Source organism: Adhaeribacter soli, assembly GCF_008727925.1.
GTDB lineage: Bacteria > Bacteroidota > Bacteroidia > Cytophagales > Hymenobacteraceae > Adhaeribacter_A > Adhaeribacter_A soli.
In genome coordinates this window covers 173,015-288,357 of the sequence record NZ_VTWT01000002.1, presented here as the reverse complement: position 1 = coordinate 288,357, position 115,343 = coordinate 173,015, and the positions used below count along the sequence as shown (strand labels likewise).

The window sequence follows — 115,343 nt, the reverse complement described above, 5'->3', positions numbered from 1 at the left end:
CCGACCTGAAAAAACTGGTAAGCAGTTATGCTGCCGGCACGCTTTTTCATGGCTTTGGCTGCGGCGACCTGGTGTGGGATAAATTCGAATTATTCGACGATTACCAGCAAGCTCTCAACCATACCGCCGTCCAATTTTTCCAAGTGATCGGCAACCACGACATGGACCTCACTGCCCGCACCGACGAGCACTCCGCCGAAACCTTCAAGAAGCTTTTCGGCCCGACGTATTATTCTTTTAACCGCGGCGAAATTCATTACGTGGTATTAGATGACGTTTTCTTTATCGGCACGGCTAAAAAATACATTGGCTATATAACCGAAAAGCAACTGGCCTGGCTCGAACAGGATCTGGCTCACATAAAACCGGGAAGCACCGTAGTGGTGAACCTGCACATTCCGGTGTTTACCCGGCAGCATATCCGCAACAAGGAAAAAGATGAACCCTTGGGCGGCGTAGTGGCAAACCGCAAAGAACTGTACCGTTTGCTGAAGCCCTTCAAAGCGCATATCAACTCCGGCCACACGCATTTCAACGAGAAGATATTGGAAGGCGACAACATTATCGAGCACGTGCACGGCACAGTTTGCGGCGCCTGGTGGACCGGCCCGATCTGCTTCGACGGTACGCCGGGCGGTTACGGGGTATACGAAGTGAACGGCAGCGATATTAAGTGGTATTACAAAAGCACCAGCCTCCCGAAAGAACACCAATTACGACTTTATCCGGTAGGAAAAGTGAAAGAAAAACCCGAACATTTTGCCGCCAACGTCTGGAATTGGGACCCGCAATGGAAAGTGGAATGGCTCGAAGACGACAGAAAAATGGGAGAAATGCAACGCGAAACCGGCTACGATCCGCTATCGGTAGAACTTCACGAAGGCACAGCCAAACCGGCCAAGCATAAATGGGTAGAACCGCAACTAACCGAACACTTGTTTTTTGCTAAACCAAGCCCCAATACCCATAAAATTACTGTAAAAGTAACCGACCGTTTCGGGAATATTTTTCAGGAAGAACTGGCGCAGCAGCAGCCTGTTAAAAGCGCAGTAAACTAACCCCGTAGCCTTAGTTCCTGAAAGAAAGAAGCTATAAAGCATAGCGCTACACAGAATCTTTTTGTCCCCCTTTGGAGGGGGTAGGGGGAGGACCATGCATTTTCGATTAATTAATGAAAAATCGGATAGTGTGAAAATTCTCCCCCTACTCCTCCAAAGGGGGATTTTTCATTCCAGCGGATTCTCCCCGTTTGCGCTTTCGGATCTATTGATCCGGAAGTATCCTGCTGCGGGTTTATTAACCCGCGTGGACTATTTACAGGCCACAATCCGGGGATCAATAGATCCCCAATAGGAAGTTTTCGGATAAAAATATCCGAAAAAGCTGTTTTAGTTTAGAATGAAACGGCCTTACCTCCAAAGGGGGGCTTGTCTTTTGATGGTATAGGGTCAATTATTTTCATGCCTTTTAATAGTAAAATTTCCTTTCCTCAGAACTGTAAAAAAAGTGCCGGAAAGGCCATTGAAGAATGTGGGTTTTGACCTTCAACAAAGCATCGTTCCAGGAAAGGCACAAAAAAAGCTCCGCCAGAAGTGGAGCTCTTATTTCACCTTTACATTCACAAATTTTGAAAAAACTCCTGGCAAAAAGCTTTCGGTTATTTTCCTGACTGCAAAGTTAGGTTTACATGTAACCAGGATATTATTCAGGAATTAAGGAATCATAAAACTTACGGAAAGCAGGGGGGACTTTAACTGGGGTGTTTGAGGGTTATGGTTTTTTAAAGCCTAAATGTTTAAGCGCCTGGATAAAACGCTACCCTTTCAGCCTTAAAAACCAGCCCTTTAGTTAAAGGATAATAATGAATTTACGTGCAGGTAATACTTCAAAACTACTTTTACGATATGAAAGAACTAAGCTCAACCATCATCCGGACCACGTGCGGCAAACCCTTCGATCTGCGCAAGGCCGCACCCATTGCCAGCAATGCAACGGCGCCTTACGGCAACCATAATTTTATCGTTTATAAAACCAGCAACGGCTTCTACCTGAAAGGCTATAATTCCGGTAATGCGAAAACGCTGCTGGATGTTTTCGAATTGATCTCCCACCACCAGGCCATGCGCCATTTACAGGAGCAGACCGCGAACCGGCAGCAATCTCCGGCTTACCGGTAAACGTTTCGGGCTGGCCGATTAAAAGGAGATGAACCCTTAATAACAGCCTTGGGAAACCAGTTAAGACTTAAGAATTGCAGCCTGGATAATCGCTATGCATACGCCAACTAAGAACGCGGTCAGTATTTTGTTTCACAACCAGATGTCAAAAGATTTTTCGCATGCCGTTTTTCTGGAAAGGGAAGAAGCGTTAGAAGCCCTGATGGGTGGCGGTTTTAACTACAGCCGGGAAGGTTCTGATATTTTTCTGCAGATAGCTTCCGAAACCGAGTTGCTTCATATCCGCAGGATAACCAAAATTCCCTTATTTATAAAATTCTGAAACGGCTATGGAGCTGACTTTTTCCGCCTGGCTTCATACTGATTTTCATATACTACGTAAACGTGCTTCATTTTCGGATTACCGGTGCTAACGGTGGCGGTGGCATTGATTTTATAATCGGTAACCGGCGGGCCAAAGAATTGCCTTTTCAACATTTTCGCTGCTTCCCAAACGCTTAAACTTACCGGAAACTGCACCTCGCTTTTACCGATCGGAAACCGGTAAGTACGGTTTATTTTGCCGCACATATCCACTCCGTTTTCCAGCAGGACCCGGTAATCGATATTGCTTATCGTCAGCCCTGCGGAATTGGCATTGTGGACCGTTACCAGCGCATCGAGTTTTATGCCATGCCTGAAGCTGAAGCCCCGGAACTTTATTTTGCCCAACTCGGTAGCCGGCGTAACCGGCGTCGGAATCCGGGTGTCCAGGTTTAAGGCGGCCTGTTGTGGTCCTAGATCTGCCAGCTCAAAATACAGCCTCACTGGTATTTTGAGCAACATGCTGTCTTCGCTCTGGTGATGTTGCACATGCTCGCCCCAGGTATCGTAATTTATACCCAGGGTGTGCCAGGCAAAGGAGTTGGCGTTGGGGGTAAGTACTAATCTGAGTTTCTCTTCCGAAAGGGCAATGGTGTCTTGCTGGTGAATAACATCTACCTGCATTTTGGTTAAATTTACGGGTACGGGCAGGGTATTGTAAATGGCCGCGTACATGTTTACCCACGCAGTATCGGTATGAACGGTGTAATGCACCGTATCTATTTTGCTTATTTCGGGCATGTAATCGGGAGAGCCTTTGGAATTGATGCTGAACACGCCGCCGGTTTGCAGGTTAATTTCCGTATGCTGCACCATTTTGTTTTGGGTGGAAACGGAAGCCAGGCCGTCGAGGGTGTAATCCCAGTCTTCCTTGCCCTGGATCAGGCCTTTGGTTATATGATTTACCCCGGCAGCAGAAAGATCGACCGGGATTTCCAGTTCCGTGGTACCGGTATCTATAAGAATCTGGTTTTGGGTCCGGCCGGTAACTTCAATATTTTTATCTACCAGTAACCGGTACTGCAGATCGTCCAGCTGAAGATGGTTCTGGCTGTGGTTTTGAACCGCCATTTTCACAAACAACTGAGCGCCCTGTTCTCTGCTAAACTGCTTAATGCCCACATCTATCACTTTAAAACCCGGTGCTTCCGTAACCGGGTAAGCCAGCTTTTCTTTTATGGAGATTTGCTGGGGTTTACTGCCTTTCAGGTTGTAATGTAAAACGACTTCGGCCTCTATCGGAATTTCCGTTTTTCCACGGGCTTGGGCCATGATCCGGTTGTATTGCGCATTGTTTACGGCCAGTTTTACTTTCAAGGGTTTGTTGCTTTCCGCCGGAAATTCCTGGTTGTAATCCAGGCCGCCCTGGGCCACGGTTTTGCCCAGGTGGCGCACAAAATAACGGGCGCTGTCCAGGTAAAGGGGTAAAGGAGTAGGGTTTTGTACCAGAAGTTCCGCCTGCAAATAAGTGTTCCGGGGTTTGGAAACAAGCTGCAGGCTTTGTACCTGAATTACGTGCGGCATGGCTCCGGTTTTGCTCTTTATTTTCCGGGTATCGATCAGGCCGTTCTTTTCCAGGCTGACCTCCGTGTTCGTAAATAAAGGATGATTTGCTTTTACCGTAGCCGAGGCAGTTGCTTCGTAAGGCCAGATGTTTTGCTTTCCCAGTTTTAAAAACAGCAGGGTTATCATTTCCGAAGTTTCCAGGTGAACAGGTACTTCTATGGTTTTCGCCCCTTCTTTTATCAGGAAAGTTGAATCAAGCTTGCCCCCCAGCAATAAACTGTCGGAAAGGCGGACCTCATATTCCAGGTTTTCTATTTGTAATGCAGGAAGGTCGCTGAGATCGGTATTCAGATTAAGCTGAAAAGTATAACCCGAATCCGGGCTGAAGTTTTTTACGATCAGGGAATCGATCTTAAGGGCCGGACCTTTGGGTTTGGCCAATGCAAGGGTCCGGTCAAGGGTAATTACCTGCTGGTTAAAAAGGGGCGGATCGAAGAAAACCTGCATTTGTACGTCCAGGTGCAGGCTGTCCTGATCTTTTTGCAGGCTTATTTGTTTCTGATAGCGGCTTAAGTCCAGAAATAACCTGAAATCCAGTTCTTTGTCCTCCAGCGCCGGCAAACGTTCCTGCATCAGCTGGCTGCCCCAGCATAAGGTAACGCCCCTGGTACTGATCTGATATTTGATGCTGTCGATGGTAAACGGGAAGGGAGCACGGTTCTGTACCTGAATACCGGCAATGACGAGGGCTGTATCTTTCTCGAATGCAATATGCAGCGACCTTACTTCTTCCACTTTGGGTGTAAATTGCTGCCAGTTGCGGTAAGTATAGAAAGCTGCAAGCCCGAACAATAATAATATGCCCGGAATAATAATACCTGCCTTGCTCACCTTACCCTTTCTCACAATATCTTCAGGGAATAATTTTTGAAAATTTCCTTTCCTATTCTAACGTATTTGATTTAAAAAGGCTGTTTTCCAAATTATTCCTTTGGTAATAAGTAAAAGGTTACTGGTATTTGAATATTAGTAAGAAGGTGTACAAATTTACATTAAACTATACCAATTGTCATTCAGGAAGAAACTTGTGATTTGGGTGCCCTAAACGCACAAGTTTCTTGCAGAATGACAGGGAGGAAACGATATATTATTCAATCTAAATCCGTTCAATTATTTAGTCCAGATACTAATATCCAGATACCAATGTATTAGTACGCCTTTTCATCGTTCTGCATCACGCGCCAGATAGTAAGGAACACGATTTTCAGGTCTAGGAATAAGGTCCAGTGTTCCAGGTACCAGATATCGGCCTGCACGCGTTTCAGCATCGATTCGGTTTCTTTGGTTTCGCCGCGGTAACCGTTTACCTGGGCCCAGCCCGTAATGCCCGGCGTAATGAAGTGGCGCACCATAAAATTGTTGATCAGTTCCGAATAATCTTCGGTATGTTTGAGCATGTGCGGGCGCGGACCTACCACCGACATATCGCCCATCAGTACATTAAAGAATTGCGGTAACTCATCGAGGCTGGTTTTTCTGAGTATTCTTCCCACCCGGGTAATGCGCATGTCGTCTTTGCTGGCCTGTACCCGGTCCGAATCGGCGTTTGGGGCCATGCTCCGGAATTTGTAGCAGTAAAAGGGTTTGTTGTTTTTGCCGGAGCGAAGCTGTTTGAAGAATACCGGGCCCTTGGAATCGAGCTTAATAATGATCGCGATCAGCGGAATGAGCCAGCTTAAGAGGAAAACGATAACTACGGAAGAGAAAACAATATCGAAAACGCGCTTCTTCAGTTCGTTTATTTTGTCTTCCAGCGGTTCCTGCCGCGATATCATCAGGGGTTTGTTGGCGTTAAATTCAACCAGGTCTTCCTTATCGAAGGGGCCTTTTACGTAAGGCACTAAACGGAACCGGATCAGGTGTTTATCGGCTAACTTCCTCAGGTTTCCGATCTTGCTGCCTTTTTTATTGCGCAATGCGCAATAGACCTCCTGAATATTATTGGTGCTGGCGTACGAAATGCAGTTCTCTACTTTTCCCAGATATTTGTAAGTGCCGGCGGTTTCCGGGGCCGGGTTATCGTCGAAAATCCCTTCGGCATCGTAGCCCAGTTGCGGGTTGGCCGCTATAAAATTATACAGATCGATGCCGGCCGGGGTGGCGCCCACAATGGCAACTTTGTGGCGGCTGATCCAGAACTTGCGTTTCGACCTTCTCAGGAAAAGAAAAGCCACTTTCCAGGTTAGCAGGAAGGCCGCGAACAGGAAGAAAAGATTTACAATATAACCGGTAGAAACAAACAACTCCGGCTGAATAAAGTAGAACGTAAGCCCCAGGATCGCAAACAAAGCCAAAGTGGCGGTGTTGGAAATCATCGTCGATACCGCGTCGCGGGTAAGGATGTTGTTGTATATTTCAAAGATATCGGAGCAGAAGAACCAGGCCAGGTTCAGTACCAGCATAATCAGTTTGTAGTCATACACATTCATCCAGATGATGGACTGCTCAGTTACCGCGTAAAAAGTAACGTTCAGGAGCAGGTAATCGGTTACAACATTAACCCATTTGAACAAGGAAGAGTACTTATGTGTCATTTCAGTTCAGTTTTAAATGGTGATAGTTAATTCAGGTGAGGAGAGCTGTGGTGGTTTGGGCCAGAGGCAACGGTGGGCTGGTTTAAATGATGGTAAAGTGGAGTTTATTAAATGGATAATATAATTAAAGTAATTTTTATTATTGTTAAAATTATATTACTGTTTACTGAAATAGTTAAAGAAGGATGTTTGGATCGGCTTAAAAGTAGTGAAAAGGTAAAATTTAGGGGTGTAGGATTCTTGCAATAGGAGGGCGCGTTTAAAGGCAATAACCAAATAAAGGATATAATAATATCAAGCTTGCTATTGGCTGTTTTTCCTGAGGCAGATCTTCCTGTAGCGTTTACCGGGCAAGAATAAGCCTGGCTACTTTAACGCCGTGGTTGGTTTGCATTTTAGCCACATACACCCCGCACCGGAGTTTTGAACCGTCTATCTCTATCGTTTTTTCCTGGTCTGCCGCCAGCTTACCCTTGCAAAGATCCATCAGGTGCACTCCATCAATATCCTGTAAGGTTATGGAATAGGGGCCGCTCTCCGGCAGAAAGAAACGCAAGGTCGATTTCTCGATAAATGGATTGGGATAGGCCACCAGCTCTTCCCGGATCGGATCCGGATTATATGGCGGATCGGTAGCCAGTACGCTCCAGGCTTCGGTGGTGGTTACGCTGCCAGGTTCCGTTTTCCGGGAAGCCATAATTACGGTGGTGGTCCGGTAATTATCTTTCGTACTGGAAGCAAAGTTGTATTTTCCTTCTAATAGGGTAAACCGGGGGCTGAAATAGATCCGGTCCAGGGTGGTTTCTTTGTAGTAAATACTTCCTCCGGATTCCGAGGCTGTATATATTATTTTTAACTTCTTATTTTCCTCGTTTATAATGATAATGGGGCGGGTGCCTTCGTTCCGGGTTACTTCGTACAGGTCGTCCCAGGAACCGGAAGGCCGACGTATAAGCAGGGCAATCCGGGGCAGGCTGGAACTTTCGTAGCCCGTTTTAATGGCACAATACAGGGTTCCATCGTTAGCTACCGCCAGGTTTATGTGATCGTCGGCAATGCCCCGTCCGCTGTTCTTGGCAGATTTAATAGCCGGTTCTTCATCTGCCGACCAATTTGCCGGGTTAGTGCCGGTCTTGTGGGTTTTAAACCCGAATTTCCTACCGTTCTGGTTCGACCAAATTACGCCGATCTTTCCCTGTTTCGGTAAGGCTACTATCGCACAAAGGTCATCGTTGTTTAATCCGGTTGCTAAAGTTACTGGCGCGCTCCAGTTGGTAAAAGGAGCATCGCTCCACCGGACGTTCACCTTATTTGTGGCATCCGATGCCAGCCACATGCGGCCGTTTTCGTCCAGCTCAATGGTAGCGGTTTCTACCCCCGGATCAAGCATTACCGATACCCTGGTTGGCCGTTCGGACCAGAGTTTGTAGGTTCCGGCAGCTTTTACGTATTCCACCGAAACCAGGTGGGAAGATTCTCCGCGGTAAAGCAGGATATGAGTTACATTTCCAACTACTTTACAATCGGCCCGGCCATACCCGCTGGTTGATAATTTTAAAACATTTACCCAGTTGGTTCCATCCAGTTTCCATAAGAAAGTGCCGTCGTCCTGGGTGAGTACGGTCCAGTAGCTGTTGTCGCGTTGCCAGATCTTAGACTGAGGCTTGTCTTTGGTATCGGTGGAAACGTTTACCGAGTTAATTACTGTAAGAGACGAATATTGAGCAACCGCCCGGAAGGAAATTAGCGCTACTACGGCTAATAAAATGGTAAGCTTTTTCATAATGGTAACTCTTCGTAAAATACCTGATGTCAGCCTCGGAAATTGTAGATAGTAGCGGAAGAGAAGCGTGAGTTTTGTAATGTTGGTATTAATGTATATGGATTGGAATTAATAAAGTTGCATTATTCTAAGATAATACAATAAAATATTTTATTTCTCCTAGTTGTCAAAATTCACGCTGGAAGGAATCTGAATAAAAGCAAAATCCCCACTTAAATTATATTAAATGGAGATTTTGCAGGTAATTACAGGGTGATGTTGGATTCTATCCTGGTTTGGCCTTGGTTGCAAATGCGATTATTGACCTGTGATTTTTACCCAATTGAGAATTGTTGTACAGGTTTGCCTAAACCATGGTTTTTGGATTAAAAGATAGTTGTGATTTCCTGACGAAAGAATTTATTCTTGTTCTGGAATAGGTTTAAAAGAAAGCCAGAATTGTTCTGCATGACTGGTTTGGGAAAGTATCGGAAAGTTTCATTTACCTTCTTTGCCGAACTCTGGATATATCTCATAAAGCGCTCTAAACCGGAGTAATTCTTCTGGGAAACAAAATCCTGTCCATTGCATCAATCCTGAAAATCGTGAGCAAACCACCTGCTTGTACTTGCTTATCGGAGATTAATAATTGGAAACCAAAGGGTCAAACTTCGAAAAAGATTTTACCAGCGTGGTTTTTAGCTCTCCAGCCTACCGTTTGGGAAAGGCCTGGCTGAAATACCATGGACAATACGATAGCATGCTTCCAAGGAGTCCGGTTGCATTATTTCTGAAGAATAAGCCTCAGTACTTTTACGGCATTGCCGGTTTGTAGCTTAACCAGGTAAATTCCATTCGCCAAGCCGGTACCATTTATCCGGTATTCGGTTTTTTCGCTGGTAAGGGCCTTGCCTTGCGCTAAGACGGTAGCCTGGGAGCCTTTCAGATCGTGCAGGGTCAGCGTATAGGCCTCATTTTTAGGAACGGTAAAGTTGATAGTAGCCTGGGAGTTGAACGGGTTCGGGTGGGCCTGCAAAACTGTACTATTACCTGAATCCGGAATATTGGTGCTCGTTCCCAGAACGCCCTGCTCATTGGCCAGTACACTTACAGCCTGGTTAGTGCCGGATGCTATAATCACCACCTCCGAATTATAAGGCTGTTTGCTGCTTGAAGCGTAGTTGTACATCCCCGCCATTAGCGTATGGGCCGGACCAAAGGCAATGTTGTTAACCGGAGATTCCCGGTAAAGAATATCACCACCCAACTCTGCCGCCGGATAAACGACTTTGATTTTTCCCGCAGTTTCATTCAGCAAAACAATTGGCCGGGTGCCATCCATTCGGGTAACTTCGTACAGGTTGTCCCAAGCGCCTGAAGGCCGGCGTACCAGCAGGCCAAGTTGCGGCTGCAACGGGTCGTTGTAACTGGTTTTTACAGCCGCGTAGATCGTGCCGTCGCTGGCAACTGTCAGGTTTAAATGGTCATCTACCATGCCGCCGCCAATCTGTAAAGCTGATTGTGAGGCAGGTACTTCATCAGCCGACCAGACGGTTGGTGGATCGGCATCGTTATGGGTTTTAAAGCCGAAGCGCCTGGTGGTCTGGTCCGACCAGAAAACCCCGATCTGGTTGGTGGCCGGCATGGCTACCACGGCCCCTAAATCGTCCTGATTAACCCCGGATGCTAAGATTATCGGGCCGTTCCAGGTGGTATACGGGGCATCGCTCCAGCGTACTTTTATCTTACTCGGAGAGTCTGAAACCAGCCACATGCGACCTGTCCCGTCAATGTCTATGGTGGCTGTTTCAGCCCCCATGTCGAGCATTACAGGTACTTTATTTTTTCTAACCGACCACCGTTTATACGTGTTGGTGGCTGGCACATATTCCACCGAAACCAGGTGCGAAGCTTCTCCACGGAAAAGAAAGATATGGGTTACGTTGCCCACTACCTTGCAATCGGCCCGGCCGTAATCAGTAGAAGATAATTTCAGCACATTGGTCCAGGTTGTGCCATCTAACCGCCATAAGTAGGCGCCCGTGTCTGTAGCCAGCGCTGTCCACTGGGAACCGCCATGGCTCCATACTTTAGACTGGGGCTTATCCTTGGTATCGGTAGTAATGTTTATAGGGTGCAGGTTGGTAAGAGAACCAAACTGAGCGTTCACCCGGAAGGCAACCAGCGTTGCAAAAGCAAAAAAGAACAGTAGTTTTTTCATAACGGTATAAGTTTTAGCATAAAAAGTAAATTAACGGTGAGAATAAAAGAATTGAATTGTTGATAGAATGCAATTTTATATTAATTATATGTTTTTTGAGGTAAAAAGTTGCATAAAATAAATAATAATTGGATTTTTTCCGGAGGTTCATGACGATAAGGTGCCGTTCTTCAAACGCTTACTGGCTTTAAAGAAAAACCCCTGAAAACAAGATGCTTTCAGGGGTTTTACAGCAGAGGTTACAGGCTGAACAGGTTGAGGATATCTTTTAGCAACACGTTATTATTTCTCCAGCATCATACTCAAAGTCCTTACCTTTTTGTGGGTTTGAAGTTTTACCAGATACAGACCCCGTTTTAAATGCCGGCCGTTCGTTTCTACGTTTATGGTTTCACCCGCTTTCGCTACTCCCTGCTTCAGTACCGCTATTTGCTTGCCGTTAAAATCGTACATGCTCAGGGTGTATTCGGTAGTTTCCGGCAGGGTAAACCTGATCGTAGCCGTAGTGTGGTAAGGGTTAGGGTAAGCCCGGAATTCATCCTGCACCACAGCTTGCTGGCGGGCCGTGGCACTCGGTATGGTTGCCGTAGCTAGTGCCCTGATCTCTTCCGGCGATAGCGCTACATTGTAAACCTTAGCCTCATCGAGCGCGCCCTGGAAACGGTTGGAACCATTGCTTTGTGCACCGATGCCTAACGCGGCCGTACTGGATTTAATGGTAGTGCTATACGTTTTGGTTTTATGTTCCACCCCGTTAATGTAGAGTCTGGCTGTGGTACCGTCATACGTGGCAGCAATATGCATCCAGGTTGTTCCGCTGGTAGGGTGGGTAGTCGAAGAGTTCAGCCGGTAGGTATCACCATTGGAATCCTGGTTTATCCGGAAAAAGATCTTGGCATCGCTGGAAAGAGAGAGTTCATACCCATCCGATTCGCTCGTAATTCCTTTTTTCAGCACAACCTGGCTCGTACCCGTTTTACTTGGCCTGATCCAGGCAGCCAGGGTAATGGCCGTTGTAGGGTTAAGCGAACTGCTGTTCGGAACCGTAGCATATTGGCTGCTGCCGTTCAGGCTCAGGGCGAGACCCGAAACTCCGGTTACTCTGCCCGGGCTGCCGGTAGTAACGCCATTGTTGCCAAAGCTCGAGGCATCCGTTAACGTGGTTCCGGAGGTTTCTTCCATTCTCCAGTTGCCTGCCAAAGTCGGAATTGAGGCACCGGTTGTAAAGCTCCACACCGTAGACCAGCTGCTGGTTCCTGAAGCGTTGATTGCTCTTACCCGCCAGTAGTATTGGGTAGTATTTGCGAGGCCTGATACCTGTACCGAGGTTTTGGTTAAGTTGCTCTGGTCGAATTTTAAGCTTGTAAAATCAGCGGTGGTAGAAACCTGGGCCTGGTATGTGGGCGCACCGGCAGCGGCATCCCAGCTCAGGGTTGGCGGAACCGCTACGTTGCTTGCCAGGTTTACCGGCGAAACCAGGTTCGGCTGTGACGGTTGGATCGCGGCGAGAGCACTTATTTCACCTGCACTCAGGGCAACTTTATAAATGCGGGCTTCATCAATCGCTCCCTGGAACCGGTTAGAGCCAGTGTTTTGTGCCCCAATTCCCAGAGCGGCCGAGCTGGTTTTAATGGCCGTGCTGAAGGTTTTGGTTTTATGTTCCACACCGTTGATGTACATTTTTGCCGTGGTTCCGTCGTAGGTTACTGCAATGTGCATCCAGGTCGCTCCGTTGGTCGGGTGGGTTACTGAAGAATTCAACCGGTAGGTGTCGCCGTTGGAATCCTGGTTAATCCGGAAGAAGATCTTGCCGTCGCTGGCCAGGCAAAGCTCATAACCGTTGCTCTGATCTGTAATGGCTTTTTTCAGAATAACCTGACTTACTCCCGTTTTGCTTGGGCGGATCCAGGCGGCCAGAGTAATGCCGGAAGTTAAGGTCAGGGAGCTGCTGTTGGGCGCCGTAGCGTATTGGTTCGTACCGTTCAGGTTTAGCGCCAGTCCGGCTACGCCGGTTACCCGTGTAGGACCTCCGCTGGTGGTGGCATTATTGCTGAATCCGGAGCCATCCGTTAATAATGTTCCGGTGGCCTCATCCATTTTCCAATACCCTACCAGGTTAGGCGGTACCGTGGTAAAACTCCATACCGCCGACCAGTTGCTGCTGCCCGCAACATTGCTGGCTTTCACCCGCCAGAAGTATTGCGTATTGTTTGCCAGGCCGCTTGCCTGTACCGAAGTTGCAGTCAGGCCGGTTTGTTCAAAAACTTTGGTGGTAAAATCAGGGGTGGTGGCAACCTGTACCTGGTAAGCCGCTGCATCGGAGGACGCATTCCAAACGAGGGTTGGTGGTACCGAAGCGCTGGCAGACAGATCAACCGGAGAAACCAGGACGGGCTTAGACGGAACAAGCGGTATGGTGGTAAAGGTCCAGGTGCCAGACCAGTTACTGCTGTTGCTGCTCGTTAAGGCTTTCACCCGCCAGTAGTATTTTACGTTATTTGCTAAACCGTTTACTTGTACCGAAGGAGCCGTGATGTTACTTTGATCCACTACCGGCGAGCTAAAGTCGGCCGTACTGGCGATCTGAAGCTGATAAGCAGTTGCATCATTAGATTTGGTCCAGCTTAAAGTTGGGTCTACGGGTACGGCCGTTGCTTCATTGGCCGGAGTTGCCAATACCGGCGTTTCCAGACTTGTGGTGAACTTCCAGGCTGTAGACCAGCTGCTGGAGCCGGCCAGGTTAAAGGCTTTCACCCGCCAGAAGTATTGCTTGTTGTTGTCCAGGCCCGGAATCTGAGCTGAAGTTGCCGTAATCCCGCTCTGATCGTAGGTTTTGAAAATGAAATCCGAAGACCCTGCCACCTGGATCTGATAAGAAGTTGCATCGGTAGCGGGATTCCAGGTTAAAGTAGGCGGTAAGCCAAGGCTGGTGGTCAGATCTGCCGGCGACGCCAGTACTGGTTTGGGCGGAACTACCGGGATGGTAGTAAACGTCCAGGCATTGGACCAGGCGCTGCTATTGCCCGCATTAGCCGCTTTCACCCGCCAGTAGTACGTTACATTGTTGGCTAAAGCAGGTACTTGTACCGAAGTCGCACCGATATTGCTTTGGTCAAAAACAATTGTGGCAAAATTGGCGGCAGTAGAAACCTGAACCTGATATGCGCTGGCGGCCGAAGCGGCATTCCATTTTAAGGTAGGCGAAATGGCAACCCCGTTAGAAGCATCTGCCGGCGAGTTCAGCACCGGGGCGTCCAGGTTGGTAAAGAAGCTTCTCACGGAAGACCAGCTGCTGCTACCGGTTACGTTGGTGGCTTTCACCCGCCAGTAATACCGGGTATTATTTGCCACCGCATTTACCTGAACAGAAGTGGCCGCTATGCCGCTCTGGTCGAAAATGTTAGCCGAGAAATCTGCTGCCGTAGAAACCTGCACCTGATACGTAGGTGCGCCGGCAGCGGTATTCCAGCTTAAGGTAACAGGTACCGGCATGCCGGAGGCAAGATCGGCAGGCGACACCAGGGTGGGTTTGGATGGCGGAATGGTAGCCAAAGCATTTATTTCGGCCGGGCTCAGGGCTATATTGTAAACCCGGGCATCATCAATAGCTCCCTGAAACGGGTTAGAACCGTTGCTTTGAGCCCCGATTGCTAAAGGCAGCGTATTGGTTTTAATGGTTGGCGGCGAGCTGAAGGTTTTTGTCTTGTGTTCGGTACCGTTTATGTAGAGCTTCAGTACGGAGCCGTTGTAGGTAGCCGCCACGTGCATCCAGGTATTGCCATCGGAAGGGTGCACAGCCGTGGAATTGAGCCGGTACGTGTCGCCATTCGAATCCTGGTTAAATCGTACAAAGATGAGCCCGCTGCTGGTAAGGGCAAGTTCGTAGCCATTATTTTTGTCGGTAATTGCCTTTTTCATAATAACCTGCGAAACCCCGGTTCGGCTTGGTTTTATCCAGGCGGAAAGCGTGATCTGCTTGGTAATATTCAAAGATGCATTATTGGGAACGGTTACGTATTGGTCGGTACCGTTCAGGTTGATTGCCAGCCCGGTAATTCCCGTCGATTTGGTAGGTGTTCCGACCATGCTTCCGTGATTCAGATATTCCGACGCATCGCTAACCACCGTGCCGGAGCTTTCATCAAATTTCCAGTGGCCGGCTAAAATCGGCGGCATGGTGGTAAAGGTCCGTACGGCAGACCAGTTACTGTTTCCTTCAGTATTCCGGGCTCTGACTCTCCAGAAATAAGTGGTTCTGTAATTAAGCGTGGTAACCTGAGAAGAGGTGGCCGAAAGATTATCCTGATCCAGGAATAACGTTCCAAAATCCTGAACGGTCGAAATCTGAAGCTGGTAAGAACCTGCTCCCGCCGCTGCATTCCAGCTGAATAAAATGGAAGCAGGCTGGTCAGTAACATTGTTGGCCGGAGTAGTCAGGGTTGGCGTAGGTAGCGTTGTTTTAAATTGCCATACATTCGACCAGTTGCTGGTAACGCCATAATTATTGGCCATTACTCTCCAGTAATAGTTAGTACTATGCGCCAGGTTTGGTATTGGTACGGAAGTGCCGGTAATATTGCTCTGGTTGAAAACCGGCGAAGTAAAGTCGGCGTTTGCAGACACCTGTACGATGTAGTTCTGGGCATTGGTGGCCGGGTTCCAGGTTAAGGTAGGTGGAAGCGGATTGCCGGTGCTTTGGTTGACAGGCGCGCTTAAAACCGGAGTTGCGGGTGTAGCCGGAATGGTGGTAAAGCTCCAGGCCGGGGACCAATTGCTGTTTCCTTCCGAATTAGCAGCTCGTACTCGCCAGAAATACGTAGTATGGTTAGCAAGGCCGGAAACATTTACGGAATTGGTCTTCAGGTTATTCTGATCCAGGAGAAGACTTGAAAAATCTGCCGCGGTAGAAACCTGAACCTGGTAAGAACCGGCGTCCGAAATAGCGTTCCAGGTTAACGGAAGAGAAACAGGGGTGCTGGTGGCATTGTTGGCCGGAGCCAGGAGGGTTGGATTAGGTAATGATGTTTTAAATTGCCATACATTCGACCAGTTGCTGGTAACGCCATAATTATTGGCCATTACTCTCCAGTAATAGTTAGTACTATGCGCCAGGTTTGGTATTGGTACGGAAGTGCCGGTAATATTGCTCTGGTTGAAAACCGGCGAAGTAAAGTCGGCGTTTGCAGACACCTGTACGATGTAGTTCTGGGCATTGGTGGCCGGGTTCCAGGTTAAGGTAGGTGGAAGCGGATTGCCGGTGCTTTGGTTGACAGGCGCGCTTAAAACCGGAGTTGCGGGTGTAGCCGGAATGGTGGTAAAGCTCCAGGCCGGGGACCAATTGCTGTTTCCTTCCGAATTAGCAGCTCTAACCCGCCAGTAATATGTGGTGTGATTGGCAAGGCCGCTGATATTGGAAGAAGTAGTGGTCAAGCCGTTCCGGTCCATAAATAAGGAAGAGAAATCCTGGGTGCTGGATATTTGTAATTGATAAGATGAAGCACCAGCGGAAGAACCCCATTTGATGGTAAAAGAAATTGGCAAACCGGGAGCTGCGTCGGTAGGGTAACTTTGTGCAGGAGTAGCTAAAATGGTTTTGAATTGCCAGGCTGTTGACCAATCGCTTGTGCCTTTAGAGCTTACAGCCCTGACTTTCCAATAGTAAATGGTATTGTTTGTTAACCCTGTGACAGAAAAGGATGTGGAAGTAAGAGCAGTCTTATTGAGCCAGGTAACTACAAAATCAGGTCTCGAGGCTACTAATAACTGATACGAAGTTACATTTGGCAAAGCATTCCATGTTAAAACCGAAGGAAGGTCTATTCTTAAGGTATTGTTTTGGGGAGATGCTAAAGTTGGTGCTTGCGGTTTTATGTTGAAGCTCCAGATAGGTGACCAGGAGCTCGATCCACCCGACCCCGATGCTTTGACCCGCCAGTAATAGGTTGTATTATTAACAAGGCCCCGAACCTGCACTGAGTTGGTCGGAATATCAACCTGATTGAATACTGTGGATGAAAAACTTGAGCTCGTTGAAACCTGAACCTGATATGAACTTGCATGTGCTGAAGTGTTCCATGTTAATGTGAGCTGGGTGTCTATATTTGTTGCGCTATTTGCCGGGGATGCTAAGACCGGTTGTGATGGAGGCGGAAGGTTTACCCCAAGAAATCCGACTACATCATCACTATTAGAAGCAAGAACCGCGACATCGTAATTATAGGTTTGTTTGGTGCTGGAAGGATTGTTGTATTTTCCGGAAATTAAGGTTCTGACCGAACCAAAGGATATGTTCGACATCTTGGATTCGCGGTAAAGAATATCGCCGCCATCTTCCACTTCGGTGTACACGATCGTTATTTTGTCGGCAAGCTCATTGAGCAGAGCAATGCTTCTGGTACCACTTTCAGAGACCTTGTATAAATTATCCCAGGTACCGGAAGGACGACGAACCAATAAGGACAGACGTGGGTAGCCCGGTTTGTCGTAGCTGGTTTTTACGGCGCAATAAAGTGTACCATTGCTCGAAATCTTCAGGTTCAGGTGGTCGTCGGAGAACCCGTTGCCTACATCGAGGGCTGACTGGGAGGCCGGTACTTCATCTGCCGACCAGGATGTGGGTAATGCTCCGTCGGTATGGGTCCTGAAGCCAAAGCGTTTAGAGATCTGGTTCGACCAGAGTACGCCTACTTTTCCAGCGGTAGGCATAGCAATTACCGAGCATATATCATCCTCGGAAGTGCCGCTGCCAATGGTTATCGGTGGGCTCCAGACATTGTATGGCGAATCGCTCCAGCGAACGTTTATATCAGTAGTTCCATCCGAAGCCAGCCACAACCGGCCATGCGTGTCCATGTCAATGGTTGCGGTTTCCACACCATCGTCCAGTTCCAGATCAACTTTCGAACTTCGTACAGACCAGGGTTTGTAGGTTTTTGTGGAAGGGACATATTCAACCGAGAACAGGTCGCAGGATTTGCCTTTAAACAGGAGGATATGGGTTACGTTGCCAACCGATTTGCAATCGGCATGCCCGTATTCCGAGGAGGAGAGCTTAAGCACCCTGGTCCAGGAAGTGCTGTCTAAGCGGTGAACATAGGTGCCGCCGCCAGTAACCATAACTGCCCATTGTTTCCCATCTTGAACCCATACTTTGGACTGTGGTTTTTCGCCGGTATGAGCCTTAACCGATACGGGATTTAAACTTGTGACAGAACTAAACTGGGCAACACTCCGGAAATGGAGGAGAGCTGCAATAAGAAACAAAATTGTGATTTTTTTCATAAAGGTACTTCAAGATCAGATCAATTTTAAAGAGCATTTGATGAGGCAGTGATACAGGGGATGTTTTGTATCGCTAAAGAGGAGTGTTGGCCAAAACACTTATATTATTTATATGTTTTAACAAGGCTAAAGTTGCATAATAATTTAATTGTTTATATTTAAATTGTAAAAAGTATAATTTTTTTATTGAGGATGTGTTTTGTCTGGTAAAGGAGTGGGAAGTTCGGAGAAGTAGGCTGGTAGGCTTCGGGTTTATGATTCAAGATAAAGGAACTGGCGCTTATAACTGATGCCTCAAAAACAAAAAGCCCATAGACATCCCTGGCGGAAGTAGTCTATGGGCAGATGAGAGGCGGGAGTTGGGTAATCAGGAAAGCAGGGGGTAGTATGCAAGGCAGTTTTTTAGCTCATACAAATACGGTTTGGGTTGAATTGTTAATGCATGCTAATTATTGGTGGCCTGAAACCAGATGGTTTACGACTACCGGGTTTGGATCAGCCTCAGGATCTTACTTTGTTTCGATGTTCTAAGCCTCACGATGTAGAGTCCATCGGCTAAGAGGGTACCCGGCAGGTCGTATAAATAGGGTTCGTGCGCCCTGGCGATTCCTTGTTGCAGCACCGCAACTTTCGAACCTTTAAAATCATATAATTCCAGAGCGTATTCCTGGGTTTCTGTCAGGCTGAAGTTTACGCTGGTTTTTTCCCTGAAAGGATTGGGATACGCATACAACTCCATCGATTTATCTTTTTTATCGGTAGCCAGCACGCCTACCACATGAATACTATCGGAAGCCAGGATCACCACATTGGAGCTGAAATTCTGTTTCATGCTGGTGGCATAGTTGTACTTTCCGACCAGCAGGGTATAAGGCGCACTGAATTTGATATCGGCCATCGGGGATTCCCGGTAAATGATATTTCCTCCATTTTCTACGGTGGTGTACACAATTTTTATGGTGCCTATATCCTCATTTAACAGCACAATAGGCCGGGTTCCCGAACGCGTTACATCATACACCGGGTCCCAGTGGCCGTTTGGCCGCCTTATTAAAAGGGCCAGCCGTGGATATTCCGGGTCGTCGTAGCTGGTTTTTACGGCGCAGTACAAGGTACCGTCGCTGCTTACGGCCATGTTCATGTGGTCGTCGGCCATGCCGCCTCCTATATCAAAAGCTGACTCCGAAGCCGGTACCTCATCCTCTGACCAGTGTTCCGGGTCGTCTTCGTCGTTATGCGTTCTGAAACCGAAACGCTTGCTGTTTTGATCGGACCAGAGAACGGCTACTTTCCCGGCGGTTGGCATGGCAATTAGGGCTCCCAGATCGTCGTGGGTTACGCCGGAAGCAAGCGTTATCGAGGCGCTCCAGCTGGCATAAGGATAATCGCTCCAGCGCACATTTATATTACATGACAGGACATTGGTGGTATCGTCCGAGGCCAGCCACATACGGCCCCGCGTATCAATGTCGATGGTTGCCGTTTCGGCGCCTGAATCCAACGCGATCGGTGCCCTGGCGGTTCTTACCGACCAGAGTTTGTAGTCCTGCAGCTCCTCATCGTATTCCACGGATATAAGGTAGGTGGAAGTTTTCTTGAAGATGAGTACGTGGGTAACGTTGCCAACAACTTTACAGTCTGCTTTGCCATAGGTGCTGGTAGAAATCTGCAGCGATCTTTTCCAGGTAAGGTCATCGAGCCGCCAGACAAAAGTGCCGGAGGAATCGGTTAGAACCGTCCAGTATTTGCCGGCATAGTTCCACACCTTCGACTGGGGTTTATCTTTGGTGTTGGTAGTTACCTGCAAAGGCTTTAATTCTTTGAAGTAGGCAAACTGCGCATACGACCGGCCGAAAAACAGTATTGTAAAGAGGAAAAAAAGTAGTAGACGTTTCTTCATAGTATCGGAATTTTAATGAGGTAGAGGCTGTAAACTTCAGGAAGAACTCCGTGGAATTTTTCTATTAATATTGGAAAGTTTATAATGTATATGTTGAATTTACCAGGAAGTTGTGTTTTGCCTTCAGAATTTGGTGGAAGCATGGTGTAAGTTAACAGAGGAGTCCATCCTGAAAGAATACTATTTGGGCAGATAAGAAACGGAGCGGACAATGCGGAAATAATTATTTAGTTTAGTTTAGTTTAGTTTAGTTTAGTTTCCATTTATCGAGTGCTTTATAGAAACCTGCAACCGGAGAATCTTTTTGACCGGCTGGCCGGAAAATTACTGCTATCTGTGCTTCCTGTACCTGGTCTAATTGTATGGATAGCTTTCTGATCTTTTCGTTTTTATTTATGCCTTCGGGCCGGGGAGTACCAGGTAAAGGAGTGGCGGGCATTACGTTGAACCTGGCTTTTGCCGGCGAAAGAATTACAACTTCCAGCTGCTCATTGTCCATAGTAAGCAAAGCACTACGGCCATCTAACTGCACTGTTACGTTGGCCGGGGTATGCATAAACCAATAAAGGGTAGCCGGTTTCTGGGTTTTTATTTCGTCCTGCACCAGCACTCCCTGACCCTCTAATAACGCAATGCCCCGCCGAACGCTACTGGCATTTGCCGCATAGGCCGGCGTCAGGTCGGCTATAGCCAGGGCTGTGTTTTCCTTAGCCTGAAATTTTTCGATGCGGGTACTGGCAAAAGGGTCTTGGTCCGGCTCCTGATTTGGGTTTAGAACTAACGTATTATGGCCTTCGGCGCGGGTGCGGTAATAGGTCCAGCGGGTGGCGTTTTTGTTGCCGGTTTTTTTACCGGAATCGAAATACTCCGGAAGCGCATAATTTTCTTTCCCCAGATCCACTGCCCAGCGCTTGCCAAAGGCATCCAGTACGAAACTTCCTAAGTCTAAATGGCTGTGATTGGCCTTGTTGTTGCCGGCTTTAAAACCCACGAACCAGGCCTTGGGGTCATTCCAGGCGCTGCGCATGGTTACCACTTCGGCATGACGGAAATAGGCAGCTAAAGAAAGTTCCTGGGGTGTGGTTTTCAGGTTAGCGTTATACCATAGCAAATCCAGGGGATGGGGCGATTTTACAGATTCCAGCTGAAAAGCGGCTGCTGCCGGAAGCTGAAACCGGTTGGCCAGCCAGAACAGCTGGTAACCATTCACTACTTCGTCGGTGCCGTCGGCGTAGTTGAAAACCTTATTTGTCGGGCCGTTCATGTACAACGGAAAAAGGGCCGTGCGGGAAAACCCTTCAATTTTACTCAGACCAAAATCATTTCCTAAGGCAGTTTCCAGACCGGCAATAAAAATTACGTTGTAGCGCGTGGCATAGGCCCAGTAACCGGGGCCCTCGTCCCAGGCGCCATCGGGGCCAAATTGCACCATGGCATAGGGCAAAGCGGCTATTACTTTCCCCAGAATCTCATTGGCCAACGCGGGTTCTTCATCGGCTATTGCAAGGGCGCCCATGCCGATTCCGCTGTTGCAGACCTGGTTCCAGTTGTGAACGGCTTTTATCCAGGATGTGCGTTTATAAAGGGCTTTTCCCTGATAAGCCTTCATCGCTTCATTTAAGCCTTTCCGGATAATGGCGGTTCTCAAAACTGTGCGCTGCTGTTCGGTTAGCGCCGGGTAGAGCCAGTCGTAGCCAATGGCAAAGGCATGGGTCATTTCGCCTACATCCAGAAAGTGGTCGGGGTTCCAGTCCGGGAAATTGGCGGCTGCTTCCAGTTCCTGCCAGGCACGGTCTTTATAAATTTCCTTTCCCTGTAGCTGGTAAAGCATGCTTAAAATATACACCCTTTTCACTACTTCGCGGCTTACGTCCAGCAAATGGTTTTTCTCCGAAAGGTCGTAACGGCAGGGGGCTGTATCTAATAACTGGTCGCCTTTTTTCTGAAGCTTGCGGTGCCAGGCTTTCAGGATAGGATCGGTTTGAAGGCGGCTTTTCAGGCCGGCGAAATCTTTACCGGTAGCCAGCAGGCGGGGGTGTTCCTGCCGGAGGGTTTTCAGGATGTTCTCCGGCGCTTTTATGTCTGCTTCTTTTTCCATGGCCTGGGCTTTGGCAAGGGGCAGGTTCAGAATGGAAAGGAGCAGAGAAATAAAACCGGCGAACCTGATGCATGAAGGACCCATGGTACATACTTTTTAAGTGAGTAAGTATACTGTTTTAAGATCTGAAACTGGAAACGCAAAAACTGCCGGACTGGTGTTTGAAAGGATCCGACCCAGACTTAGCGGGCTGTATAAGTTTTGGTTTTAAATGGCTGGTTATTAAGATGATAGTGTTATTTGATTCTGACTTGACTATCGCATTAATCTTTTCTGGCGGAGAAAAATCAGGGGACTACGGTGAGAAGTTCACTTAGGTTGTGTTTTTATTGAAATTTCTTCTAATCTTAGCGCGTATTCATTGAAAAATGCAAAACTTTTTGCTAGATTCATAGTGTTTATGGATTGTGACTTATCAAATGAAGTGATATAAAATAAATAAGAAGACCTCAGGGGTAAAATCAGAATAACATGCATAAAATGCTTTAAATTAACCTTTTGCATTTTATACTATGTTTGGCTGATTTTAACTTTTTGCTTCATGTATATATCATTGAAATAATTTGATATTTCAATTTATAACAATAAAGTACAATTAAAAATTATCAATAAATGCAATTAAACCTGCCTATGATGCACCTCTAAATTTAGCTAGATGCTACAAAGCCGCTTCCACAGCCAACAATTAAACTCATCAGCTCAAATGCTATGGAATGCCGGAACTAAAATCCAGATTAATTAACGGTTCAATTAATCCATTCACTTTAAACACACACACAATGAACACGAAATTAAAACCATTTTTAGCACTCGCCTTATTTGGGGTGTTAGCCACTTCCTGCGACAACAAAGAACTCGACGAGGTTTCGAACGCCTCTGAATCCTCGGCCAGCAGCGCCAGATCCGCCAACCTGATCTACGAAGAAACCATGGAAGGCAGCAGCCCTTTCTCTACGGCGCACGGCATAGAAGCCGGCTCCATGAGCTATGGTTTAACGTATGTAACCAATCCAGTATTTACCGGTAAAAAAGCCGCCCGTTTCGAACTAAGAGAAACCGACCCGCTGGAAAGCACCGGCAAGCGCGTGGAGGTTACCATTGTAAAAGGGTCCGAAGGCGATATCCAGAAAGATACCTGGTATTCCTTCTCCCAGTACCTGCCAACCGATTATGCCAAAGACAAAGAGCCCGAAGTAATTAACCAGTGGTTCCAGGGAAGCAGCCCGGCTACAGCCCTGCGTATCAAAGACGACACGTATCACCTGCACACCGGTAATTCCCTTTCTCCCGATAACCGGAAATATATCAGCTTAGGCCCGGTGGCTAAAGGTCAGTGGACCCAGTTCGTACTGCACTTCATTCACTCAAACGGTTCCGACGGCTTAATTGAGGTTTGGAGAAACGGGACCAAGATCCTTACCCACAAAGGCGGGAACATGTACAGCGGCGACCTGCCGAAATGGAAAGTTGGGGTTTATAAATCGGCCTTTAAATACGGTACTTCGGATGTAAGCAAGCGCATACTTTACTACGACGATATCCGCGTAGGTAACGCTAATGCTACCTTGGCCGAAATGATGGGTTCTGCTACAACAGCTCCGGCGCCAACTGAGCCAGCTCCGACTCCAACTGAACCTACACCTACACCAACTCCAACCCCAACTCCAACTGAACCGGCTCCTACAACTCCAGCTCCGGCTGGTCAGAACGTAGTAAGCTACACCCTGGTAAATGCCGAAACCAACAAGGATATCATGACCATTACCAACGGTGCTGTTATTAACCTGGGCACGATCAAAACTAAAAAAGTGAACATCCGCGCCAATACGTCTCCTTCTACGGTGGGTAGCGTGTACTTTGCTCTGAGCGGCGCCAGCAGCAAAACCAGATCCGACGAGTCTTACCCTTATTCATTATACGGCGATAAGAAAGGTGATTATTACACCTGGGAGCCAAGATCCGGCTCATACACGCTGAAAGGCACTGCCTATACCGGCGCTAATAAAACCGGAACGGCAGGTACAACCCTGAGCATTAACTTCACAGTTAAAAAGTAATTCTGATAAAAGCCTGAAAAGCAAATACGGATAAGCATTTATCCGGTCACGGAAAAAGCAGCTAAGTTTTAGCTGCTTTTTTTATGCCCGATGAAAAGGTTTAAACCTGGCACCGATACTTTTCTGTAGCTTTTTCTTAGCGTTTTTGTCTGGTTTGGCCTGTACTTTTTTCTCCCAATCTATAGCGTTTTTGCAGCTTCAGGATGAAATAAAAGCGCGGATGGAGTCGATCAGGTTGTTGGATGCTACGTTACCGATGGTATGTTTGGCTTGGCCGTTGGTTTGCAGCATTTCCAGTACTTTGGCTTTCAGGTGCTGCTCTTCATAAACCACATTTACGTACCCCAATGCCTCGAACCGTTTGGCAGTAGCCATCTGATGATCGTTGCGGTGCTCGTGGTATTTCACCTGCCGCGGCACAATTACAATGGGTTTGGCAATGGTTAAGGCCGAAATAATGGTGCCCATGCCGGCATGACTAATAATTAAGCTGGCCTGCTGAAAGTAATCTTCAAATTCCTTAGGGGTAAGAAAGTCGAAGGTTTTCATGTTTCTGGCTTTGTAGGTTGAATTGAAGACCTGGGCCACAATGGGCATGCCATTCAATTCGGGCGCAAATTCATCGACGGTTTTTATGAGCCGGTCGAAGGGTTCCTGGGTACCGATTGTAACGAATATCATAATACACTTCCGCTATATAAAACTTTTGTATTCGCCAGATGCGGCCATTGCGTGTACACGCGGTCGGCAAACTTCATGGCTATTTTTCCGCTCATCGAGAGTTCATCAATATTGGCAATGCTGTCGATCCAGATGGTTTTTATTCCGAGCATTTTTCCGGCAATGATGCCCATTAAACCTGGCGCCGCACCGGTGGTAATAATGGCATCGGGCCGGGTTTTTACCAGGAGTTTGCTGATGTTCCAGAAAGACTTCAGCACGTCTATTTTGTTCGACCGGTTGGAATCCGGAACGGCATAAAACGTATGCTCCGGCACCATAGCGGCACAGCATTCATTAGTAGATACAAATTCTAAATTTACATTATTAAATGCAGGTTTCAGGCGAAGCAACTGGATCCAGTGGCCGCCAATAGAGGCAATAGCAAGTACTTTCATAATTCTATAATTGGTTTGAATAAAGCGCATTATAGAAGCTGCTGCAGCCTGAAAAAATTTCAGGCTGCAGTCCCGGTTCAGGCAATTTAACTACCAATCGGATCGGTAATGAATCGCGCTCCCAGGAATGCTTAAAGTGATTATTTCTGCCCGGATTGGCTGGTTTTCGTTCTGAGTTTTCTGCCACCAATTAACCGAATTAAAGCGGAGAACGAACCAGGGTGTCTGCTTGCTGAAACGGTATATAAACCGCCGCAAAAACCCTGATCTGGCCACCCTGCAGGTCAGTTTGATCCTGTTGAAAATGGCCCTGGTAAGCGGAAAAACAAACAGAAAACTGAACAACCTGAGATTTACCAATGTGGCAAATTTCCGGATATAGTGAAGCCGAAAGCACCTGGCGCTCAGCCGAAATAATCACGTTAATTATGAAAGTAAGCGAAGCTGAATTTTAAGCGTATTCTTAAATCGAACTTAGGTTAAAAGAAGTAATCAGGCGGCTAAAAGCGCTTCCTTCTTACTTTCATAAATGTTATATAAAATGCTTACAATTCTCTTGGAGGTGTTTCCATCCCACAGCGGCGGAATGGAGCCTGATTTCCACTCATCCTGAAGAATCTTTTGCAGGAAATTACTTAGTTTGGCATAATCGTCGCCGATCAGTTCGTTGGTGCCCAGGGTAACAGTTTCCGGCCTTTCGGTTGAATTACGGAGGGTAAGACACGGAATACCCAGCACGGTGGCTTCTTCGGTAATGCCGCCGGAATCGGTAATGATGCCTTTCGCGTTTTTCACCAGGTAAATGAATTCCAGGTACCCTTGCGGATCGATCATGATAATGTTGTCGTCGTGAAAGTTGATCGACTCGAGCACTTTGCGGGTGCGCGGGTGCACCGGAAAAATTACCTTAGAACCGGAAATGCTGTTTCTGATGGAATTTAATATCGTTTTCAGTTTTTCCGGATCATCCACGTTGGAAGGCCGGTGCAGCGTTGCCAGAAAATATTTTTTCTCTTCCAGTTTAAACTCGTCCCAGAAGGGCGGCTTCTGCAGGCGGCTCAGGTTCTGGTAAAGCGTATCGATCATGGTGTTACCCACGAAATGAATACGATCTACCGAAACGGCGCTTTTAAGCAGGTTCTGGCTGGCCTGGTTACTGGTAGTAAAAAAATGATTGCAGATGGAATCGGTAACCACGCGGTTAATTTCTTCCGGCATGGACCAGTCGCCGGAGCGGATGCCGGCTTCCACGTGTGCCACATCGATGCTCAGTTTTTTGGCGGTAATAGTGCAGGCCATGGTAGACGTTACATCGCCTACTACCAATACCACATCGGGCCGGTTTTCTACCAGTTCTTTTTCAAATTTGGTCATAATAGCAGCGGTTTGCTCGGCCTGGGTTCCGCCGCCGCACCCTAAGTTCACATCCGGATCCGGAATGCCCAGTTGCTTAAAGAAATCGCCGCTCATTTTCTGGTCGAAATGCTGGCCGGTATGCACCAGCCGGTAGCGGATATTAAGCTTGTCTTTATTGGCATTCTTGATTGCTTTTATGATCGGGGAGATCTTCATAAAATTAGGCCGGGCGCCTGCTACAATAGTTATGTCCATGTTTATCGGGGTTAATATTCGGAAGTTGAGAATGCGGGAAATTGAGATCAGTACCATCAGGTTTGCCGAAGCAGGTCTTGCTTTTTTTTTGCAAATTTTCGGCTTCAGCATTCCGGAAGGGTTGGAGTTCAGGCGTTTGCCTTAAACATTAAGTTTGTTTTCTCCTGAAACCTGGTTCAGGAATTTTCGCGCAGAAAGTGCAGGTATCGTTGGAATTTAATTGCGTTTAAAGCAGCATATATAATCAGAGCTGTGCATAATTGGTGATTTTCAAAAGCGATTTCACTTTCAGAACAGCTGTTTTAATTTCTCTTTCAGGATCAGGTAGATAAATTCGGAGTTGCCGTAGAGGTAGCGTTTCCACATGCGGCCGGGCTCCTGGGCAAGGCGGTAGAACCACTCCAGGCCCATGTGCTGCATCCAGAGCGGCGCCCGTTTCACCAACCCGGAAACCACATCGAAGCTGCCGCCCACGCCCATAATGAACGGGGTTTTAATAAGCTCTTTGTAGGTATCGAGAAAGATTTCCTTCTTAGGGGAAGTAATGGCTACAAAGAGAATGTCGGCTTTCGATTCGGCGATCTGCCGGGCTACCTGGGGTTCTTCTTCTTTTTTAAAGTAACCATTGCGGGCACCGGCAATTATCTCATCGCCGTACAGGGCGCGATATTTGGCCACCATGCGCTGGATTACTTCTTCTTTCGCGCCCAAAAAGAATATCTTGTATTTCTTTTCGGCAGCGAGTTTTACCAGATTTTCCATCAGGTCGATGCCGGCTACCCGTTCGGGCAAAGGCTGGTTCAGCAGCCTGGCGGCCCAGACAATGGCCTGGCCATCAGCGTTGATGATGTCGCAGTTTACGATGGAAGCCTTCAGCTCCGGATCTTTCTGGGCATTTACCAGTTTGGCGGCATTTACTACCACGTGGTGCAGCATTTCCCTTCGCTCAATGGAGCGGTCGATGCGGTTAAGTGTCTGCTGCATGGTTAGCGGATCGATGGGAATGCCGGATAAAGTGATGCGGTTCTTTTTTAAAGTTGTTGAAGTCATGTTACTCGGGTAGTTTAGGTGAGGGGGAGGGTTAGGAGTAGGAAGGGTGCGTTTCGATCCTTAAATCTGAATAAGGAACACCGTGGGGAGAGTGTGCTTTTGGGAAAGGTTAGTGGGTTACTGGCAGTGGTTGATTGACCGGAAAAGTAGCGGTTGCTTTATGGGTTGTTCGACAGTTCGGTTGGGGAGTTGGCTTGTGTTAATGCTTCTTCAGTTTTAGGAGCGCCAAATACTTCGTGAATGCTCGTGAAGCGGTGACCTTGTTTGGTGGTGTTGAAAATGAAACTTTCGAGCTTATCCAGGGAATAGGCGCTCATCAGTTTCGGATGGCCTATTACCACAAAATTGGCCTTACTGGTATTGGAAAACGCTTTAAAAGTTGGTTCCAGTAAGGAAGACCGGTAACCATCGCAGGAAACCACGGCGTGCGATGGGGTAAGCAGCAGCCGCACCATTTGCGCTTTATTGCTTCTCAGGAAAGTGCCGTCGCCGATTACAGCGTGTTTTTTCGGGAAAAGCTTTTTAAAGAATACGGTCTTCCAGTAGAAAAGTGGGGAAACGGCACAGGAAGTAATGGGTAATTCGGTAAAAGCCCCGTCGGCTTCTATTTTAAGCGGGTCATCGTCGAATTTCCAGAGGTCCAGGTCGGGAGATTTCCGGAAATCGTAAAGGTTGGTTGGGGTATGGTTGTAGCCTTTATAGAAAACAGTGGAATCGAGCCAGACGCCATGGTTGGCAAAAGCTTCTTTCAGCTTGTCGAAGGGTTGCAGGCACCAGCCACCGGCCCGGAAAGCGAATACTTTCTGTTTGGTAATGTCTTCCAGGAATTTAACCGAAGTGCCCACGATCTTATTGATCTCTTCGGTGGTGAATTTATGGATGCGGTAGTTGGGCAGATCGAGGTTCCACTCGCCGTCGTAGCGGGCGTTTATCCAGTGCGTGTGCAGGTGCAGCTGTACGTCGTGGCCTTGTTCGATCAGGGCTTCCAGCTGTTTTTTTATGGCCTGAAATTCTTCGGCGAGGGTGTCGATAAAGGAATATTCTTTCAGCTTCATTAAATAAAGCACATCCACGAAAAAAGTAAAATGCGCCTGGTGCAGTTTTGCCAGCTGCATTAATTTATAGGTGGGCTCCAGCATGCATTTTTCAATCGTGCCGGTCTGCCCGCCAAAGCAAAGCTCATAATCGTAGGTAACGTAAATGTTCATATCGGATCAATTTTAGTTAGATTAACTATTTCTGGCTTCAGCTTTTGAATGCAACAGCCTACCATTTTCTGAGAACCTAGGCGGGCTGACCGGATGCCGATGATTGAAGTGCTTAAAGGGAAAAGCATGGTGCGGATGATGGATCAGGATTGGAGGAGTAAACCGTACCCTCAGGCCATTTCCCTGATCCAGTCGTAAATATTCTTTGCCCGCGATTCGATGGTCAGGTTCCGGGCCATGCTGAGCGATGCTTCGCCCATGGTTTTGCTTTTTTCCGGATTGTCGCGCATTTTTATAATGGCGCTTCTGATTTCCTGCACATTGTTCGGGTCTACCAGAATGGCATTTTCGTAGTTCAGAATGTCGGCGTTGAAGGGCAGGTTGGAAGAAATTACGGGTAGGCCACAAGCCATAGCTTCTAGAATGGCGTTGCAGCAGCCTTCGCCCAGGGTCGGTAATACAAACACGTCCGAAGCGCTCAGGAAATCCGGGACATCGGCGGGTTTCACCAGACCTTTGTAGGCGCAATTGGCCACGTTGGGCTGCTGAAACCCGTCGCCGGCAAAAGCCACTTTTACGTTCTCTAAACCTTTCACCGCTTCGGCTACGCGCAATACGCCTTTTCTTTCGCAAAACTGACCCAGGAAAGAAACAATGAAGCTGTCCTGATCGAAGCCGAATTTTGCCCGGGCCAGGGTTTTGTCGCGCGGGTAAAAATGGTTCAGGCGGATACCGTTCGGGAACACGCGCACTTTGGTGATCGGGAACACATTTACCTTTTCCAAATCCTGCTGACTGGCGCTCGAAACCGCTACGATCCCGTTCAGATTGCCGATCTCGGTTTTCATTTTTTCTTCGCCGTAATTGAAGATCGACCAGGGGGAACTTTCGCCGTAGGCGGCAAAAGAAGGTACGTTATATTTGCGGCTGATGCGGCTGGCGCAAATACCGGCCGGCGTGAGGAAATGCCCGTAAATGACTTCCGGTCTTGGGTTCAGCTTTTTCCAGACGTTGTGAATGGCATCGTAAAAAGATTCGGTGGTGAACCGCGCGGTTTTTACCCCCAGTAAATTCCGTTGCCCAAACGAGATAAACTTCGGAAAATAAACCTTCACCTTGGCGCCGTTGGTAGTGGTTTCGGTAACGCAATTCGGTAACCTCGCTACCATCGGATTCAGGTTCACGGCCACCGGCGAAATTACGGTGCATTCAATTCCCAGATCGGCCATGGCCCACACAAACTGCTGCACAAAAACCTGGCCGGCCGGGTAAACGGCATTCGGGTAAAGACTGGATAAAATGCAAATACTTTTCATGCTTATATGCTTTTGGTAATTCGGAATGGAAGTGCTCCGGCTTTTGGCCGGAGGGTATTTATAGAAGGAAAAAGGAAATCAGAATTCTTAAGTGGGGAATCAGCTTTCCTGCCTTTTTATCGGAGATTATCCGGGATAAATTGGTAGGAAATGCTGGTTAAAAAGTCGGCATTTTTAGTTTGCAGGTAGCAGGGGTGTTTTATTCTGGCTAATGACTATCCCCTTGAGCATACATAGGGTTGTTAAGTACCGGTTGATTCTTGTAGAAACTGCCCTTTCTGAGGCTGACGCCTCACTGAAGTTGAAAACTTCAGATCATTTGTAGGTCCAGGTTCCCGCTTCGCTCAAACCTGAACCAGCTCTTAGGTAGCGGGACTGGTGCTCAGCCGAATTAATTTTAAGCGTGTGGGATTACAAATCCCACGGCTCGGTTAAGACGGGATTACAAATCCCGTCAAGCAAATGCTAATAATTAATTCGGTCGAGCACTAGTTTTTGGCAGAAAATCCTACCGTATCGGGAACTGTTTCCGGCTGAAGTTCAGCTTAAAGTTGGTTCTTTAAAATATGAGCAGCTTAGAAAAGATTTGATGCTTATTTGGTGAACTTCTTCAGGTGCTGAAAGAACTTTTCGGCGTTCTGATCCGGGATCTGGTCGGTGGTAAACAGGTGCTTTTGCTTGCAGCCTGAATTCTGGTAAAGCTCAAAAAGGTAGCCGTTGTATTTCAGTAATTCTTCCAGTCTTTTATCGGGTCCCATCAGATCGAAGCGGCTGAGCCGGGTAGCGCGGTTGCTGATCCTTTCGGAAGCCGTTTCGGCAGCTATATCGAAGTACAGCACAAAGTCGGTTTTGAAATAAAAGGGCTTCAGATGGTCTTTAACTTTGGTGTAAGTTGGTAGCTTAAATATGGTAGCCGACCACAGCTCCTGAATGATCCACTGATCCAGTAATACAATATCGACTTCTTTGTTTTTTATAAACTTTTGGAGCGCCTGGTTGAAAATGGAAAGCCGCAAGTAGCGGTAAATGGAATCGAAGCTGTAGATCTTATTAAAGGCCAGCGCCGCCGTGTAAAACAGTAGTAAATGACCTCTTAAAACTAAGGTTTCGGCAAGTAAAAGCAGTTTCCTGGCTTTGCTCATTTTCCGGATATAGGCTTTCAGATCATCGGACAAGCATACGTTCAGGTTTTTCTTTTTTAGCAGGCCGGAGAAAGATTTGCAGTTGGTAGTTTTGCCGGAACCCGGTGGGCCGACACATTCTACTACAATGGCGCCGGCATGGTGGAAAATATCATCCTTGCGGGCCCTGGTGTCAGTTTCTTTTGTTTTAAACCGGAACATAATCTTCAGATTTAATTTGAGCATCGGTTTCCGGCTGCACAGCTTTTGCATACTTGGCCGTTTGCACCTGGTATACCAGAATGGCGATGGAAAATGCCAGGGGCATGGTAGTAATGCGCAAAATGCAGCCGGAAGCCAGACCAATGATCAGGTAAGAAATAAAAGCGACGTAGAACAGGTTCGTATTTTCGGGAACGTAGCGGCGCATTTCGTTCCGGAGCCCCCAAAGGCGGCCCAGAAAGGTAAACCAAACGCCAATGCCGATAAAGCCGAAGGTGTAGCCTATTTCCAGAATGTCGTTATGAGCGTGGGTAATGCCGTAGGTCCGGGAAAGCAGTTCGGCAATATCGATCAGGCCGTGGCCGTAGATCATAGCCGGAAGGTCGGAGTTGAACCAGCCGTTGAGCACGATCATGTAGAATTCGCTCCGGCCGGAACCGTAGGAATCTTTGGCCCCGCCGCCGTCGCCTACCAGCAGGTTTTCAAACCGGAAAATCAGCGCTTCGCCTATATAACCCCAGGCAAAATAAATGGCGAGCATAAACGCAAAACTGAGTAAAACCAGGTGGTGCGTTTTAAGCTTGGCGCTGATGTATTTGTAGATGAAAGGAAAGCTGATGGCAAAACCCAAAATTACCGTGCGGCGGAGCGAAATAAGGATCAGTACCGCTACTACCGATAAGATGAGCATCTTGGTTTTGTCGCTGAAGCAAACCAGAATAATAGGGGTAATGAAAAGCAGGGGCAAGGCGGCTGTGTCTCCCGCGCCTAGGTTGTCCAGTTCCGTTACCGGCGTTTCGAAGAGTTTTTTGGCTACGCCGGCCACAAACGTAAGGATGTAAATGCACATCAGTTTGTTGTCTATGCCGTACTTCAGCATCATTTCATAAAAGAAAATGAGCGAGGTGGTCCAGAGCAGGAACCGGATGTACGCGGCGTAAGCGCTCACTTCCATCTGGTTGTTCATCAGGTAACCGGCCGTGTACACAAGTATCATCAGGATAACGACCAGCGTAATTTTGGTAACCGGGGTCCAATGGTTGCGGTTGTTTAGCAGCGTGGCCCACATGAGCACCAACAGGCCACCGTTTATGAGCTGAATCGGCATCCGGACAAAGTAATTTCCTTCGTCCATGCGGGGTATAAATAACTCCAGCACGTTGGCCACGATGAACAGTGCAAGTGCCGTGCGGTATACCGTAATTTTAGATTGATTCATAAGCCAGCTGAAAGGTTAGAGCGTGATTAACTGACATTTCACAAGCAGGAGGAAAGTCCCCGTTTGAAGGGGGGATTTAATTCTGATAAATTCTCCCCTTCAGGAGAGCTAGAGGGGGCATTTACCTGTTCGTCATTGTAGAAACAGCCCTTTTGAGGCTGTCGCCTCACTGATTTACAAACTTCAGAATATTTGTAGGTCCAAGTTCCCGCTTCGCTCAAACTTGAACCAGCGAACGTGAGCATGAAGCGGCCCTGCTTCCAAAGTGGAACTTCAAAAGGCTGGAAGGCCAATGATTAAACCAGATTAGCGGTAGTTATTCCAGATGGCTTTTTTTACCGTTGCCAGTACCGTTCCCAGGGGTTGCGAAGCGTCGATGGTTATTACCTGACAGCTGTCTTTAAACTGCAGGGCCTTGATGCCGGCAATTTTGGCTTCCAGCATTTCCAGACTGGTTTCGCCGGGTTTGCGGGCTTCCACCACTTCGGCTTCGGCAATCAGTTTTATCACCAGGTCCGGGGGATTATTTTCAGCCTTTTTATACACCTTTGCTTCCAGATCGGAAATGGCCCGGAAAACCGGATTTGAAGATTTCGCCAGGTGGTTTAAAAGCGGACCATCGTTGTAGCCCATGATCTGGTTTTGCGGGAAACGGTCACAGATCACGAGCATGCCTTTTTGCTTGGCTTGCTGCATGCGTTCCAGATTTCGGCTTTTTTCATTGGCTACCAGCATGGCTTCGATGCATTTGTAAACATTGGCCAGTAATCCTTTTTGCTTATTTCCGGAATTCCTATTTCCTTTTTTAGCGGTTCCTTTTTTCGGCTCAGGACCTACCATTTTTCGGGCGCCCAATAGTACTTTCCGGGCTAAAGAAATTTTGCCGTCGCCGCGGCCCAGGTACACGCGGTACACATCCAGCTTGGTGCGGAAAGTGTTTTGCAGATCGGCGGTAACGGTAGATTTTCCGGATCCGTCGGCGCCTACCACCGCAATGGTGAGGCCGCCGCGCGGGTTAATGCGTTGCGACATGATGGGGCGGTTTAATAATGTGGCCAGCTTACGGGAAAAAAGTACGGTTGCTTCGCGGTACCAGCGGGTTAAAGTAGCTTCGGCAGGGGAATACAGGCGGTACTTTTTGAATTCCTTTTTTATCAGGAGGGCTAATTTTTGTAGCTCTTTCCGGTTGAATCTTCCGGTTACCAGGTTGTATATGGGCCGGTAGTTATTGAACAAGCTTTTCAGAATGGTTTCGATCTGGGAATCGGTAACACGCTCCTTCAGCCAGCGGTATTCCTTCATTACGTTTTCGGAATAATTCACCCGGTTCAGTAGGCTCATTTTCAGGGCTTCGCGGTTGCGTAATTTTAAGGCTTCGCGGAAGTAAAGCAGGATCAGTTCGAAGGCGGGGGAGGAAGTGTAAATGCCAAACGTTTCGTCGTAAACCCGGCTTTTTAGAATTTTGTCTTCCAGGGCCAATTGGTAGCCTTTCAGGTAGGTTTCGCCCATGGTCATGCGGAAATGCGCGTGCAGGTGCACCACTTTTCCGGAGGGAATGTCCAGGCCGATATAGTCTTCTATGTCGTGGTATTGTTTTTCCTTAATGGAATCGAATTTCTTGAAACCAAGGGTGTGCAAGTGCTGCAGAAGTTTGCCTTTCTGCTTTATGTCGAACAACACATCCAAATCGGTGTCTCCGGTCATGGAGGCATCTAAATGTTCGTTGCTTTTCCAGTGACAATACAGGATGTTCTGCTTATGGAAAACATCAAGCAGACCGGCGATCAGGTTCAGTTTGGTAACCGGTTTGGCTACAGTATCATCCAGCGGTTTGGCAGCTAAATCTTGCATTTTGGTAACGGTTTAGATCGATGTTTTCTTTAATAAGTCAGCGCATGGCCAGTTGAATATTGCCGGGGAGTCGAGAGGTAAATGTTGACAGGTCTTTATCAGTTTAAAGGATGACTGCCAGCTGATGCAGATTTCATAGACAGCTACCGGAATAGTAAGGCATCCGGATCAGGGGCAGGCATTCCATATCTCCTTCTTAATTTTTGAAAGGGTTTTGGCCAGCGGCTGGTTTAAGTCGATTATGATGGTTTTGGTATTGTTCCGGCTGTTTACTTTCCCTTTTTCCGAGATCTTTTCCACTACCAGCTCATGCGAGTTCCCACCCGGAAGCATGGTTTCTTTTAATAAAGGTTCGTCAACCAGCTCGATCAGGATATCGGGCGGATTGTGCTGGGCCAAGGCAAAGAGTTGTTTTTTTATACTTAAACCAGCTTTGGTTAACTGGTCTCTGCCGTTGTTGGAAATAGCAGCTTCAGCATTGTCCGTACGGGGGAAATGCTCACAAATGACAAACATTCCTTTTTGCCTGGCTTTTAAAATGTAGCGAAGGTTGCGGATCTTTTTTTGGTGCAGAAGCCAGGCCTTCAGGTTTTTTTTTAAGCTCTGGACCTGGGTCATTTGCAGCACCGTAAAGTTCTTTTTATAGACTTGGTATTGCGGTTTTTCTGGTGCCGATGCTACCATTTTTCCGATGATGCCGCGGATTTCTTTTTCCCAATCTGGTCTTATCTTTCCATGGCGTACGGATAAAGTATACACATCCAGTTTTTGCCGGAAGGTGTGTTTCAGGTCTTCCAGGATCCTGGTTTTTTCGTAGCAGTTTTTCCCGTTAATCGCAACAACAACGCCTCCCCTGGGGTTAATGCGCTGGGTAGAAAACGGGTAAGGAAACCGCTGAGCCAACTTCCGGGCAAGAATTACCGTGGCTTCGTGGTACCAGCGGCGCATCAGGGCTATTCCGGGTTTATATAAATGGTTGTTTCTGAATTCTTTTCTTAGCAGGTGCGCCAGTTTTCGCATTTGCAAGCGGTTGAATTCGCCGGTTACCAAATCATAAACGGGGCGGAAATCGGTGAGCAGTTCCTGGAGAACAGCCTTGATTTTAGCATCTGTGGTTCTCTTTTTCAGCCAGGTGTATTCCCGCTGGGTTTTCCCGGTATAATTTATTTTGCCGGATAGGTAAATTTTAGCAACGTCGCGGTGGCGGAGGCTCAGGGCTTCGCTGAAACATAAGAGCAGCAGTTCCAGAGTTGGCTCCGAACAGTAAATGCCAAATTGCTCGTTGTAGATCCGGGTATTCAGAAATTTTTCCTCCAGGTTTATCTGGTACGATTTCAGAAATAGTTTTCCCACTGTTAACCTGAAATATGAATGCACGTGCACGATCCTGCCCGAAGGGGTATCCAGGCCGATATAATCCACCACATCCTTCATTTGTTTCTGGCGAATGACATTGAATTTCTTAAAACCCAGATCAGCCAGGAGAGCCTCCAATGCTGGTTTCTGGTTTATGTCAAACAGTATATCCAAGTCGCTGTCCCCGATCATGGAGGCGCCCACGTGTTCGTTCCCTTTCCAGTGGCAATACCGGATGCCTTGTTTGTGAAACGCAAGCAACAGGTTTTCAACCAGCGAAAGCGCAGGGACCTGGATGTTTACTTCCTTATCCATGGGTAGGGTTGGTTGTTTTAGGGGTGGAAGCCGGTTTAAAGCGTTTCAGGATCAGTTTTTGAACTAATTCCTGCTGATCGGGCCGCATGAAAATGCCGGGGAAGAAATAGGTAGAAAGCAGAATCTGAGCGCCGGCTCCTATACCGGTTATCAGTAAAACGGCCAGGGCGGAATCTATATTTTCGCGGCACAGCGTAAGCAGAATTAGGGTTGTCATGCCGGTAGTAGCTCCCAGCAATAGTCCATGGTAGTGGGCTTTGGCAATATCGGACCAACGGACGTCGGTAAGCTGCACGCTGAGCTGGGCCATGAGCAGGAAGTTGACGATCAGCGCAATTGCTACGCCCCAGGCCACGCCGTAAAGACCCCAGAACTGCCCGATATACGAGCCCAGAACTACCATTACGCCATAGATCAGCTGCCGCCAGGCCCTTTTATAAACGGCACCGGTGGCCCGAACCAGGGTATCGCTCATTTTGTAGCTCATCCGGAAAAGCAGGCCGCTGGCCAGGATCTGAAACGGCAGGGTAACTCCAACCCATTTTGGCCCGAGCAGCACCAGCACGATTTCCGGCGCTAAAAAGACCAGGAGCACGCTTAACGGAATGCCGGCCAGGGCAATAAAGCCGACCCCGGTCAGGAAAGCTTTGCCCAATCGTTGCTTGTCGTCCTGCACTTTGGCCATGGCCGGAAAAAGCGATTGATCCAGCGCGGTACCAAACAGGGCGGCAGGCATTACCATGAACTGGTAAGCGCGGCCGTAGATACCGAGGGCAGCGGCGCCCAGCATGCGGCCGATCACCAGGTTATCGCCCTGCAGGGCAATGTAGTTCCCGATACGGGCCAGGGTGAAGCCACCGCCAAAATGAAGCAGTTCCTTAAAAGCATTGCGGTCCAGTTTTGGCGTTTTTGGGTAAGGCTGAATGATTACTACCAGGATAGCATGAAGCAAGGATTGGGATAGCAAAGCTGTAACTAAGGCCCATTTTCCGTAGCCTAAATACCCTAAGGTGATCCCAACGATCCCGTAACCAATCGCATAAGAAGCGACATCGATGCCGGCAATTACCTTAAATTTCATTGCGCGTTGCAAAAGGGCCTGGCCCACGAGGGTGAAGGAATCGATCAGAAAGATCAGGGAAACGGTTCTGAGTACTTCCTGCAGGCCTTCCATGCGAAAGAAAGTTGCCAGCATAGGGGCACCTAAAAATAAGGTGGTGGCAAAGCATAAACCCATCAGTAAGGACATGGTAAAGCCGGTTGCCAGGTGGCGGTCTTCCAGTTCTTTCCGCTGCACAATGGCCGGGCCTACGCCCATCTGGGTGAACATTTTGGAAAACTCAATGGCAATGACCGCCATACCTACCACCCCGAATTCCTTCGGACTAATTAACCGGGCCATAATGGCAAGCACCCCAATTTTAAGGGAAACCTGAATGCCGCTGCCGGTTATCGTCCAGAGAAAGCCGGCAAGCGTGCGGTCGGTAAGTTTTTTTTCCTTTGTCATAAAGTTGGGATAACGAATAGGTATTTTTTTGCTTTAAAACCCTGGCGGTAAACAGCCACAGGTAACTCAGCTAATGCATTTGCTGAAACCCAAACGAACAGGGTAGCATATAGAATTTTTAGAGGATCGAAAGGATAGGTGCTTTTGCGAAGGCCTAAACCCGTTCGGCTTTTCTGGACTGGCTTTTTTCGGTGGAATAGTAATTGTTGTACCAGTCGGTGAATTTCTTCAGGCCGGTTTGAATGGGGGTTTCCGGGCGGTAGTTGAAGTTGTTGATCAGGTCGTCTACGTTGGCCCAGGTAGCAATTACATCGCCGTCCTGAATTTCTTTCATTTCCAGAATGGCTTCCTTACCCATATTCTTTTCAATTTCCTGAATAAAGCCAAGCAGTTCTACCGGATTGTTGTTGCCGATGTTGTAAATGCAGTAAGGCGCGGAGGAGCGGGAAGGATCCGGTTTTTTAGGATCCCAATCCTGGCAAGGTTGTGCCGGGCTGTCCATTACGTTTATAATTCCCTGAATAATATCGTCGATGTAAGTAAAATCCCTTTTCATTTTACCGTGATTGAATACCTGGATCGGCTTGTTTTTCCGGATGGCTTCGGCAAACAGGAAATACGCCATATCCGGCCGGCCCCAGGGACCATAAACGGTAAAGAAGCGGAGCCCGGAAGTAGGGATGCGGTATAAGTGGCTGTAGGTGTGCGCCATAAGCTCATTGGCTTTTTTGCTGGCCGCGTAAAGCGAAACCGGGTGTTCTACATTGTGTTTTACCGAGAACGGCATTTCTTCGTTCATGCCGTAAACGCTCGAGGAGCTGGCATAAACCAGGTGTTTTATTTTATTATGCCGGCTGGCTTCCAGAATGTTCAGAAAACCTATTAAATTGGATTGGGCATAGGCATCTGGGTTGGTAATGGAATAACGCACGCCGGCCTGGGCGGCTAAATGTACAATTACATCGAACTGTTCGCGGGCGCATAGGGCCATTAATTCGTTTTTGTCTTCCAGGTTCATGCGGATGAAGCGGTAACCCGGGTGGCGAATGCTTTTAACTTCTTTGTTCCAGGCAATTAAGTGCTCCCGGATACCGCTTTCGGCCAAGCGGTCGAATTTCAGCCGCTGATCGTAATAGTCATTGATGTTGTCTACGCCTACCACTTCGTCGCCGCGGCGGAGCAATTGTTCGGCTAAGAAAAAACCTACAAAACCGGCTGTTCCGGTAACTAATACTTTCATATTGTAAGATTTAAAGGTGCAGGACAAAAACAGGAAGGGGCATTCGGTAAACCCATGGTTGCTGCTTGCAAATGGACTTGCTGCAGACCGGGGTAAAAACGGGGAAGGTTATTTCAGCACTTTTCAGTTATCTTTTCGATGGAGTCGAGGTCGGTTTCAACGTAAAGCGTGAAGCCTAGCGAAGGAAGGGCAACTTTAACCGTGTGGTTTTTTATGGCCACTACCGTACCTTCTTTTTCCTGGAAAGTGCCCTGGGTAACTTTAATGGTATCGTTTACCTGAAGGGCGGTTTTCTCCAGTTTTACGTTGCGATGTTCGTTTAAGAACTGCCGGATCGCGTTGATCTCCGCTTCGGGAATAACGGCCGGTCGGCCCAGCCAATGAACCAGGTTCAGGATGCCGTTTACTTTCCGAAGTTCGCCGAGTTGCTTTTCCGTTACTTTTACAAATACATAGGAGGTGAACAAAGGCTCTTCAATTGTTTTTTTCCGGTCGCTCCACTGGCGGGTAACCCGGTGCAGGGGGCAGTAATTGGTAAACCCCTGAAAGGTTAGCTCTTCGGCCACTTTTTTTTCCCAGCGGGGTTTGGTGTAAACAGCATACCATTTCGAGTCCATAATTTTTTGTTTTGTTGAAGAGCTTGGTGAAAGGATAAGGCTTCGCCGACCTCAGTCACAGGGCGTAACCGGGAGAAAAATTGCGCTATATTTCAGGGAGGTGTATTTAAAAGCACTTTAGCATTTTATTTATAAGCCGGGTATTAAACCAGCTTTGCAGAAGTTCTTTTTGGAGGAGCGTCTGAATTTATTTTTAAATCAGCAGGTTGTCTTTACTTTTTTAACCCGAAAACCTACCATTTTAGATCCGTCTGGCTGCTTTCGTACAGGCGTTTATATAAGAACCGTACAACTTGCAGTATGTTTATGTAAATTGAATTATTCTAATGTAAATAAAAGGCTGATGCGCCTGTGAATACTTTTTAATGCATATTCCTTAGCGTTTAAATCTTTCATTTCAGCCGTCGATCCGTTCCCGGAATAATTTGAATTTGGGCAGGAGTTTCTGGCTGAAAAAAGCGAGTTGCGATTTTGCCTGGGTATCCTGGGTTTTGAAACCTTTCTCGCGGTAGCGGCCTTCGTAGCCGTAGCCATAACCGTAGCCATCGCCCTTAATAAAGCCCCTCGATTTTACGGCGGTAAATACAATGCCCAGGTTATTCATGGCCCTGAGGCGCGGATTCTGGTTCAGGCGTTTTATTTTCGTTTTAGGCGTATAGCCATGCCGCATAATAAAGAGGTTCGCGTCGCAATATTCGGAGAGCAGATAGGCATCCGAAACCAGTTCCACCGGCGGCGTATCTACCAGAATGTAATCGAATTGTTTTTCCAGGCCTTCGAACAGCTCGTCGAGCTTGCCGTTGAGGAGCAACTCGGTATGATCGCCAATGTCCATGCCGGCCGGTACCACGCTCAGGTTCTTGAAACTGGTCTCCCGGATTATAGTTTCCAGCCGTACTTCGTCGTTCAGGTACTCAATAATGCCGTTTTGCTTAAAGAGATCGAACATGAGCGAGGTATTCGGGTTGCGTAAGTCGAAGTCGAGCAGCACTACTTTTTTCCCGGAGGTAGCCAGGCTGTAAGCCAGGTTGGTACTCACAAAGCTTTTACCTTCGCCGGCCACGCTGGAAGTGATCATGATCTTTTTCCGGTTGAACGATCGCCCAAACAAACCCATGGTAGCCCGCATTTGCCGGAACTGCTCAATAACGCAAACTTCTTCCGGTTCGGCAAACAAGGTCTCTTTCTGGCGTTTTACTTCGGAAAGTTCAATTACAATCGGTACGTTCGTGCGTTCTTCAATATCGGTTCGGAATAGAATTTTTCCGGTAAGTTGCTCTTTGCCAACTATAATACTCACCCCGAAACCAAGGGCCGCCATTACCGCCATTAAATAAACCGCAAACGCTTTCGGGCTTACCGGCAAAATAGAAGATTCGGCCAGGTCCACCACGCGGCTGTCGCCGGCGGAAGGGGCGTGCGAAAGGGCGGTTTCTTCCCGTTTCTGCAGCAGGAAGCTGTACGCGTTATTTTTAATGGCCTGCTGCCGGCTTATTTCCAGTAATTCTTTTTCCTTTTTCGGAATGGCCTGCAGGGCAACGTTAAAGGAGCTGTTGGTGGTTGCCAGGTGAGCCCGACTGGCAATTAAATTATCGCGCTGGTTCCGGATGTTTTCCAGAATGCCGGGCCGCACTTTTTGTATTTCATCGGCTAAAGCAAGCAGAATGGGATTGTTTTCGGCCGTGGTGTTCTTTAAGTTATTGTACTGAGTCTCGGCATTGTAGAGTTTCTGCAGCAGCTGCTCAAGTACCGGGTCGTTCACTCCCAGGGTAGAAGGTACAATGCCTGTTGCTTTATTCTTGGAGATCACGTAATTCTCTACTTTCTGCAATACCGCCAGCTGAATGTTGATGTCTGCAATTTTGCGGTCGTTTTCGCCTACGCTCTGCAGGTACAATTTGCTTTGCTCACCCAGGTTTACCACGCCTTGCGACGATTTGTATTGCTGCACTTTTTCCTCTACGTTTTCCAGGTCTTTTTCTATCAGTTTTATCCGGTCCTCAATAAAAGCCATGGTGTTAGCAGCCAGGGTATTCCGTTCGTTCAGGGCAGCTTGGTCGTAAGCGTAAATAAGGTTGTTCAGAATGGCCTCGCCGCGTTGTGGAACGGGATCTTCGAGCGTAATATTTATAACGGTAGAAAGCTTGTTGGCAGGTTCTATCTTCAGATTGGCCAGCAGTCCATCGGTAACTTGGCGGGTCGGGATCAGGGAAAAATACAAAGGTCCTATTGGCGCTGCACTTTGTTTTTCGTTCCGCTGGAACAACATAATGCCGTAAGGGGTCCGTACCCATTCATCGAGCGGGTATTCTTTTTCCTGAAATTTAATTTTATGAGTGCCTTCGTTAAACGTGAAATACACCTGGGGCACTTCGCTGATTCTTTCCGGGTTCTTCACTTTTATAATAACGGGAGAAGAGGCATACGCCGGGATGGATCTGAACTGATCTTCTTCAAATACCTGGGCATACAGCATGAGCGTGTCCACCACCTTGTTCATCAGGCCGCGCGACTGGATCACTTTAATTTCGTTGTCCACCAGTTTACTGGAAGCAAAAGCATCTATCGCTTCCATCATGCGCGGGTCATTTATGCCTTTCTTTTCGTCCTTTATAAGCAGGGAGGCGGAAACTTCGTAGGTAGGCACGGACAGATAACGGAGGTAACCCCATGCTCCGAATAAGGAAACTACCAGCAAACCGGCAAAAAGCGGCCAGTAGGGCAGAAACCGGAACATTAACGAAGAGAACATGCTCTCCTCTGAATTAGGAATATCTTTATTGACTTGAAGCATAGCTTTAGGGATTATCGGGTGAAAAGATCGATACTGACAACGGCTAAAGACAAGGCGCTGAGAATGACCGGCAACCAGGTGCGGGCGCCGCTGGCGTTGCTGATCTTGGCCTTATTTGGTTCTACATAAATAATGTCGTTCGATTTGAGATAATAATATGGGGAAGTGAAAAGCTCGTTGGAAGTCAGATCTATCCGGTGGAGCATTTTCTTTCCATTTTCTTCCCGGATGAGCAAAACATTGTCGCGGTTGGCGAAGATCGTTAAGTCGCCGGCCAGGCCTAAAGCTTCCAGGAAGGTTATTTTTTCGTTGGGAATAGTCAGGACCGACGGCCGCGCCACTTCGCCCAATACTGAAACCTTGTAGTTCAGGTAGCGAATGTCCACGATCGGGTCCAGGAGTAATTTGCGGCGGAGAATCTCGTTCCGGATGCCGTCCTGCAAGGCTTTTTTAGTTAAGCCGGCAGCTTTTATTTCGCCTAAATAAGGGAGTTTAATGTTGCCTTCCGTATCTACCAGATAGCCGGTGGCTTGTGAGGTGGTAGCGGTGGCTGTAGAAGGCCGGTCAGCCGTGGCATTAAGGGAGTTGAAAACTTCGGAGGCCTGCGGATTGAGGCTGGTTACCGTAATGCTTAACAGATCGTTGGGTTGAATTACCGGCTCTAAACTCTGGGTAGCAGCCGGAAACTCGCTTTTGCCGTTCTGGCTGAAATAAATGGCTTTCCGGGAGCTGCCGCATGCCGATAGAAAAAGCACGTAGGCACTTATTAATACATATACAGCGAAGCGGTACGGTTTCATACAAACGGAAGGTTTAGAGTGGTAAATAAGTACTTATAATAAGCAATTCTATTTATTATAAAATTTGAATATTACAAATAATTAGTTGTTTATTCCAATACGGTTGGGGGTAGGCATAGTTACCCGGACAGGAGCTTTAAGTAGTGGGGAAACGGTTTTTAAAGGTTAAAGTAATATTACCCTGGAAGCAGGCCGGAGAATTGAAATATATGAATCTGGCGGAGTAAGGCTTTGATGTTGTGTTTTAAGGAAATTAAGCTATAAAGCAGCCTATAGGTATAAAGCTAGGTAATTTTTACGAGTGCTTAACCAATGAGCTAAGTAGCATATTTTTTGAAAACACATACGCTAAAGTAAATTAAAAAAGGAAGAAATTTCAAATTCTCTCCCTGTTTGTCAACGGCCTTAAACTGACAATGAAGTTCTTACCCTTCCTTTCCGATTTTTGGCATTCACCTTTAATTTGCACTATTTTGTTAATTTATTTCATAATAATTCTAATTAAAGTTCAACCATTTGCGCCTTTTTCGTAAAAACGGATAGTTTAAAGGAAAACAGCTCAACCCCACCGGAAAAAGCAGATGCTGTACAGATCTGACCTGCCAGGTTAAAAGCTGAAGAAATCAGCCCCAAGGGTGCTGCATTTTAAAACGATCACGCGCTATTCCTGCTTCTCCGAGTTTATTCCCTGTCTTTCAGGTAAAAACGCTACTGTTTCCGGCCAAAAAAGCCGAACAGGGAAATTTTGCCCTGAAAGAGCCTGATTGCCGGTTAAAAAAAGTTAGTGCCGGCCGGAGTTGATCATGAATGTGTGCTGTGGTGCCTCTAAAAGCTGAAGAGTAAAGAAAAGCAGCAGGAATTTTAGCAGGCTGTAACGGCAGTTATTTCCCAATTGCTAGTTTCTAAAGCTTATCTGTATGAATAAACCCAAGTTTAATGCCTTTTCCGAGCAAATTGCTTCGCCTGATTTTTCAGTAAGCCGCCCGGCTGCCCGTCTCCTAGGCCACCTGCTGCCCGATGGAAAAGGAAAAACCATCCTTTATATAAACCAATTCGAAGGACTGACCGCTGCAGCAACCACCGAATACGATGCCCTCATCCTGGATTATTGCGAACCGGTTGCTTGTGAACGGTTTCTTTTCGAGTTAAGGGGTTCTTTTTCCGAATTGCTTTATTTAAAACCTGTTTTCCTGCTTGCCGCAGCCGCGCCGCAAAAGGAAATGATCCGGCAATTGGTAGACGGGGTAATTCCGGCGGTGCAGCTGGCCGGCATCAGCAATTTAATGGAACAGCTCCTGCAACGCAACCGGGAAATATTGAAAGCAGCCCACGGTTCAGAAAACGAAAAGCCACTGCTCATGAAAGCTATCCGGTACCTGGCTTCGAGGAAGGCAAGCCTGATACCGGTTCCCGATCCCGATTCGGTTATCGGCTACAGTTTTCCGATCCTAACAGTAAGCTGCAAAAGCCACCAATTTGAGCAGGTTATGGAAGCGGTGAACGAAGGCGTGAAAAAAGGTTTTTTCGATCCTGATTTTATTTCCCGGCTACAGTTGTGCCCCGAGTGTTTCAGTGATTCATTTAGTCTCCGCGATATCTGCCCCCATTGCAAAACCCTTCTGTTCGCCAGTCATAATCCCTTTTTGCACGCAAGCCAGGCGGCTACCGTTTCGGAGAACGGCGTGCCGGAAAAGAATACCCTGTTCAAGCAAAACAGCGAGGCTGCCGTCATGAAAGTAAGCGTAGATTATAGCAAACCTTCGGAAATTCAAACCTGCCACATTTGCCGCCACCAGACCCGGGACCCGGAAATCAAAGCTTTTTGCAACAGTTGCCATACCGAATCGGAGCCGGAGCATTTAGTCAGTTTCGATGTGGCGGCGCTTAAGCTTACGGCAGCCGGCGCCACGGCGGCCCTGAACCGGAGCGGCGACGAACAACAGGCCGGCGTAATGGCCCCGGGTGTAATTTCGCAGGATTCCTTTTCGCTTTTTCTGGAACACGAAATGGAACGGTACCGGAGTGGCGCTTTTCCGGGGACCATCGGTATTCTGCAGCTGCAGCTCTCGGCCGCCGACCGTAACCGGCTGGGGAACCGGGTGGTAAGATTACTGAAGGAAGTGGCCGATGAAATAAAACCGAATCTGGCGCCGTCCAATTTTCTGAGCTTGTCTTACACCCACCATGCCCTGCTTATTCTATTGCCTAATACCCAGAAAGTAGACGCCATTCAGATCATAACCGGTTTCCGGCAGGATATTGAAAGATTGCTGAGGTTTAACCTGGCCGTAACGGCAAAAAAAGTAAAGATGATCGTGAAGGAAATTCAGCGAAATGGTTTTAGCGCCGAAGCATTCTTAGCTTCCCTTTTGGCAAAGTAAGTAAAAGGATATTGGTATCTGGATATAAGTACCTGGACAAATAAAAATCTATAATTCAGTATTTTTTATGATTGTATTTCCTTGCAGGCTATGCAGTTATTTTACGCTTGCTACTTAATTCCTGAAATGAAATTTTACGGGTTTTCTCCTCCTTAAACCCAAAAAGGCCCCGCAGAGCGGGGCCTTTTTATTGCTGGAATATTTGCTTGCGGATTATGCTTCCGGTTCTTTCCAGTTATCCATTTTAATTTTCTCGATGAGCAGGTAATTCTTAAACTCGTGGATAAGCTTTGCCATTTCCTTTTCGCGCTGTTCCATTTCCGCCAGTTCTTCGTCAGACGTTTGCAGGACCGGTTCCAGCTTCGCCAGGTTTTCCTGCATCATGTCGCGGTTATAAGCGGCATGTTCGCGGGTTTGGGACGGCAGTTGCTCGTTGTGGGCGGTTACGTCCATTTCGGCAATCACCTGGCGGAGGTAAGGTACCAGATCCCAGGGGTTGTTCGGCCGGTTCCAGGTAAAGGTAATGTTGCAGCGGCGGCACTTGTATTTGTTCGAGCGCCAGCCTTGTTCGCTTAACGCCACGCCGTTCAGTTTCAGGTGCGTACTTTTGTTGCATTTCGGGCAAACGGCCTGGTCTTTAACGATCTCGCTTAGTTTTTTGCGCTTTTCCAGTACCGCTTCGCGGTTGGCGGCATGGGCATACAGGCTGTTGGCCAGGTTTTCGCAGGCCTCGGTAACCTGCTGTTCCTGTTCGTTCAGTTGCCCTTCCTGAATTAATTTTTCGGCCCTTTTCTTAAAGAAATTGGTAAGCTTTATAAGTTCGCGTTCGTTCGGTTTCAGGTTTTTCATGCAGAAAGGCTACTGTTTTCAGGAAAACAAATATACTGGTTAAACCCTGAAAAACTTAGGCTTTTAAAGCAAAAAAGCTACTCCCAAGGTAAATGGGAGCAGCTTTTAAGAAGTTGTTCAGGGGGTAACTTTCCGTTACCCTTTTTTCTTTTTTCCTTTTTCTATTTTCAGTTTTTCGGTGTCCGATTTCATTTTCACGTCGCCGTCTTTTTCAGTTTTAGTGCGCATGTGGTCGTGACCTTCGTGGTTCTCCTGGCTCATCCGGCCTTGCATCATGTTGCCGTTCATGTCCATGCGGTCGCCGTTTTTCATGTTCATGGTGGTGCCGTCGGCCATTTTAACCATACCGTTGCTCATGATCATGGTTCCGTTTGCAAAAGTAGTATCCTTGGTCATGATGGTGGTCTGGCCGTTGCGGGTTATTAAAATTTTGTCGCCTTCCATCATAACGCCTTCGCGCATGGCATTGGAGGGCATGGTGGTAGTGCCGGACATTTCCCCTTTGGCTTTGGATTTCCGGGTAACTTCAGTGCCGGTTCCGGAAGTAGATTGGGCCTGGGTGCTGGTGCAGGCTAAAAATACGAACAGGAAACCTGCTAAAACAGAAACTAAATTTTTCATAGTAATTAGGTTAGAATTTTGTAATCGTTTTCTGCTTTACCGCATTAACACAGAAAATGTTGCTTTTCAGGGATCATATTCCGGTAAGGCAAAACATAAAACGGTAAACAAGAGTATTAGCAGGAGAAATTCTTACACTAACCAAACTGCTATGAATTCTGAATATCAAGACCAGCGGCCACTAACGCCCGAAGAGCAGGATGCTGAATTTCAGCGTCAGGAAGCCATCCGGATCGCCAACCAGGAAACCTCCGGCGAAGCAACGCCCCCGGATATCAGCCCAACCGGCGTGCGCCGCGGCGGTTCGCCAACTTCCGATGAAAATTTCGATGGTACCCGGGCGGCTAACCCCAGTCGGAGCCTGGAAGACCGCGATACCAACGATGGCGACGCCAACAACGAAAACGATTAATAAATCGCGCTGAAAACGCTATCCTTTCACCTTAAAAAGCCAGCAATATGAACGAACCGGAAAAACCTTTCGAAAAAGACAAGATCACGAATTCCGACGAAAGCAAGCGCTTGCCTGATGATAATCCGGAACCGGTAGAAGGCATGAAAACCGATAACCTGGATACCGAGCCCGAAGGAAATATTGAAGAAGGGAATGTAGCGGCCAAGAAAGAAGAAGATACCCGTAAGCTGGACGGCAGCAATGCCAATAATTTACGAACCAAATAAAGCCTGCCGGTTGCCTGCCGGAAATGGTCAGCAGCTTTTAAGCCAGAACAAGGCAGTTTCCGGGTCTTTGAAATACTTGAAGGTAACCAGTAAAGGATCGGTTTTTTCGATGATGTTGTTGAGCGAATCCTGGTTGAAAATATAATCGGATTCTACAATAGCATTAAAGCGGAAACCGGCCGCAATGGCGCTGGGCATCCAGTAGGAAATTACCCATTCCGCATCGGCGCTGCCAATGGTTTTCATGCGTCGGGCGTCCGTTAAAAGCTTCGAGTAACCATGCATCCGGAACAGCGAAAGGGCCTGCATGTAGATCTCGCGGAACGCCTGGCTGGGGAGTAAGCCTTTCCAGGTCATCATTACACAGCCAGCATCCGGGTGATGTTCTATGCTGCAGCATTCGTTTTCAAAATGCGGGGAAATGGTTTTATGCAACATATTTAAAAACGGTTAGGTGAAATGAAGCCTGCTTTTACCAAGTATAACCATAATATATTGATTTTAAATCTTTTCAAGATAAAGATTATGTAAAATCTTGTTTTTGCTATAAACCCGCGTTTTTGATCTGAATAAATCCGGAGGTAAACCAACCGGTTTTATCCGGATCCGTTTATAAGAAATTGTTCCATTGTTTTACCTTAAACCAGAAGATTATGTACCGTCATCCTTCATATAGCGAAAACAACGATTGGGAAGATCTGAACCAGTCGCAACGAGGAAATAGCAATATTCAGCAATACCATCATTACGGTAACGAGCGGGATCCGCGCTTTAGCCGGCCGGATAACAGCCGGGAGCATAACCAGAACCGCGAAGATAATTTCGGCTCCGGCTATGGCCTGAATCCGGAGAACCGCCGCAACCAGGATTACAATTTCGACTACGATCAGCCGGAGCGCAGCCGCAACCAGTACGACGATTTCCGGGGCGCCTACCGGTTAGACACCGAAAGAACAGATGCGGGTTACCGCCAACTGAACGACCGGAATTTTGGCGAAGATTACGGCTACGGCCACGCCGGAAGTTCCCGCACCGGCGGCGACTACGGCCGCGACCAGAGCGACTACGGCACCGGGGGCACTTACGGGGCTTCGCGCAATGCCGGCTCCATGGGCAGCTATGGCGGGGCGCAAGGTTACGGATCCAGCCGCGGCGGCCACAATACCAGCAACGATCCCTGGACCAGCGGCCATCATGACCGGAGCTATCAGCCCCAGCATCGCATCTACGGCGCCTACCGCGACCGCAACAGCTTTGCCGAAGGCGAGAAAGAAACCTACGACGGAACTACCCGCTACGGCTCTCAGGGGGCCGATACAACCCGCGGTTGGCTTCCTTCCGGACGTTCAGGTGTTTCCGGAAACCGGGCAACCGACAGAAGCTCCGACGATGCCCGTTACGAGATCTACGATTCGGCTTTAAGCCAGTACAACCGCGGCGAATACGGCAACACTACCGGCGGTAGTATTTCGGAAGAACTAAATTTACGCACGCATCAGAATTATCCGCCTTACCAGTATTATGGTTCCCATCAGCGCGGTTTCCGGCAAGGCTCCGGCAACGACCAAGATAGCCAACTGGGTACGGATATGGAATATGGCAATACCGCCGGCTCGCTGAGCGTTGGCTACGATGGTTTTTACGGAGAACCCGGCCCCAGAAACCGTTACTACGATCCATTGACCGGCGATGTCCGGAACCCGGGCGCTGAACGCAATCTTTAAAACCAAAACAGTATCTGAAATAAAGCAGAAAAGCCGCCGCCTTTTACAGGCGGCGGCTTTTCTGCTTTATTTTTACAATGAAATAGCTAAGGTAAAGAAAACTTCTATATAGGGTTCAGTTAAAATTAATAGGTTGTATTTCCTGACGTTGTGCCGGAAGTGGTTCCCCCGGTTGTACTGGAGTTTGTGCCCCCGGTTGTTGTTCCGGAAGTAGTTCCTCCTGAAGTGCCGCCGGATGTCGTTCCGCTTGTAGCGCCTGTTGTAGTTCCTCCGGTTGTTCCTGTAGTTGTACCTGAGGTAGTGCCACCAGTAGTAGTACCAGAAGTTGTTCCGGTGGTAGTAGGAGTGGAGGTAGTGCCGGTAGTGCTGCCGGTGGTTGTGCCGCCAGAGGTAGTTCCTCCCCCTGAAGTTGTTCCTCCACCAGAAGTAGTGCCGCCAGTAGAACCTCCATTAGTGGTTCCGCCGCTGGTAGTGGAACCTCCACTTGTAGTAGAACCTCCGGTTGTGCTTCCGCCCGTAGAACCGGAGGTAGAGCCAGTTGTAGAACCTCCCGTAGTGCCGCCGGACGGATTGTTGCCCGTAGCGCCACTGGTTGTTCCTGATTTACCTGGTGTATTGGCAGTGTTCATGTCGCTTGATGAGCCTGTTCCGGGAGCATCATACCTTTGGCCGCCGCTTTGGTCGGTGCCGCAACTGGTCAGGCCTACGGAAACAAATATTAAACCGGCTGCAAACGCTGAGATCCATTTCTTTTTCATAGTAGTTAGGATTAAGTAAAAACATACCCTCTTAGTACGGGAATGCGGACCTTAAGTATTTCCTGTATTATCAATGTGAATCCTTGTTTTTCCGGATGCAAACACTTAATTGACAATTGATTATGAGGGGAGGGTTGTGTTTTTGCCCGGAAAATTCATCAGGGATTGAACCTTGGTACACCTGGTAATGTATAGAATGACTAATTTTATTAGTAAAATGCTGGCTTTAGTCGGCTGTTATTCGTTTTTGATAATTTAACTAAAAATATTGGCTGGAAAATGGTTAAAAAATTAGCAAATTCTTAACTTTAAGCATGGAAAAAAAGGATGAACTTTGGAAGGGTAGAGGGGCGCAATTTAATCCTGCCAATAAATTTCAGAAACACGAATACGTTACCGAGCATATGGCAGGCTTGGATGAACCTTGGCTGGCCGAAGCGCCCAAAATGGAGTATTTCGTAGAACTGCCGAAAAAAATAGTAAACAAAATAGACAGCCCGGACCTGGGTGCAGGCTATTCCATGAACCCGTACCAGGGCTGTGAGCACGGTTGTGTATACTGCTTTGCCCGCAACACCCACGAGTAATGGGGCTACGGTGCCGGCCTCGATTTCGAAAGCAAGATCATTATAAAAGAAAATGCCCCGCTGGTGCTCGCTAAACAACTGGAAAGTCCCAAATGGGAACCAAAACCCATTATGCTAGCCGGAAATACAGATTGCTACCAGCCCATTGAAGCCAAAAAACAGATTACCCGCAAACTCCTGGAAGTACTGTTGCGCTATCGGCATCCGGTAAGCCTGATCACCAAAAATTCTCTGATTCTCCGCGACCTCGACCTGCTGAAAAAACTGAATGACTTGGACCTGGTGCACGTAAGCATTTCCATAACCACCCTGAACGAAAAGCTACGCCAGAAACTGGAACCAAGGACTGTATCCGGGAAAAAACGCCTGGAAGTGGTGAAACAACTATCCGACGCCGGTATTCCGGTTAACATAATGCTGGCCCCCATTATTCCGGCTTTAAACGATTTCGAAATTCCGGAATTAATGAAAGCCGCTTCCGAAGCCGGTGCCAGCAACGCGGCTTATACCATTGTGCGCCTGAACGGCAGCATCGGGAAAATATTTGAAGACTGGGTGCGCAAAGCTTATCCCGACCGGGCCGATAAAGTGCTGTACCAGATTGCACATTGCCACGGCGGCAAACTGAACGACAGCTGTTTCGGAACCCGCATTATAGGCGAAGGAAATTTTGCCGCCAACATTGCCAACCTGTTCAGAATAAGCAAAAAGAAGTACCTGAGCGGCCGCAAAATTAAACCCTACAACTATTCGCACTTCTGCAAAATGACCGGCAAGCAACTGGGGCTGTTTTAAATGGAAGGAAATTTCGTTGTTCGTTGGTCGTGTATGCTCAATATATTTGAGTTTCAGTTGAATTACTTTACTGCCGTTACGCAAGCTTTTTGAGGTCCCCCTTTGGAGGGGGTAGGGGGAGGATTTTACGTTACATGATTTTAAAAAAATAATCAGATAAATCCCCTTTCCTCCCCCTACCCCCTCCAAAGGGGGACTTTTCTCCTCCTTGCGTAAAATCAGTTACTTCAGCCTGAGCTTTCCCAAATAAATGGAAAGTGTAAATCGTTAAATAAAGCCTGATTTGCAGAAAATTCATTGTCGTCTGTTTTAGCTGACGGATAGCAGCTGGCAATGAAATTCGTATACCATTCAATCACTGTAATACGAGCAACGAACAACGAACAACGAAAAAAATGCCTGAACTGCCGGAAGTAGAAACCTTGCGCCGTTACCTGGAACAAACCAGTCTGCATCAGAAAATTAACGGTTTTACCACCGAAGATCCGAAACGTCAGCTTGCTCTTCCGCCCGAAGAACTCCACGAAGAAATTATGGGCCGGCAAATGGTCAGTACCACCCGCATCGGAAAACATTTACTCGTAGCCTTAGACAACGGAAAAGTGATCAGCCTGCATTTTGGCATGACCGGCGATCTGCATTACTACCGTATCCCGGAAGATGCCCCGCGTTTTGAAAGAGCCACTTTTTACTTCGACAGCGGCTTTAAACTGGCCTTTGTAGATTCCCGGAAATTCGGCCGGATCGGTTTATGGGATAGCGAAGAAGCTTATATAAAAGCCAAAGCCCTCGGCCCCGATGCGCTGGAAATTTCCGCCGATGTATTGCAGAAGGGTTTGCAGAAACGGAAAAGCCCGATCAAACCTGTTTTGCTCGATCAAAAGCTTTTGGCTGGTATCGGCAACTGGCTCGTCGATGAGATCCTGTATCAGGCCGGGATCCATCCGGAAACAATAGCGGGAGAACTAACTTCTTCGCAATTGCAAAACCTGGTAAACGCTATGCAGGAAGTGCTAAAAACTGCTATCGACAAGGAAGCCGTTTACCGCGAACTTCCGGCTACTTTTCTGATCCACGCCCGCGAATGGGACACTTCCCCGCATCCGGAAGAGAATACCCACAAACACTGCTACCGGTGCCAGACCGAAATTTTAAAAACCACCGTTGGCGGCCGGGCTACCTACTTTTGCCCCAGCTGCCAGGTAAAGTAGGTTTATGTTGGCCGAATTGCTTAACTTTAAAGGAAACGGCTGATATAAATCTGAAACAAGTCAAAAACAGAAACAGGCTTTTAATTCGTTTAAAGGAAAGCCAGCTTAGAACCTGAACATAAAATAGGGTGAAGCCTGCAGAACGTTTAGCTTTGCTTTAGTTTTGCAGCCGGAAAGAAAAACAAAACGCAAGTATCAAAGTTAACCGTTGCCCCTTTGCATGAAAGAAAAGATCTACAACGCACTTCCATATTTGGTTTTACTGGCAGGCCTGCTGAATACCGGCTATTTCTGGTATAATTCCAACCGGCTGACCCAGCAAAGGCAGGAGATCGAATTCAATAACCTCACCGCCAATATAAAAGGGCAGATCCAGGACCGTTTGCAGTCGTACGTAGACGAGCTCATCGCCAGTGCGGCTTTCCTGAAAAGTTCGGGAGATGTAAGGCAGGAGGAGTGGGGTATGTTTGTTTCCGCCCTCGAGCTGGATACTTACTATCCGGGTATAAACGGCATCGGATTGGCCGTTCCGGTTTTAAAGCAGGATTCTGCTGCTTTTCTAAAACAGGTCCGTGCAGAAAGCCAGCCGGAATTCAATATTGCCGGTTTCGGCAAAACGCCTCAGGCGCCCGACCTGTTTGTGATCAGGTTTATTGAACCCTTTAAACGGAACCGAAGAGCCCTGGGCTTCGATATGGGTTCGGAACCGATTCGCCGGAAGGCCATGGTGCGGGCCCGCGACCATGATGATCCCGCACTTTCAGGCAAGGTGGAGCTGGTGCAGGACCAGGAGCAATTACCCGGGTTTCTGATCTATGTACCGGTTTTCCGCGACTCCCAAAACGCCCTCACGCCGAAAGGAGAATTCCTGGGCTGGACGTTCGCACCTTTTATTGCCCGTAACTTTATGGGCGGGCTCCGGAACGCAGAGTTAAAGAATTACCGCGAGCTTTTCGAGATAGAGCTTTTCGACAAAGAATCTACCGATCATGAAAATCTGCTTTTCTCCAGCGTCGAAAAGGCTGAATCTAATTCCGACCTTATTTTTACCAATACCTTCCCGGTATATGGCAATACCTGGACCATTCGGCTGACGGCAACTGAAAAATTCCGGCACGCTTACGAAGGGAATCTTTCCCTGGTAATTCTGATTGGGGGTATTGTATTAAGTTTCATGATCTTTTTCCTCCTCCGTTCTTTGGCCGATACCCGCCTGAAAGCCATGCTGCTGGCCGAAAAAATGACCGCCGAGCTACGCGCTCTGAATGCCGACCTGGATAAAAAGGTAGCGGAAAGAACAGAAGAACTGGCCGCGCAAAACGAGAAACTGAACCTGTACACCGAACACCTGAAAAATTCTTACGAAGATCTGGAAGTTAAAGTGAAGTTCCGGAACCTGGAATTGGAAAAGCAATTGCAGGCCCTGAAAGATGAAAACGCCCGGTTAAAAGCAAAAAATGGTTAAACGCCGTCTGTGAGATATTTAGATTTAAATAGCCTTACTCCAAGCCAGCTGTTTGGAACCTGGAAAACGCTTGAGCGGTTCACCGGTCAGAGCGCGGATTCCTTTTTCCACAGCACCAGTACGCTCGACCTGAACCAGGACGGCACTTTTGTTTCCCGGAACGGCAATACCGCCACGGGCCGCTGGGAAATGTTCCGGGAAAACGAGATTATCTACAATCCGCAACTTAACTTCTTCGACGATACTCCGGAACCCCTGAATGCCATTATCACCCGTTTTCGCGAAGACCAGGAGGGGGAAGGCACTACCCAGAAAATGACCCTCTACTTCAGCTCCGGTCTGGAGATCGTTTTCGGACGCACTGTTACCTGACCCAGAATCAGGATTTCCAGGATTTAAAGATTTTCAGGACTATAGAACTTATGGGTTTGGGTTATTTTCCTTCTTTTAAAGAGACGGATTTACTTCATTCTCCTATTCGCAGGTTCAGGTTTGAGCGAAGCGGTAACTTGGACCTATAAATGATCTGAAGTTTGTTACTTCAGTGAGGCGACAGCCTCAGAAACGGTTTCAGAAGTTAATTCTGAGCAGATAATAATTTCGTAAATATCAGAATATGCCAAAGAGAATGACCAATTTATATCAAGTGGGAATTTCCCAATACTTCGGCACAATAAGTAAAAGAAAATAAGCTCAGAATTTAATAAAGGTAAAAAGCTGGCAATACAAAACCGAACCTTTTCAAGCAGAAAAACTACTCAAAGTCAACAAGGTCCTTCGCTATCGCTACCTATGACATAATTAAAAATTGGCAGAACATTACACCCCGGTCTGTGGCGCACAGACCGGAGCACTGGCCGGATGGTAAAGCCGGATTTCAGGCAGCAGAATGGTTGTTGGGGTTTTCACCATAGCCGTCAGGCTAAGCCAATTTATTAGACCATCCCGAGGGAAGCCGAGGGAACTTATAAGGCTAGGGTTTAAAGATCAAGCGGTAAGACAAATCTTGCTACGCTCTTTTTGTCATAGAAGTATGTATAAGTTTCCTCGACGTTGCTCGGAATGACCGGCCTTTTGCTTAACCTGACGGCTATGGTGAAAACACCAACAACGGCTAGCGAAAAGCTAAAAAACTGCTTAACCCCAAGGTCCTTCGCCGGCGCTCAGGATGAGAAATTTGTATACAGCTAAAACGCTAACCTGCCAAACGAAAAAATAAAGCCAAAAAAAAGCCCGGTTGCATGCACAACCGGGCTTCCCTAAAACAACAGGAAGTTTTACAAACTCAGATTACCGGCAATCTCCTTCAAAGCAATCTCCGCTAATTTCGCCTGAAACTGCGCATTGCTGTACCGCACCTGGGCGTTCAGATAATTTAATTGCGCATCGCGGAACTCTACAGGCGTAAGCGTGCCCAAACGGTATTTTTCCAGCGTGATTTCCTGGTTCCTTCTGGCAATTTCCTGGTTATTACGCTCCAGGTTCACCAAAGACAAACTGGTCAGATAGGTCTGGTAGGCAGTAGTTAATTGCGCGTTGATATTCTGGTTTATCCGTTCCTGGTCTATTCTGGCATTTTCGATCTGGATGTTGGCAATTTTCTCGTTACGCCGCTGCAAACCACCGTTAAATAAATTAACCGAAGCCGATAAACCGTAGGTCAGGCCGCGCCCGGTAGATTGCGTGGCAAAACCCAGGGCCGATTCCGAACGGCTGAAATTATAGCCCGTATTCACGCCTACCCTCGGCAAGCGGTTTGCCCGAACCTGTTTCAAATCCAGTTCCGCCACCCGCTTGTTTATCACAGCCGCTTTTAACGAAGGGTTTTGCTGGGCCGCCAGTTCAGATAGGGCCCCTAAGGTTAAGCCGGTATCGATGCTGATCGTTTCGGCCACCCGGAAATCGGTATTTACATCACGGGCCAGGATCTCGTTCAGCAGGGTTTTGGTATTGGCGTAAAGCTCCTGCTGCCGAAGCAAATTGGTCGTATCCGTATTCAAATCTACTTGTGCGTTCAGTACTGCCAGTCGGGCCGCCTTGCCAATAGTGAACCGGTTCTGGGCAATATTCAAGCGCTGCCGCGAAATAGCGATAGCTGTATCGTAAGCCCGGAGCTGCTGCTGTTGCTGCACCAGGTTGAAATACGTGCTCATGACATCGGCCACCCGCGTAAGAACGGTTTGCTGCAGCTCGGTTTCGCTCAGCGCCCGGAATTCCTTTAACTGATCGTAACGGGCAAACATGCCAAAGCCGTCGAAAATGGTCCAGTTAAGACCTACTCCGTAGTTCAGGTTCGAATTGCGGGCATTGTTCCGTTCCCGTACCGAGCCATCGGCCTGGGTTTGGGTGCTGTTCTGGATACCATTGTTGTTGTTCAGCGTTGCATCTACTGTCGGCAGAATCCCGGCATTGGCCAGGCTCACGTTCAGGTCTTCAATTTTAACGTTGTTGGAAGAAAACTTAATGTCGTAGTTTCGTTCCAGGGCAATTTTTACGGCGTCTTCCAGGGTAAGCACTTCCTGAGCTTTGGCTTCGGTAACCGAAAACCAACCGCCCAGGAACAGCACCACCAGGAAAATAAATCTATGCTTCATCTTAAAAATCGTAATGTAAATTAATGGGTGGCTTTCAGGTGGACCTCTCTTTCGTATTCCTCAATATGGTCGAATTCCGGGTGGTGTTTCCGGGCTTTAGACCACATGGCATAAATAGCCGGAATTACGAACAAGGTCAGGATAAGGGAGAACATCGTTCCGCCCACAATCACAATACCCATACCCATACGGCTCTGCGATGCTGCACCCAATGCCATGGCAATTGGCAAGGCACCCAACGCAATGGCCAGACTCGTCATCAGGATCGGTCGCAAACGGGCTTCCGAAGCTTCCATGATCGCTTCCATTTTCGACTTGCCCTGTTCGCGGAGCTGGTTGGCAAATTCCACGATCAGGATACCGTTTTTCGTTACCAGTCCTATGAGCATAATGGTCCCGATCTGGCTGAAAATGTTCCACGTTTGTCCGAACAGCCACAACGAAAGCAAAGCTCCGGCTACCGCCATCGGCACCGTTAAAATAATGATGAGCGGGTCGATAAAGCTTTCGAACTGCGCGGCCAGAATAAGGTAGATCAGGAGCAGGGCCAGACCGAAAGCAAACATGGTATTCGAGCTGCTTTCCACAAAGTCGCGCGATTCCCCGCCCAGGTCGGTAGAGAAGGTATCGTCCAAAACTTTGTCCCGGATCCGGTTCATGGCCTCGATGCCGTCGCCAATGCTTTGGCCCGGCGCTAAGCTGGCCATTACCGTAGCCGACATGTACCGGTTATTGTGGTAAAGCTGCGGCGGCGCACTTCTTTCATCGATCTTCACCAGGTTATCCAATTGAATCAACTGGCCGGTATTGCTCCGCACAAAAAGCGAAGTAAGATCGATCGGGGCATCGCGGTTCGATTCTTCAAACTGACCGATTACCTGGTACTGACGCCCGTTCATGATAAAGTACCCGAAACGCTGTCCGCTCAACGATAATTGCAGGGTTTGGGCTACATCAATAACTGAAACGCCTAAGCTTTGTGCCTTTTCCCGGTCTATAGTAATGTTAATTTCCGGCTTGTTGAATTTCAGGTTCACATCCACCATGCTAAAAGTAGGGTCCTGGTTGGCTTCATCCAGGAACTGCGGGATTTTCTCCTGTAGTTTCTCGAAGTTCGGCGCCTGAATAATGTACTGGATCGGCATCCCGCCGCGGCGGTTTACTGAAATAGTTGGCTGCTGAATTACGGTGGTCCGGGCTTCGGAATAACGTTTGGTCTGTTTGCTCATGTAGTCGGCAATTTCTTTCTGGCTACGTTCCCGCTCCGAAGGGTCTTTCAAAGCCAGACGCACCATCCCGCTGTTCACGGAACCGGCTCCGCCAAAACCAGGCGAAGTAATGACCAGCGCTACCTGTTTTTCCGGCACCGAATCATTCACCAGTTGAGTAATTTCTTTCATGAACCGGTCGGTGTATTCATAAGAAGCGCCTTCCGGAGCCGAAACCTGCAAACGCAACATGCTGCGGTCGTCGTAAGGAGCCGTTTCTTTCTGCAGATTGGTATAGAAAAGCGCGATCATGCCCAGACAAAGCAGCAAAATAGGAGCGCTCAGCCATTTCCGTTTCATAAAACCGGCCAGCGCATTGGCATAACCTTTATTCAGTTTTTCGAAATAAGGCTCGGTCATTTCGTAGAATTTAGACTTGGAATGCCCGCCTTTTTTCATCAGGTAAGCATTCAGCATCGGCGTGAGCGTGAGCGACACGAAGGCCGATATCAGTACGGCTGCCCCGATGACCACCCCGAATTCGCGGAACAAACGCCCTACGAAACCTTCCAGGAAAATTACCGGCAGGAACACCGCGGCCAGCGTAATGGAAATGGAAATTACGGCCAGGAAGATCTCGTTCGAGCCTTTAATAGCCGCTTCGATCGGACTCATGCCTTCTTCCACTTTCTTAAAGATGTTTTCGGTAACCACAATACCATCGTCCACTACCAGACCCGTTGCCAGTACAATGGCCAGCAGCGTGAGCACGTTTACCGAGAACCCGCACAGGTACATGATAAAGAAGGTGGCAATGAGGGAAACCGGAATATCAATAAGCGGACGGAAGGCAATGCTCCAGTCGCGGAAGAAGAGGTAAATGATCAGGATAACGAGTACCAGGGAAATGAGAATGGTTTCGCCTACTTCCACTACCGATTTCTTAATAAAAACGGTATTGTCCATGGCAATGTCCAGCTCCATATCCTTCGGCAGTTCATTTTTTAGTTTTTCGTACTGCTCGTAAAAACGCTCGGCAATTTGCAGGTAATTGGTGCCCGGCTGCGGAATAATGGCCAGACCCACCATCGGGCGACCCGATTCCGTCATTTTCGTTTCCAGGTTTTCCGGCCCGAGTTCGGCTGTTCCCAGATCGCTGAAACGAATAATTTTATCGCCTTCCGATTTTACGATCAGGTTATTGAATTGCTCGGCATTGGTAAGGTTTCCCATGGTTTTTACCACGAGTTCGGTATTGGCGCCGGTCACTTTTCCGGAAGGAAGCTCCACGTTTTCGCGGTTCAGGGCATTGCGCACATCGCTCACGGTTAAGCCGTAGGAAGCCAGTTTAACCGGGTCGAGCCAGAGGCGCATGGCGTAGCGTTTCTGGCCCCAGATCTGCACCGCACTTACGCCCGGAATAGTTTGCAGGCGCTGGGAAATAACGTTTTCGGCGTAATCGCTCAGTTCCAGCTGGCTGCGGGTTTCGCTGCGCACCGTCATGGTAATGATCGATTCGGCATCGGCATCGGCCTTGGAAACCACCGGCGGAGAATCGATGTCTTCGGGTAAGTTGCGGACCGCCTGCGAAACTTTGTCGCGCACGTCGTTAGCCGCTTCTTCCAGGTCTTTTTCCAGGTTGAATTCGATGTTAATGTTGCTCCGGCCCTGGTTACTGGAAGAAGAAATATTCCGGATACCGTCGATCGAGTTGATGGCTTTTTCGAGCGGTTCCGTGATCTGGGATTCAATAATGTCGGCATTAGCACCGGAGTAACTGGTACTTACCGAAACGATGGCCGGGTCGATGGACGGGTATTCGCGCACACCCAGGAACGTGTACCCGATCACCCCGAACAGCATCAGGATCAGGTTGATCACGATGGTGAATACCGGCCGCTTTATACTGGTGGTTGATAAACTCATAGTTTAAATATCTTTATTTAGGCTGCCCGGCAGCAATTTTTACTTTCACCGGGCTTCCTGCTTTCAACGTCATAATTCCGGTAGTCAGCACGGTATCGCCGGCGGCTAAACCTGCGGTAACCAGTACATCTTTTTCCGTGCGGGTAGAAGTTTCGATTTTTACTTCCTTGGCCTTACCGTTTTCGGTTACAAAAACTTTCTTACCGCCCTGAATTGGAATAATGGCTTCGGAAGGAACCAGCAAGGCATTTTCAACTACGCTTAGCGGCAGCTCGATATTGGCGAAGGAACCCGGCAGCAACGTCCCGTCCGGATTTTCGGCCCGGGCCCTTAACTGTAAGGTTCGGGTAGCGGCTTCAATTCCTGGTTCAATGGCGTAAACGGTAGCGGTGTACACTTTACCGGAACCGGCAACCGTAAAGTTTATGGGCGTATTTACTTTTACCTGGTTGGAGTATTTTTCCGGAACCGAGAAAGAAATCTTAACCGGATTCATGTTTACCAGATTGGCCACCACGGTTTGCGGCGTAAGGTAGCCGCCCACCGAAATGGCCCGCAAACCGATGCGGCCGGAAAACGGCGCGCGGATGCTGGTTTTAGCCAGTTGGGCCTGAATAAGTTGGGTTTGCGCCTGCGCCGATTTCAGGTCAGCCCGGGCTACGTCGTATTCTTCCTGGCTGATGGCTTCTTTCTTTAAAAGCAGATTGGCGCGTCTTTCATTTTCGGCAGCCAGGCTCTGTTTGGTTTGGGCTTGGGCGATTTGCGCGCGAAGTTCGGCATCATCAATTTTAAGCAGCACCTGGCCCTTGGAAACGCTGGAGCCTTCCTCGAAAGAAATGCTGCGCACCAGGCCGGAAATCTCGCTTCGGATCTCTACCTGTTCGTTGGCTTCTATGGAACCGGTAACGGCTAATTTGCTGGCGAAGGGCTGCGGCTGCAGCACCACGCCGTTCACGCGCATGGGTGGCATGCCGCCTCCTTTACCACCAGGGCCTTTGCCCGGACCACCGGCACCGCCGCGGCCGCCACCCATTTCTTTCTGAGCTTTATTCTGGGAAATACGGTAATAAACCAATGAGGCAAAGCCAATGATCAGAATGGCGTAAACAATATATTTTATTTTCATATAGTCTGAAGGCGAAAATCTTTCCGGCCATTTTAATCCGGAAATTTAAAAATCAGGCCGCAAAAGCAGCGGATTTAGTTTTTGAAGGTAAACCGGTACGGTTTTAAAATCAGATTACGGCCAGCAAATAAATGGTACTGCAACCTGTACTGCAAAACTGCAATTTAGAAAGGAGCTTGTACAAAACTCCGGAGCACAGTTTTACCGGTTCACCCGAATGGTACAGGGAACCAGAAATTTGTTTTCACTGAAAATAAGGTAGTTTAAAAGGAATTTTAAACGATGGGTGCCGCTGAGGGAGGTGAATCGGTTATAAAATGTCATTGTAGTTTGTTTTTAGTAGTTCGGGTTCAGGTGCTTAAACGGGCAGAACTTAGCCGGTTTTACCGGATTCTTCCGGATTATATCATTAAGTTCGCCTGTCAATATTATACTTCAATTCTCTAAAACACAATTCGGATTCAAATTAGTTTAAACAATTGTTTAATTAACGGCCGTAAAAGGTTGAACTTATATAGCCCCGCCGAATTATTTTTGCCAAATTCCCGTTAGTATTTGGCTTATAGGTAGTTGCATGCAGATCCGAAAAATGGATCTGAAGCTAACCTATTTCAAGCAGAAGCCGGCAGGAAAAACCGTAGCATTTTAAAGTAAAAAACTTAGATTGCCTTCTGCAGCAAAGGTTTAATTTCTATGAAAGAAAAAGAGCGAAATTTTTTTAAGGATGTTTACGAAGTCGTGAAGCTGATCCCAAAAGGCAGGGTTACTTCTTACGGAGCCATTGCCGCCTACCTGGGTTCCAAAGGTTCGGCGCGCATGGTAGGGTGGGCCCTGATCGCAGCGCACCCCATAACCGACGTGCCTGCCTACCGGGTAGTGAACCGCAATGGCCTGCTTACCGGCAAGCAGCATTTCGGCGCACCTGATGCCATGAAAAACTACCTCGAAGCCGAAGGCCTGCAAGTGGAAAACGACCGGATCGTGGATTTTGAAAAGTACTTCTGGGACCCGGCTAAAGAATTGATTTAGAGAAAAGTGCTGTCAGATCGAACTGAAAAAACTTTAATTCAATTTTAGTGCACCTATTTTTACTTCCCGCGGTTAAGCAGTATCTTTGTAAGGTTTAACTATTTCATACTGCATGAAAAAAATTCTATCCGCATTATTTGTGCTGTCTTTTATGGCACAGGCGGCAATGGCCCAATCCTTCGCGATAAAGGGTAAATTACTGGATAGCAGCACCGGAGAAGCCCTGATCGGAGCCAGCATCCAGGCCAAAAGCGGCGAAACAAGCGTAGGCGCCATGACGGACCTGGACGGAAATTACAAAATCTCCAACCTCAAGCCAGGCACTTACAGCTTAATTGCTACCTACATTGGCTACGTTACCTTAACGCAAAGAGTAACCATTTCCGATAAAGACATTTCCATGAACCTGCGCCTGCAGGAAGACAATGCCATTCTGAATGAAGTAGAAGTAGTGGCCGACGTAGCCGTAGAACGCGAAACCCCGGTGGCATTCTCAGCAATTAAAGAATCTACCATTCGGGAAAGCTTAGCCGGCCGGGACCTTCCGCTTATTCTGAATGAAACACCTGGGGTTTATGCGAACTCGGCTGGTGGTGGAGCCGGGGATGCGGAAATCAGCATTCGGGGCTTTAGTGCTAATAATGTGGCTGTAATGGTAAACGGGGTGCCTGTTAACGATATGGAAAACGGGCGCGTGTACTGGTCTAACTGGGACCTGGGCGATGTAACCAAATCCATTCAGGTGCAGCGCGGCTTAAGCGCTTCTAAACTGGCAACGCCTTCTGTTGGTGGAACTATGAACGTAATTACCCGCGGCTTTGATAGCAAACGGGCTGTAATTGCCCGCCAGGAAATAGGTTCTAACAATTATACCAAAACATCTTTAATGCTTTCGAGCGGACAGCTGAAAGGGGACTGGAACATTACTGTTTTCGGTTCACGCCGGAAAGGCGATGGCTGGGTAGAAGGTACCTTCGATGATGCCTATACTTACTTTGCGAATATCAGTAAAAGATTTGGCTCCCATACGTTGTCGTTAACCGGCTTAGGCTCTCCTCAAACCCACGGACAGCGTTCCTATCATAACAGTTTGTATAAATTAAGGGATTTCAGTACTGAAAAAGCGAAAGAGCTTGGCGCTACGAACCTGTATAATACTACAACGGGCGAAGTAACCGGTAATTATGGCTTTGATTATAATGCTGATTATGGTAAACTAGACCGCTTTACAGTTTCCGGCAACGATACTACTCACAACCGGGAGAAATTTAACAGCCAGCAGAATTTTTATCATAAGCCCCAGGTAAACCTGAACCACTTCTGGACCATTTCAGATAAATTATTCCTGTCGAATGTGGTTTATGCTTCCATTGGTAATGGTGGCGGTTCATTTCTTAGCTCAAGCAGTGTCGGGAATGATGGGCATACTAATTTTCAGTCCATTTACAATAAGAACTACACAGAAAAGCTGGCTACCAATATCCTGAGAAGCTCAATTAACAACCATCGCTGGTATGGTTTTATTTCGGGCCTGGACTATCGGATGAACGATAATACAACGATCTCACTCGGGGTGGATGGCCGGTCTTATAAAGGCGAACATTATGTGGAAGTTACCGACCTGTTAGGCGGCGAATATACAACTACCAAGGCAATTGGCCAGGCAGGTACCAGCGCTAACCTTGATGAGAACAAAAGGCTTTACAAAGGCGATCAGTACGGCAATACTTACGATGGCATTGTAAAATCCATTGGAGGGTTCGCAATGGCGGAGTATAAATCGAATGTGATTTCTGCCTTTTTAAGCGGAACCATTTCGCAGACGTATTACAACCGGTTAAACTATTCCAGAGCCAAGATTTATAATGTTAATGGGCAGGAAGTTGGCATAGCCTACAATCGCACGGTACTAAACAACGGTATTAATTACACGCCAGCCGATTACATTATTGTAAAAACAATTGCCAAGCCAGGCAGACCAAGCGTTGATACTACCTTAAGCCTGAATACCAATTCTCCGGTACTTTATAATACGCGGTCTTATCAGCAGGTAGCAGGAGAAGGCAAACTGTATGAAAGCGACCCAATTAAAAAGATCGGCTATTCGGTTAAAGGAGGTTTGAATTATAACCTGAACGAATTCAATAATATTTTCTTCAATGCCGGTTTTATAAGCCGTCCCCCATTCATTGATTTTATTTTCTCCCGCAGCGCCGGGGAAATAATTCCGAATGCCAATAATGAAAAAGTAATGTCTTTTGAATTAGGGTACGGAATAAACCATGGCAACTTCAAGGCAAATTTAAATGCCTACCATTCCACCTGGATGGATAAATCCAGCACGGTTTCCATGCCAAGAACCGACGGCAGAGAAGGTAATATATCTTTCAACGTAAGCGGTATGGATGCCCGGCACATAGGAGTGGAGCTGGAATTAGCCCAAAGCATCAGCAGCAAAATCGATTTGAATGCTGCCATTTCGCTGGGTGACTGGCGGTGGACATCCAGTGGAATTGCGCGCGGATTTGACGACGATGGTACGGAACTGCCAACTTTCGAACTGAATGCTAAAGATGTTCATGTTGGCGGATCAGCGCAAAATCAATTCATGTTGGGTTTCCGCTACGAGCCTTTCCAGGGTTTTTACATCCGTCCTACTTACCTTATGTTTGCCAAAAACTATGCTAACTTCGATCCGGCCACACTGAAGGCGGCGGTACCGCAGGATTCATACCGTTTGCCAACCAGCCGGAACGTAGACCTTCACACCGGTTATTCATTCAAATTCTACAAAGATTATAAACTCAGCCTGAATGGTTCTATTCTTAACCTACTGAATGAATACTACATTATGAACGTAAATACCAGCTCTACACCTTCAGATCCTTCTACTCTGGAAGCGTTCTTCAACCGTGGCCGCACCTATACGTTAGGCGCTTCGGTTTCTTTCTAAGGAATTCAAACGCTATAGTTTTTAACAAAAAAGCCCCGCCGCAAGCGGGGCTTTTTTGTTTGCCGGCTTTCCTGAAATCAGTAGCACCCGGAACGGAAAATCAGATGTCTGAAAGAGAACACTTGTGTCCGGAAACAGGCGAAATAAAGGAATTAAGGCGGGTATGATACTATTTTTAAATTTTATGCCTAAATTTTCAGCCTTAAACCTACTTTCTATGAAGAAGACCTCACTAATTCCGTTATCGGTAGCGCTTGCCGGCTTGCTGATGACGCAGTGTAAAGCGCCGGAAGCGCAGCAGAAAACCACAGCTACGGTAACCACCCCGGCAGCACCGGCACCGGTTACCAAGGGCATCGGCATCGATATCCCGAACATCGACAAATCGGTTTCGCCGTGTGAAGATTTTTACCTGTATGCAAACGGCAACTGGATCAAGAATAACCCGGTACCGGCAACTGAAAGCAGCTGGAGCAGTTTTAACGAAGTGGCCGAACGGAACAATGCCATTTTGCGGGAACTCCTGACCAATTCTGCTGCCACGCAGGGCGCTGCCAAGGGAAGCAACGCGCAGAAAGTAGGCGATTATTTTTATTCCGGCATGGATTCCGTTGGAATTGAGAACGCCGGCCTTGCGCCGATCAAGCCTGAGTTCGACCGCCTGAATGCCGTGAAGGACATGAAAGGTTTGTTGCCTGTACTGGCGCAGCACCAAATGTATGGCTTCAACCCCATGTTCTCGGTGTATGTAGGGCAGGACGATAAAATCAGCACGCAGTACGCCATTTTTGTAAACCAGGGCGGAACGGGTTTACCGGACCGCGATTACTACCTGAAAGACGACAAACGTTCGCAGATGATCCGGACGGAGTACCTGAATTACCTGCGCAACATGTTCACCCTGCTGGGCGATACCGAAAAGCAGGCTATGGCGAATGCGGCTAAGGTAATGGCCATTGAAACCCGTCTGGCTAAAGCTTCCAAGTCCAGAGTAGAGCTTCGCGATCCGTATGCGAACTACAATAAAATGTCGGTGCAGGAATTCCAGAAGCTAATGCCTAACCTGAACGTGAATGCCTGGCTTACGAACATGAAACTGGGCAACGCAAAGGAAATTATTGTAGGCCAGCCCGCTTTCTTCAAAGAGCTGAACAGCATGCTGAAATCGGTGCCGGTGGCGGACTGGAAAACCTACATGCGTTTGCGGATGGCTTCTTCCCTGGCCAACTCTCTGCCTAATGCTTTTGTGCAGGCAAACTTTAATTTCTACAGCAAAGTCCTGAGCGGCGCCAAAAAAATGCAGCCTCGCTGGAAGCGCATGGCCCGTTCCACCGATAATGCCCTCGGCGAAGCGCTGGGCCAGTTGTACGTAGAGAAAACCTTCTCGCCGGAAGCCAAAGCCAAAGCCCTGACCATGATCAAGAACCTGCAGGCCGCTTTCCAGGAACATGTGAAAAATCTGGACTGGATGAGCGAAGCAACGAAGGAGATGGCCATGAAAAAGCTAGATGCCTTCGCGATTAAGATCGGATATCCGGATAAGTGGAAAGATTACAGCACGTTTGACGTAAACCGCGGACCTTTTGTAGCCAATGTGTTGCGTTCCCGCCAGTTTTCTTACAACGACATGGCCTCCAAGTTCGGCAAACCGTTAGACCGCAACGAGTGGCACATGTCCCCGCCAACGGTCAATGCCTATTACAATCCGTCTATGAACGAGATCGTGTTCCCGGCCGGTATCCTGCAGCCGCCGTTCTTCGATCCTAAAGCCGACGACGCTGTGAATTATGGCGGTATGGGCGCGGTAATTGGTCACGAACTAACCCACGGTTTCGACGATCAGGGCCGGCAATACGATGCTGAAGGAAACCTGAAGGACTGGTGGACGAAAGAGGATGCCGAACGTTTTGCCAAGCATACCGAAATGGTAGACAAGCAATACAGCGCGTACCAGCCCCTTGACAGCGTATTTATTAACGGTCAGCTGACCATGGGCGAAAACATTGCCGATATTGGCGGGTTGAATATTGCCTTTACCGCATTGCAGAAAGCCAACGCCGGCAAAACCGATCCGAAATACGATGGCTTTACCCAGGAGCAGCGTTTCTTCCTGGCCTGGGCCCAGAACTGGCGGATAAACGCCACCGATGAATATCTCCATCAGCAGGTACAGACCGACCCGCATTCGCCGGGCAAATTCCGCTGCAACGGCCCATTATCCAACATGCCGCAATTCTACAAAGCATTCAACTGCAAAGAAGGCGATAAAATGGTGCGTCCGGAAAGTGAGCGGATCCGCATCTGGTAACTGAAAACGGTACCGTTTCAAACAAAAAAGAGGAGTCGAAAGGCTCCTCTTTTTTGTTTTCCTGGCGCAAGTGTTAAGCGAAAGCGAAACTTGGGCCTGACAGGAGGAAGTCCAAGCTTATATGCATGAGAACCAGACGAACTTATTCAAAAAGCCCTCCCCTGAATTAGGGGAGGGTTGGGTGGGGCCAATGCACGCAAGTCTGGAGACTTGCCCTTGTCTTTTAAGCCCAAGTGACGCTTTCGCTTAACACTTGCGCCAGATAGCGGAAATAAAAAAAGCTACCTGCTTTAAGCAATACTTAATGCAGGTAGCCTTCTGAAAATGGTAGCTTAATCAGCCGAAAAACTGAATTACCCAAAAAACTGCCGGCATTCAAAAATCAGTCTGTTCAGGGATACTTTTTCCAGCGGATGAATGGTATGCGGCATTACCAGCAACGCGCCATTTTTCAGGCTTTTGGCAACGGCAGCCGTTTCCTCTAACGAAACCATCGTATCGCGGTCGCCTACGCTTATCAGTACCGGAGGTTCAATTTGGGCAAGGTCATCTTCCGAAAGGGCTTTTTGTTTTCCCAGTTCCTGCATCATTTCGGCGGTTTTCCGGAGCACGTTTTTCCAGTAATGTGCCCCATGGCGGCTGGCCAGTTCTTCGGCAAACATCGGAACTTTCGCTTCAATCTTTTCCGGGTCCAGGAGCTTGGTTTCCTTTTCCGCCGAAGCTTCGTTCCAGTCGAATTTGGTAGCCAGGGTGAAAATGCATCTTACTTTTCCGGGATATTTCGAAGCCAGGTACAATGCCACGTAACCGCCCATGCTATAGCCAAAGATCGAGATCCGGTCTATTTGGTTTGCTTCGAGCCAGGCCTTTACCTGTTCGGCAAAATCCTGAATTCGGAAAGGTTGATCCGTAAACGTTTCCGTGCCATGGCCATAGAAATCCAGCGTATGCACTTCGTAAGAATCGGCTAAGGCTTCTTTTAATTTTTCGAACTGGGCCTGACAACCCAACGCGCCGTGAAGTAAAAGTAGTTTTTCCATCCGGTAAGATAGCAATTTTAAAATAAACGGCCGGTGCTGCCCGGGTTATCCGAAGCAGGTTTGGTAGGGGCGTTGCATTCAATATCGTCGAAAACCTGGTTAATGGCTTCTTCGGCGGTGCGTAGTTTCTGCTTGCAGATCTTGATCAGCTCCGAAGAGCGCTGCACTTTCTGCGTGAGTTCGTCTACATCTACGGCATCGGTTTCTATGGCTTTCAGGATGGCTTCCAGTTCCTGCGTAGCTTCTTTATAGGTTAAGTTCTGGTTCATAAGATCGTTAGGTTGGTAATGGTACTTTCGGCGCCGCCGTCGGCAAAATAAGTTTGAATTACGGCACCGGGTTGCAGGTCTTTGGCGCTTCGCACCAGCTTGCCGTTCACGTAAGTGAGCGTGTAGCCACGGAGCAGCATTTGTTCCGGGTCGCGGCTTTTTACCTGCATTTCGGTAAGCTGCAAACGGTATTCTTTTTCGCGGCAAAACTTCTGGGCGGCCGTTAACAGTTTGCTTGGGAAGAGCTGGAAACGGAGTTTCTTATTTGAAATATTATTCCGGGCCGCTGTGCTTAAACAGTAAATGGTGTGCGCCAGCGACTGTTCTTTTTGCTGCAGACTCTGACGGCTTTGGGTTTCCAGCTTGCCGGTTTGCTGCACCAGTTTCTGAGATGCGTTATCCAGTATTTTCCGGGTGAAATTGATCAGGTTCAGTTCGTGGCAGCTTAGATATTTGTCCTGTTCGTTCAGGTATTTTTTCGGCTTTACCGACAGGCTCCGCACCAGGCATTCGAGTTTGTAATCCTGCTGCTTCAGAAACCGGTTAGTGCTCTGCGATAACGTTAACAGCTGGTTTTCCAGGACAGCAGTTTTGCGTTTTACAATGGCAGCGGCCAGGTCCTTCAGGTCTTCGTAAATGCTATCCAGTTCGCCTTCAAAAGTAAGGAACAGGTCTATCAGGAAAGCGGCTACCGCGGTAGGGGTTTTCAGTTTGGTGTGCGCCACCAGGTCGGCAATGGTTTCGTCGCGCTCGTGGCCGATACCCGTAAGCACCGGCAGCGGGAAATTACCGATGGCGGCGGCCAGTTCATAATCATCGAAGCACAGCAGGTCGGTTTGCGCGCCGCCGCCGCGGATCAGCACCACGGCATCGAATTTCGTTTGCTGCCGCTCTATCAGCCGAAACGCCTGCATTACAGAGGCGGCCGCTTCGTTGCCCTGCACACTGGCTTCGAACAGCGTGGTTTTAAAATGGTAGCCGTAGGGGTTCAGGTTCAGCTGGTTCATGAAATCGCCGTAACCGGCGGCCGTGGCCGAAGAAATGACCGCGATGCGTTGCGGAACTTCCGGCAGGAAACGTTTTTTGTTTTTTTCGAGCAGGCCGTTGGCTTCCAGTTTGTTCAGGGTTTCCTGCCGTTGCCGCGCGAGATCGCCGATCGTGTAATTCGGATCGATGTCCAGGATGTCGAGGTTGAAACCGTAAAGTTCATGGAACCGCACGCTGGCGTTGAACAGGATCTTGAGGCCGCTCCGGAGTTTATGGCCGGTTTGGGCTTCGAAATAAGTGCTGATCTCGCGGTAATTCTGTTTCCAGATGGTGCCGCGGGCCTGGGCAATTAAGTTGTTCTGGTTGCGCTTGTCTTTTTCGGTAAGGGTGAGGTAGCCATGGCCGCTGTGGTGCACGCGTACTTCCGAAATTTCGGCCACCACCCAATAAGAAGCCGGGAACGCATTCTCGATGGCTTCGCGCAGCCGGTTGTGCAGCTGAAAAAGGGTTAAAGGCTGACTGGCGCGGGTACTGTACGATACCTCGTTGTATGTTATTTTTGTAAATAAACCCATGCTGCCTGCCTCCTGATTTTTGCAAAGCTAAGTTAGAAAATTTATGTGAAAACAAGACTGATTTTAAATTTCTGCCGGTAAATTAAACCGGATATATCGGGCAAAACTAATTTGCACCGTTGGCAGAAAAATGAAACTGGTGCTGTTTTTGCAGAACCGGAAACCGTGAGGAAAAATTATAGCAATTTAACCGAAAAAAAGCGCCGAAATCAGGTTACCTGAGCCGTTTTTTCCGTATAAACCCAAAGATGCCTTTAGCTTCTTCATACCCGCAGCCCTACATTTTTTAAAACCCTTGGAAACCGCTACGCAGGAAAATTTCTTTAAACGCAAACTGGTAAACCCGCTCCTGGATTTGCTCAAAGCTGGTATTACGCCGGAAAAATTATCGTTAACCGTTTCGCTGGGCGCCGTGATCGGGCTGATCCCGGCTTTTGGCGTAACCACCATTATCGGCACGCTGGTAGCAGCCCGCCTCCGCCTGAACAGTCCTATCTTGTTGCTTATCAGTTATTTTGTAAACCCGATCCAGATCTTAATTGCCATTCCGCTGGTGAAGCTGGGCATTTTCCTGTTCGGCGGCACCCCTTTGCGTTATTCGCTGCAGCAGATTATGGATATGATTAAAAAAGACTGGGTAGCCACCTTCAATAAACTATGGGTAGCGAATTTACTGGGAATTGCCGCCTGGGCGCTGCTGGCCATTCCGGCCGGATTGGCAGTTTATTACCTTACCCTGCCTCTGTTTAAACGCGTGGTGCGCCGCCAGGGAGTGGCGCTTTAAGTAGATTTTCCCATAAATCAAAAATCAAAAAATCTCTGTAGCGCAGGGTTTAAACCCTGCGCTACAGAGATTTTTTTGTCAGGAACAAATTCAAAAACTGGTTCAGATATTTATGAGATTGCAGCCTTTTTAATCAAGCCTTTTCTCCATTACAAAATCATTCATCCAGTAAGGACCGATCGGAATATCCTCTTCCCGGATGATGGTGTAGCCGCAGTGTTCATAAAAGTGCCGGGCCGGGTTATACCGGTTCACGTTCAGTTCCAGTACTTTTCCTCCTTTACTTTTTACCAGTTCTCCGGCCGCTGAAAGCGCTTTTTTTCCAAAGCCTTTTCCTTGCCTTTGGGGCAGTAAATAAATTTTGTTCAGCTTGTAGCGTCCTTCTGTTGCGTCTTTCAACGTAACCGATAAAAAGCCAACCAATGCTGCATTCACGGAAATAAAAAAGAATTCCTGCCCTTCGTTTTGTTGCTTTTGTAAAGCCGGCAGGGTATAAATTTCTTCCTGCATGAACAGCAACTGCTCGCGCGAAAGGATGTCTTTGTAGGTTGGTTCCCAGGTTGCCAAAGCCAGTTCCCGCAACCGGGGAAGATCGGTTGCCGAAACCGGCGTTAAAAATAGTTCAGCCATAAAAGCGGCGATCCTGAATTAAACTTTTTTAGGCGGCAGGTCGAAAGCTACGGCGTTGTGTTCGAAATGCCCTTTGTGGGAACCGTCGCAGAAAGGTTTGTTTTTCGATAAGCCGCAACGGCAGATGCTTACCAGTTCCCGGCCGTTTAGGCCATATACATTCCCTTGCGCATCTACAATTTCGAAATCGCCTTCCACTCTTAAAGAGCCGTTGTTGTTTACTGTTAGTCTGGTTTTTGACATGATCATAATATCGTTTTCAGTCAAATATAAGCAATTTCCCGTAGCTGGTTCGGTTCGATTAAAGATAAGGCCAACGTTCAGGCCTGATTTTTGAACCGTAGTAAACCGGAATGTGTAACTTCGTGCGGAAGCGGTAATTGTAAATTCAGAATGAAGCGTATTTTTTTGATTGGGTTAATAATGATGGCAGGAAGTAACCTGGTGCAGGCGCAGAAGTACCGGACTGCCCTGGGTGTGCGGATCGCCAAAGAAAGCGTAGGCTTAACGGTGCAGCAGAAAATTCTGCCCAAAAGTACCCTCGAAGGCCTGGGCATGATCGGATCCCGCGAAGCTAGCGGCACGCTGCTGTTCGAGCAGCATTTTCCCATTATTTTTAAAGGTTTCAATTACTACATCGGGGCCGGTGCGCACGTGGGCAACTTAAAAGACTCGGGCGTATTTTACGGCGGCGATGCTATTTTAGGCTTGGAAATGAAATTGCCGATCTTTCGCATTGTGATTTCCGGCGATATTAAACCTGCTTTCCATGCCAACCATGAAGACTGGTTCGAGTTGCAACGTGGTTTTTCAGTCCGCTACATCCTGGTAAAAGAAAAGAAAAAGAAATTCCGCTTGTTCGGAAATTCCGACGAAGACGAAAAGTCCGGCGGCATTTTCAACCGGAAGAAAAAGAAGGAAGAACCGAAACGGTCGTTCTGGCTTTTCGGGGATGGGGAAGAGTAGTTTAAATTTCAATTATCCCGCAAGTTTAGCAAAGCGTAACTTGTGGGTATCCATCTGGTCAGTTTGGAACTGACCTTGCCTGCAAGGCAATCAATACAGCTCCTATGAAATTTAGAAGTTGCTGCTATTCTGGCTTTGGTGCCTTATTCCGGAGATCTCTCCCTTTGGTCGGGATGACGCAGTTGGAGTAGGATGAACGGTAGTTCTAAAATCAAAAAAGTCCGGCTAAGCAGCCGGACTTTTTCTTTTAATTCAGTAGCGTTTTCCTTACCGTTCCACTATAAAGCGGATCACTTTTCCGGCTTCCGCGCCTTTAATGCGGCAAATGTACATGCCGTTTTTCAGGGCGCCGAATTTGGTATCGTTATCGGCGCTTATGCTGAACACGTGCGTGCCGGTTGGTTTGCTGCCTTCGTAGTAGCTGCCTACCAGGGCGCCTAAGATGTTGTAAATTTCTACCTGTACGTTCGCGTTTTCAGCAGTTACGGCATAGCTTACATTCATGTCGGCTTTTACCGGGTTCGGGAATACGAGGGCAGGAGCAATATTCATTACTCTGGTAGCCTCGGTAGTGGTTTGCGCAGTTTGGCTGGTAACTGGAGCGGCTGCAGTAGAGCTGGCTAAACTGGCGCGGAAGCCTCCGGGAGCAAGTACCGCCTGCATCCGCGCCTTCTGACCGGCCGTGAACATGTACATGCAAGGATCATCGGTGTAATCCATAAAGTTCATGGTCATATCGCCCTGGTTGCTGCAGGTAACGTGCGGGAAAGTAGGGCAGCCGTAGTTGGCGGTTTGCTGGGTTGGAGTATCGGAAACCTGATCGTTGCCGCAGGTAGCATCGCCCCAGATGTGGCGCAGGTTCAGGAAGTGGCCTACTTCGTGTGTGGTGGTGCGGCCCAGATCATAGCCTGTGTAATACACGCCGGACGGACATTTCGCCCGGGAACCGAAAGCAGCATAAGCCATTACCACACCGTCGGTAGCGGCGCTACCGCCCGGGAACTGCCCGTAACCCAATAATTGCTGCCCCTGGCTGGAGAGTTTAGGCGCGGTCCAGAAGTTCAGGTATTTGCTGGTGTTCCAGGCATCTTTACCGCCCTGGCTGGTGTACTTAATAGCGTTGTTGGTGGAAAAAGATTTGGTACGGGTTTGCGTGCGCGTGATTCCGGTGGTCGGGTTGCCGTTCGGGTCTACCGTAGCCAGTACAAACTGGATTTCGGTGTCGGCCGCAACCCCGGCAAATAAAGCCGGCGTTTTGGCATTGTCGGCGTTCAGTTTCCGGAAGTCTTCGTTCAGCACCGCCATCTGGCTCTGGATCTGGCAATCGGAAATGTTCTGGCTGGCTGTGTTGTAAACCACGTGCACCACTACCGGAATAGTAATTACTCCGGCCGTGCGTTTGTTGGCCGTGTTCTTCGCGTAGCGTTGTGTAAAGGCCTCGATGTCGTCCATGCGAAGCTTCATTTGCGGGTCCTGCTGCATTTGTTCATGCAGCGCTTCCATGGCGGAGCAACGAGAAAAATTCCCGGACTGGGCAAAAGCGGTGGATGCGCACAGGATTCCCGCCGCTAAGAAAGCGTAAGTTTTCTTCATAAAAATAGATGGTTTTGGGTGAGTGAATTATTTAATTCGACTTAAAAATGTTTTAAGTTTTCTGAAATATTGCAAGTGGTTTTCAGAAATGCAACTTTTTTATTCAAAAAATTTTAAAATAATTATATAAAATGCGTTTGCAGCCTTCAATCGAAATCGCGAAAAAGGTTACATTTTTAACCAAATATTTTCAAGAATTCTGCAATAATCCTTGAAATCGTTCTAAATCAGGCAGAAAGGCTGAGGCTTTAGGTTTATATGAAAAATTATATATTTGAAATTATCTATAAGTTAAAAGTGACCATTATCCTTATTTTGGTCCGGGCTTTCGCTTACCTTTGCCGCCGGTAATTTTTAAGATCATGCACATTGCAATTGCCGGCAACATTGGCGCCGGAAAAACAACGTTAGCTTCCAAGCTGGCCCAGCATTACAACTGGGATGTTCACCTGGAAAGCGTGGAAGATAATCCGTACCTGAAAGATTTTTATGAAGACATGCCGCGCTGGGCCTTCCATTTGCAGGTATTTTTTCTGAACAGCCGTTTTCAGCAAACCCAGCAAATTCAGAACCGTACCAGAGGCGTAGTCCAGGACCGGACCATTTACGAAGACGCCTATATTTTTGCCAAAAACCTGCACAGCTCCGGCATGCTGAGCGAGCGCGATTACCAGAATTACTTCCGGCTTTTCGAAAGCATGATCACCATGGTGAAACCGCCGGATTTATTAATATACTTGAAAGCAGATCTGCCAAAACTGATCGGCCAGATCGAAAAACGCAACCGCGACTACGAAAGCGGCATCCGACTCGATTATTTAAAGAAACTGAACGAACACTACGACGACTGGATCGCCAATTACAAATACGGCAAGGTAATTACCATCGACGTGAATAACATGGATTTTGTAGCCCGCCCCGAAGATCTGGGTTACATCATCAACAAAATCAATATCGAGCTTTTCGGGCTGTTTTAATCTAAGAAATGGGCTACAAACAAAGCGGAGCATATCGGGATTATGATTGAGCTTTGCTTTTTCTGTTGCAAATAAACCTGTTTGTACTTTATATGTAAATTTTAAATATCAAACCTGTTTAGTAGTAACTTCTGAATTTAAAGATTCTGAAAACTTCTGAAGTTACATTAAGTTTAAGTTCTAAAGCTGGTTATAAATAAAATTTTCACTACAAGTTTACTTGGCAAAGTATCAGAAGGATCAAATTTTAATATTACAACATCAATAATGCATTTAGCAAAATTTCAATTATTTAGCTCTTAGGCTTTTCAGCAATGAGATTACGTGTAATTATTTGCAATTATATGTGTAAAGGTCGGTAAATACTTTTCCGGCCAAGGTGGTATTTACGGATTTTGTTAGGTATCCTGCCTGATTGAAATCTTGTTGGGTAGTATAAGATTGATTAGCGACCACTACATTATTATTATCTCGGAAAGTATATTTAACTACATTTCCCGGGTACTTCTTATTGGGTTCAAGCGGGTCAGCAAAATCATCGAAGATGTGCTTATTACTTCCAAATTCATATTCTCTGGAATGTTGAAAGTTAGTTGCCCCTCCCGATCCATAAACTTTCTCAAGTAAAGTATTATTGGTGTAGAAATATTCCTTATAGAAAAGAAGAATGGTACTATCCGTACATGTCATTTTAGAAAGTTGGTTGGATGAATTATATTCAAATACAACAACATTAGCAGGCATTCCTGAAGGCGAATAGTTCGTTGTTTTAGCTAATAAACCTGCGGGGCTGTAGGTATTAAGAGAGTAATGGATTAACGTGGTATCTAAATATGAATTGGTTCTGATAATTCTATTATTTGAATCATAAATTAATTTATAGGAATAAGGCTGGATTTTTGACCTGTTTTTGTATCCGATTAACCGGTCTTGTGTATCATAAGTAAAATCCCCATATTGCCTTGCGTCGTCTATAGTTGCCAATAGGCACTTATTATAATTGGGAGAAATAGTCGGTTTTTGAACAGGACCCTGTCCATCATCTTTTGAACATCCATTTAGAAATGGCAGAAATAGGAATAATAAAATTAGTTTTCTCATTGTGAGTATAGATTTTATTTAAATTTATTTCGGCCATTCAAAGCAATTTCGATCTTTCACATTTCTGATAGCCAAGTAATTATCCAAAAACTAAGAGTATCTTTCCATAATTTGAAATGGAAAGATAAAAATAAACTGAATAGTTTAGATTAACTATAACAAACTACTTGCATTTAGTGAAGGAGAATTCATCAATCTCAAAGTACTAACGTAAGGACTCTCAGGATCCTGGAAGTCAGATCTGATAAATCATAAATTACCGAAATTATATTGGTAAAACCCCAAACCTATATTGATGCGGCTTACTTAACGGGTCTAACTATTTAGTTCATGTCCACCACTTCGTCTTCGCGCACGTACGGGTGCTTGTAATCGAGGGCTTCGTTCTCCGGAATTAGCTCGTAATAGTTGAGCATAATTTCGCGTTCGCCGCGGTTCGTGGCTTTTACGAACTGGTAATCCGGCGTCTGGTAAATAGCAAAGTTATGCGGGCCGAAAGGGTAGAGGTTGTTTCCTTTCAGGGCTTTGGCTTTGGTCAGGTCTATGGTCTGGCCGTCGGCGGTAGTTACAATGTATTGGTTTTTGTCGGTCATGACGTTTCGGAATTAGGCGACGAAATATACTGAAACAATACGGTAACTTTTACCAAATCGCTATGCTTTCAGAACAAAAAACCTCAGCTGGCAGTCTGAGGTTTTTCTGTTAATTATCGTACGATTCCCGCCCGGGCTGAGGCGATTGCTGGGGTGATCCTTCGCCCGGCAAACCCATTTTTTCGGCCCGCTTCTGGTTGTAGGTCTGGAATTGTTGCGGCGTAAGCACATCCTTAAGCAAGCTCATCCGGCTAGCCCCGATGTTCTGGATCTCGTTGTTCATCTTCCGGAGGTTCTTGATGTAGCGCACCTTGGCATATTCTACCTGGCTGATGCTCCGCTGGTTTATTTTCAGCACCTCTTCGTATTGCTTCGGCGAGAACTGCAGGTTTTTGTTCATGTTTTCGGTAAGCGCCCGGCCTTTTTCGATGGCCATTTTCTCGCGGGCGGCTTTCTGTTCCGGGGTTTCCTGATTCACTTTTTCTGCCGGTTTTTTAGGAGCAGGTTTGGCCGTTTTGGCAGGAGCAGTGGTGGTTTTAGATTTGGTTTTGGTCTTGGTTTCGGTACCTTTTTGGGTTTGTGCAAAAGCGGCAGAAGTACCTAAAACCAGTAAAAAAGCAAAAAGTATTTTTTTCATAAAAAGCGGAAATTCAGATGCTATTGTTTTCAGCATAAAAAACTGTACCAAAGTTAAAGAGATTTTCAGCAGAAAACGCTATCTTTTTGAGCGTAAAAGCCAAAGGCATTGCTCACATAAATTTAAAAAACATGGACCAGGCGATAGAAATTAAAATCCTGCTTATAATCGTTACCGGTATTTACGGTCTATTGGCGGTTACCAGCATTTTCCTGATGATAAAACCGCCTAAAAAAGTTAATAGCATTTATGGGTACCGGTCCGGCAATGCCGGTGCGAGCCAGGAAGCATGGGATTATGCGAATAAATTAGCGCCCAGACTGATGCTCCTGATCGCAACTGTTTCATTGGTATTAGCCTTGGCTTCTGTATATTTTCTGCATAATAAAATACCGGTAGATGGTTTATATCTGATCTGTATAATGGGGATGTGTTTGCTCCAGGTCATCATAATTCCGGTGGTAGAAATTAAACTGGGCAAACTGGAAGAAAGGCATAAAGCTGGTTCTGCCTGAAAACCTATACCCGGCCGGAATCGGTAGCAAATTAAACGGTAGCAAATTCCCCTGAAATTAAGCTTACATTTCTCGAACGAAGGTTAAAATGAACGAAGAAGTCCGGACCTCGCTGTACTTTATTGGCGGAATGTATGGCTTGCTGCTGGCCTTTGGAATTTTCTTTTATTTAAAGCCGCCCCGCCATATCAACTGGTTTTATGGTTACCGCACCAACCGCGCCCGGAAAAGTGTTGCCAACTGGCATTATGCCAACAAGCTGGCGGCCAAGCTGCTGTTGCTCTTTATCCAGCTTGCTGCCCTTCTGGCTTTGGCTACCTTATATTGGCTGCATGATAGCATATCGCCGGATGCCCTGTTTCTGATAATTGTCTTCTGGTTCGCTATTTTCCCGATCCTCGTGGTTCCCATTGTAGAATTTAAGCTCAGTCGGTTTGAAGAAAAACAGCATTCGGATTCACCCTGAACTCCTATACAAAAACATTCTTCAAATTCAAGCCTGTCAACCACTTTGGCTTCCTCTAATTAAACCGTATTTTTGAAGTCTGATAAAAGACAAAACCAGTTTTAAAATACGAATCACAAACATTTGAAGAACTGAATATTCTCTGAACGCATTTCCGATCAGTCCCCCTTTAGAGGGGGTAGGGGGAGGATTCACGCATTCAGGAATAATTTCCAAATCTTCAAATCTTCAAATCTTCAAATCTCCAAATTTTCAAATTCAAAAAATGGACGACATTCAACATTATATTAAAATAGCTTCCGAGCTGAACATCGGCTTAAAATCGCTGGAAGCTACGGCCAACTTATTAGCCGAAGGCGCCACCGTGCCTTTCATTGCCCGTTACCGGAAAGAAGTTACCGGCGAGCTCGACGAAGTGCAGATCGCGGCCATCCGCGACCGCCTGGAGCAGCTCCGCGAACTGGAAAAACGCCGTGAAGCCATCCTGAAATCCATCAAAGACCAGGAAAAACTCACGCCGGAACTCGAAGCCAAGATCATGGCGGCCGAAACCATGGCCGTGCTCGAAGATATTTATTTGCCTTACAAACCGAAGCGCCGTACCAAAGCTACCATCGCCCGCGAAAAAGGCCTGGAGCCGCTGGCTACCAAACTCTTCGAACAAGCCGCTTTCGATGTAGACGTCGAAGCGGAACAGTTTATAAGCGAAGAAAAAGAAGTAAAAGACAAGGAAGAAGCCCTGGCCGGCGCCCGCGACATTATTGCCGAATGGGTGAACGAAGATGCCGAAGCGCGTACGAAAATTCGTAACCTGTTCGAGAAAAAAGGCGTGTTCAAAAGCCGCGTAGTAGCGGGCAAAGAAGAAGAAGGCCAGAAGTACAAAGATTATTTCGAGTGGGAAGAGCCGATCGAAAAAGCGCCTTCGCATAGAGTGTTGGCCTTGCGCCGCGGTGAAAAAGAAATGATCCTGATGCTCGATGCCCAGCCGGAAGAAGAAGCGGCGATCGAAATTTTAGAGCGCCAATTCGTAACGGGTCATAATGCTGCTGCCGAACAGGTGAAACTGGCGATCAAGGACAGCTACAAACGCATGCTGAAGTTTTCTATGGAAACCGAAGTGCGCATGAGCTCCAAAAAGCGCGCCGACGAAGAAGCCATCCGCGTTTTCGCCGACAACCTTCGTCAGCTTCTTTTAGCTGCTCCATTGGGTCAGAAAACCGTGCTGGCTTTAGACCCGGGCTTCAGAACCGGTTGCAAACTGGTAGTATTAGACAAGCAGGGCAAACTGCTGCACAACGAAAACGTGTACCCGCACACGGGTGCAGGACAGGCCAAAATGGCTGCAGAAACGGTAGAGAAATTAGCCGCAAAATTCGACGTAGAAGCCATTGCCATCGGTAACGGTACCGCCAGCCGCGAAACGGAAGCTTTTGTAAAAAGCCTGAACCTGCCGAAAAGCATTGCCGTGGTTATGGTAAACGAAAGCGGAGCTTCTATCTATTCTGCTTCCGACGTTGCCCGCGAAGAATTCCCGGATTACGACGTAACCGTGCGGGGCGCCGTTTCCATCGGCCGCCGTTTAATGGACCCGCTGGCCGAACTGGTAAAACTCGATCCGAAATCCATCGGGGTAGGACAGTACCAGCACGACGTAGACCAGACCGCTTTGAAGCATTCCCTGGACGATGTGGTAATGAGCTCCGTAAACGCCGTGGGCGTGGAAGTGAACACCGCCAGCAAGCAGCTGTTGACCTACGTTTCCGGTTTAGGCCCGAGCCTGGCCCAGAACATCATCGATTACCGCAACGCCAACGGCCCGTTCCGTTCGCGCTTAGACCTGAAAAAAGTACCGCGTTTAGGCGATAAAGCCTTTGAGCAGGCAGCAGGTTTCTTACGCATCCGCAACGCCGAAAATCCGCTCGATGCCAGCGCCGTGCACCCGGAAAGCTACGACGTGGTAGAAAAGATGGCCAAAGATCTGAACACGTCCATTGCCGAGCTGATGAAAAACGCCGAACTCCGCAACAAGATCGACCTGAAGAAATACGTAACCGAAACCGTAGGTCTGCCAACGCTCCAGGACATTGTAAAAGAACTTGCCAAACCCGGCCGCGACCCGCGCGAAAGCTTCGAAGCCTTCAGTTTTACCGATGGCATCAACGAAATCTCCGACCTCCGGGTGGGTATGAAACTGCCGGGCATCGTAACCAACATCACCGCGTTCGGCGCCTTCGTAGACATCGGGGTGCACCAGGATGGCCTCGTACACGTGAGCCATTTATCGGACCGCTTCATCTCCAATCCGGCCGAAGCCGTTAAAGTAGCGCAACGCGTGGAAGTAACGGTACTGGAAGTAGACGCCAACCGCAAACGCATCGCCCTTTCCATGAAATCGGACCCGATGGCAGCGAAACCTGCTGGCGGTGGAAGCGGCGGTAAGCAACGTAGCAATGCCCCAAGAAAAGAAGCCGAACCGGAAGGCGATTTCCAGAGCAAACTGGCTGCTTTGAAAGGGATGTTTAAGTAGGAAGAATTAGATTGAAATTGAGAAGCCCCGCTTTTTCCTGAGGAGGAAGGAGCGGGGCTCTTAACTTTTTAATGACAAATAACAAACTTTTAAAATCCGAGTAAAAATGGTTAAATTTACTTACTAACGAATCTGATATGGTTACTATCATTAAAAAAGGCTTAGATAAACAGCATATTCAGCGTATTCTGGCAAATCTGAAAACAAAGAAAGGCTTAAATGCATATGAGTATTGCGGAAAGGTAAAGCTGCAACAAGATCCTTTAGCGGTTCAAAAGGCATTGCGCGATGAGTGGGAGTAGCCTGTTCGTTGATACCAATATCCTGCTTTACCTGATTTCCGGCGACGAAACTATTGCTGAACTTCTTAATGGAAAACACATTTACATTTCCTTTATTACCGAACTGGAACTACTCGGTTATAAAGAATTAGGGGAGTCGGACCTGAGAGTTATTCAGAAACTAATTAAAGAAGCGACTGTTATTGATATAAATATGGCAATAAAAGCAGAAGTAATTACGCTAAGAAGGCAATATAAAATTAAATTGCCCGATGCTATAATTGTTGCTTCTGCTTTGTATGCCGGTTTACCTCTTGTAACTGCTGATAAACAGCTATCCCAAATTGATGAAGCTTCTTTGTTGCTTTATCAGAAGTAGAAGGTTTATATACAAAGCAAACTGGCCGCTTTAAAAGGGATGGTTAAGCAGGAAAATATTATGTTTGAAAGTACTGAAGTCCCGCTTTTCCTGAGAAGGAAGGAACGGGGCTAATATTTTTTATCGGTATTAAACTTCAATCCACATTCCGCACCAACCGCTCGTAAAACCGAACCGCATCTTCAAACTCCTCCACCGCAATCCGTTCATTCACCCCGTGAAAGGCATTAATATTTTCCTTGTTGATCTTGTAAGGCAGGAAGCGGTAAACATTCGGGCTGAGGGCGTAGTAAAAGCGGCTGTCGGTGGCGGCAAGTACCAGGCTGGGAGAAGTTAAGGTGTTGGGGAAGGTTTGCTTAATGGTTTGGGTTAGCAAGTTGTAGCCGGCTGTTTCGATTCCGGAAACCGGCGAAGGCTCGCTGCTGAAGGGCTTTAGCTTAATCCGGATGCGGTCGTCTTTGATCACCCTTTTTACCTCCGAAACAATACTGTTTATACGGGTGCCCGGCAGCAGCCGGAAGTTGATCACCGCGGTGGCTTCGGCCGGGATCACGTTTTCTTTCAGGCCGCTCCGGAAAATGGTAGGCGCCATGGTGGTAGAAACCAAGGCATTGCCGGATGGCGTTTTCTGGTAGGTTTTCAAAATAAGCGGTTCCAGGAGCCAGGCATTGGCAAAAGCAAACTTCTGAAACGCCGGCATTTCCGGCCCCAGGGTTTTAATGAATTCCTGCACCGGCGGCGTAATGGTGGGTTTAAACGGATGCTTCCGCAACGTTACCAGGGCCTGAGAAATTACATCGATCGCGGTTTCGTTTTTCGGCATGGAAGAATGGCCGCCTTCTACGGTTGCCGTCAGTTCCAGCGAAGCAAAACCTTTCTCGGCGATCCCGATCAGGGCCACGTCGGTATCCAGGCCCGGAACCAGTTTCTGGGTAATGGCATACCCTTCGTCGAGTACAAATTCGGCCTTTACGTTTTCGGTTTGCAAATGCTTTACAATAGCCTGCGCGCCGTTTCTGCCGCCAATTTCTTCGTCGTGCCCAAAAGCCAGGTAAAGCGTGCGTTTCGGTTGAAAGCCTTGCTCCAGCAGCTTTTCCGTAGCTTCCAGGATGCCGATCACGCTCATTTTGTCATCGATCGCGCCGCGGCCCCAGATGTAACCGTCTTTTATTTCCCCGCCAAAAGGCGCCGCTTTCCAATCCTTCAGGCTTTCCTCTGCCACCGGCACTACATCCAGGTGCCCCATTAAGATCACCGGTTTCAAGCCGGCATCGGAGCCTTCCCATTTGTATAGCAAGCTGAATTTATTGATCGTTTTCGGCTGCAGTCTTTGCTCCGAAAGCGGGTACGTTTTGCGCAGGAATTCCCGGAACCGGTAAAAAGCAGTTGAATCGAATGCCGCCGGATCTTCGGGCGAAATAGTTCTGATTCGGATCGCTTCAGCCAGATGGAATTTGGCCGAATCGGAAACCGGAACTTTGGGTAATGCGGCCACCTGCAGTTGCCGGGAACGGAAGGTAACGGTCCGGATAACCAGAAACGCTATAAAAAGCAGCAGAAAAACCAATAGCGAAAGGAGGAGCTTTTTCATGTACTGTTTTATTGTGCCTGCAAGAAAGTAGGTATTTCCGGAAATTATTAACTGACGTTATGCAAGCAGGAGAAAGGTCCCCCTTTGGAGGGGGTAGGGGGAGGATTTTCACTTTATTTGATCTTCATTAAAAATCAGATAATTCTCCTGTCCTCCCCCTACCCCCTCCAAAGGGGGACCTCAAGAAAACTTGCGTAAAGTCCGCTATTCAGGTGCCGGAATTTGCAAAATATTCCGGAAGTCACCTACGCTTTCACCTGCTTAAACAAAATTGCTGTCAAATTTTTCCGGCAGTTCGTCCGGTTCTTTTGTGAAAGAAGCCGCTTTGTTATAAATTTGGTTGAGGATTCTGATCTATGTTGAAACGTTTACATTCCCTTTGCCTGCTTACCTGCCTGTTCGGTACTCAGTTAGCTTTCTCCCAAACCTCAGATTGGTTTAAGTACAAATTCCCGGCCCAGACCCCGGAAGCTTACAAAGTGCCTTTACCGGAGAAATACCGGCAGGTATTGGGAAAGAACCAGGCACCCACCATTAAGCTCCGCGATTCGGAAAGGTTTTCGGAAGATGTAGCTTACGCCATAAAGCGGGAGTTAAGCATGGGCAATATCTATTATGGCTTTACCGAAATGGAAGATTACCTGAACCAGGTAATGTACCGGATCTTGCCGGATTCCCTGAAAAATAATGGCGCCATAAAAGTTTACATTGCCCGTTCGCCCGAAGAAAATGCCAGTGCCATGCCGGAAGGCAGCATTTTCTTTAATATCGGGATGCTTCCGAACATGAAAGACGAAGCAACGCTGGCTTACTTACTTGGCCACGAGCTTACGCATTACCTCTATACGCATGGCCGCAACGGTTATATGGGGAGCCTGAAAAGCCAGCGCAAACTTAACCGCCTGATCCCGTTTGCCGATCTGATCCTGAACGCAAAGCAAATGAAATACAGCCGCTTGCAGGAATCGGAGGCCGATAGTGTCGGCTTTAATTTAGCCTATAAGGCGGGATATGATCCGCAAGGAATGGTAGCGCTCACTAAGATCTTACTTGATCTGGAAAAACGGCATGAACTGCAGGAAAGCAAAACCTACGAAGCCAGTTTAAAATCGTACGGCAGCCACCCGGCCACCATGCTGCGTTTTCAGACGGCCATGCGTTTTCAAAAGAACGCTTCCGGAAGCAATACCCATAACTTTATTGTAGATGAGGAGAAATTTAACCGCCTGAAAGCTTTGGCGACTCAGGAAAAACTGAACCTGATGGCCAGCCAGAACAGCCTGATCTCGGTGGTCAGTAATGCCTACGTGGCCCATCTATCGCAACCCGAAAACCCGCATTACCTCATGTTGCTGGTGGAGGGTATCCGGAAAATGGTTTATGCCGACCAGACCCTGGGCGACCGGGGTTTCCTGACCGCGCACATGCAGCATAACTATTTTGCAAAGAAAGAAGGGATCACCAAAAATCTCGGCTTCCTGCTGCCTGACAGTAACCTGGTGGCTGCCCTGAATGCCCAACACCCCACCCTGAACCAGGCCTCTTACCAGACCTACGACCAGGCCTTTGCGTATTTTGCCGGCAAGGCCGAGGCCGCCAACCTTACCGAGGTGCATTTAAGCAAGGCACTGTATTATGCTAAAAATGAAAAGCAGCGCACCGAAAGCCTGGAGCGGTATTTAGCCAGTCCGGAGGCGCGCTACCCGGAGTTTGCCCAGGCACTGCTGCGGCAGGACCTGAATTTGCCGGCCGGCACCAGAAAGCTGCTTTTAATAGACGACATTGCCTATACCAAAGATTACCTTTACGGCTACCGCAATTCCTGGCTGGAAAGCGAACAGAAGCAAGCCGCTCAGCAGCTGTTGCTTACATCTTATTTTAAAGGAAAAGGAACTGCCCGCGAAATCCATTTTGCCACCGATTACTTTACCCGGCAAACCGAAGAAGCTGTTGCCGTGTTCGATATGATGAGCGTTTGGCGGCAGGCAGATAGAAACAACTATAATTACTTTCAATTAGGCATGTACGAGCCAGCTTACTGGCAATATTGCAAAGACCATCAGATCGGGCAGGTGGAATTTTTCAGCATTAATGCCCTGGATAAAACCTATAAAAAATTCCGCCATTACTTTGCGCTTCCGCCATTAACTGCCTTCTATGCTTACCGGATGCTCTTTGCCTTAAGCAACCCGAATAACCGTTATGCATTTTCCATTCAGGCCTCTACGCTGAATATTTCGGGAAAGAACCAGAATTTCGGCGGCAAACAGGTAGTTAAAAGAATGCGGTTAACCGATAAACGGCTGGTAAGGCAGGTGCATTCCATCACGGCCGGCATCGAAAAGGAACTGAAATCGGACAAGCTTAAGAAAAATTGATCTGCCAATATTCAGAAGCTGTTTAAAAACCGGGATGCATGCGTTCCGGTTTTTTTGTGAATAAGGATATCGTTTTTTCGGGAATTCCAGCGTCTGGCGGTTCTAACTGTATACCCGTTACTGGAAAATAAACTAAACAGCAGGACTAAAATAACCCCCTGACCTGAAAGAAAATACTATTACCGGATCTGCTTACTTAAAAAGGCTTGAATAATCCTGGTCCGGATACCAATATCCAAATACCAATGCCTTTTACTTATTGCCATAAGAGGTTTGGAAATCAAAAGATAACGGCTTGCGTATAGGTTTCAGTTACACAATTTAACCTCCTGAGAAGCTCATGAAAAATAAGAAACCAAACGTAAATCTGCAGGCTTTGGGCTTAGGTGCCATAGCCGGCATGCGCGCCATGGCAGCGCCCGCCCTGTTAAGTCACTTCCTGGCCAACGATCCGGCCGGAGCCTTGTACAATACGCGTCTAAGGTATCTGCAGCGGCCAATCGTAGCTACCGGGTTGAAATTCCTGGCAGGGGCAGAAGTGATCGGCGATAAACTTCCCCTTACGCCTAACCGGATCGTATTTCCGCAACTGGCATTCCGGGTTTTATCGGGAGCCGTGGTGGGGGCAACGGTAGCCGGTGCGAACGAAAAACCCAAGCTCAACGGGGCCTTGCTGGGCATGGCCGGCGCGCTGGCTGCTTCTTACGGTTTCTTTTACCTCCGTAAAATGCTGGGGCAAAGGAGCGGCTTACCGGATATGGCTTTAGGGCTGGTGGAAGATGCCTTGGTTGGGTCCGGCGGGGTAGCCTTGCTCCGGAGGTAACGTTCTGTTTTTACCGATTCTTCGTTTGAAATCCGGAGCTTATGCCCAAACCAAAGAAAACCGCCGCTGAAGAAAATAACCCAGCTTCTCGGGGTCTTACCATTGGAAAAAAAGAAAAGCAGGTGCTCAGCAAGGCTCAGCAAACCTTTAACCGGCTGGTGAAACGAATAGAGAAACTGCAAAGGCAAATTGCTTCCGATGGGCAGATCCTGGAAGAGAAGCTGAACTATTATGTGGCGCAAATTCACCCTCTGGAAACAGATGAACTGGCACTTCGGCGCGGGTTGCTCTTCAGCCTTTACCCGTATTATACTGAGCCCAAAAAACTGCCTAAAGGAGAGCGGAAAGTTCTGAAGGAGATCCTGATAAACCTGCTGAACGAGGTTTTGAACGGCTTGCCCGGGGAACCGGATGCCGAACTCCAAGAGATGTTCGAAACCCTGGAAGGAATGACCCTGGAAGAAGCCGAAAAGCAGGATGCCGAACAAATGAAAAAGCAGATGTCGGAGGTGTTTGACGCGATGGGTTTTGATATGGACCTTTCAGACCTGGACCTGAACGCCAGCCAGGAAGGGATCTTCCAAAAGATAAACGAGCTTGAAGGCGACTTTGAACGGCAGGCCGAACCAAAGGAAAAAGCCAAAACAGTACGAAAGAAGACTAAAAAACAGCTCGAAAAAGAAGCACGCGAACGCCTGGCCGAAGAACTGCGGAACAAAAGCATTGGTACCATTTACAAGCAACTGGCCAAAATGCTGCACCCCGATCTGGAGCCCGATGCCGGCCAGAAAACCCGTAAAGAAGCCCTGATGAAAGAGCTTACCATTGCTTATAAAAACAACGACCTGCACACGTTGCTGAAACTGGAGCTGGAATGGATTCAGGCCGAGGAAACCAACCTTAATAAACTGACCGACGAAAAGCTAAGTATTTACAACCAGGTGCTCAAAGAACAGGTTGCCGATCTGGAAGAAGAAGCGTTTATGGTGCCGCAACATCCGCGGTTTCAGGCCTTACGGCGATACGCAATGTTCCCCGGCTCCTTGAAATACGTAGACCTGAAATACGAAGCAAAAGCGCTGAAGCAGAATATTAAAGTGCTGGAAGAGCTGACAACCCGCCTGAAAACCGAAGACGGTTTGAAGGAAGTAAAGGCGTTGCTGAAAATGAACCGGTATTGATTTTTACGGAAGATTTAATGGAAGAATGCTATGGTTTTGCCCGTATAAACCCGGTAATTAAAATACCTTACTTGCCAAAAAGCCCGCCGCTTCCGGAAACGGAAACGACGGGCTTCTGGCTCTAAACCTAAAACGTTGCTTATTGCGGTAGTAAAACCTGGTCTATAACGTGCACTACGCCGTTGGAAGTAGGAATGGAGGCCAGAATGGTAGCGCCGTTTACGGTAACTTTGCCGTCTTTCACGCCCATGGTTACGCGGCCGCCGTTCACCTGCCCTAAACTCTGACCATCTTCAAAGCTTTCGGCATTAAGCGCACCCACATACACGTGGTATTGCAGAATATTCCGCAGGTCGCTACGCTTTTCTTCTTTCAGCAAGCCTTCTACGGTTCCTTTTGGTAGTTTGGCAAAGGCCTCGTTGGTTGGCGCAAAGACTGTAAACGGACCGGCATTCGAAAGCACATCTACCAGCCCCGCCGTTTTTACGGCCGTAACCAGGGTAGTATGATCCGGGGAACCAACCGCCGTTTGCACCACATTTTTCTGCGATTCATTGTCCGCTACCGCCGATTGCCCGGCAGCCGCAGCACCTTCTTCCTGCAGATGCGATTCAGTGGCCGCGGTTGCTGATTCGGGTTGATTGGTTTGGGTACAGGAGGCCAGTGCAAAAGCTGCCATTGCTACATAGCCATACATTAACTTTTTCATAGATTCTTTTTTTTCGGAAAGTTCGCCGGGAAACGGCTAAAGGTCTATGATCCTGGTCATTTCTTTTAATGATCCTTTGTTGGATGTCGCGGGTTTTCGGGCGCCCGCATTGTTGGGAAGGACCGCATTCCGGAAGCCCGGCCACGGGAGTGTAGCGTTGTTGTTCAGAGGTTAATGCCGGTTGGTAAAGCAGCTGTTACTATCTTTCAAGTAAAAAAAACAGCCGCCGTGAATGAATACGGCGGCTGTTTTTTTTAAAAATGCCTGAAATCAGGCTGTTTATTTTACTGACTAATGGGATTATTTACCACCAAAGAAATAAGTAGCAGAAATACCGATTACTCTGTTTTTAATTTTGCTGTCATCAGCAGAGTCATCATCATCACCATCAAAATCAGGTGTTAAGTTCGACATACCTAAAGAATAATTAGCATTTAATAATACTGGACCGGCCATGTAACCAATACCAAAATTTAAGCCAAGATCCAGAGCCCGATAGAAAGTAGTATTTTCCTCATCAAAATCACTTTCTTCAACTGTGTTTTTGAATTTTACATCAGCATCATCTTTATCTGTATCAGTCTCACCCATGAAAGTGAATTTTGATTCTAATTCTTCTTTTCCACCAATACCGTAGGCTACATAAGGACCTGCCTGAATCTGGAAGTTGCTGATTTTATAGGTTAAGTTTAGAGGAATCTCCAGGTAATTTAAAGAAGTCTTACCTTTAATTTCCATTTCTACTCCGTCTTCAGACAGGCTGTAATCATATTTGGCACCCTTATTTGTCCAGATTAAACCGGATTGCAAGCTAAGGTTATCAGTGAAACCAAATTCAGCGGCTAAACCAACATGATATCCGATTTTATTTTTGGTAATATCATTTGATAAAGTCTCTTCTTCGGAATCTTTAAAATCATAACCGAAAGTACTGATGTTGGCTCCGGCTTTCAGTCCAAGTTTTACCTGGGAAAAGCTCTGGAAGCTTAAAAGGCTAAGTGCAAATGCACCTAAAAGAGTAGCTGTTTTTTTCATGATTTGAAAGTTTAAGTTAATTGATAGTTTGCTTTTAAATGTTGGGTGTTAATTTATAAATTATTTTAAAAGTAAAAATATAAAAGTCAATCCGACACAATTAAATTTATTGAACTGCATAAATTAATATTGTAAAGCCTGAACCGTTCTCTGAGCTAAAAAGCCCGCGCCTTAAAATTCAGGTTAACTCAATAAGGCAACTTGTTAAGGTGCGTTTGCTAGTTTGAACAAAGCGCACAATATTAGGGAATAATAAGAAATAACAAAAATTTATTTTAAGGTTAAAAATAACATTTTGATGTTAAAAATAACGTGTTGATAATGAGCAGAGTCTGTTTTGAGATGTTAGAGGATGCAAGGCTGTGCCGGTTATTTTTAATCACTTTATGTTTCAAATTGGGCTGCATGCATCATAAATCCTGATAAGTGAAAGCTTTTTTTTGCATTACGGCTGAAGCATTTCAGTTTTTTTGAAATAAGATTGCATCGTCTTAAAAAAAGCAAAGCTCCTTCATTCCTGAAAGAGCTTTGCTTTTTTCCGGGTTTTTTATACCGTTTCTGTACCGTTTATTGGGCATCTAAAAATTTTGTCAGCTCACTGGTTGAAGAACTGAATTTAAAGATATCGGTAATGGTCAGGTAGTTTTCTTTGTCGATGGTGTACGGGTAAGCAAACTTGGCCATCTGTACTTTGTCAGATTCCATGCTGAGGGTATTCAGCACGGCGGTTACCTGGTTGGTGCTCAGGCAGTTTTTGCTGATCATGGTTTTAGCCACTTTCATTTTGGTATCGGAGAAGTTTTGCTTTTTTATGGATGCAAGCTGGGTCTGGAAAGTAGCATCCGCCATAGGTTTGCTGCAGCCGGCCGGAGTTGGTTTTGCAGCGCCAGAGGCCGGAACCGGTTTTCCTGGATTGGCGGGCTGAACTTCAACATTATTCGTGAAAACCGGTTTTCCGGTAGCATTATCGGTTATGGTAACGGCGCCGGTATTCATATTTGTTTGGTGGGTTACCTGGCCGTCATTCACCTCAACTACATTATCCTTCGTGGTCATGACCGGCATTGGCACCTGCCCGGGCTTTTGTCCGGGAACCGGTTGCGGAATAGCAGGATTTGTTCCCGCCTGATTGGAATTCTGGGGCTTATCGAACTGGTCAAAGTCACCATCTAATTGCGGGCGTGGCCTTTTGGGATTTGGTTTGCCAGTAATTTCGGCGCTAACCAGGCGCATTACCATGGCATTGCCTTTCTTGTTTTTCTTTATTTCATATACCACGTTCAGGGCATTGTTGTCGTAATCGCGCGCGTACATCCGGTCATCCAAAGAAGGAATTTTCGAGTTTTCGAAGATCACTTTTATCTTGTAATCCCCGGAAGTCAGGTTGCCGATCTTAACGTTGGCAGCCGGTTTTTCATTCTGTTTTTCCCCGTTCAGAATAAGCCAGAACTTATCGCCGTCCTTGGCAAAAACCGTTACGTGGGAAGGCACGCCGTTATAAGGATTATCCTCGGGAAACTGGGCTTTCAGAATAGACGCGCTGCTGAGCAGGAACATCAGAAAGAGTACTATTTTCTTTTGCATAGCTTTATTTTTTTACGATTTTCTTGGTTACAACTTTAGCAGCCGGTTTTTTAGCAGGCGCTTTTGCGGGCGTTTTTGATATCGTTTTAGGCGGGGCAGGAGCAGCTTCTTCCGAACCGGCATCCGCGCTCAGGTCCGGATTTAGCTTCTGGGCTTGCTGCAGCTCGGCTACTTTGGCGGTTTGCGGGGCAAAGGAGATCTGCCGGCCGTAAATCAGTTTCACGTCCATATTCTTTGGTTTCAGGGCCGGAATGGCATCGGCCAGGTCCAGCAGTTTATCGGCCAGTTCATCGGGTTTTTTGCGGAAGGTGCAGTTTACTTTGGTGTAATTTTCGGCGCTTACAATTTCCAGGTCGCCGCCAAAACTAGCGTCCGCTTTCATTTTATCGCGGAGGGTACGGAGGTCGCGGTAAGTGCCGCTCTGGTAAAAGCGCAGTTCGTAAGGCGTGCCGTTGTTTACCCAGTTACCCACGTAGGTGTTAAAAGTGTTCAGCACATCGTCCATATTCTCATCCAGCTGACCGGTGATCAGCTCGAAACGGGTTTTCGCGCCTTCGTCGTTCACGTAATCGCTTTCGAAATGCTTCATGCCCAGGCCTTCGGCGGTACAGTTATCGTAAGTCGAAAGGTCGAGGGTAAGTTTGGAAAGGGTGCGGGTTTCGAAGGCTTCCGATTTTTTATCTACGGCCACGTTGTTCAGGAAAATGATGAACTGGGCGTTGGAAAGTAAACCCAGTTGCTGCACGAAAGTGAGGGGCGTAGTGCTGCCGTCTTCGGCCATATTCATGGCTTCGCGCTGCAGTTCTTTGGCGCGGTTCGGCTCTACATAGCGGTAATTCCGTTTGCCCAGATAGGTGTTGATGCGGTTTACGGCAAATTCGTAATAATTGAGTTCATCTTTGGTTTTGCCTTCCGGATTATAAGTAACCAGGAAGCGCACACCACCAATACTTTTATACAGCAATTGCGCATCCGCTTTCAGCGCCGACATGCTTACGAGCGCCTTCACGTTTACGGCGTACGTATCGCCTTCTTTCCCTTCGGAAGTTACCTTGTAGGAACTGATGTAGCCTTTCTGGTTCGTGGCAATGGCGTCGGAAATTACGGCAAAGTTCTCGACCTGGGTAGTAGAAGACAAAGCCACGCCGGTCGCCTGCCCGATCGCATTCCGCAGCGCATCCTGCAACGCATCGGCGCGGGCTACGCCTATGCCTTTGGCCGAAACTTCAGAAACGCCATTATTCTGGGAATAGCCGCTGAACCAGCAAAAAACGAAGAGCAGCAGCAGAGTGAATTTTTGTATTTTCATAGTGTAGTATTAACAGTTTGAAAAATAGCCTTTTAGATCAATAATAGTAAGAAGCTCGCTACTTTTCCGGCCACGTTCCCTATTTTTCCCCAGTTAATTTTGGCTTTATTTGTATCGGCTAGTTTGAGCTGCCCGGTAGCTTTGTCCTGGATCAGGTCGATGATCTCCACGCCTTTTTTAAAGTTGGCATTCTTCATCACGTCTTTGGTAGATTGCAGGATCTTCGGGAACTGGCCTTTATTCGGGTCGTAAAGCTTGCTCATATCCAGGGCAACTTCGCCCTTCTGGTCGAAAATTACCGGGAACATGGAAGGATCCATGGCTTTGCCGTCGAGGTTGAAGACGATGGGTTTGCCGCTTTCGGTGGTTAAGCCGGCAGTTTTAGCGGCCGAAGTTTTAGCGCTGGCCTGTTTGGCATTGGCAGCAATCGGAGCAGGGGTTGCTTGTAAAGGTCCGGCTTCCGAAATAGCTTCCGGACCACCGGAGACCATCTGGATCTGTTTAGAATGTTCCTGAATAGTAGCCGGTACTTCTTCAATTACCGCGGAAGCAATACCATTTTTCGCGTATAGCGGCACGCGCATCGTAACTTCAATGGCGCCATCCGGTGTGGTGCGCGGATTACCTACCATGTAGGCGCCCTTTATCACGCCTTCTACTTTGGTAGTAACTTTGTCGCTGGTCGTCATAAAATTCTCCACCGTAGTTTCGCCTGTTACCTGCACGCCTTTAATGGTTTCCAGCAGGTTGCGCTGGGCATCTACCACCGCGCCGCGGGTAGCCATAACCCTTGCCTGAGCCGCATTCTTAAACCGTTCGGTATCCAGAATCGAAATGCCGGTTGCCTCCACGTATTGCGACGTCCAGTTAATGCTGCCTTTGTCGGTTTTCTCGATGATCGGGTCCGCATCTCGGAGTACTTTCTCCAAAGGCGTATCGTCTTTCGGGGTGTTGTCCACGATTCCGGCCAGGTCAGCAGCCGGAACGGAAGCCGTTGCAGTTTCCAGCTTCGCATTATTTTTGGCTTTACTAAGTTTCGATTGGGCATTTACGGTGCCGGTAAACAGCAGCGTTGCCGCTATTAAAGGCATAAAAAAAGTAGATTTCTTCATAGTATTTTTTCTAAATAAAATTTGCGGATAAAAAGCGGATAAAAAGGAAAGCTGATCTGAAGTTTCTGGCCACTAAACTGCAAATCCGGAATCGATATAGTGGTTTCCAAATATAATGCCATTTTTTGATATTGCACAATATGGCTATTCTGCACAGCAAAGGGCGCTACTATTTAATTATCAGAATCAGGATTTTCAGGATTAAAGGATTTTCAGGACAATACCCAACCTGATGTAGAATAGCGGGAAGTTCGCAGTGTAGAGCTCCCCTCCTTTTCAAGAGCCTGTCCCGACAAAGGAGGGAAGGGGCAGTTATTTTTCATTTGGAACACCCAGTGGTTTTTCGGGAACAAAAGAATAGGAAGAGAAATGAAATACTTCAGCTACTGATAAAGAATGCCAGCTATGAAAAACAGTAGCTTTTCAGGCAGAAAAACTCCCCAGAACAACTAATTAAATTATGAAAGACAACCCACAATTTCAGCAGGCTTTTAAAAGAAAATAGAATACTTTTGCGGAAGTTTTGCAGCCCTTGTAATGGAAGTAGAAAAACCTGTCGCCAAGGCAGTGTCGTTTTACCAGAATTTAAGCCCGGAAGAGAAAGTAGAAATGCTTTTCCGGCAATATTACGCGGGTCTGTGTAAGAGTCTTTACCGCATTCTTCGCGACGCCAGTTTTGCCGAAGATATTGTGCAGGAGGTATTTATGAAAGTATGGGAAATGCGCGAAACCCTGCAGCTCGATGCCGCCATGCAGGCCTACCTGTACCGTTCCTGCTACAACACCGCCCTGAATTTCCTGAAGCAGCAAAAAAAGAATACCGATATCGATCCGCTGGAAATGGTACTGGCCGGCGGCGAAACGGCCGAAAAGAATCTGAACTTGCTCGAAACCGAAACGCAAATTCTGCAGGCCATCGACAGCCTTCCGCCTAAAACCCGACTGGTATTTTCCCTGAGCCGTTTCGAAGAACTCAGTTACAAAGAAATTGCCGAAAGGCTGGAAGTTTCGGTGAAATCAGTCGAAAAACACATGGGCATTGCCCTGCAGCGGCTCCGCGAAAACCTGAAAGAATACCTCGTAGGGCTGCTTTTGCTTCTGATCTCAGAATTATTTTAATTTTTTTTTCAGATGCATGGTAGGGTAGAGGATAGGGAAAATGTTTTATAGGGGAAGACACCCGGCGCCGGCTTCTTCAGACTTACCAGAACGGACTTAAAAACTAAGATAAAATGAAATATTCTTTCTTCAGAAATTACCTGGCATTTTGCCTTTTACTTACTGCCTTTGCTTTTACTTCCTGCAACAAAGAAACTTTGCGCGGCAAAGGCGACATCATTTCCAAAACCCGGACCGTTGGCACTTACGAGGCCATTAGCGTGGGCGGTGAGTTCGAGATTTATTTAACCCAGGGACCAGCGCAGGATATTAAACTGGAAGGTCAGGAGAACGTTTTGGCCGAAGTAATTACTACTACCCGCAACAACGAACTGAAAATTGAATTCAACAAAGACAACGTAAAGATCGACGAGCCAGTGCGGGTGTACCTTTCCACGCCGAACCTGAAAGAAATAAATTTATCGGGTGCGAACCGGGTAATTGGCGCCACCGACTGGCAGGTAAACGATTTTAAAGTAAGTACTTCGGGCAGCAGCACGGTTAATCTAACCCTGAAAGGGGCCGCCGATGTACAAACCCGCATCTCCGGCTCCGGCGAAATAACCTACTACGGCGATGCCAGCACCCACGACTTGGAAATCTCCGGTTCCGGCAAGTTAAAAGCCTTCGGTTTCACTACTAAAATCTCCGATATCGGCATCAGCGGTTCCGGCAGGGCAGAAGTTATGGCTATCGAAAAGCTTTCAGCGCAAGTGAGCGGCTCCGGCAAGGTTTATTACAAAGGCAATCCGGCGGAAAATTCCTCCGTTTCGGGCAGCGGCAGCATCAGTAAGGTAGATTAATGCCTTGCGACATGCCATTAAAAGTGAATGAAAATAAAATTTACTTTTGTGGTTTGCTCCGCTAATTAAATTTTAGAACAGGTTTAGAGTATTACCGAATCAACCTGATAAGTAATTTCTAATTTTTAATTGCGCGAAGCGCCTTTATTTGTTTAATAATTGAAAATGGAAGACAAGCGGGAAAAATTCTGGGAAAAGCTGGCAGCCGGCGTCAGCGGAAATGCCCCGGAAGAAGACCAGGCCTGGCTCCGGCAGCAGCGGGAACAGGATCCGGAAGCGGAATCGCTACTAAAACAGGCTCAAAAAGTCTGGTCCGGCATCGCCTTGCCTTCAGATAACTACGAACCCGACGTGGAAAAAGGCTGGCAGCGCTTCCGGATGAAAGTGCAGGCCCGCGAAGCCGAATCGCCGAAAGCGCCGGTTGTCCGGAAAATGAACCGCGGCCCGATGTACGGCATTGCCGCTTCCATCGCCCTGTTCATTATGGTAAGCTTTTACTTCCTGACCCGTACGCCGGCGCAAAACTGGACAGAAGTAAGAACGGCCGCCGGCGAAACCAAAACCATCATGCTAGCCGATGGCAGTAAAGTTTCGCTGAACCAGAACAGTACGTTTTCTTATCCGGAGAATTTTCAGAAGGAAAACCGGACTGTAAAACTAACCGGCGAAGCTTTTTTTGAAGTCGCCAAAGCCGAAGGCAAACGTTTCACCATTTTCGCCCAGGGCACGAAAACCGAAGTGATCGGCACTTCCTTCAACCTCCGGGCCTACGATGCAAAAGAAGTAAAGGTGCAGGTAGTAACCGGGAAAGTGGCTTTTGCCCGCACCGAAACCGACGATGCCATTTTCCTGGTGCCGGGTCAGGAAGGGGTTTTAAAAGAAAACGGTACCGTTCCGGCTAAAAAAGTAATAGAAAGTAAAAATTTCCAGGCTTGGAAAACAAAGAACTTAGCTTTTACCAATTTACAGCTCGAACAATTAACCAAAGAACTGGAACACTATTTTAACATTACCATTATCATTCAAAACGATGCCCTACGCAACTGCCGCTTCACCACTTCTTTCCAGGATCCGGAATTAAACGAAGTATTGGAAGTGCTGGCCGCTACAGGCAATCTGAAGATCACCAAAAACGGCGACCGGTACTTGATCTCCGGTCAGGGATGTAATTAACGAACTTTATAAAATTAAAAATTATATAATGAGAACTATACGCTTCTTCATTACGGGAGTACTTTGCCTTATTTTTTCAATGCAAACGCTACTGGCGCAAAACCTGAATACCAAAGTTTCGCTTCAGGTAAAAGACGCCACCCTGCCGCAAGTGCTGCAACAAATTCAGAAAAAATACGGCTACCGTTTTTCCTATTTAAACAACGAACTGCCGGCTAAAACCAGATTTTCGGCCGAAGTAAAAGACAAGCCCTTATCCGAAGTGCTGGATGTGCTGCTGGAAAAAACTGACATGGGCTACAAACAGGTAAACGGGCAGATCATCATCAAAAAAGGGTTTCCCAAGAACAAACCCAAAGCCACCACTTTCCAGAAACTGCCAACTTCGATTACCGAAAACAAAGCCAGTCAGACGGCCAAAACGGTAACCCATCCGCAACCGGAAAATCAGGCCACGGCAAAAGAAACTACCGCAAAAGAAACATTGGCAAAAGAGACGTCAGCAAAAGAAACTTCGGTAAAAGAAACGTCTGCCACTACCACAAATTCCGGAACTGTAAATACTGCAACACCAGAAACCCAACCGGAACAAGCTGCCGAAAAGGCTACTGAACTTGAAGTAAAAAGTGCGGTACCTGCCGGTGAAAACGTAAGTGAAACCAGCGCCGCTAACCCTGCCGAAGAGAAAAAAGAAACGATCCTGGATAAGTTGCGAGCCACCCGCCTAAACAACGAAGTAAGAGCCTCCAATTCCGACTCCATCCTGTATACCGATACGCACCTGGGCATTATTTTCCCCATCAGCACCAACGGAACAGCTGCCAACCGCTACGTGAACCGTACATCGGTACATTTGCTGGCCGGTACTTCGGCCGCGTTGGAAGGGGTAGAGTTTGCGGGTTTCGGGAACCTGGAACAGGGGTACGTGAAAGGAGTGCAGTTCAGCGGATTCTTTAACGTGGTGAAGCACCGTGCCGATCTCCGGGAACTTGCTGCAACGCGCAACGAAGGATATGCGGTACAAGGCGGGCAATTTGGCAGCTTTATAAATTTCGCCGGCGGCAATATTAAAGGCGGACAGTTTGCCGGGTACATGAACGTAACGGAAGGCCATATAAACGGGGGACAGTTTGCCGGTTTCCTGAACATTGCTAAAAATGTGAACGGCGCCCAGGGTGCAGGCTATATGAACCTGGCGAAAAACGTAGACGGCGCTCAGTTAGCCGGGTTTTTAAACATTGCCGATACCGTTTCCGGCGTGCAGGCTGCCGGTTTCCTCAACATTGCCAGATGTGCCAAAGGCACTCAGATCGCTTTCATAAACATTGCCGACAGCGCCGCCGGCGTACCGATCGGGGTTTTTAATTTCGTGAACAAAGGCGGTTACAAAAGAGCCGAATTTTATGCCGCCGACGACTTCGATGCCAACTTTACTTTTAAGATCGGAGTGCCGAAATTCCATACCTTGCTGGCCTTAGGGGCAGAATTGAACGACAAACACCGCTGGGGTTACGGCTTCGGTTTCGGTTCGGAGTGGGCCATGAGCAAGCGCCTGAAACTGAACACTGATATCTTGTCTTACTACGTGGTAGAAGAAAGCTACAAAAATATTCCGGATGGCCTGTACGAAGATTACGAATTGAACCTGCTGAATAAATTCCGCCTCCTGGGCACCATTCAGCTTGCCAAACGCTTTGCCATTTTCGGCGGCCCTACCTACAACGTTTCCGTATCGCGGTACCAGGAAAAAGGCTCCGAAAACGTAGGTTCTACCCTGGCAAACAATACCTTCTACAATCATACTTCCAAAAACGGCACCAACGTAAAAATGTGGATCGGCTTCAACGCCGGCTTGCGGTTCTAGAATATTCAGGTAATTAATTCATAATCTTTTTGCTGGTTCAAGTTTGAGCGGAGCGGAAACCTGGACCTACGAATGATCTGAAGTTTGTAAATCAGTGAGGAGTAGCCACAAAAAAACTACTGCAGGTCAAATAGAAGTTGAATGAAAGAATGGTAGCAATGCCTTGGCCTGTGCGATACAATTAAAGATGATAAACAATTCCCCTCCCCGGAGGGGCCAGGGGTGGGTTCCGCTCATCTCTTTCTAAACCTACAACCTGCTCCGGAGGGTAATTCCCTCCCCAAAAACACCCACAAAATTTTCCTGCTAAAACTATTTAAAACAGCCCTTCAGCTGTTACCGAAACCTTATTGTCTAAAAAACTATGAAGCAGAAATCATTTTTTTCCAAAGCAACGCACATCCGCGATTACTTTGCCGGTTGGGAAAAGGCGCAGCAGGAGTACCGCCTGCAATTCGAAACAAATGCCCGGAAAACGGTAACAAAAAGCCCTAAAAACCCGAAAGCTCTTGTCGCAGTGGCCTGCCTGTTATTCCTGATTTTTCCTTTTCAGCTCCGAGCCCAGAGCCTGACGCAAACCATCCGCGGCCGCATCATCGATCGTGAATCGCAAAGCCCGGTGATCGGAGCCTCGGTAGCCGTTACAACCACCAACCCCATGAAAGGAACTTTAACGGACCTGGACGGGAATTTCCGGATCGAGAAAGTGCCGGTAGGTCGCCATACCCTTAAAGTGAATTACATCGGCTACGAAGAACAGGTGATCTCGGAATTATTGCTGGGCTCCGGCAAAGAACTGGTGCTTTCCATCGGCCTTACCGAAACCTTTAAAGAAATGGACGAAGTAGTGGTGCGGGCAAAGCAGGAGAAAGGCCAGCCCCTGAACGAAATGGCTACGCTCAGCGCCCGCTCCATTTCGGTAGAAGAAACCAAACGCTATGCCGCCAGCGTCAACGATCCGGCCCGCGCCGCCCTGAATTATGCCGGCGTAGCCTCGGTAGACGATGGCGGTAATGAAATTGTAGTGCGCGGCAATTCTCCGAAGGGCGTACTCTGGCGCATGGAAGGCGTGGAAATTCCAAACCCCAGTCACTTCGGCCAGGAGGGAGCTTCCGGCGGCGGCGTAAGCATCCTGAGCGTGAACATGCTCGATAATTCCGATTTCTACACCGGCGCTTTTCCGGCGGAATACGGTAATGCCTTATCCGGAATTTTCGATATGAAGCTCCGGAAAGGCAATAACGAGAAACGGGAATATGCTTTTCAGGCCGGCGTGCTGGGAGTAGATTTTGCGGCCGAAGGTCCGTTTAAAGAAGGCGGAAAAGGCTCATACCTGGCTAACTACCGTTATTCTACCTTAGCTATTCTGAACAAAATCGGGGTGAAAATTGCCGGCGATGCTGCTCCGGATTTTCAGGACTTGGCTTTTAAAATGCACCTGCCAACAGCTAAAGCCGGAACGTTTTCAGTGTGGGGGCTTGGCGGCTATAGTTCTCAAGTGGCCGAAGCCGAACGGGATGCTTCCAAATGGGTAGAGAAAAGGGATCGCTTTGATGATGTTTTCCGGGCAGGAATGGGCGCGGCCGGCTTGTCGCACGTTTACTTTGTGAACCCGAACGCCTACCTAGAAACCGTACTTTCCCTTTCCGGCAACTTCAACAAATATTACTACGATTCCATCGGCACCGATTTTAAAGCCACCACTTTTTACCAGGAAGAATTCCGGAATACCTCGGCCCGCGTTTCTACCCTTTATAACCATAAGCTCAGCAATCAGCACACCATCCGTTTCGGAGCTATTTACAGCCGACTGGGTTTCGACCTTTTCAGCGAAGGCCGGAACGAAGACAAGGTTTTTCAGCGCTACATGGATAACGACGGCGCTACCGGCATTGTACAAACCTACGGACAGTGGAAATACCGCATTCTGGAAAACGTGACGCTGAATTCCGGGCTCCACGTTATCCGGCTGGGGCTGAACGGCAACACTTCCGTAGAACCACGCTTAGGCTTGCGTTGGAATTTTTCTTCAACGCAGGCCCTGGGAGCCGCTTTCGGCGTGCACAGCCGCCACGAATCCATGGCCGTTTACTTTGCCCGGCAGCCACTGGCAAACGGACAGTACAGCCAGTTCAACAAAAACCTGGAACTTACCAAAGCCCGTCATTTCGTACTTTCCTACGATCAGATGCTGCGCGAAGACCTCCGTTTCAAAGCCGAAACTTATTACCAGCAGCTCTACGATGTAGCCATTGGCGCCGACCCGAAAAGCTCCTTTGCCGCCCTGAATGCCGAAGATGGATTTATCACCGACAGCCTGGTTAGCCAGGGCACCGGCCGGAATTACGGACTGGAACTCAGCCTGGAAAAATTCTTCACCAATAATATTTATTTCCTGATCACCAGTTCGCTTTACAATTCCAGATACACCGCCGCCGATGGCATCGAACGAAACACCCGCTTCAACGGCAACCATATTCTGAATGTAGTAGGAGGGAAGGAGTTTAAAGTAGGTGCCGAAAAAACCAACCAGATCGGCGCTAATATTCGGTTACTCTGGGCTGGCGGCAACCGCTACACCCCGATAGATCAGGAAAAGTCGATTCAGGAAGGCCATGCGGTTTACCTGGAAAAGGAAAGTTACGCAAAGCAGGCCGAAGATTATTTCCGTACCGATATCCGGGTAAGTTACCGTAAAAACAAACCCAGGGCTTCGTATGTTCTATCCCTGGATATTCAGAACGTAACCAACCGCCTGAACGTGTACCGCCAGTTTTATGACCAGGACCTGAAAGAAGTGAAAACCATCACCCAGACCGGCCTTATTCCGGTGCTGAATTACCGCATTGAATTTTAAAAAGGTATTTTATAACCTGAAGTATACCGGTTTTGTAACTTAACCTATACCGATTGCGGTAGCCGGTCTGCAACCGGCTACCGTTTTTAAAGCAGAAACCAAAAACGTAGTGGCTTGCACGCATTTACTAAAATAAATATCTTTGAACGATGGAATGACTTTTATCAGTCAGGATGCCCTGTTTTCAGGGGTGTTAATTTTTTTTAAGTGCCTATGATCTATTTCGACAAGCCGTTTGCCACTATTGAGCTCGAGCAGGAAAACAACCTGCTTGTTCTTACCTGGCATGGGTTTGCCAATAGTGAAGAGTTTCAGGAAGCACGCACCAAAGCGGTGCAGCTTTCGCGCTTGCACGGTATTAAGCGCTGGGTTTCGAACATGAAGGAGATGAAAGCGATCCGCCAGGCCGATCAGGAGTGGAGTGTAAATACATGGTTGCCCGAATTCCTTACGCTGAATATTGAAAAATGGGCCATTGTGGTTTCCGACGACATGTTCAATCAGATGGCCATGAGCAGCATGATGAGCAAGATGCGCCCGCGCCTGCCTTATCCGGTAGAATATTTTCAGGATGTAAACGCTGCCCGGAACTGGGCGGTGCGCTAAGAATACTTATAGGGGTTTAATTAACCTCCAAACCTTCAAAGATCTTCTTTCTTAATCCCTGAAATGCTTTGGGGGCAGGCAAATAAAAAAGCCCCGCCGGTTAGGGCAGGGCTTTTAAGCGATTTCTCTTTTATATAAAAGACTAAGCGCGTTTAACGTTAATGGCGTTAAGTCCTTTTCTTCCTTCCTGAAGCTCGAAAGTTACGTTGTCATTTTCTCTTACCTCGTCGATAAGACCAGAAACGTGTACAAAGTACTCGGTGTTTGAATTGTTGTCTTTAATAAAACCGAAGCCTTTCGTCTCGTTAAAGAATTTTACTGTTCCGTTATTCATATTATTAATTATTATACCAGCATTACGTTTTCTGGTAAACAAAGGTTCAAAATATTTTTCAATTTATACTTAAGGTTTTACAATTTTAAATTCCTTGTTTGCTATGTGTTTGGCTGTAAGATCTTTACCGGAATAATTAATTGGTGCATTCACTCCCGGATAGTTGAATGCTTCAGGTTTTAAATGGGAAATCTAACCAGCTCATTCTCTTCAGGTTTCCGGAAAGAGGAATCATTCTTCAGTATGTAAGGCGAAATTCGGAACCGCACCGGCGCGAAAGGCTGGCTTTAGGATTCGTAATATTAATTTTCTACCTTTATTTAATAACGGATCTTAAGTAAACAGGAGAAAAGTCCCCCTTTGGAGGGGGTAGGGGGAGGACAGGAGAATTATCTGATTTTTAAAGAAGATCAAATTAAGTGAAAATTCTCCCCCTACCTCCTCCAAAGGGGGACATCAAAAACTTGCGTAACTTCCGTTAATAAGCAATCATTTTGTTGGTTCCTGCCCTAAAGGTCGCTGTTCCGAAAATTCCGGAACCGACAGGATTTCTCCTCTTCCATCGCTGCCTTTCCCCAACTTCAGCAACTTCGTTGAATTATAGCAGAAAACAATTTGTAGCTATTGTATAGCAGTCTTATCAGGCTGTACATTTCTTTAGGGCGGTTATTTCTTCCGAATACCCAATCTTCAGCAGTTTCAATTATTTGATCTGGTTTCCGTTTTTACCGGAGCCCGATTTAACCTTTAAATTCATATAACTTGGCTAAATCCCAGAACAGCTTTATTAAAAAGCAATTAGAACAGAAAAGACTTAAAAAAAGAAAAGAAAAAGAAGAGCGTAAGCAGGAACGCCACGAAAATTCCGCCGGCGGTTCTTTAGATGCCATGCTCGCTTACGTAGATGAATTCGGCAATATTTCTTCTACCCCTCCCGCCGAGAAAAAAGCTCCGGTTTCTTAAGGGCAAAAACCCGAAAGCGTTGCCGGCTTGTTCGGCAACGGATCTTTCGGTATTCAAAAACAAGCTGTTCCGGTTTTCTGCAGACCGGTTTTTTTGTGGCTAAATGCTACCGTTTTCTGCTGCATTCAGGCTTAAAACACATAATCCTGCAGCACCTTCAGGCCTTCGCTTTCGCTGGCTTCCACCACTTCGTCAATCACGTACTGGATTTCCTCTTCGGTCCATTTTTCCTTTTCCGCCGCTTTCACAAAAACGCCCAGGGCAATAAATTTCCCGCCTTCCAGCGGTAGCAATACTTTTACTTTTTTCCGGATCCGCATACTGTTTTCTGGTTCTTTTAATTGCGGGCCACTTTGGCTTTTATGCGATGCTTTTCGAATTGCTTTTTCGCTTTTTTGTCCAGGGCCGGCATTACCGGGTGCGAATTTACGGAAGGTAGCTGGGTATATGCTAATCCGGCGTCGTATTTAAAATGGCTGCTTACCGTTACCGGCAAACGGCCGCGCGGCTGCAATTGCCCGAACACGATCTTGGCGGTGGCTTCCTGCACGGCCGGCAATTGCTGGTAGCCCACCAGCAAGGCGCGGGCATGCTGCAGTTCCTCGAACTGGCTCAGGGCGTAAGCATTATCGAAAAAGCACACAATAGCCTTGCCCGATTTTACCAGCTCGTTTATTAAAGCGGTTTCGGCTTTGCCGTAGCCCAGGTTGTTGCTCGGCTGATTGCCCCGCCCGTGAATGCTGATAATAACCAGTTTGTACTTCTTTAAATTTTTCCGGAGTTTCTGCAGTTCGCGGGCTTTATTCTTGCTTCGGGCCAGCGTATAGGCCGGCGCCTGGATCTGGTCTTCGGCAATTTTCTGGAAAACCGTAGGTTTAAAGGCCCCAAAACTAAGCGTGGCTACTTTCGTGCGTTTTTTGCGCAACTCCGACCAGTTCAGGGGTAAGGTTTGGTTCTGGTTGCGAAGCAGGGTAACGGAAGCTTCGGCCAGTTGCTGGTTCAGGATCCGGGAATTTGCCGAAGTCAGGTCCTGCTGCAGGTTCTTCAGTTCCACGTGCGGCGTCCGGTTCAAACCTAGCCAGAGCTTGGCTTTCAGGATCTTTTTACAGCGCCGGTCCAGGTCTTCCTGCGATAGATCGCCGCGGGCAATGGCTTTCTTAATTTCTTTAAGGGCCGTAGGTACGCTTACCAACCGTTCCAGCACATCGTTGCCGGCCTGCAGGGCTTTTACTTCGGCCACCCCGGGCGCAAAATACTTGGTTACGCCTTTCATTACCATGGCATCGGTAAAGATCAAACCCTGAAAACCCAGGCCCAGTTGCAGTAGATCGGTTACGATAGGGCGGGAAAGGCTGGCCGGCAGTTTGGTAGTAGTGTCGAGGCGCGGCACGTTCATGTGGGCCACCATAATGCCGCCGGTACCCGTCCGGATCATTTCCCGGAAAGGGTAAAGCTCCAGGGAATCGAGGCGGTGGCGTTTAAAGGTGATTACCGGCAGATCGAAGTGAGAATCTACATCGGTATCGCCGTGGCCGGGAAAGTGCTTGGCTACCGCCATTACGTTATTATCCTGCATGCCGCGCATGTAGGCAATGCTTTTGGAAGTAACGATCTCTTTGTTTTCGCCGAAGGAACGGAAACTGATAACCGGGTTTTTCGGATTGTTGTTCACGTCGGCAACCGGCGCAAAGTTGATGTGCATGCCCAGCCGCTGGAATTCGTAGGCAATTTCAGACCCCAGTTTATAAGCAAAGGTATCGTTGCGGGCCGCGCCCAGAAGCATGGGCAGCGGGTATTGCACGCAACTGTCCAGGCGCATGCCCACGCCCGATTCGGCATCCATACTAAGCATTAAAGGTACTTTAGAGGCCGCCTGCAGTTTATTGGTAAGTTTCGCCTGTCGTACCGGTCCGCCCTGGAAGAAAATGATGCCGCCCACTTTGTATTCCTTAACCAGCATGAGCAGGTCTTTTTCGTACTTTTTTCCTTGGTTCGAATACCCTTCCACGATCATCAGCTGGGCAATGCGTTCGTCCGGGGTAAGCGAATTGTACACCGAATCGACCCAATGCGATTCGGTTTGCAGGGCCTCGATCAGGCTGCCTTTCTGGATCTCGGAGATCGTTTTGGTGTACTTGGCCGGCGCGGCAACAGCTTGCCCTTCCGGCTTTTGCCGGCAACCGGAAAACAAGATCCCTGAAAAAATTACGAAGAAGAAAAAGAAATTAAAAAGAGCCGAACAACCGCTAGCCTTTACCGAACACTGCATGAAAACGAAAGATTAATTACATAGGTAACGTTTTTTCGGACCTAAAAGATACCCTGCTACCCTTCGAAAAAAAGGAAAAGTGCGGGAACGCTTTCCGGATAACCGCGTATAGGGCTCGGGCGCTGGCCTTTTCAGCCTGCCTTTTCAAGTCCGAAACTTAACTAAAAACAACCTAATACCATGCCAAAACTGAAGAATCTCGAGGAACTGTTCCACCACCAGTTAAAAGACCTGTACAGCGCCGAAAAACAATTGCTGGAAGCGCTGCCGAAAATGGCCAAAAAAGCCCAGGACCCGAAACTGAAAGCCGCATTTGAAAACCACCTGGCCGAAACCGAAGAGCAAAAAGCCCGTCTGGAACAGGTTTGTGAAATGATCGGCATCAGCCCGGGACGCATGAAGTGCAAAGCCATGGAAGGCCTGATCGAGGAAGGCGAAGAAATGATCCACGAAGATGCGGAACCGGAAGTGAAAGATGCCGGCCTGATTGCGGAAGCCCAGCGCATTGAGCACTACGAAATTTCCGGTTACGGCACCGCGCACCACTACGCCGAGCGCCTCGGCCTGACCGACGTAGCTAAAATTCTGGAAGAAACGCTGAAGGAAGAACAAAACGCCGATACCAAACTGAATAAACTGGCAAAAGGCTATATCAACCAGAAAGCGATGTAAGTTGCCTTTCTGTTGAAGGCTATTGAAAACAAAAACGCCTGCTTTGGGAGATTCCGAAGCAGGCGTTTTTTTATTTTATTGGTAGAACTTTTTTTCTTAAGCAGGTTTATACCTAAACAAAAGTAATGTATCTCATAGAAATAGAATTTTGGTAATTTATAGCGCAAGCGTCCGCTTGTGCTTACATTATCTTGATCTGCTTATCTGCAAAGCACAAGCGGACACTTGAGCTATATTTAAAACGGTAAGCGGTGGTATTACTTTTTCAAATGGTGGGCGGCGTCTTTGGTGTCGGCGGCAGCTTCATAGCCTAAATATTCTCCCTGCAGGGCTTTTATTTTCAGCCCATCTTTCGTGGAAATATCGCCTTCTACTTCGTCTTTGCGGTTGTTGAGTTCGCTGTAAATATAATCTACATAATCCCAGTCGTCGGGTGTCCAGGAGTTGTGGGTGCCACGCACGTATTGCAGGAGGGTTTCGTAGGTCTGCCGGATATTGGCGCTGGTAACTGTTTTCAGGTCGCTCTGTTTGCCGAGCAACTGCTGCCGGATCGAAGTCAGTTTTTTGGGGTCCAGGGGCCGGTCTTCCCGTTTTTCCTGCTTTTGCTCCCAGGCTTTGTAACGCGATTTCAGCTCAGCGTACTCCTGTTTCGATTTGGCCGACATGGTATCGAGCCGACTTTCCAGTTTATCGGTTCTGGTTTTAAATTCCTCTTTTACTTTCGGCCAGCGTTCCCGGGCATTGCTGTCGGCTCCGGAGGTTTTGGCATTTACCCAGTCGCGGAATTCGTGAAGCTCGTCTTTGGCTTTGGTGCGGGTTTCGGTATGGGTAACGGCTGTGGTATCGCGGTCGGTAGTGGTTCTTTCGGTCTGGGTGGTTTTGGTGCGTTCGCAACTGCAAAGCGCCGCCACCAGCATAGCCGAAAACAGAACCGGATTCAGGGGAGAAAGTAATTTCATTGTTTTAAGCAGGTTTACAGCGTTTAGATCTGAATTACCTTCTAAAACTGATTCCTGCCCGAAAAGTTACAGCGCGGGTTTTTACCCGAAACTGATACCGTTCATCAAACTAAGTCGGAAAATAAGCGCCCCAGCCAGTAAAATGATTAAGGAGGCCCAGGCAATTTTCGTTTTTTGCGGCGCCGGAATGGTCTGACTGAAGAGGTTATGCTGGTTCATGAAATATACCGGTATCAGCACAAGGCTCAGGGATAATAAGATCAGGCCTTCGTAGAGCTGAAAATCCGGCACCTTCAGCAAATAAATAAAAAGCGAGCCGACGATCCAGGGCATGAAAACGGTGGTAAACAGCATTTTCTGCCGGTTGGTGAACTTCATGAGCGTTTTGGAATCGCAGGCTTGTAAGAAAGCCGGCGCCATTAAAATACCGATCCCGATCAGTACCAGAAAGAAAATGAACGCAACAAATCCGGCCAGGGCATTGCTGATTACGGCCCAGCGCACGGCGTACCAGAAACCGCCTTTTACCAGGGTGCCTGCCACCATGCTTCCGAAAAAAGTATTCAGGCCGTGCAGGGTGGCCCAGAGAAAGAATACTTTTTTCAGCCCGCGTTTGGTTTTATACAAATTGAAAAGCGGGAAAAAAATAAAGGCAAGGGCCAGGCACACGAACGGGCCGGCCGCGTAGGTAGAAATTACGGCATTGGTTTCCCATTGCGAATCGAAGAGCTTGAACTGTATGTGGCCCGGGAAGAGTTCGGTCTGGATGCCGTTGCTCATGGCGGTCATAATAGTAGCGCCCTGGTAAGCAATATGGCACATCAGGTAAGCCAATAGAAACAAAATGGTACTGTTAATACCAACAATAACCTGTTTGCCGGTATCGGCCTGTGCCGGCAGCGTATTCGTATGCATAAAGAAGCCCTTGTTCAAAAACGGGGTAGAAATTTAAGCAGATTTCGGCGGAATTGCTATTCGGTAGGGTAATTCAGGTATTCTTTTTAATAAAGTGAAATTATGACGCGCTAATTCATCCGGAATATTTCATTTCTTGAATACATATCTTAAATTTAGCTGTTTCAATTTGTTCGAATTCATTACTGCCATTTATTCCGATGATCCGCAAAAACCTCCTGCTAACCGTAACTGCTGCTTCGCTCGTTTTTGCCTGCGAAAATAAACGCCAAGTGCAGGAAACTGCTAAAATACCCGATGCCGCGAACCTGCCCGCCGATACTACTGCCACTGCAGATACTGCTCATGCCGCCCATTCCGCTACCATTGCCGACCGGATCAGGCAGTACGCGCCCGTTCGCCTGACCGCGAATCTGAGCAAGCTCACGGCAAAGGAAAAAGAAATGATCCCGATCCTGCTGGATTGCGCCAAAATTATGGATGCCATTTTCAAGCAGCAAACCTATGGCAGCTACGATTCCCTGCTCAATGCTACGACGGATGCTAACCTGAAGCGCTACATCGAAATGAATTACGGTCCCTGGGACCGGCTGGAAGAAGATAAACCGTTTGTACCCGGCATAGGACCCAAGCCAGAAGGAGCTAATTTCTACCCGAAGAACATGACCCGGGAAGAATTTGAAAGCGCCAACCTGCCTGATAAAACGAGCCAGTACACCTTATTGCGCCGCGACGCCAACGGAAAGCTAATCACCGTTCCGTACCGCACCGCGTATGCCGCTCAGGTAAAGCAGGCTTCCGATCTTTTAAAACGTGCCGCTGCTTTAGCCGAAAACCCGGGTCTGAAAAAATACCTAACCTTACGCGCGGAAGCCTTACTGACAGACAATTACCAGCCGAGCGACCTGGCCTGGATGGACATGAAAACCAATACCATCGATTTTGTAGTTGGCCCGATCGAGGTGTATGAAGACAAACTTTTCGGTTACAAAGCCGCCCACGAAGCCTACGTGCTGGTAAAAGATCTGGACTGGAGCAAGCGCCTGGAAAAATACGCGGCTACCTTGCCGGACCTACAGCGCGGCCTGCCGGTACCTGCCAAATACAAAGCGGAAAAACCGGGTACCGATGCCGACCTGAATGCTTACGATGTATTATACTATGCCGGGCATTGCAACACCGGCGGTAAAACCATAGCCATAAACCTGCCTAACGACGAAGAAGTACAGCTGAAAAAAGGCGCGCGCCGCCTGCAACTAAAAAACGCCATGCGGGCCAAGTTCGATAAGATCCTGATGCCGATCGGCAACATGCTTATTGCGCCGGAGCAAAGGCAATTTCTGACTTTCGATGCCTTTTTTGCTACCACCATGTTCCACGAAGTAGCCCATGGTTTAGGCATAAAGAAAACCGTGAATGGCAAAGGCCTGGTACGCGAAGCCCTGAAAGAACAGGGTTCCGCCATTGAAGAAGGCAAAGCCGATATCCTGGGTTTGTACATGATCACGCAGCTGCATAAAAAAGGCATGGTAGAAGGCGACCTGAAAGATTATTACACTACTTTCCTGGCCAGCGTGATCCGTTCGGTGCGGTTTGGCGCCGGCGAAGCCCACGGACAGGCCAATATGGTGCGCTTCAATTATTTTGCCCAGCAAGGCGCTTTTCAACGCGATGCTAAAACCGGAACCTACCGCGTAGACTACGCCAAAATGGAGCAGGCCATGAACAAGCTTTCCGAAATTCTCTTAACCCTGCAGGGCAACGGCGACTACGAAGGCGTGAAAAAGCTCTTCACCGAACAAGGCAAAGTAGGCCCGGAACTCCAGCAAGACCTGAATCGCCTGAAAGAAGCCAACATTCCGGTAGATGTAGTTTTTGAACAGGGAAAGGAAGTGTTAGGGATTTAGATTTGAAGATTTGGAAATTTGAAGATTTGGAAATTGTTTGGTTGTAGCTGGCGCAAGTGTTAAGCGAAAGCGTCACTTGGGCCTGACGAACAAAAGGAAGTCTCCAGACTTCCGTGTGCCTTCCTAAATCCTCCTCTAAAAACAGAGGAGGATTTTTTTTAGAATATGTAATTTCTGATTTCCTAATCCGCCAGTCCGGAGACTGGTTTCTGTCTATTAGACCCAAGTGACGCTTTCGCTTAACACTTGCGCCAGTTTTATTAACTAAAAAGCTACCATTTTCCCTGAAAAAAGTAAAGGCCGGAAAACTTCCCGGCCTTTACTTTTAGAATTCTTCAGATTTGAAGCTTCATTTCCAAATTTTCAAATCTCCAAATCAATTATCCTTCCACATTCGTGATCGTGATCTTCTGAATGCGGTCGCCGGCTTTGATCTGGTCGATCACATCGAGGCCTTCCACTACTTTACCAAAGCAGGTGTGATTGCGGTCTAAGTGGGCGGTATTTTTGCGGCTGTGGCAAACAAAGAACTGGGAACCACCGGTGTTGCGGCCGGCATGCGCCATTGATAAAACGCCGCGATCGTGATACTGGTTTTCGCCGCTTAGTTCACAGTCAATTTTATAGCCTGGTCCGCCGGTACCCGGAACCCCTTTGGCGCCTTCGCGGGAGTTCGGGCAGCCACCCTGAATTACGAAATCAGGAATTACACGGTGAAAAGATAGCCCGTCGTAGAAGCCTTTTTCAGCCAGGTCAACAAAGTTCTGAACCGTTTTCGGGGCATCCTTTTCGTAGAATTCTACTTTCATGGTGCCTTTGTCGGTAATGATTTCAGCAGTTTTCATATAGTTATTGTTTAGTAAATTTAAAGTGAAGCTACCTGAGTTTCAGGTAGCCGTTTCTGTTTTAGTTCTTTCAGGGCGTTTATGCCCCGGAATAAAGTAAATACAATAATCATCCGCATAACAAGTCCGGAGCCAGGGTTAACGCCGCCCGGCGACTGTGAGGCAAAGTAAATTCCCAGGCCGTAATCTAAAATCCAGAAGCTGATAGAGGCAAGTAAAGCCGCCATCGAGTGCTTTTTTATGCCATATGCAAGCCCCGCTATCAGTATTCCTGTAAATACAGTTCCGGGGCCCATACCTAACCGTAGCAGAAGCTCATTTGGCCAGAAAGAAGCGATCAGGCCTAAAGTAAAGTTTAAACCAGCCAGGATGATCGAAAGTTTAAAGATCTGGCTGATGATCATTTCCGGATCTGTGGCGCTGCCGGCAAGGGGCTCGCCATTTACCAGCACCTCTAATTGCGGCATAAAGCTGCCTTTCAGTTTAACGCTTACTGTGCGGTTATCGGGCAGCTGAAAATCCTGCCCCTGGATCAGGGCTTTTTTGTTAGCAATTTCACCTAATTGCTGGCCCTTATAGCTGACAGTTAGCTGTTTCCAGTTAAAGCCCCAGCTTAGCAATAAAGGTTCTTCCCGGTTACGATCCAGAAAATAAGTATGTTGAGCCATAAGAAGACAGCGCCGTTAAAGAAATTGCTGAACAAAGGTAAGAATTTCCGGCTAAAGCCTGGTAGGCGGCATGAAGCCGGAACCGTTGAAAAATTTTACCTTGCAGCTATGAAGGAATATCTGGAGATCTTCGATGAGCATAACCAACCCACGAACCAGCAGCTTTTGCGCCGGGAGGTACATGCATCCGGCCACTGGCACCGTACTGCCCAGGTTTATGTGTTTAATTACCGGAACGAGTTGCTTTGTAACTTAAGGAGTCCGGCAAAAGACCTGTTTCCTATGCTTTGGGATGTAAGCATAGGCGGCCACCTGGCGCCGGGCGAAAGTTATAAGGCCTGTGCCTTGCGGGAATTGGGCGAGGAACTTGGTCTTAAGCCAGAACCGGAAAACCTGGAATTTATTACCACAACCAAAATAGACGGGCAGGATAAAGTAGCACAGCTGCTGGACCGGGAGCATGCCGGTATTTTTCTGTACCGGACAAACCTGGAGCTGGCGGATTTCAATTTTCAGAAAGAAGAAATTGTGAAGCTGCAATATTTACCCCTGAACAAAGTAAAGGCCAGCTTACGCGCTGCCGCACCGGAAATTCAGTTCATTCCGCTGCAGCAGCATTATTTATCTAACCTAGCTTTAATTGAGCAGCATCTTTAGAATTTCTGTAAATAGCCTGCCTGCAACTTTAAATTAAATTGGAAACAAAGAAACGCTACACTTTTTTACTGCAAAGTGTAGCGTTTTTTACTAAAGAATTCTTCCTTAAAACGGATTAGTAGCCCAAACGGTTAGCTCCGGAATAAAGCCGCGGTCGTCCATTTCCAGGGCCGATTTTATGGCGTGGGCAATTTCTTCGCCGCGGAGTTTATTGGGTACTTCCGGTTTTTCTTCGCGTGTGGCCACGTTAAAGGCGGTAGTAACTTCGCTTGGGTTAATTAAAATTACGCGTACGTTGTGCTTCCGGAGTTCGGCCTGCCAGCACTGGGTCATGCCTCGCAAGGCGAATTTGGAAGAAGCGTAAATGCTGCCGCCTTCAAACCCTTTGGTACCGGCCGTAGAGGCAATATTAATGATGTTGCCGGAGTTCTGCTGCTTGAAAAGCTTCGCGGCTTCGCCGGCCATTAAAGCGGCGCCAAAAACGTTGATCCGGTAAATGTATTCGAAATCTTCTACGGTGCAATCTTCAATTCTTTTGAAGACACCTAAACCGGCGTTGTTGATCAAACAATCGAGCCTGCCGAATTCCTGCAAAAACTCCTGGTAAGTCCGTTTAATGTCTTCCGGGTTGGCTACGTCGGCGGTAATGGGGAAAGCCCCTAATTCTTTGGCAGCGGTTTCGGTGCGGGTTTGGTCGCGGCCGGTAATGGCTACTTTTGCGCCGTTTTCCAGTAGCATTTTTGCCGTAGCGTACCCAATGCCCATGGTGCCGCCGGTTATCAGGAAGGTTGAATTTTCGATCTTCATAGTTTTAGTAGTATCAGGTAGAAAGTATCAGGTATCAGAATTTTTTAATATTTTTTGTTCATCTCGAACGGAGTAAGGAACCGAAGGTTCGGCAGAGCCTAATCTCATTAGGTTGGTACTACCAATTATTCAGACTTGCTGCCTTATTCCGGAGATCTCTCCTGACGTCGAGATGACGAGGAAAAGAGCTATTAATTGTAAAAATGCTATGGTTTTTGACCTGAAAAGTCTGTAGCGTAGGGTTTAAACCCAATGCTACAGACTTAAGGATTATGAATTAATAATAATCGCTGTTTCAGACATCTGTGTCTGAAACTTACTCTGGTGCGGACATCCATGTCCGCGTTTATTCATACGGGGACACAGATGTCCCCGGCAGATTGCTTCCAGACACAGATGTCTGGAAGAGCCCTTTTGCCTTAAGTTGACGGCATTGGGTTTAAACCCTACGCTACAAATGAGTTTAACTCTTAACTCCTATCTCAACGTCTGTTGTCCTCATCTTCCAGAATACTCCGGTAACTGTCGTAGCGGGTAAGTGAAATTTTACCGGCATCCACGGCTTCGCGCACGGCACAGCCGGGTTCATTTAAATGCAAACAGTTGTTGAAACGGCAGCTTTGCAGCAGGTCGCGCATTTCGGGAAAGTAATGGCTCAATTCCGGTTTGGGAATATCCACCACGCCAAGTTCTTTAATGCCGGGGGTATCGATCAGGAACGTGTTTTCGCCAATTTCGAACATTTCGGCAAAGGTGGTAGTGTGCACGCCTTTGTCGGAGTAGGCGGAAATTTCGGTGGTTTTCAGATCGAGGTCCGGAACCAGGGTATTTACCAGGGTAGATTTTCCTACGCCGGAATGCCCGGAGAACAAGGTCACTTTCTGATCTAAAAGCTGTTGAATTTCTTCGATACCGATTCCTTCGGCTGCCGAACAGGCTACGCTTTCGTAACCGATCTGCCGGTACATCTGCCGCACGCGTTCCTGGTATTGCAGCGTGTCTTCGTCGTAAAGGTCTATCTTGTTGAAAAGCAGCGTTACGGGAATGTGGTAGGCTTCGGCGGTAACCAGAAAACGGTCGATAAAGCCAAAGGAAGTGCGCGGCGAAACCAGCGTAACCACCAGGAAAGCCAGGTCGATGTTGGAAGCAATGATGTGCGCATGCGCCGTTTTGTGGATCGATTTCCGGATGATGTGGTTCGTGCGTGGGGCGATTTCGGTGATCACGGCTGTGCCTTCTTCGCCTTCCAATTCCAGAGTTACATGATCGCCCACGGCCACCGGATTACTCAGTTTCAGGCCCTTGGTTTTAAATTTGCCGCGTAAGCGCGCCCGTAAAAGCCCGCCGTCTTCTTTGCGCACCACGTACCACGAGCCCGTCGATTTTAATACCAGTCCTTTCATAGCGTTGCGGAGATCCAATCCATAATTTTTTGAGTAGCGCCGGCCTGTTCCTGAATGTAGATTTTCTGGCGGTCAGCAATAGCGTTTTTGGTTGCCGGTTTTTTCACGTTTTCGAATACTGTTTCCAGCTCGCTTAAGTTGTTTACCGGGAAGGCGGTTTGCAAAGAAACCAAATCCCTGGCTTCCTGGAACTTCTGGTATTTCGGGCCGAAGAATAGCGGCAGACCGAATACGGCTGCCTCTAAGGTATTGTGCAGCCCTTTGCCGAACGCACCGCCGATAAAGGCATACGAACTGTAACTATAAAGCGAGGAAAGAATGCCGATATTGTCGATGATTAGCACCGAGTAGTCGGACAAATCACGGTTTGCAACTTCGGAAAAGCGGATGGCGGTTCCGGCAGATTCACTGCTCAATTTAGCGATTTCGGTTTCATGAATTTCGTGCGGGGCAATAATGAATTTCAGTTCGGCCTGATGCTTTTTAATGAACGGCACCAGCACCTGCATGTCTTCGGGCCAGGAACTTCCGATAATGAAAACTTCCCTGCCGGCTTTAAAATTCTCGACTACCGGAATTTGCTTCACGCCGGCTGCCGTCTGCAAAACCCGGTCGAAGCGCGTGTCGCCGGCCACCGAAACGTTTGTGATGCCAATGCTTTTCAGCAGGGTTTCGGAGTGCACATTCTGGGTGAAAAACCAGGAAAAATTTCGGAGGATATTCCGGTAAAAGCCTCCGTAGGGTTTAAAGAAAAGCTGGCCTTCGCGGAAAATACTGGAAATGGAAATGACCGGTACGTTGTTGGTTTTCAGTTCTTGGGTAAAGTAATGCCAGAATTCATATTTCACGAATACCGCCAGTTTTGGCTTTAAAAGAGCTACCAGTTTCCGGGCATTTTTAGCAGAATCTTTCGGCAGGTAA

92 protein-coding genes and 1 pseudogene (2 of these 93 running past the window's edge) are annotated in these 115,343 nt (G+C 47.7%); 38 read left to right on the top strand and 55 right to left on the bottom strand.

The genetic code is table 11. The annotated features are described in order from the left end of the window. The 3 genes from F0P94_RS04700 to F0P94_RS04690 form a co-directional block, all read left to right on the top strand. Positions 1-1,058, top strand: partial view of a calcineurin-like phosphoesterase C-terminal domain-containing protein gene (locus F0P94_RS04700; RefSeq protein ID WP_150902657.1) — the 3' portion only. The gene continues 475 nt to the left of window position 1, outside the view; the window shows 1,058 of its 1,533 coding nt (coding positions 476-1,533); its start codon lies off the left edge, out of view; its stop codon occupies positions 1,056-1,058. Between the two features lie 846 nt (positions 1,059-1,904). Then, entirely contained in the window at positions 1,905-2,177 is a 273-nt protein-coding gene (locus F0P94_RS04695; protein WP_150902656.1) for a hypothetical protein, read from the top strand. Positions 2,178-2,271: 94 nt separating this feature from the next. Then, complete coding sequence (locus F0P94_RS04690) at positions 2,272-2,499, top strand: hypothetical protein (RefSeq protein ID WP_150902655.1); 228 nt, start codon at positions 2,272-2,274, stop codon at positions 2,497-2,499. Positions 2,500-2,504: 5 nt separating this feature from the next. On the opposite strand, the gene F0P94_RS04685 is transcribed toward F0P94_RS04690, so the two are convergent. The 7 genes from F0P94_RS04685 to F0P94_RS04655 all read right to left on the bottom strand — a co-directional run bounded on the left by F0P94_RS04685 (position 2,505) and on the right by F0P94_RS04655 (position 21,986). Continuing rightward, positions 2,505-4,952, bottom strand: a complete 2,448-nt coding sequence (locus F0P94_RS04685; protein WP_150902654.1) for an NDR1/HIN1-like protein — start codon at positions 4,950-4,952, stop codon at positions 2,505-2,507. 302 nt (positions 4,953-5,254) lie between these two features. After that, a complete protein-coding gene (locus F0P94_RS04680) occupies positions 5,255-6,640 on the bottom strand; it encodes an undecaprenyl-phosphate glucose phosphotransferase (protein ID WP_150902653.1) in 1,386 nt (461 codons plus the stop codon). A 343-nt stretch (positions 6,641-6,983) separates the two neighbouring features. Then, positions 6,984-8,423, bottom strand: a complete 1,440-nt coding sequence (locus tag F0P94_RS04675; RefSeq protein WP_150902652.1) for a T9SS type A sorting domain-containing protein — start codon at positions 8,421-8,423, stop codon at positions 6,984-6,986. Positions 8,424-9,186: 763 nt separating this feature from the next. Beyond that, complete coding sequence (locus tag F0P94_RS04670; protein WP_150902651.1) at positions 9,187-10,623, bottom strand: T9SS type A sorting domain-containing protein; 1,437 nt, start codon at positions 10,621-10,623, stop codon at positions 9,187-9,189. A gap of 282 nt (positions 10,624-10,905) precedes the next feature. Next, positions 10,906-17,904, bottom strand: a complete 6,999-nt coding sequence (locus F0P94_RS04665; RefSeq protein WP_150902650.1) for a LamG-like jellyroll fold domain-containing protein — start codon at positions 17,902-17,904, stop codon at positions 10,906-10,908. Between the two features lie 481 nt (positions 17,905-18,385). After that, entirely contained in the window at positions 18,386-19,804 is a 1,419-nt protein-coding gene (locus F0P94_RS04660) for a T9SS type A sorting domain-containing protein (protein ID WP_150902649.1), read from the bottom strand. A gap of 247 nt (positions 19,805-20,051) precedes the next feature. Beyond that, the gene (locus F0P94_RS04655) at positions 20,052-21,986 is read right to left on the bottom strand and encodes a heparinase II/III domain-containing protein (protein ID WP_150902648.1); all 1,935 of its coding nucleotides are present in this window, start codon (positions 21,984-21,986) and stop codon (positions 20,052-20,054) included. A 695-nt stretch (positions 21,987-22,681) separates the two neighbouring features. On the opposite strand from F0P94_RS04655, the gene F0P94_RS04650 reads away from it, so the two are divergent. After that, the gene (locus F0P94_RS04650) at positions 22,682-23,959 is read left to right on the top strand and encodes a polysaccharide lyase (protein ID WP_191906917.1); all 1,278 of its coding nucleotides are present in this window, start codon (positions 22,682-22,684) and stop codon (positions 23,957-23,959) included. 198 nt (positions 23,960-24,157) lie between these two features. Here F0P94_RS04650 and F0P94_RS04645 read toward each other — a convergent pair whose 3' ends face one another. Both F0P94_RS04645 and F0P94_RS04640 read right to left on the bottom strand, forming a co-directional pair. Beyond that, positions 24,158-24,640 (bottom strand): glycosyltransferase, encoded by a 483-nt coding sequence (locus F0P94_RS04645; RefSeq protein ID WP_150902646.1) that lies wholly within the window; start codon positions 24,638-24,640, stop codon positions 24,158-24,160. Beyond that, positions 24,637-25,077: a glycosyltransferase family protein gene (locus F0P94_RS04640; protein ID WP_191906916.1), complete on the bottom strand. Its 441-nt coding sequence runs from the start codon at positions 25,075-25,077 to the stop codon at positions 24,637-24,639. Before F0P94_RS04640 ends, F0P94_RS04645 begins: the two co-directional genes overlap by 4 nt. A 229-nt stretch (positions 25,078-25,306) precedes the next feature. Between F0P94_RS04640 and F0P94_RS19585 the strand changes: the two genes are divergently transcribed. Beyond that, on the top strand, positions 25,307-25,459 hold the full coding sequence (locus F0P94_RS19585) for a hypothetical protein (protein WP_191906915.1): 153 nt from the start codon (positions 25,307-25,309) through the stop codon (positions 25,457-25,459). A gap of 110 nt (positions 25,460-25,569) precedes the next feature. Here F0P94_RS19585 and wecB read toward each other — a convergent pair whose 3' ends face one another. The 13 genes from wecB to F0P94_RS04575 form a co-directional block, all read right to left on the bottom strand. Further along, on the bottom strand, positions 25,570-26,688 hold the full coding sequence (gene wecB, locus F0P94_RS04635; RefSeq protein WP_150902645.1) for a non-hydrolyzing UDP-N-acetylglucosamine 2-epimerase: 1,119 nt from the start codon (positions 26,686-26,688) through the stop codon (positions 25,570-25,572). 288 nt (positions 26,689-26,976) lie between these two features. Then, positions 26,977-27,738 carry a WecB/TagA/CpsF family glycosyltransferase gene (locus tag F0P94_RS04630; protein ID WP_150902644.1) on the bottom strand — a complete coding sequence of 254 codons (762 nt, stop codon included), beginning with the start codon at positions 27,736-27,738 and terminating at the stop codon, positions 26,977-26,979. Positions 27,739-27,896: 158 nt separating this feature from the next. Further along, positions 27,897-28,946 carry a polysaccharide deacetylase family protein gene (locus tag F0P94_RS04625; protein ID WP_150902643.1) on the bottom strand — a complete coding sequence of 350 codons (1,050 nt, stop codon included), beginning with the start codon at positions 28,944-28,946 and terminating at the stop codon, positions 27,897-27,899. A gap of 170 nt (positions 28,947-29,116) precedes the next feature. Next, positions 29,117-30,262, bottom strand: coding sequence for a glycosyltransferase family 4 protein (locus tag F0P94_RS04620; RefSeq protein ID WP_150902642.1), 1,146 nt, complete (start codon positions 30,260-30,262; stop codon positions 29,117-29,119). Positions 30,263-30,855: 593 nt separating this feature from the next. Continuing rightward, on the bottom strand, positions 30,856-31,605 hold the full coding sequence (locus F0P94_RS04615) for a nucleoside/nucleotide kinase family protein (RefSeq protein ID WP_150902641.1): 750 nt from the start codon (positions 31,603-31,605) through the stop codon (positions 30,856-30,858). Then, positions 31,592-32,824, bottom strand: a complete 1,233-nt coding sequence (locus F0P94_RS04610) for an O-antigen ligase family protein (protein WP_150902640.1) — start codon at positions 32,822-32,824, stop codon at positions 31,592-31,594. The genes F0P94_RS04615 and F0P94_RS04610 overlap by 14 nt, the downstream gene beginning before the upstream one ends. A 306-nt stretch (positions 32,825-33,130) precedes the next feature. Continuing rightward, entirely contained in the window at positions 33,131-34,675 is a 1,545-nt protein-coding gene (locus F0P94_RS04605; protein ID WP_150902639.1) for a nucleoside/nucleotide kinase family protein, read from the bottom strand. Between the two features lie 168 nt (positions 34,676-34,843). Further along, positions 34,844-36,346 carry a hypothetical protein gene (locus F0P94_RS04600; RefSeq protein ID WP_150902638.1) on the bottom strand — a complete coding sequence of 501 codons (1,503 nt, stop codon included), beginning with the start codon at positions 36,344-36,346 and terminating at the stop codon, positions 34,844-34,846. Beyond that, entirely contained in the window at positions 36,339-37,853 is a 1,515-nt protein-coding gene (locus F0P94_RS04595) for a lipopolysaccharide biosynthesis protein (protein WP_150902637.1), read from the bottom strand. The genes F0P94_RS04600 and F0P94_RS04595 overlap by 8 nt, the downstream gene beginning before the upstream one ends. 154 nt (positions 37,854-38,007) lie before the next feature. Next, entirely contained in the window at positions 38,008-39,093 is a 1,086-nt protein-coding gene (locus F0P94_RS04590; protein WP_150902636.1) for an NAD-dependent epimerase, read from the bottom strand. A gap of 113 nt (positions 39,094-39,206) precedes the next feature. Then, positions 39,207-39,710 carry a transcription termination/antitermination protein NusG gene (nusG, locus tag F0P94_RS04585; RefSeq protein WP_150902635.1) on the bottom strand — a complete coding sequence of 168 codons (504 nt, stop codon included), beginning with the start codon at positions 39,708-39,710 and terminating at the stop codon, positions 39,207-39,209. Positions 39,711-40,107: 397 nt separating this feature from the next. Further along, entirely contained in the window at positions 40,108-42,504 is a 2,397-nt protein-coding gene (locus F0P94_RS04580; RefSeq protein WP_150902634.1) for a GumC family protein, read from the bottom strand. An 11-nt stretch (positions 42,505-42,515) separates the two neighbouring features. After that, positions 42,516-43,304 (bottom strand): polysaccharide biosynthesis/export family protein, encoded by a 789-nt coding sequence (locus tag F0P94_RS04575; protein WP_150902633.1) that lies wholly within the window; start codon positions 43,302-43,304, stop codon positions 42,516-42,518. 917 nt (positions 43,305-44,221) lie between these two features. Here F0P94_RS04575 and F0P94_RS04570 point away from each other — a divergent pair. After that, entirely contained in the window at positions 44,222-45,685 is a 1,464-nt protein-coding gene (locus tag F0P94_RS04570) for a TackOD1 domain-containing metal-binding protein (protein WP_150902632.1), read from the top strand. Positions 45,686-45,898: 213 nt separating this feature from the next. On the opposite strand, the gene F0P94_RS04565 is transcribed toward F0P94_RS04570, so the two are convergent. Both F0P94_RS04565 and F0P94_RS04560 read right to left on the bottom strand, forming a co-directional pair. Continuing rightward, positions 45,899-46,534, bottom strand: coding sequence for a hypothetical protein (locus tag F0P94_RS04565; RefSeq protein ID WP_150902631.1), 636 nt, complete (start codon positions 46,532-46,534; stop codon positions 45,899-45,901). Positions 46,535-46,669: 135 nt separating this feature from the next. Further along, positions 46,670-47,155, bottom strand: coding sequence for a DUF6799 domain-containing protein (locus tag F0P94_RS04560; protein ID WP_150902630.1), 486 nt, complete (start codon positions 47,153-47,155; stop codon positions 46,670-46,672). A gap of 151 nt (positions 47,156-47,306) precedes the next feature. Between F0P94_RS04560 and F0P94_RS04555 the strand changes: the two genes are divergently transcribed. Then, positions 47,307-47,567 carry a hypothetical protein gene (locus F0P94_RS04555; RefSeq protein WP_150902629.1) on the top strand — a complete coding sequence of 87 codons (261 nt, stop codon included), beginning with the start codon at positions 47,307-47,309 and terminating at the stop codon, positions 47,565-47,567. Between the two features lie 47 nt (positions 47,568-47,614). After that, positions 47,615-47,836: a hypothetical protein gene (locus F0P94_RS04550; protein WP_150902628.1), complete on the top strand. Its 222-nt coding sequence runs from the start codon at positions 47,615-47,617 to the stop codon at positions 47,834-47,836. 27 nt (positions 47,837-47,863) lie between these two features. On the opposite strand, the gene F0P94_RS04545 is transcribed toward F0P94_RS04550, so the two are convergent. Beyond that, positions 47,864-48,274 carry a hypothetical protein gene (locus F0P94_RS04545; RefSeq protein ID WP_150902627.1) on the bottom strand — a complete coding sequence of 137 codons (411 nt, stop codon included), beginning with the start codon at positions 48,272-48,274 and terminating at the stop codon, positions 47,864-47,866. 215 nt (positions 48,275-48,489) lie between these two features. On the opposite strand from F0P94_RS04545, the gene F0P94_RS04540 reads away from it, so the two are divergent. After that, a complete protein-coding gene (locus tag F0P94_RS04540) occupies positions 48,490-49,560 on the top strand; it encodes a hypothetical protein (protein WP_150902626.1) in 1,071 nt (356 codons plus the stop codon). A gap of 125 nt (positions 49,561-49,685) precedes the next feature. Here F0P94_RS04540 and F0P94_RS04535 read toward each other — a convergent pair whose 3' ends face one another. Further along, a complete protein-coding gene (locus tag F0P94_RS04535) occupies positions 49,686-50,318 on the bottom strand; it encodes a hypothetical protein (protein ID WP_150902625.1) in 633 nt (210 codons plus the stop codon). A 314-nt stretch (positions 50,319-50,632) separates the two neighbouring features. Between F0P94_RS04535 and F0P94_RS20015 the strand changes: the two genes are divergently transcribed. Together F0P94_RS20015 and F0P94_RS04530 are read left to right on the top strand one after the other, a co-directional pair. Then, on the top strand, positions 50,633-50,905 hold the full coding sequence (locus tag F0P94_RS20015; protein WP_394349661.1) for a hypothetical protein: 273 nt from the start codon (positions 50,633-50,635) through the stop codon (positions 50,903-50,905). A gap of 12 nt (positions 50,906-50,917) precedes the next feature. Further along, positions 50,918-51,700: pseudogene (locus F0P94_RS04530) on the top strand (radical SAM protein); the annotation flags it as partial. 130 nt (positions 51,701-51,830) lie between these two features. On the opposite strand, the gene F0P94_RS19580 reads toward F0P94_RS04530, so the two are convergent. Continuing rightward, the gene (locus tag F0P94_RS19580; RefSeq protein ID WP_191906914.1) at positions 51,831-51,998 is read right to left on the bottom strand and encodes a hypothetical protein; all 168 of its coding nucleotides are present in this window, start codon (positions 51,996-51,998) and stop codon (positions 51,831-51,833) included. 97 nt (positions 51,999-52,095) lie between these two features. On the opposite strand from F0P94_RS19580, the gene mutM reads away from it, so the two are divergent. From mutM to F0P94_RS04515, 3 genes are all read left to right on the top strand, one after another. Then, complete coding sequence (mutM, locus tag F0P94_RS04525; RefSeq protein ID WP_150902624.1) at positions 52,096-52,911, top strand: DNA-formamidopyrimidine glycosylase; 816 nt, start codon at positions 52,096-52,098, stop codon at positions 52,909-52,911. Between the two features lie 220 nt (positions 52,912-53,131). Then, positions 53,132-54,376, top strand: a complete 1,245-nt coding sequence (locus tag F0P94_RS04520) for a CHASE domain-containing protein (RefSeq protein ID WP_150902623.1) — start codon at positions 53,132-53,134, stop codon at positions 54,374-54,376. Positions 54,377-54,385: 9 nt separating this feature from the next. After that, positions 54,386-54,748 (top strand): hypothetical protein, encoded by a 363-nt coding sequence (locus F0P94_RS04515; RefSeq protein ID WP_150902622.1) that lies wholly within the window; start codon positions 54,386-54,388, stop codon positions 54,746-54,748. 905 nt (positions 54,749-55,653) lie between these two features. Here the strand turns inward: F0P94_RS04515 and F0P94_RS04510 are convergent. From F0P94_RS04510 to F0P94_RS04500, 3 genes are read right to left on the bottom strand one after another with little or no spacing between them, the layout of a single operon-like run. Next, entirely contained in the window at positions 55,654-56,970 is a 1,317-nt protein-coding gene (locus F0P94_RS04510; RefSeq protein WP_150902621.1) for a TolC family protein, read from the bottom strand. Positions 56,971-56,990: 20 nt separating this feature from the next. Continuing rightward, positions 56,991-60,104, bottom strand: a complete 3,114-nt coding sequence (locus F0P94_RS04505) for an efflux RND transporter permease subunit (RefSeq protein ID WP_150902620.1) — start codon at positions 60,102-60,104, stop codon at positions 56,991-56,993. A gap of 13 nt (positions 60,105-60,117) precedes the next feature. Further along, positions 60,118-61,230, bottom strand: a complete 1,113-nt coding sequence (locus tag F0P94_RS04500; RefSeq protein WP_150902619.1) for an efflux RND transporter periplasmic adaptor subunit — start codon at positions 61,228-61,230, stop codon at positions 60,118-60,120. 693 nt (positions 61,231-61,923) lie between these two features. Between F0P94_RS04500 and F0P94_RS04495 the strand changes: the two genes are divergently transcribed. The 3 genes from F0P94_RS04495 (at position 61,924) to F0P94_RS04485 (ending at position 67,520) form a co-directional block, all read left to right on the top strand. After that, on the top strand, positions 61,924-62,259 hold the full coding sequence (locus F0P94_RS04495; RefSeq protein ID WP_150902618.1) for an MGMT family protein: 336 nt from the start codon (positions 61,924-61,926) through the stop codon (positions 62,257-62,259). 112 nt (positions 62,260-62,371) lie between these two features. Then, positions 62,372-65,212, top strand: a complete 2,841-nt coding sequence (locus tag F0P94_RS04490) for a TonB-dependent receptor (protein ID WP_150902617.1) — start codon at positions 62,372-62,374, stop codon at positions 65,210-65,212. 217 nt (positions 65,213-65,429) lie between these two features. Beyond that, positions 65,430-67,520, top strand: coding sequence for a M13 family metallopeptidase (locus F0P94_RS04485; RefSeq protein ID WP_225307119.1), 2,091 nt, complete (start codon positions 65,430-65,432; stop codon positions 67,518-67,520). A 353-nt stretch (positions 67,521-67,873) separates the two neighbouring features. Here F0P94_RS04485 and F0P94_RS04480 read toward each other — a convergent pair whose 3' ends face one another. From F0P94_RS04480 to xseA, 3 genes are read right to left on the bottom strand one after another with little or no spacing between them, the layout of a single operon-like run. After that, on the bottom strand, positions 67,874-68,560 hold the full coding sequence (locus F0P94_RS04480) for an alpha/beta fold hydrolase (RefSeq protein WP_150902616.1): 687 nt from the start codon (positions 68,558-68,560) through the stop codon (positions 67,874-67,876). Positions 68,561-68,577: 17 nt separating this feature from the next. Then, a complete protein-coding gene (gene xseB, locus F0P94_RS04475) occupies positions 68,578-68,829 on the bottom strand; it encodes an exodeoxyribonuclease VII small subunit (RefSeq protein ID WP_150902615.1) in 252 nt (83 codons plus the stop codon). Beyond that, positions 68,826-70,391 (bottom strand): exodeoxyribonuclease VII large subunit, encoded by a 1,566-nt coding sequence (gene xseA / locus F0P94_RS04470; RefSeq protein WP_150902614.1) that lies wholly within the window; start codon positions 70,389-70,391, stop codon positions 68,826-68,828. The genes xseB and xseA overlap by 4 nt, the downstream gene beginning before the upstream one ends. 295 nt (positions 70,392-70,686) lie before the next feature. Here xseA and F0P94_RS04465 point away from each other — a divergent pair, with 295 nt between their 5' ends. Continuing rightward, a complete protein-coding gene (locus F0P94_RS04465; RefSeq protein WP_150902613.1) occupies positions 70,687-71,175 on the top strand; it encodes a DUF2062 domain-containing protein in 489 nt (162 codons plus the stop codon). A gap of 129 nt (positions 71,176-71,304) precedes the next feature. Here F0P94_RS04465 and F0P94_RS04460 read toward each other — a convergent pair whose 3' ends face one another. Together F0P94_RS04460 and F0P94_RS04455 are read right to left on the bottom strand one after the other, a co-directional pair. After that, a complete protein-coding gene (locus tag F0P94_RS04460; RefSeq protein WP_150902612.1) occupies positions 71,305-71,805 on the bottom strand; it encodes a GNAT family N-acetyltransferase in 501 nt (166 codons plus the stop codon). An 18-nt stretch (positions 71,806-71,823) separates the two neighbouring features. Further along, on the bottom strand, positions 71,824-72,048 hold the full coding sequence (locus tag F0P94_RS04455) for a CDGSH iron-sulfur domain-containing protein (RefSeq protein ID WP_150902611.1): 225 nt from the start codon (positions 72,046-72,048) through the stop codon (positions 71,824-71,826). 165 nt (positions 72,049-72,213) lie between these two features. On the opposite strand from F0P94_RS04455, the gene F0P94_RS04450 reads away from it, so the two are divergent. After that, positions 72,214-72,771: a hypothetical protein gene (locus tag F0P94_RS04450; RefSeq protein WP_191906913.1), complete on the top strand. Its 558-nt coding sequence runs from the start codon at positions 72,214-72,216 to the stop codon at positions 72,769-72,771. Between the two features lie 267 nt (positions 72,772-73,038). On the opposite strand, the gene F0P94_RS04445 is transcribed toward F0P94_RS04450, so the two are convergent. Continuing rightward, on the bottom strand, positions 73,039-74,364 hold the full coding sequence (locus F0P94_RS04445; protein WP_150902609.1) for a M43 family zinc metalloprotease: 1,326 nt from the start codon (positions 74,362-74,364) through the stop codon (positions 73,039-73,041). A gap of 362 nt (positions 74,365-74,726) precedes the next feature. On the opposite strand from F0P94_RS04445, the gene F0P94_RS04440 reads away from it, so the two are divergent. Beyond that, positions 74,727-75,341, top strand: coding sequence for a deoxynucleoside kinase (locus F0P94_RS04440; protein ID WP_150902963.1), 615 nt, complete (start codon positions 74,727-74,729; stop codon positions 75,339-75,341). Positions 75,342-75,671: 330 nt separating this feature from the next. On the opposite strand, the gene F0P94_RS04435 is transcribed toward F0P94_RS04440, so the two are convergent. The 3 genes from F0P94_RS04435 to F0P94_RS04425 form a co-directional block, all read right to left on the bottom strand. Next, positions 75,672-76,442, bottom strand: coding sequence for a hypothetical protein (locus F0P94_RS04435; RefSeq protein ID WP_150902608.1), 771 nt, complete (start codon positions 76,440-76,442; stop codon positions 75,672-75,674). Positions 76,443-76,765: 323 nt separating this feature from the next. Further along, on the bottom strand, positions 76,766-77,035 hold the full coding sequence (locus F0P94_RS04430; RefSeq protein WP_150902607.1) for a hypothetical protein: 270 nt from the start codon (positions 77,033-77,035) through the stop codon (positions 76,766-76,768). Between the two features lie 109 nt (positions 77,036-77,144). Further along, positions 77,145-77,672, bottom strand: coding sequence for a hypothetical protein (locus tag F0P94_RS04425; RefSeq protein ID WP_150902606.1), 528 nt, complete (start codon positions 77,670-77,672; stop codon positions 77,145-77,147). 86 nt (positions 77,673-77,758) lie between these two features. Here F0P94_RS04425 and F0P94_RS04420 point away from each other — a divergent pair, with 86 nt between their 5' ends. From F0P94_RS04420 to F0P94_RS04405, 5 genes are all read left to right on the top strand, one after another. Next, positions 77,759-78,187 (top strand): SdpI family protein, encoded by a 429-nt coding sequence (locus F0P94_RS04420; protein ID WP_150902605.1) that lies wholly within the window; start codon positions 77,759-77,761, stop codon positions 78,185-78,187. 88 nt (positions 78,188-78,275) lie between these two features. Then, positions 78,276-78,653 (top strand): SdpI family protein, encoded by a 378-nt coding sequence (locus F0P94_RS04415; protein ID WP_150902604.1) that lies wholly within the window; start codon positions 78,276-78,278, stop codon positions 78,651-78,653. Positions 78,654-78,918: 265 nt separating this feature from the next. Continuing rightward, the gene (locus F0P94_RS04410) at positions 78,919-81,180 is read left to right on the top strand and encodes a Tex family protein (RefSeq protein WP_150902603.1); all 2,262 of its coding nucleotides are present in this window, start codon (positions 78,919-78,921) and stop codon (positions 81,178-81,180) included. A gap of 137 nt (positions 81,181-81,317) precedes the next feature. Then, positions 81,318-81,482: a hypothetical protein gene (locus F0P94_RS19575; protein WP_191906912.1), complete on the top strand. Its 165-nt coding sequence runs from the start codon at positions 81,318-81,320 to the stop codon at positions 81,480-81,482. Next, positions 81,469-81,840, top strand: a complete 372-nt coding sequence (locus F0P94_RS04405; protein WP_150902602.1) for a type II toxin-antitoxin system VapC family toxin — start codon at positions 81,469-81,471, stop codon at positions 81,838-81,840. Before F0P94_RS19575 ends, F0P94_RS04405 begins: the two co-directional genes overlap by 14 nt. Positions 81,841-81,976: 136 nt before the next feature. Here F0P94_RS04405 and F0P94_RS04400 read toward each other — a convergent pair whose 3' ends face one another. Next, positions 81,977-83,431, bottom strand: a complete 1,455-nt coding sequence (locus tag F0P94_RS04400) for a M20 family peptidase (RefSeq protein ID WP_150902601.1) — start codon at positions 83,429-83,431, stop codon at positions 81,977-81,979. 356 nt (positions 83,432-83,787) lie between these two features. Here F0P94_RS04400 and F0P94_RS04395 point away from each other — a divergent pair, with 356 nt between their 5' ends. From F0P94_RS04395 to F0P94_RS04385, 3 genes are all read left to right on the top strand, one after another. After that, entirely contained in the window at positions 83,788-85,809 is a 2,022-nt protein-coding gene (locus F0P94_RS04395) for a M48 family metallopeptidase (RefSeq protein ID WP_150902600.1), read from the top strand. 340 nt (positions 85,810-86,149) lie between these two features. Beyond that, positions 86,150-86,632, top strand: coding sequence for a DUF4126 family protein (locus F0P94_RS04390; RefSeq protein ID WP_150902599.1), 483 nt, complete (start codon positions 86,150-86,152; stop codon positions 86,630-86,632). A gap of 41 nt (positions 86,633-86,673) precedes the next feature. Next, a complete protein-coding gene (locus tag F0P94_RS04385) occupies positions 86,674-87,813 on the top strand; it encodes a hypothetical protein (RefSeq protein WP_150902598.1) in 1,140 nt (379 codons plus the stop codon). A gap of 139 nt (positions 87,814-87,952) precedes the next feature. On the opposite strand, the gene F0P94_RS04380 is transcribed toward F0P94_RS04385, so the two are convergent. From F0P94_RS04380 to F0P94_RS04360, 5 genes are all read right to left on the bottom strand, one after another. Next, on the bottom strand, positions 87,953-88,522 hold the full coding sequence (locus tag F0P94_RS04380) for a fasciclin domain-containing protein (protein ID WP_225307118.1): 570 nt from the start codon (positions 88,520-88,522) through the stop codon (positions 87,953-87,955). A 300-nt stretch (positions 88,523-88,822) separates the two neighbouring features. Continuing rightward, positions 88,823-89,557: a porin family protein gene (locus tag F0P94_RS04375; RefSeq protein ID WP_150902597.1), complete on the bottom strand. Its 735-nt coding sequence runs from the start codon at positions 89,555-89,557 to the stop codon at positions 88,823-88,825. Between the two features lie 567 nt (positions 89,558-90,124). After that, on the bottom strand, positions 90,125-91,141 hold the full coding sequence (locus F0P94_RS04370) for a DUF4476 domain-containing protein (RefSeq protein ID WP_150902596.1): 1,017 nt from the start codon (positions 91,139-91,141) through the stop codon (positions 90,125-90,127). Positions 91,142-91,145: 4 nt separating this feature from the next. Continuing rightward, a complete protein-coding gene (locus tag F0P94_RS04365) occupies positions 91,146-92,450 on the bottom strand; it encodes a hypothetical protein (protein WP_150902595.1) in 1,305 nt (434 codons plus the stop codon). A 32-nt stretch (positions 92,451-92,482) separates the two neighbouring features. Next, complete coding sequence (locus tag F0P94_RS04360) at positions 92,483-93,562, bottom strand: LPP20 family lipoprotein (RefSeq protein WP_150902594.1); 1,080 nt, start codon at positions 93,560-93,562, stop codon at positions 92,483-92,485. A gap of 537 nt (positions 93,563-94,099) precedes the next feature. Between F0P94_RS04360 and F0P94_RS04355 the strand changes: the two genes are divergently transcribed. The 6 genes from F0P94_RS04355 to F0P94_RS04330 all read left to right on the top strand — a co-directional run bounded on the left by F0P94_RS04355 (position 94,100) and on the right by F0P94_RS04330 (position 102,023). Further along, on the top strand, positions 94,100-94,681 hold the full coding sequence (locus F0P94_RS04355; RefSeq protein ID WP_150902593.1) for an RNA polymerase sigma-70 factor: 582 nt from the start codon (positions 94,100-94,102) through the stop codon (positions 94,679-94,681). 113 nt (positions 94,682-94,794) lie between these two features. After that, on the top strand, positions 94,795-95,523 hold the full coding sequence (locus F0P94_RS04350) for a head GIN domain-containing protein (protein ID WP_150902592.1): 729 nt from the start codon (positions 94,795-94,797) through the stop codon (positions 95,521-95,523). A 165-nt stretch (positions 95,524-95,688) separates the two neighbouring features. Beyond that, positions 95,689-96,696, top strand: coding sequence for a FecR family protein (locus F0P94_RS04345; RefSeq protein WP_150902591.1), 1,008 nt, complete (start codon positions 95,689-95,691; stop codon positions 96,694-96,696). A gap of 28 nt (positions 96,697-96,724) precedes the next feature. After that, the gene (locus tag F0P94_RS04340) at positions 96,725-98,560 is read left to right on the top strand and encodes a FecR domain-containing protein (RefSeq protein WP_150902590.1); all 1,836 of its coding nucleotides are present in this window, start codon (positions 96,725-96,727) and stop codon (positions 98,558-98,560) included. A gap of 364 nt (positions 98,561-98,924) precedes the next feature. Beyond that, positions 98,925-101,417 (top strand): TonB-dependent receptor, encoded by a 2,493-nt coding sequence (locus F0P94_RS04335; protein WP_150902589.1) that lies wholly within the window; start codon positions 98,925-98,927, stop codon positions 101,415-101,417. A 213-nt stretch (positions 101,418-101,630) separates the two neighbouring features. Next, on the top strand, positions 101,631-102,023 hold the full coding sequence (locus F0P94_RS04330) for a hypothetical protein (RefSeq protein WP_150902588.1): 393 nt from the start codon (positions 101,631-101,633) through the stop codon (positions 102,021-102,023). A gap of 142 nt (positions 102,024-102,165) precedes the next feature. Here F0P94_RS04330 and F0P94_RS04325 read toward each other — a convergent pair whose 3' ends face one another. Next, positions 102,166-102,357 carry a cold-shock protein gene (locus F0P94_RS04325; protein WP_150902587.1) on the bottom strand — a complete coding sequence of 64 codons (192 nt, stop codon included), beginning with the start codon at positions 102,355-102,357 and terminating at the stop codon, positions 102,166-102,168. A gap of 762 nt (positions 102,358-103,119) precedes the next feature. Between F0P94_RS04325 and F0P94_RS04320 the strand changes: the two genes are divergently transcribed. Then, on the top strand, positions 103,120-103,320 hold the full coding sequence (locus F0P94_RS04320; RefSeq protein WP_150902586.1) for a hypothetical protein: 201 nt from the start codon (positions 103,120-103,122) through the stop codon (positions 103,318-103,320). 131 nt (positions 103,321-103,451) lie between these two features. Here the strand turns inward: F0P94_RS04320 and F0P94_RS04315 are convergent, their stop codons facing one another. Together F0P94_RS04315 and F0P94_RS04310 are read right to left on the bottom strand one after the other, a co-directional pair. Beyond that, positions 103,452-103,640: a hypothetical protein gene (locus F0P94_RS04315; RefSeq protein ID WP_150902585.1), complete on the bottom strand. Its 189-nt coding sequence runs from the start codon at positions 103,638-103,640 to the stop codon at positions 103,452-103,454. A 17-nt stretch (positions 103,641-103,657) separates the two neighbouring features. After that, complete coding sequence (locus tag F0P94_RS04310; protein ID WP_150902584.1) at positions 103,658-105,589, bottom strand: glycoside hydrolase family 3 protein; 1,932 nt, start codon at positions 105,587-105,589, stop codon at positions 103,658-103,660. 180 nt (positions 105,590-105,769) lie between these two features. On the opposite strand from F0P94_RS04310, the gene F0P94_RS04305 reads away from it, so the two are divergent. After that, complete coding sequence (locus F0P94_RS04305; protein ID WP_225307117.1) at positions 105,770-106,261, top strand: YciE/YciF ferroxidase family protein; 492 nt, start codon at positions 105,770-105,772, stop codon at positions 106,259-106,261. A gap of 257 nt (positions 106,262-106,518) precedes the next feature. On the opposite strand, the gene F0P94_RS04300 is transcribed toward F0P94_RS04305, so the two are convergent. Next, positions 106,519-107,220, bottom strand: coding sequence for a hypothetical protein (locus F0P94_RS04300; RefSeq protein ID WP_150902583.1), 702 nt, complete (start codon positions 107,218-107,220; stop codon positions 106,519-106,521). 81 nt (positions 107,221-107,301) lie between these two features. Then, on the bottom strand, positions 107,302-108,135 hold the full coding sequence (locus F0P94_RS04295; protein WP_150902582.1) for a hypothetical protein: 834 nt from the start codon (positions 108,133-108,135) through the stop codon (positions 107,302-107,304). Positions 108,136-108,335: 200 nt separating this feature from the next. On the opposite strand from F0P94_RS04295, the gene F0P94_RS04290 reads away from it, so the two are divergent. Beyond that, the gene (locus F0P94_RS04290; RefSeq protein ID WP_150902581.1) at positions 108,336-110,042 is read left to right on the top strand and encodes a dipeptidyl-peptidase 3 family protein; all 1,707 of its coding nucleotides are present in this window, start codon (positions 108,336-108,338) and stop codon (positions 110,040-110,042) included. 380 nt (positions 110,043-110,422) lie between these two features. Here the strand turns inward: F0P94_RS04290 and F0P94_RS04285 are convergent, their stop codons facing one another. Then, on the bottom strand, positions 110,423-110,887 hold the full coding sequence (locus F0P94_RS04285) for a peptidylprolyl isomerase (RefSeq protein WP_150902580.1): 465 nt from the start codon (positions 110,885-110,887) through the stop codon (positions 110,423-110,425). Positions 110,888-110,907: 20 nt separating this feature from the next. Next, positions 110,908-111,555 (bottom strand): hypothetical protein, encoded by a 648-nt coding sequence (locus F0P94_RS04280; protein WP_150902579.1) that lies wholly within the window; start codon positions 111,553-111,555, stop codon positions 110,908-110,910. Positions 111,556-111,663: 108 nt separating this feature from the next. Between F0P94_RS04280 and F0P94_RS04275 the strand changes: the two genes are divergently transcribed. Then, positions 111,664-112,212, top strand: a complete 549-nt coding sequence (locus tag F0P94_RS04275; protein ID WP_191906911.1) for an NUDIX hydrolase — start codon at positions 111,664-111,666, stop codon at positions 112,210-112,212. A gap of 105 nt (positions 112,213-112,317) precedes the next feature. Here F0P94_RS04275 and F0P94_RS04270 read toward each other — a convergent pair whose 3' ends face one another. The 3 genes from F0P94_RS04270 to F0P94_RS04260 form a co-directional block, all read right to left on the bottom strand. Continuing rightward, entirely contained in the window at positions 112,318-113,019 is a 702-nt protein-coding gene (locus F0P94_RS04270) for an SDR family oxidoreductase (protein WP_150902577.1), read from the bottom strand. Positions 113,020-113,501: 482 nt separating this feature from the next. After that, positions 113,502-114,422 carry a ribosome small subunit-dependent GTPase A gene (gene rsgA / locus F0P94_RS04265; RefSeq protein WP_150902576.1) on the bottom strand — a complete coding sequence of 307 codons (921 nt, stop codon included), beginning with the start codon at positions 114,420-114,422 and terminating at the stop codon, positions 113,502-113,504. After that, positions 114,419-115,343, bottom strand: the 3' portion of a protein-coding gene (locus tag F0P94_RS04260) for a 3-deoxy-D-manno-octulosonic acid transferase (RefSeq protein ID WP_150902575.1). Its footprint extends 305 nt past the window's final position; only the last 925 of its 1,230 coding nucleotides appear in the window; the start codon falls outside the window, past its right edge; the stop codon is at positions 114,419-114,421. The genes rsgA and F0P94_RS04260 overlap by 4 nt, the downstream gene beginning before the upstream one ends.

What these genes read in the sequence shown, in the direction of transcription:
- F0P94_RS04695 (WP_150902656.1), top strand. Translation starts at nt 1,905, where the DNA reads ATGAAAGAACTAAGCTCAACCATCATCCGGACCACGTGCGGCAAACCC.
- F0P94_RS04690 (WP_150902655.1), top strand. Translation starts at nt 2,272, where the DNA reads ATGCATACGCCAACTAAGAACGCGGTCAGTATTTTGTTTCACAACCAG.
- F0P94_RS04680 (WP_150902653.1), bottom strand. Translation starts at nt 6,640, where the DNA reads ATGACACATAAGTACTCTTCCTTGTTCAAATGGGTTAATGTTGTAACC.
- F0P94_RS04675 (WP_150902652.1), bottom strand. Translation starts at nt 8,423, where the DNA reads ATGAAAAAGCTTACCATTTTATTAGCCGTAGTAGCGCTAATTTCCTTC.
- F0P94_RS04670 (WP_150902651.1), bottom strand. Translation starts at nt 10,623, where the DNA reads ATGAAAAAACTACTGTTCTTTTTTGCTTTTGCAACGCTGGTTGCCTTC.
- F0P94_RS04665 (WP_150902650.1), bottom strand. Translation starts at nt 17,904, where the DNA reads ATGAAAAAAATCACAATTTTGTTTCTTATTGCAGCTCTCCTCCATTTC.
- F0P94_RS04660 (WP_150902649.1), bottom strand. Translation starts at nt 19,804, where the DNA reads ATGAAGAAACGTCTACTACTTTTTTTCCTCTTTACAATACTGTTTTTC.
- F0P94_RS04655 (WP_150902648.1), bottom strand. Translation starts at nt 21,986, where the DNA reads ATGGGTCCTTCATGCATCAGGTTCGCCGGTTTTATTTCTCTGCTCCTT.
- F0P94_RS04650 (WP_191906917.1), top strand. Translation starts at nt 22,682, where the DNA reads ATGAACACGAAATTAAAACCATTTTTAGCACTCGCCTTATTTGGGGTG.
- F0P94_RS04645 (WP_150902646.1), bottom strand. Translation starts at nt 24,640, where the DNA reads ATGATATTCGTTACAATCGGTACCCAGGAACCCTTCGACCGGCTCATA.
- F0P94_RS04640 (WP_191906916.1), bottom strand. Translation starts at nt 25,077, where the DNA reads ATGAAAGTACTTGCTATTGCCTCTATTGGCGGCCACTGGATCCAGTTG.
- wecB (WP_150902645.1), bottom strand. Translation starts at nt 26,688, where the DNA reads ATGGACATAACTATTGTAGCAGGCGCCCGGCCTAATTTTATGAAGATC.
- F0P94_RS04630 (WP_150902644.1), bottom strand. Translation starts at nt 27,738, where the DNA reads ATGACTTCAACAACTTTAAAAAAGAACCGCATCACTTTATCCGGCATT.
- F0P94_RS04625 (WP_150902643.1), bottom strand. Translation starts at nt 28,946, where the DNA reads ATGAACATTTACGTTACCTACGATTATGAGCTTTGCTTTGGCGGGCAG.
- F0P94_RS04620 (WP_150902642.1), bottom strand. Translation starts at nt 30,262, where the DNA reads ATGAAAAGTATTTGCATTTTATCCAGTCTTTACCCGAATGCCGTTTAC.
- F0P94_RS04615 (WP_150902641.1), bottom strand. Translation starts at nt 31,605, where the DNA reads ATGTTCCGGTTTAAAACAAAAGAAACTGACACCAGGGCCCGCAAGGAT.
- F0P94_RS04610 (WP_150902640.1), bottom strand. Translation starts at nt 32,824, where the DNA reads ATGAATCAATCTAAAATTACGGTATACCGCACGGCACTTGCACTGTTC.
- F0P94_RS04605 (WP_150902639.1), bottom strand. Translation starts at nt 34,675, where the DNA reads ATGCAAGATTTAGCTGCCAAACCGCTGGATGATACTGTAGCCAAACCG.
- F0P94_RS04600 (WP_150902638.1), bottom strand. Translation starts at nt 36,346, where the DNA reads ATGGATAAGGAAGTAAACATCCAGGTCCCTGCGCTTTCGCTGGTTGAA.
- F0P94_RS04595 (WP_150902637.1), bottom strand. Translation starts at nt 37,853, where the DNA reads ATGACAAAGGAAAAAAAACTTACCGACCGCACGCTTGCCGGCTTTCTC.
- F0P94_RS04590 (WP_150902636.1), bottom strand. Translation starts at nt 39,093, where the DNA reads ATGAAAGTATTAGTTACCGGAACAGCCGGTTTTGTAGGTTTTTTCTTA.
- nusG (WP_150902635.1), bottom strand. Translation starts at nt 39,710, where the DNA reads ATGGACTCGAAATGGTATGCTGTTTACACCAAACCCCGCTGGGAAAAA.
- F0P94_RS04580 (WP_150902634.1), bottom strand. Translation starts at nt 42,504, where the DNA reads ATGCTTCAAGTCAATAAAGATATTCCTAATTCAGAGGAGAGCATGTTC.
- F0P94_RS04575 (WP_150902633.1), bottom strand. Translation starts at nt 43,304, where the DNA reads ATGAAACCGTACCGCTTCGCTGTATATGTATTAATAAGTGCCTACGTG.
- F0P94_RS04570 (WP_150902632.1), top strand. Translation starts at nt 44,222, where the DNA reads ATGAATAAACCCAAGTTTAATGCCTTTTCCGAGCAAATTGCTTCGCCT.
- F0P94_RS04565 (WP_150902631.1), bottom strand. Translation starts at nt 46,534, where the DNA reads ATGAAAAACCTGAAACCGAACGAACGCGAACTTATAAAGCTTACCAAT.
- F0P94_RS04560 (WP_150902630.1), bottom strand. Translation starts at nt 47,155, where the DNA reads ATGAAAAATTTAGTTTCTGTTTTAGCAGGTTTCCTGTTCGTATTTTTA.
- F0P94_RS04555 (WP_150902629.1), top strand. Translation starts at nt 47,307, where the DNA reads ATGAATTCTGAATATCAAGACCAGCGGCCACTAACGCCCGAAGAGCAG.
- F0P94_RS04550 (WP_150902628.1), top strand. Translation starts at nt 47,615, where the DNA reads ATGAACGAACCGGAAAAACCTTTCGAAAAAGACAAGATCACGAATTCC.
- F0P94_RS04545 (WP_150902627.1), bottom strand. Translation starts at nt 48,274, where the DNA reads ATGTTGCATAAAACCATTTCCCCGCATTTTGAAAACGAATGCTGCAGC.
- F0P94_RS04540 (WP_150902626.1), top strand. Translation starts at nt 48,490, where the DNA reads ATGTACCGTCATCCTTCATATAGCGAAAACAACGATTGGGAAGATCTG.
- F0P94_RS04535 (WP_150902625.1), bottom strand. Translation starts at nt 50,318, where the DNA reads ATGAAAAAGAAATGGATCTCAGCGTTTGCAGCCGGTTTAATATTTGTT.
- F0P94_RS20015 (WP_394349661.1), top strand. Translation starts at nt 50,633, where the DNA reads ATGGAAAAAAAGGATGAACTTTGGAAGGGTAGAGGGGCGCAATTTAAT.
- F0P94_RS19580 (WP_191906914.1), bottom strand. Translation starts at nt 51,998, where the DNA reads ATGAATTTTCTGCAAATCAGGCTTTATTTAACGATTTACACTTTCCAT.
- mutM (WP_150902624.1), top strand. Translation starts at nt 52,096, where the DNA reads ATGCCTGAACTGCCGGAAGTAGAAACCTTGCGCCGTTACCTGGAACAA.
- F0P94_RS04520 (WP_150902623.1), top strand. Translation starts at nt 53,132, where the DNA reads ATGAAAGAAAAGATCTACAACGCACTTCCATATTTGGTTTTACTGGCA.
- F0P94_RS04510 (WP_150902621.1), bottom strand. Translation starts at nt 56,970, where the DNA reads ATGAAGCATAGATTTATTTTCCTGGTGGTGCTGTTCCTGGGCGGTTGG.
- F0P94_RS04505 (WP_150902620.1), bottom strand. Translation starts at nt 60,104, where the DNA reads ATGAGTTTATCAACCACCAGTATAAAGCGGCCGGTATTCACCATCGTG.
- F0P94_RS04500 (WP_150902619.1), bottom strand. Translation starts at nt 61,230, where the DNA reads ATGAAAATAAAATATATTGTTTACGCCATTCTGATCATTGGCTTTGCC.
- F0P94_RS04495 (WP_150902618.1), top strand. Translation starts at nt 61,924, where the DNA reads ATGAAAGAAAAAGAGCGAAATTTTTTTAAGGATGTTTACGAAGTCGTG.
- F0P94_RS04490 (WP_150902617.1), top strand. Translation starts at nt 62,372, where the DNA reads ATGAAAAAAATTCTATCCGCATTATTTGTGCTGTCTTTTATGGCACAG.
- F0P94_RS04485 (WP_225307119.1), top strand. Translation starts at nt 65,430, where the DNA reads ATGAAGAAGACCTCACTAATTCCGTTATCGGTAGCGCTTGCCGGCTTG.
- F0P94_RS04480 (WP_150902616.1), bottom strand. Translation starts at nt 68,560, where the DNA reads ATGGAAAAACTACTTTTACTTCACGGCGCGTTGGGTTGTCAGGCCCAG.
- xseB (WP_150902615.1), bottom strand. Translation starts at nt 68,829, where the DNA reads ATGAACCAGAACTTAACCTATAAAGAAGCTACGCAGGAACTGGAAGCC.
- xseA (WP_150902614.1), bottom strand. Translation starts at nt 70,391, where the DNA reads ATGGGTTTATTTACAAAAATAACATACAACGAGGTATCGTACAGTACC.
- F0P94_RS04460 (WP_150902612.1), bottom strand. Translation starts at nt 71,805, where the DNA reads ATGGCTGAACTATTTTTAACGCCGGTTTCGGCAACCGATCTTCCCCGG.
- F0P94_RS04455 (WP_150902611.1), bottom strand. Translation starts at nt 72,048, where the DNA reads ATGTCAAAAACCAGACTAACAGTAAACAACAACGGCTCTTTAAGAGTG.
- F0P94_RS04445 (WP_150902609.1), bottom strand. Translation starts at nt 74,364, where the DNA reads ATGAAGAAAACTTACGCTTTCTTAGCGGCGGGAATCCTGTGCGCATCC.
- F0P94_RS04440 (WP_150902963.1), top strand. Translation starts at nt 74,727, where the DNA reads ATGCACATTGCAATTGCCGGCAACATTGGCGCCGGAAAAACAACGTTA.
- F0P94_RS04435 (WP_150902608.1), bottom strand. Translation starts at nt 76,442, where the DNA reads ATGAGAAAACTAATTTTATTATTCCTATTTCTGCCATTTCTAAATGGA.
- F0P94_RS04430 (WP_150902607.1), bottom strand. Translation starts at nt 77,035, where the DNA reads ATGACCGACAAAAACCAATACATTGTAACTACCGCCGACGGCCAGACC.
- F0P94_RS04425 (WP_150902606.1), bottom strand. Translation starts at nt 77,672, where the DNA reads ATGAAAAAAATACTTTTTGCTTTTTTACTGGTTTTAGGTACTTCTGCC.
- F0P94_RS04415 (WP_150902604.1), top strand. Translation starts at nt 78,276, where the DNA reads ATGAACGAAGAAGTCCGGACCTCGCTGTACTTTATTGGCGGAATGTAT.
- F0P94_RS04410 (WP_150902603.1), top strand. Translation starts at nt 78,919, where the DNA reads ATGGACGACATTCAACATTATATTAAAATAGCTTCCGAGCTGAACATC.
- F0P94_RS19575 (WP_191906912.1), top strand. Translation starts at nt 81,318, where the DNA reads ATGGTTACTATCATTAAAAAAGGCTTAGATAAACAGCATATTCAGCGT.
- F0P94_RS04405 (WP_150902602.1), top strand. Translation starts at nt 81,469, where the DNA reads ATGAGTGGGAGTAGCCTGTTCGTTGATACCAATATCCTGCTTTACCTG.
- F0P94_RS04400 (WP_150902601.1), bottom strand. Translation starts at nt 83,431, where the DNA reads ATGAAAAAGCTCCTCCTTTCGCTATTGGTTTTTCTGCTGCTTTTTATA.
- F0P94_RS04395 (WP_150902600.1), top strand. Translation starts at nt 83,788, where the DNA reads ATGTTGAAACGTTTACATTCCCTTTGCCTGCTTACCTGCCTGTTCGGT.
- F0P94_RS04390 (WP_150902599.1), top strand. Translation starts at nt 86,150, where the DNA reads ATGAAAAATAAGAAACCAAACGTAAATCTGCAGGCTTTGGGCTTAGGT.
- F0P94_RS04385 (WP_150902598.1), top strand. Translation starts at nt 86,674, where the DNA reads ATGCCCAAACCAAAGAAAACCGCCGCTGAAGAAAATAACCCAGCTTCT.
- F0P94_RS04380 (WP_225307118.1), bottom strand. Translation starts at nt 88,522, where the DNA reads ATGAAAAAGTTAATGTATGGCTATGTAGCAATGGCAGCTTTTGCACTG.
- F0P94_RS04375 (WP_150902597.1), bottom strand. Translation starts at nt 89,557, where the DNA reads ATGAAAAAAACAGCTACTCTTTTAGGTGCATTTGCACTTAGCCTTTTA.
- F0P94_RS04370 (WP_150902596.1), bottom strand. Translation starts at nt 91,141, where the DNA reads ATGCAAAAGAAAATAGTACTCTTTCTGATGTTCCTGCTCAGCAGCGCG.
- F0P94_RS04365 (WP_150902595.1), bottom strand. Translation starts at nt 92,450, where the DNA reads ATGAAAATACAAAAATTCACTCTGCTGCTGCTCTTCGTTTTTTGCTGG.
- F0P94_RS04360 (WP_150902594.1), bottom strand. Translation starts at nt 93,562, where the DNA reads ATGAAGAAATCTACTTTTTTTATGCCTTTAATAGCGGCAACGCTGCTG.
- F0P94_RS04355 (WP_150902593.1), top strand. Translation starts at nt 94,100, where the DNA reads ATGGAAGTAGAAAAACCTGTCGCCAAGGCAGTGTCGTTTTACCAGAAT.
- F0P94_RS04350 (WP_150902592.1), top strand. Translation starts at nt 94,795, where the DNA reads ATGAAATATTCTTTCTTCAGAAATTACCTGGCATTTTGCCTTTTACTT.
- F0P94_RS04345 (WP_150902591.1), top strand. Translation starts at nt 95,689, where the DNA reads ATGGAAGACAAGCGGGAAAAATTCTGGGAAAAGCTGGCAGCCGGCGTC.
- F0P94_RS04340 (WP_150902590.1), top strand. Translation starts at nt 96,725, where the DNA reads ATGAGAACTATACGCTTCTTCATTACGGGAGTACTTTGCCTTATTTTT.
- F0P94_RS04335 (WP_150902589.1), top strand. Translation starts at nt 98,925, where the DNA reads ATGAAGCAGAAATCATTTTTTTCCAAAGCAACGCACATCCGCGATTAC.
- F0P94_RS04330 (WP_150902588.1), top strand. Translation starts at nt 101,631, where the DNA reads ATGATCTATTTCGACAAGCCGTTTGCCACTATTGAGCTCGAGCAGGAA.
- F0P94_RS04325 (WP_150902587.1), bottom strand. Translation starts at nt 102,357, where the DNA reads ATGAATAACGGAACAGTAAAATTCTTTAACGAGACGAAAGGCTTCGGT.
- F0P94_RS04315 (WP_150902585.1), bottom strand. Translation starts at nt 103,640, where the DNA reads ATGCGGATCCGGAAAAAAGTAAAAGTATTGCTACCGCTGGAAGGCGGG.
- F0P94_RS04310 (WP_150902584.1), bottom strand. Translation starts at nt 105,589, where the DNA reads ATGCAGTGTTCGGTAAAGGCTAGCGGTTGTTCGGCTCTTTTTAATTTC.
- F0P94_RS04305 (WP_225307117.1), top strand. Translation starts at nt 105,770, where the DNA reads ATGCCAAAACTGAAGAATCTCGAGGAACTGTTCCACCACCAGTTAAAA.
- F0P94_RS04300 (WP_150902583.1), bottom strand. Translation starts at nt 107,220, where the DNA reads ATGAAATTACTTTCTCCCCTGAATCCGGTTCTGTTTTCGGCTATGCTG.
- F0P94_RS04295 (WP_150902582.1), bottom strand. Translation starts at nt 108,135, where the DNA reads ATGCATACGAATACGCTGCCGGCACAGGCCGATACCGGCAAACAGGTT.
- F0P94_RS04290 (WP_150902581.1), top strand. Translation starts at nt 108,336, where the DNA reads ATGATCCGCAAAAACCTCCTGCTAACCGTAACTGCTGCTTCGCTCGTT.
- F0P94_RS04285 (WP_150902580.1), bottom strand. Translation starts at nt 110,887, where the DNA reads ATGAAAACTGCTGAAATCATTACCGACAAAGGCACCATGAAAGTAGAA.
- F0P94_RS04280 (WP_150902579.1), bottom strand. Translation starts at nt 111,555, where the DNA reads ATGGCTCAACATACTTATTTTCTGGATCGTAACCGGGAAGAACCTTTA.
- F0P94_RS04275 (WP_191906911.1), top strand. Translation starts at nt 111,664, where the DNA reads ATGAAGGAATATCTGGAGATCTTCGATGAGCATAACCAACCCACGAAC.
- F0P94_RS04270 (WP_150902577.1), bottom strand. Translation starts at nt 113,019, where the DNA reads ATGAAGATCGAAAATTCAACCTTCCTGATAACCGGCGGCACCATGGGC.
- rsgA (WP_150902576.1), bottom strand. Translation starts at nt 114,422, where the DNA reads ATGAAAGGACTGGTATTAAAATCGACGGGCTCGTGGTACGTGGTGCGC.